Raw genomic sequence first — 115,343 nt, 5'->3', positions numbered from 1 at the left:
AGCACCGAATAATTTTAATAAATTAATAATAATAATGCCGATTACGCCAAAGTCTGGATCGCCAAAGGTTGTGCCTTCATAACCAATGTCTCCCATAAAGATCAGTAGTATGGCAGGAATAAAGCTAATCAATAAACCATTGGCAAAGGCTCCTGACATGGCACCGATTCTGCCGCCTGTAGCGTTACCAAAGACGCCAGCTGCTGCACCTGTGAAGAAATGGGGAACAAGACCTGGTACGATAACTTTTAGTCCGATGAAGGGGAGTATAAACATGGAAACCAGCCCTGCTACAAAACTAAAAATGAAACCAATAATAACGGCATTTGGTGCAAATGGGAAAATGGTTGGACAATCAAGTGCTGGTTTTGTGTTTGGTACAAGTTTATCTGCAATGCCTTTGAAGGCTGGAATAATTTCAGCAATTAACATTCGTACACCTGCTAAAATAATATAAACACCCGCTGCAAATGTAATCGCTTGCATAATAGCGAAAATAATAAAATTAGAGCCCGCAGATAATTGTGCCTCTATATAGGAAGGACCTGCAAAAAGGGCAACAATCACAAAGAACACACTCATTGTTAGCGAAATAGCAACAGAGGTATCTCGTAAAAAGCCTAATGATTTCGGGACTTGTATATCCTCTGTGGATTTCGTTTTATTGCCAAAGAGCTTGCCAATCTTTGCAGAAACATAATAGCCAACACTGCCAAAGTGACCAACAGCAAAGTCGTCACTGCCTGTTATTTGCCGAACTGTTGGCTGTAAAATGGCAGGGAACACCACCATACAAAGTCCAAGAATAATAGAACCGACGATAATAAGAGGTGTACCACTCATCCCCCCAACTGACAATGAAGCAGCGATTAAACAAGCCATAAATAATGTATGATGTCCAGTTAAAAAGATATATTTTAATGGCGTAAATCGCGCAAATAATAGGTTCATAATCATACCAAATACCATGATTAGTGCAGTAGCTGTACCAAAATTAGTCTGAGCAGCTGCCACGATGGCCTCATTGTTGGGAATGACTCCCTGTACTTGAAAGGCATGATCAAACATTTTACTAAAATGATCTAAAGAGCCAATCAAAACCGTAGCACCTGCTCCAAGGATGACAAAGCCCATTATCGTTTTTAAAGTACCTGACAGAACAGTGGAACTTGATTTTTTTTGAATGAGTAAACCAATAAAAGCGAATAGGCCGACTAATATAGCTGGTGTTCCTAAAATGTCATGCATGATAACATCCAACATACCAACACCTCATCCTATCCAAATTTTTGATGCTTAAAGCAAAGGTTCTAGCTTTTCTTTTATTTCTTCAATACTCATCATATTAACAATGCTCACAATGATTCCCTTGTCTTGCGCTAATTCATTCACAATGTCTGCTGCCCCTAAATAAATATCTGCTTTCTCCGCCTTGGCAGACGCTAAATCGGTATGTGTTACGTCTGCATCTTTACCCAATGCCTCTAATGCTTTTTTTACATTCAATTCTAAAATAAAGCTACTTCCTAAACCGCTCCCACACACGACTAAAATTTTCATTCTGTTGACTCCTTTGTTGTATATTGTTTGATTTTCTCCCATATCGTGTCCGCATGCTGACAGGCGATCAAGTCATCAATCTGATCTGGTTCTTGTAAGACTAATGCTACATCAGCCAACGCCTGTAGATGGGAAGCATTGTCAATGGCAGCTAGCACAATTAGTAAGTAAACAGGCTGATTGGGGCTGAAAAAAACAGGTTTTTGTAAACATAGCAAACTTATGGCTAGTTCATGAACCCCATCAGATGGCCGTGCATGAGGAATGGCTACTTTTGGTGTGATGACTACGTAGGGGCCATAGTGCTCAATAGATCGAATCATGGCTTCGACATAGCGTTGTTCAATTTTGTGTTGCTGTACTAATGGGCTAGCAGCTAAATGAATCGCTTCTTGCCATGATTGGACAAAGTTTGCAAGCTGTATACAATCCTTTGTTAACAGCTTGGTTAGCAAGGACAACCCTCCTTTCATAAAAATATCCTCCCATTCCATGTTATTACGACTGCATGTGGAATTATGTCATCGAAGAAGACATTTTTAATTGCTTCGCTATTTCGTAAACCGACATTTTGACAAATTCATCAATTTTATGATCTAAGCGCGTTTTCGGATAAATCAATTGAATTTTTCTATTAAGCGTCACGTCATGTAGATCTTTCTTCATCAGTACACCTGATTTTAATTCTTCTTCTATTAAGGAAACGGATAGAAACGCCATGTTTTTTCCAAAGGTCAGCATTTTTTTAATCGTGCTCACAGAATCCAGCTCAATTGTGTAAATTGAAGGCTGAAAAGGGTCCATCCACTTTTCGATGAAGTGATTCGTGGAGCTAGAGGATGTATGCAACAAGAGCTTGTACTTAAGAATATCTTCTTTGGTGATGTCCTTTTTTGTTGCTAGCTCGTGTGATGGGCTGAAGGCCAATACAAGTGCATCTTCACCGATAGTTTCGTAATGAAGTAAAGGATTTTCCTGCTTGGTCTCCATGATGAGCCCGAAATCTAATTCTTGTAGTGCTACGTTTTTTTCAATTTCGGGTGCAGTTTTTACTTCTAATGAAATACGAATCTCAGGATAGGTCGTTGAAACTTGATGAATTAAATCTGGCATAAAAATATGGGCAGGTAAGCCACTCGCCCCAAGTCGTAATGAACCGATATGGCCTGCTAAAAGATTTTCAATAAAACGGTCCATATCCTTTTGGAGTTGAACCATTTGACGAGCGTAATGATACACACCTTCGCCCGCTTCTGTTAAACGGTATCCTCCTGCGTTTGTTCGAAATAAACGAATACCGTATTCCTCCTCAATAGAGCGAATATGAAAGGATACTGTAGGTGCTGTAATGCCAAGCGCTTTGGCCACGGGGGCTAATTTTTTTAATTCTACAAGTAAGCAAAATGCCTGTAATTTACTATTATTCATTTTATCCTCCTAAAGCAAATTAGAAAAAATCTTGTATTTGTTTTAGTTTATTAGATTTTTTTTAACGTGTTATTAATAGTAGATTAATATTTTCTAAATATCTGGAATTTATAGTTGTTAGTAACGAGGAGGATACTTATGAAAATCTCATTAACCAATATCGAGAAAAAATATGGGCAGTCTCAAGCATTATGGCCAATCGATGTGGAGTTAGATCAGCAATTTATTACGATTCTAGGACAATCAGGCTGTGGCAAAACAACCTTATTAAAGTTGATTGCTGGCCTTGAACAGCCAACAAAAGGAGAAATTCGATTCGATGACACCGTGATTTTCTCTTCACAGTCTCATAAAAATGTCAAACCAAATAAGCGCAATATCGCCATGGTTTTTCAAGATTTTGCTCTATGGCCACATATGACCATCTTCCAAAATATTGCCTTTGGCTTAAAGGGCATTATTGCAAAATCAGCTATTCCTGAACGAGTCGAGCATGTGATGCGATTGGTAAAAATGCAAGGCTATGAGAAACGAAAGCCAGGTGAATTATCGGGTGGACAGCAGCAGCGGGTGGCATTAGCAAGAGCTTTAGCGACGAACCCTCGATTGATTTTATTTGATGAGCCTTTATCCGCTCTCGATGCTGTTCTCAGAGAGCAAATGCAAGATGAAATTATGCACCTGATTCATGAACTTGATTGCCAAGCGATTTTTGTAACACATGATCAAACAGAGGCTATGACAATGTCTGATCAAATTATCGTTATGGAGGCAGGGAGAATTGCTCAAATTGGCTCGCCTGAGGAAATTTATCGTGCACCAGCAACGCCCTATGTGGCAGATTTTATTGGTAAAGTGAATTGGTTTCATCATGGACAATCGATCGTGCGACCTGAAGGCGTATCAAGCGTATCGCGTCCTGGTACGATTGCTAAACAAGCGGAGATTGTGAAAAGCACATTTGTTGGCGATCGTTATTTAGTACAAGCACAGGTGGATGGACAGCCTTGGAGCTTTTATGAGAATCAACCATTAGAGCATGGAAAAAGATTGCAAGTATTTATTGATGAAAAACAAATCTATCAATTGGAGGGTTTACATTGAAGAAACGACGTTTTAAATTATGGGCAACTGCTGGCATTTTATTGACCTTGGCATTAGCTGGCTGTGGTAATAAAGAGGCAAAAGAGACAAATGAAGCAAGTGCAAAGACACAGGATGAGAAAGTACTGACGGTGTATTCTGCAGGGCCAGATGGTTTAGCTGCAAATATTCAGCAAGCATTTGAAGAAAAAACAGGGATTAAAGTGGAAATGTTTCAAGGAACTACAGGTAAAATTCTCTCTCGTCTAGAAGCGGAAAAAAATAATCCTGTAGCTGATATTGTTGTACTTGCCTCTGTCGCCTCAATGGATGGCTTAAAGGCTACAGACCAATTGCAAAGCTATGAAGCTGCTAAAAACAAGGACAAAATCAACAGTGATTGGTCTGATCAAGATGGATATTTCTATGGCTACAGTGCCTCTGCTTTAGGTATTGCCTATAATACGAAAAATACGACACAGGCGCCTAAGGATTGGTCTGATTTAGCAAAAGCTGAATGGCAAAATAAAATAAATATACCAGATCCAAGTCTGTCAGGCTCTGCTGTGGATTTCTTATTTGGTTATACAGCAGCAGAAAAAACAGCTTGGAGCACAATTGATACGTGGAAGAAAAATGGCTTGCAAGTCAATGGTGCAAATAAAGAAGCATTGGATGCTGTTATTACGGGTGAGAAAAATGCCACGATCGCAGGGGTAGACTACATGGCTTATAAAGCAAAAGCGGACGGTGAGCCAGTAGAAATTATCTATCCGACGAGTGGGACAGTGGTTAGTCCTAGAGCGGTTGGTATTTTGAAGGATGCGAAACATGTAGAAGCTGCACAAGCCTATGTTGATTTTTTATTGTCGGATGAAGGGCAAAAGCTAGTAGCAGATGCTTACTTATTGCCAGGAAATAAAGATATTGCTGTGAAAAATCGTGCAGCATTAGATGAAATTCCACAGTTAACAGTTGATTGGATGGGTGCGGAAGCAAAACAGCTTGAAGTACTAACAAAGTTTACTGATTTATTTCGTTAAATAAGGGAGGTTGATATACCTCCTTTCTAGTTTTTATAGAGAAGGGTTGTAGTAGTCATGATAATGGAAGGAAGACGAGCTTTTGGATTTTTACTGACAATTGTCGTCATATTTGCTATCGCTCCGTTGATGGCCATTTTAGTTTATACCTTTACAAATGAGGGGCAATTCGATGGATCACAGTTTAGCCGAATATTTGCACACGAGAGAATATGGAGGACGCTAGGAAATTCTGTGGTCTTAGGGATTTTCGTGATTATTGGGACAACAATTATCGCATTACCTATGGCTTTCATTCGTACGAAAACAAGTTTATATCAATATGAATGGCTCGATATTGTGTTAACGATTCCATTTATGACACCTCCCTATATTGGTTCTATGGGCTGGATTTTGTTTATGCAGCACAATGGTTTTTTACAGCAGCTTATTCCACGTGCTGCTTGGATGACTGATTCCTTCTTTTCCTTATTTGGCATGGTACTGATCATGAGCTTACACCTGTTTCCGTTTTTGTATTTAATGTTAAAAAATACATTGCTTCGAATAAATGGCTCGTTTTTAGATGCAGCACTGATTTTTGGGCGAAGCTCCTGGCAAAATGGGCTAAAGATTGTGTTACCCCTTGTACTTTCAAGCTATGTCTTGGGAAGTCTGCTTATTTTTATTAAGACGCTTGCTGAATTTGGAACGCCAGCTACATTTGGCAGTCGGATTGGGTTTCAAGTTTTTACAACCGAAATTCACTCCTATCTATCAAGATGGCCAGTCGATATTCGCATGGCAACCTCGCTATCCTTATTCTTATTGTCAGTTTGCTTAGTCATTTGGTATTTCCAAAATCTCATTGGACGCAAATATACATACGGTGTGCTATCAGGAAAAACGCCTGCTAGACGTGAGATCAAGGACAAGTGGTATATAAAAACAGCTTCGTGGACTTTTGTAGGACTTGTACTATTGCTGTCTATCGGCATTCCTTATTTCTCTATTATCGTGACCTCTTTGCAAAAGGTAAGGGGAGATGGTTTACAGGCAGGGAATTTCAGCTTTGCTTCCTATCAAGAGGTCTTCACCAGTGGAAGTGCAGGATTGACAGCATTTTTAAATAGTATTGTTTTTTCTATCATGACGGCCATCATAACAGCCATGATAGGTTTATTCATTGCTCTTTATATTAAAAAAGGAGAAACCAGAAAGCAGCAAGTATTAGATTTTTTTAGTTTAATGCCTAATATTATTCCGGGAATTGTTTTTGTTGTAGGTTTAATTATGTTTTGGAATGCGCCGTGGCTTCCCGCAACGATTTATAACACAAAGGCAATGGTAGTCGTTACATACTGTGTGCTGTTTTTACCCTATTCGGTGCAGTATATTAAATCTTCTTTTTCACAATTAGATGCCTCTATCTTTCAGTCAGCCGCTATTTTTGGACGTAGTAATTGGGCGGTTTATCGTCGCATCATCCTACCGCTATTGATGCAGGGTATTTTGACAGGAATGATGATGACTTTTATTATTTCGATGCGTGAGCTAGTAGCTGGTCTCTTAATTTTGCCACCCTCAGTCGAGACAGGGGCAACTTTTATCTATAGTCAATTTGAGCAAGGTAATGTAGGGGTTGGGATGGCAGTTGCCGTCATCACTGTTTTGATGACTGTGGTATTTATGTTCCTATTAGATTGGCTGCAAAGACGAGGAGGGCAGGCCAATGCTTAGTTTTGAAATTTTAGGTGGTGTAGGGGAATATGGGCGCAATTGCTTTTATATCGAAAATCATGGGCAGGCCATTTTATTGGATTGTGGGATTATGAAAAATGCTCAAAAAACGCCACCAAATATTACACCTAATCATATTGAAAAGCTAGTTGCTGTCTTTATTTCTCATTCGCATATTGATCATGTAGGGGCATTGCCATTACTACAAAAGATGGACTATACGGGGCAGGTATTAATGAGTCATAGAACTGCTCAGCAGCTTCCACTGCCTCTTCCACAAGTCCGTACTTTCCACCCAGATACGATTGGAAATTGGATAGAGGTCAATGATTATCTTGCCTTTCAATGGGGATATAGTGGACATTTAATTGGGAGCGTGTGGTACAAAATTCGATTTTTTGATGAGATGATTTTTTTCTCTGGTGATTATGTAGTCGATTCGTATTTGTTAAAGGCGACCTTACCAGAGGAGGATGGAACGGTTTATGATGTAGCGTTTATTGATAGTGGACATGTGGAAAAATGCATTCATAATCTTGAGGTATTACAGCAATTGGCTACGTACGTAAAGGCTCATCCCAATCGTTCAATTATTTTCCCATCCTCTTTTTCGGGCAAAACAGTGGATATTATGTCTTATCTTTCTGAACATACAACCCGAGCGATTAGTGTAGATGCAAAGCTACAAACTTTATTGGAGCATTATGATGAAGATCCCGAAAATATTTGGCCGAATAAAGCGGTACCCCAAGTATGTCACAAGCAAAAACCGGACAGTCACCATGCACTTTATTTTGTCTCAGAGCAGGATGAGGCTCAATTGGAGGAGCTTGCAAAGGCATATCCAACAACTATTTTTGTCTACACAGGCTATTCTCGTCATTCATGCAATCCATCTATTTTGAAGCATCTCTCAGAGGAATTCTTCTATAAAACACATCCAGACTATCGTGATATTGTGGCTCTGTCACAGAGAATTCGTGCACGACAAACTATCTATTTTCACAGTACACATACAAATTTAGCAACAACATTTCCGAAGGAGGAGTTAAAGCGTGACTAAACTAAAAAAATGGGCATTTTATATATGTGTCATGGGCTTGACAATAATTAGTATGATGAGTGTGAGTACAACACAAGCGAAAGCAGCCATTGAACCAGGGCATGAAATTAAATTCAATATTAAACCTGAGATTTTTAAGGAATCAACGATTGTACAGGTTTTTCAAGCGACTAAAAAGGATGATGTAAAAATTTATTTTTATGATACGTTTGACCAAACGTTTCTCCATAATGATTATATACATCGCTTACGCGTATATAAAGGTAGCAATAAAATGGATATAACCTATAAAAAGCGTTTTTTAAATACATCATTAAGTGACGCAATGGTAGAAACAGCGAATCATGGTTTTACTGGTTCTGAGTCCAATTATAAGTTTGAGTTAGATAGTAAGGGAGACCATCGTACATTTACGATTAGCCGGAAGGAGTCCTTGAAGACTTCTGCTGATGTCTCTTACGATACGGTAGATACGAGTGCTGCTAAAAAACGCATTCTTGAAAATTCTCCAAAGAAAATTGTAAATTGGGATTCTGAAGCATGGTATAAAAATACGTTGTCTCAAGCTGTTGTATATGGACCTGCTAATGCTATGACCTATAAAGGAAGTTTTCTAGGACATGAAGCGGATATAGAAGTGTGGCAGTACAAAGGAGACATGATGGTTGAACTTTCTACAAAGGTAGATGATGCCGCTCAAGCAGCTGCTATTGAAAAACAATGGTATGAGCAACTATTATTTGCAGGCTATTTAAGTGTAGATCAACGTGGTAAAACGGCATTTGTCATGGATAAATAAGTAGGACTATAATGAATTCGCCACATATAGAAATGGGGCGAATTTTTTCTTTGGCAACAGAGAGATTAAAAAAGTAGGTCCATGTTTGTTCTAACTTTGCTAATTTCGCTTACACTTACTATAGGACGAACTTTGGGTGATATGAGGGGGAAATAACATAGCGAAAAAAATGGGCATTGTTACACTACTACTTTTCGGTGTTTACGTGCTTTGTATGTACTGGTATATATTCCATAGCGGTGGTGGTAAAATACCGAGTGCATTACAAGGAACGGCGGCAGATCCAGTGATGTTTATGTCTGGCAAGGAGCTTTTTTTAAGTGGTGAATATTCAAAAATACGGAACTTTATATTCTTTGTAGCCACACCTTTAGAATGGGTTATTTACTTCTTGATTTTACTATTGGGCGTATCCCGTTATTTCGAAAAAGTGACGACCTCCCAAACGAAGTGGAAGCTATTGCAAAATGCAGGCTACTTATTCCTATTATCTTTATTACTATATATCGTGCTATTCCCGCTTGATTATTATCGCTATCATCTTAGCAAAAGCTATGGCATCAGTACACAAGCATTTGCATCTTGGATGAAGGACGGTGTCATTGATTTTTGGGTGAACTTTGGCACTAGCTTGATTATTGTTACGGTAATTTATTGGCTCATTAAAAAGAGCGAAAAAAGATGGTGGCTCTATGCTTGGCTTTTAACCATCCCCTTTACAATCTTTGTAATGTTCATTCAGCCAGTTGTCATTGATCCTTTGTACAATGAATTTTATCCGTTAAAAAATAAAGAGCTGGAAACAAAGATACTTACACTTGCTACACAGGCAAATATTCCGGCAGAGCATGTTTATGAGGTCAATATGGCAGAAAAGACCAATGCCTTAAATGCTTATGTGACAGGGATTGGGAGCAATTCGAGAATTGTGCTTTGGGATACCACATTAAATAGACTAACAGACAATGAAATTTTATTTATCATGGCACATGAAATGGGACATTATGTAGAAAAGCATATTTATTTTGGCATTGCAGGCTATTTATTCTTAATGTTGATAGGGTTATGGCTAACAGCGAAAATTATGCGTCGCTTGATTTCACGATATGGACAGGTTTTTAAAATTAATAAAATCAGTAGCATTCGTTCCTATCCATTATTTTTACTCATTACCTCTATATTACTATTTGCTTCCAATCCAGTGTCCAATTTGATATCAAGATATCAGGAAACGAGAGCAGATCAGTATGCGATTAACCTTATGAATGATCGAGAAGCGGCTGTAACAGCGTTTCAAAAGCTAACGATTTCAGGCTTAAGTGAAGTGAACCCACCACTCTTAGTGAAGTGGTTCCGTTATACACATCCACCAATGCTGGAGCGGATCTATAAGGTTGCGGATACTGGGGAACAGAAGCAAAATATGCCTTTAAAGGAAGAACAGAAGAAAAAGTAAGAGGATAGGTTTTTCATGTGAGTAAATTGGGTAGTCTATGACAAAGATGTATCAAAATTTGGTCGTTGATTGATAGGGGATAGCATTATGCGAAATGTGATTGTAATTACACTTTCTTCCATTTTAGTAGCCTTTGCCTATAATTATTTATTAATTCCCCATGAAATTTTGAGTGGTGGGTTGAGTGGTATTGCCATCATGCTTGGGATTATTACCCCTTTGAATACAGGTGTGTTAAATTTACTGCTTAACCTGCCTTTACTGATTTTAGGTGTGATGAAGCTTGGCAAACGATTTATCAGCTACACCATTCTGTCAGTGGCTGTGTTGTCAGTGAGCTTATATATTATTCCGATACACAAAACGACACAAGAGCCAATTCTCGCATCCTTATTTGGCGGTGTTATTGTAGGCTTTGCAATGGGCATGATTTTCCGAGCGGCTGGCTCCTCAGGGGGCTTTGATATTATTGCTATGCTACTTAGTCGCAAACGCGATTTTCCACTCGGTACGCTAATTGCAGCTATGAATGGTATCGTAGTGGCAGCTTCTGGCTTTGTCTTTAGCTGGGATGCAGCATTGTTAACACTTGTTTCCATTTATGCAACTGGAAAAGTGGTTGATACAATTCATACGAGCCATATTAAATTAACGCTGATGATTATTACCAGTAAAGGGGACGAGGTCAAACAGCAGCTATTAGAAAAGCTGCATCGTGGGGTAACGATTATCGATGCAAAGGGAGCATACTCTGGTGAAGGTCGGAAAGTGTTAATCACTGTTATTACGCGTTACCAACTAGCTGATGTGAAAAGCACGATTAAGGAAACTGATCCAAAGTCATTTGTGAATATTTTACAGACAACAGAGGTTATCGGGATGTTTGATCGTGGTACAACTAAATAATGCTATTCTCTACACACGTTTTAGGTTATACTAACCGTAATCGAACGTGTGTTTTTATTTGTGGTAGGAAGGGGATCGTAAAGATGGAAAAAGAAATAATTCATGCTTACTGTTTACAGCTTCAAGGAACAACGTATGACTATCAAGAGGAGTGGCAAGCAGATCGCTATCATATCGGTGGAAAAATGTATGCCATGCTTGGGGGCAATGCAACGGGCAAACCTGTGCTTACGTTGAAATGTGAGCCTTCTCGAGCGGAGGAATTAAGGGAAGCATATGACAGCATTATACCTGGTTACTATATGAATAAAACCCATTGGAATTCTATATATATGGATGCTGATGATGTTCCGATGGATTTGGTAGAGAATCTTATCCAACATTCCTATGAGCTTGTTTTCAATAAATTAACGAAGAAAGCTCAACAGGAAATTCAATCCGTTGGAAGCAAGACAACTGAGTGATAAATAGCGCATTTACCATCTACTTACTGGCAAATGCGCTACTATATAATTACTAATTATAGCCACGTTCACCATAAGGCTTTAGCGTGTCGAGCCATTTTTGCTCCAGCTTTTCGAGTTCTTTTTTGGCGTCAAAATAGCCCTCTTCTTTTTTCTTTAAATGCTCAACGATATCCACATCAAAAGCTTCTTGACCATATGAATTGTAATCTGCCTGAAGCTCCTTGTTCGTATGTGTATTGGTTTTTAGCATAAATTGAAAGCCATTTAAACGCTTTAAATTATTGAAGCTACCCACAAACACTTTTCCTGTTTGTTTATTAGTCATGGTAAAAACACCAGCTTCAATTTTCATCTCTTTATACATTTCTTTTAACTCTTTTTTATGATCCATTTTTAATAACCTGCTTTCTTATTTTTTTACCCAATAGGCACTACCATCTGCTTTGCGGTCCAGAAAACCGTATTCAATTAAGTAACGACGTATATGAACATAGTCTTCATATATTGGTTTGATGACTTCATTTAATTCTTTTTCTGTATATTGTCTTTCTACATCAAAAAGCTTTGTGAGGGCTCGAAGTACTACAATTTTCTGCTTTTCACGTTTAGGAAAGCGTACTAGCTCCTTGCCTATACCTTGTGGAAAGAATTTCTCCAATATTTGCTGTTCTTCCGTGAGGGTTACGTTATAGCGATCGTCAACCATCGTAGCTGTTTTATGAATAGGCACAAATGGTTCCTCCTTCTGATCTTGTTCCTTTAGTAACTCCATCATCACCAACAATGTTTTGGCTTGGCGTTCCTTTTCTTTTAAAGCAAAACGGTGATGGCGGATCGTTGTGGCACTGCCAATCTCTAATTCTTCTTTTATCTCCTGATCCGATTTTCCCTCATAAAATAAGCGTAAAATATGACTTTGATGTTCTGTTAAGCCTGTCATTTTTTTGTTGAGACCGTTTAAATAATGAAAAACAGATTGGTGAGCTAATGTAATATGGTGCTGCATCATTTTCTCTGCTTCATACAGTAAGCCTTCATAAGGATAAATAATGCCTTTTTCTACTTTTTCACCGCACAGTAGGCAAGTGAAGTGTGTCGCTTCATCGATGTAACCCTTTTTAAGATCCTCGATAGGAGCTTGCCAAAACAATTCATTTACATCCATTGGGAATCCTCCGAAAAACAAACAATTTTAAAATTTGTTTGTTATTTTATATTTAAAATAACAAAATGTTTGTGTGAATGCAATAAAAAACACATCGTTTTTTAAACGATGTGTCATGATGTTGGTTAATATTTATTTATATTTTCTTTTAAATAGAATCATAGATGCTAGAGAAAGAACTACGATTGTACAAGCAATCACAATTAGACTTGTTGAGGAGCTAAGTATATGTCCATTTAGCTCGTAAACAATGCCATAATTGATTTTATAATCTTCCACATAGGAAACAGGCACACCTTCAAAAACATTTGCAATAGAGCTCTCCATAAAAGCATTGCGTAATAATAGTGTTGTATGACTAATTGGGAAGTACATGATTACATGTTGAGCAAAGCTTGGTAGAGCTCCAAGAGGAACATAAACACCACATAAAAATCCAAGTAATGTACCAACAATTGTGCTGAGTGTTGAAAAAGCATTTTGTGTCGACACAAATAACGAAAGAAATAAGTTAAAGACACTTGCAAGCAAGACAGATAAAAATAGGATGCCCATTACTTGCACAAAATCCCCAAAACTTAGAAGCTTACCACCCGCTGCTACAATAAAGATTTCACAGCCTATGAGAGCGATAAAGGAAAAAATACAGCCGATAATAAACGCATTGAGTACATAGCTTAACTGAATGGTTGCACGAGAAAGGGGAGCGGTTAAAAAATCGGCTTGCACTTTTGACTCCTGATCCTTAACAGCAATGCCATAGGCACCAAGTGTAGTCGAAACAGCAATCATGGAAAGTAATCCTGCTACAAGCCATTCATTGACCATAGTGATCAATTCAGGCGTAGCTTCTGTTAGTCGTTCAATGGCATCTACCTGCATCTTTTGGAGAAAGACAGCGTACAGCACAATGACAATGATGACTGATAGTAGGGAGAAGAACACCTGTGTTTTATCCCGCCTAAATATTTTGTTATTACGCAAAACTAAATTAAATAATGCTTCCATTACGCAACCTCCCCCTCAGCCATAATATGAAGAAAGACATCATCCATGGATCCTTTAATGACTTCAAAGGAAGAGATGAGTGGCTCAGCTTTTTTTAAAAAGGGAAGTGCCTGTAAGGTAGAAGTTAAACGGATGGTGTATATCCCTTGATTCTCTGTGTAGGAGATCGCATTTTCCTCAAGAAATTTTACACCCTCCTTCGAATGATGAAAAACGAGAGCCATTGAATCATAGGCATATTTTGTCTTCAGTGCATCGGGTGTCCCCTGTGCGACAATTTTTCCTTGCTTTAAGACAGTGACTTGGTGAGCAACTGCCGCTTCCTCCATATAATGGGTTGTTAAAAAAACGGTCATATTGGTTTCCAACTGAAGTTGCTTGATAGCCTGCCAAACAAATTGCCGTGTTTGTGGATCTAAACCGGTTGTAGGTTCATCCAGAAATAAAATACTAGGACGATGAATCAATGCACGAGCAATATCTGCTCGCCTTTTTTGTCCCCCTGATAATGTGCCATATTTTTTCTTTTCAATATCCTCTAAATGCAAATAGGTGGAAACAAATTGATAATTTTCAGTAAGCTGTGTTTTCGATAAACCATATGTTTTGCCTCGATGGAGAATATTTTCGCGTACTGTTAATCGCTCATCTAATAGGCTTTGCTGGAAAACGACACCGATAGATTTACGGATATCTGCATTATCATTGCTTGCATCAAGAGTGAAACCATTAATGGTTACCTGACCGCTCGATTTTTTTAGTAATGTGCAAAGAATTTCAATCGTTGTAGATTTACCAGCACCGTTTGCACCTAAAAAAGCGAATAGGGTGCCTTGTTCGACAGTAAATGAAATACCATTAACAGCATGTTGCACACCATATTGTTTACATAAATTTTCAACTTTTATCGCAAAAGTCATGAGTGGTTAATCCCTTCTCTTTTGAATTTCTTGATTCATTTTTTCAATATCCCTTGCTTGAAAAACATATATAATATACCAAACAATGGGATAAATAATAGCTTCCGATAGTAGCACATATGTCACACCTGAATGTTCAAACCAATTCCCGAAATAGCCTGCCGTTAATACACATGCTGTGACAGCGATTAAATGTAAAAGTAGCTGAACCGTAAAAGGGATTGGCTCGATATCAAAAATGGCGGAAAATAGTCCAATCGCAATACCAAGAATGGTAGCAATGATAATCTCCTCCAGTAATTCTGCTCCTGACATAACCGCATTGTTTGAAAGGACGCTTAATGTGACTAAGATGTAAGAAGAACTAAGGGAAATGAGTAGTCCAATAATCATCATGCGTAAATACTTCATGCTATAAATCCCTCCCAATACCTAAATGTCGCTTTAATTCTTTTAAGTATTTTCGACTGACATGAATGGCTACTTCATTTTCGAGTAATAGTTGTGTAGTGCCGATTTTGCCCATTTGAATAGAGGCGATTTTATGGATATTGACAAGCGTAGATTTACTCACTCGTACAAAATCCTTGGTTAGCTGTGCCTCTAGCTCATATAATTTTCGCTTTGACTCAAACTCTTGCTCATCTGTTTGCAAAAATACTTTGGCATCCTCTGCGTAAATGGAATAAATATCAGAAATTTTTAATAGATGAATTTCTTGTTGAAAATACCCATCTAGCATCGTCGTTTGGGATGCTTGAAGCTGCTTCATCAATCTTTCAATTTGCTCATTATATTCCTTGGCATGAATATGAACCTCTGTTTCTTCGAGTTCATGATTGATGGTTAAATGAATTTTCATAGGAGGCCTCCTTTTAAAACGCTGAATCAGGTATTACTAATGTAGCATAGAAAATTTTAACAAGGATAAAATCTTCGATAAGAGGTTTTATTAGATGGATAACAGGTTCTTTTTAAGCGATAGCAAACAGCTCAAAAGTCGGCCCGGTAGAAAAAGTGATTTATAAAGGTCATAATAGGCTTATCGAGTTGAAGGGGTTGCTACCATGTTTGTTTTTGATAAGCATATGTTCATCACATTATGCATTGGTTTAATAGGTGCTGTGATTTTTCAATTTTTACATATACCGATGCCTTGGTTGTTAGGAGCGATTACAGCGGTGCTCATCGTGCAGCTATCAACCAATGTCCAGTTAAAATGGCATCATTCTTTCCGTAATTTTGGTTTAGTTGTAGCAGGGTATTCTATCGGCTATGCCTTTACACCAGAAGCAGTACAGGATATTAAGCTTTTTTTAGGAAGCATGGTCGTGTTAAACATCCTATTTATTTTGCTATTTTTTGCGGTGAGTTTTCTTGTTGCAAAGCGTACCGATTTGGATTTTGCGACTGCCTTAACGTGCTGTGTACCTGGGGGCATGTCACAGGTTGTGGCATTTGCTGAGGAGCAAGAAGACATGGATATGGTGGTCATCACGTTCTTTCAAATCCTTCGTGTTCTTTTAATCGTTGGCTTTGTTCCTTTAATGGTGGCAGGAGCAGGTGGCAATAGTTCTATGATTGATGGAGCGTACACATGGAGCCTTGTTGGCATACTTGTTGTATGTGGTGGCGCAGGGTGGCTGGCACAAAAGCTAAAAATTCCTACAGGCTATATGCTTGGCCCAGTGTTTTTATTAATGGGTATAAATATGGCAGGGGTGGAAGTGCCGAAATTACCGCTATCATTACTACATATCGCCCAACTCATGCTTGGGATTTATATTGGGTTGTTATTGAAAAAAGAGGATTTACATTTATCGAAGAAGCATATCTTTTATGCATTTGTCTCAGCAGGCATTTTTATCGGGGCAGCCTATGGTTTAACATTTGTGATGACAGCGTTGTACAGCCTTGATTTTAGGACAAGCTTTTTAAGTATTGTTCCTGGCGGTCTTGATCAAATGGGAATTATCGCCGCATCTGTACATGCCAATGTCACGATTGTTACGGCTTTTCAGCTATTTCGTGTACTAGTGGTCTCAATTTTCCTTGTGCCTGTGGTGAAAATATTTGTGAAAAAAGTGAAAACATGAGGGGGCAATGAATCAACCTCTCATGTTTTTCTTTGTGCTAATTTCGATCATTACATACAATTTTTTAGTATAGAACTTTTGAATAATGATAAATGAACGTTAAATTTTCCCTTTCCAAATAATCTGAATAATGTTATGATAGCCATAACTATTATGAACGGAGGTGAAAAGGAATGAATAAAAACGCTACGAAAACATGTGTAAAAGTGGATACAGCTATGTATTTTGCACGTGTGATTACTTTCGATTTTGCGAACAACGGGGTAGGTCTGTCCATTTTTAAGCAAAATCAAATAACAAACGTAGCGCATTAACCATTCTTTTTCACACATTTAAATGAGAAGAAGACTGCTTGTTAAGGAGCAGTCTTTTTTGTGTTCTAAAGATGTTTTCGCACGTTTCATTGGAGGAAAAAACGATGCAAATGAAAGCTGAGCAAATCCAAAAAATTATGGGTGGGAATATATTATTCGAGAATTTACAGCTAGAGGTAAATAAAGGCGAGCATGTGGCCATTGTTGGCGTGAATGGCAGTGGTAAAACAACTTTATTACAGCTACTAGCAGGGGTAGAGGTGCCTGAAAAAGGTCGAATTATTAAAAGTAAAGAAGCGACGATTGGCTACTTACACCAAATTCCACACTACCCACAGCATGCTGTGAAAGAAGTGCTGGAGGAAGCATTTGCGGATATTTATGCAATTAAGGGAAAAATGACGGCACTTGAGCAAGAGATGCAGTCGACTGTCACAGATAAAATACTCTTACAATATGGGCAACTGCAGGAGCAATTTATGGTAGTAGGGGGCTATGAAGTAGATGCCCAGTTGGCAATGATTGCAAATGGACTGGGCATAGTAGATTTGCTGGAGCAACCTTTTAGTAACTTAAGTGGTGGAGAAAAAACAAAGGTTATGCTTGGACAAATTTTATTGAAAAAGCCCTCTATTTTGTTATTAGATGAACCAACGAACCATCTGGATATGCAAGCCATTGAGTGGCTTGAAAATTATGTGCGAAACTTTGAGGGGATTGTCATTGTCGTATCCCATGATCGTCAATTCATGAATCAAGTAGCCCAGAAGATTATCGAAATTGAGGATGGGGAGGCTTTTACGTATAACGGGCATTATGATGCTTTTATAGCACAAAAAGAAGCAAAAATTGAACAACAGTTTGCAAACTATGAAGAGCAGCAAAAGAAAATTAAAAAGATGCAAGAAACGATAAAACGATTAAAGCAGTGGGCGAATGAGGCGAATCCACCAAACGCCTCGATGCATCGACGTGCAAAAAGTATGGAAAAAGCATTAGCACGTATTGAGCGAGTAAAGAAGCCCCTCACTAAAAAGAAAATGAATTTAGCGTTAACGATGGCTGAACGTAGTGGCAAAGAGGTAGTGCTATTGCAAGACATTGATCATGGCTTTGATAAGCCTTTATTGAAAGACAGCAATCTAGCTGTTTATTTTGGAGAAAGATTAGCGATTGTTGGGAGTAATGGTAGTGGAAAATCAACATTATTAAAAATGATGTTAGGTGAAATCGTTCCTAATCAGGGAGTGTGCCATATTGGGAGCAATGTGAAATTTGGCTACCTCTCCCAGCAATTTGAACATCAAAACCCTGCTATCCGATTAATTGATGCCTTTCGTGAACGTGTCGCCGTGTCAGAGGCGGAAGCCCGTCATATACTCGCACGATTTTTGTTCTATGGCTATGATGTCTTTAAAAAAGTGAAGGACTTAAGTGGTGGAGAAAAAATGCGTTTGCGTTTAGCACAATTAATGCATGAGGATATCAATGTCTTAATCTTAGATGAGCCCACAAACCATTTAGATATTGAAGCAAGAGAAGTATTAGAAGAAACACTAGAATCCTTTGAAGGCACGATTATTGGGGTGTCACATGACCGCTATTTCTTACAGAAAATTTTCTCGAAAACGGCGTGGATTGAAAACCAAACGATTCAGGTTTTTGAGGGAGATTATGAGTGGGCTAGACAAAAACGACAGGAGTTCGCAAAGAAAACGATTGAACAACAACCTGCGAATAAAACGCAGCCAGCTAAAAAAGAATTAACGATTGAACAACAAATTGAAAAATTAGAGATAAAACTACAAGCACCATCGCTTGCTAAAGAACAACGGCAGAAGCTTGAATTGCAATTAGAGAATTTATATGAAAGATGGTTTGAAGGAGGAGCAGAGCATGTTTAATTTAGAACGCATTATGCAGCTTGATATAGATTATGTGAAGAGTTTTAGCGAAGTGGAGGTTTGTAAGGAGGGGGTCTTATTTTACAATCAGGCTATCCCAACCTATTATGATGCAAATCATGCACAGATTTGGGGGGAGATTGAACAGCCGGATCTGTTTTTACAAAACATCAAAGATTTCTACCAATCAAAGTCTCTGATTCCACGAATATATTTGTATAATCTTGAAGAAAACCATTTATGTATAGAGGCATTAGAGACGCATGGCTTTCAATATGAGCAATTTGTGAATGAAATTCAGTGCTGGAACGGTAAATATACGCCACTTCCACCTAATCCTGCCATCCAAATTGAGCGTGTAACGGATGTGAATATGGAGGAAGCATTAGCAGTAGAAATGAGCATTGCTGCTTTTGGGGAGCCTTCTTTAATAAAAAAGGCATTTGAGCAAACGTATCATTCACCACATTTTACGTATTATTTATTAAGACTAGATGGGGTGGCGTGCTGTTCGGCAAATATTTTTATATCAGTAAATCAAGGAAGGATCGAAAGTGTTGCAACAACTGAAAGCTATCGAGGACGTGGTTTAATCGGCTATATGCTGCAGCATATCCAACAGCAATCAGTCAAGCTGGGATTGGATGATCTTTGGATATTACCGATTAGTGAACAGGTTGCCAAAGTCTATGAGAAGGCAAATTTTCAATCTGTGGGCTCCATTGCATCTATCCATGCATTTACTGAAGGGAAGAGCATTCAAGACATTCGCCAACAGGCTTAAATAGCTACACATAAAGATCGCCAAATTCCAGTAGTGCTTACAAGGAATTTGGCGATTTTTTAGAACTGTACTTGCCAATTTTGATTACAAGTTGCTTGGATGCAGGGATGCTTTAAAATATAATCAGCAATTAATTCAGTCATATCCATTTGTATTTCTTTTACAACGGGGCAAGTTCTTAAAAAGTCAAAATTTCCTGCTCCTGTAGCACGATAGCTGCTCATTACGACATTAAATTCCTCACCCTTATTAATACCCTTGCCGTTGTACAATAGTTTCGTCACACGTTCTCCAATAGGTTTGGATATGTCAAAGCTGTACTCGATTCCCTCCCACATATCATAATTATAGGGCTGTGCCTTAGGATGCAGAAAAGCTTCTGCGACTTTTAGCTGTCCTGCCTCGACCGTAAAATAGCTAGCCGATTGTTCAAGGGCCTGTAAGATGTCCTGTCCAGTTAATCGAAGTACCTTTAAAGTATTGGCATAAATGTAGTTTGTAACAATATCACGCATGGTGACAGCTTGCTTTAAGCCACCTCGTTCATCATGAAAAAGAGCCGTACAAGAAATTGAAGCCCCAGACACCGCCATTTGAATGCGATTAATAAATTCTATATAAGGATGTTCTTGAATACGCGCCAGAAAAGGATTTTCGATTTGCAAATCTCCTTCAATCACGCCAATCGTTTCATCTAACCAAGCTTCGGTTTTTTCAAATGTAGGAGAGATGATCTGGCAAATGGATTTTTGAGGTATCGTGTTTTCCGAGCTATAAATAAGTGCAGGTGTATGAGCAATGGATTGAATCGTATGTTGCTCATCCATTACAACCTCTAGTTCAATCATTGCAATGCAAGTCCCTTTAGAACCAGGCTGAACAATAGATTTCCCATTGATCTTCGTGCTAATCTCTCGATGTTGATGACCAGAAATGATAATGTCTACTTCTTCAATTTCTGCGCACATGCGGTATCCTTGATTTTCACCATCTTCTGCTTCAAGTAATTCTCCCGTTTCAAGATTTCGTTCAAAGCCCCCATGATAGCAAAGAATAAGCACGTCAATTTGTTCATTCGCACGAATCCATTTTGCCCAGTAGCTAGCACTTGAAAAGGCATCCTCAAAGTGAAGTCCCTGGATATGTAGGGGTTCCTCCCATTTTTTCACAAAATGAGTTGTCACACCCAAAATAGCTAGTCGAACGTCCTCTATTTCTTTTATTATATAAGGCTTCGTAAAAGGTTTGCCATCCTCCGTAACAATATTCGCTCCCAGCCATGGGAAATTCGATTGGCTTATAACGGATTGTAATGTCTGTTGACCATAATTAAATTCATGATTACCGAATACCATGGCATCGTATTGAAGCTCATTGGCGACCTGAATCAATGGATTGAGTGCCTGAGCTTGAAATTTCTGATGGTAAAAAGTCATGGGACTTCCCTGAATAAAATCACCATTATCAATTAAAAGGGTAGGCATTTCAAGTCTTTTTTCTTCAATGATGGTTGCGAGCTTTGCTAAGCCCAGTGCTTCATGATGGTCGTTTCGGAAAGTAGTGGGCATTATATAGCCATGAATATCGCTAGTGGCAAGTATTTGTAAGGTTTTTACTGTCATAGGTGATCCTCCGATCATTAGTATACCCATAGTATATAAAGTTATAGCTAGAAAATTAGTGTATTTACAATATTAAAATACTATTTTACGAATTAGACACATATATTTACTCTCTTTTAATACTAGGAAAATATTTACTGTTTATACTGAGGAAGCATTTCAAAAATGGGGAGGATAACACTTTGAAGAAATTACTACTTTTCACGTTAACATGCATGCTTTCTGTATTTTTGATGGCATGTGGAAATGAGGCTTCGAGTACATCAAATACTGATAAAACGGTCAAGACATCTACAGATGCAGGTGGCAATGAATCTGTAGAAAAATTAACGATTGGCTTCGTGCCTTCGCGTAATCCAGATGAAATCATTACAGCAACTGAGCCTTTAAAGGGGTTACTGAAGGACGAGCTAGCAAAATTAGGTTTTGATGTAGAGGAAATCGATATTACGGTAGGTACAAACTTTGAAGCAGTAGGGGAAGCCTTATCCGCAGGTACTACCGATATTGGCTTAATTCCTGGTGGGACTTATGTGCTTTATGATGATGGTGCAGAAGTCATTTTAACCGCTACACGTGCAGGCTTAAATAATGATTCCGATAATCCAGTTGATTGGAATCAAAATAAACCAACTGCACCGACAACAACACAAGCCACTTCGTATAGAGCCATCTTAGTAGCAGGTCCATCTGAGAAAGGCAAGGCATTAGCAGCAAAAGTCAATAACGGTGAAAAATTAACATTTGAGGATTTAAATGATGTTACTTGGAATGTGATGTCCTCTTCCTCACCAGCAGGCTATATTTACCCAACACTATGGTTACACGAGAATTTCGAAAAGACGATTCCTGATTTAGCGAAGGTTGTACAGGCAGATTCCTATGGTAGTGCCTTTGCACGTTTAGCGGCAGGACAAACGGATGTTTTGGTCACATATGCAGACGCACGTCGTGATTATGAGGAAAGCTGGCAAGGCGAATTCGGCCGCTCTGCTTCTATTTGGGAGGAGACAGATTTACTCGGGGTAATGCCAGCTATTTATAACGATACGATTAGCGTAAGTAAAAACTCGAAGGTTATGACGGAAGACTTGAAAAAGGCCGTTCAACAGGCATTCATCAATATTGGCAACACGGACAAAGGGAAAGAAGTGATTGCAATCTATAGTCATGAAGGCTATCAGGCAGCAAAGGATCGTGATTATGACAATGAGCGTAAGGCACAAGAATTAGTGCAAAATTTAGGTTCGAACTAATAGTCAGTTAAGGTGGTGAAGAATCTGTGACTTGCGGATACCCCGCAGAAAGCAGATTCTTCTTTCATTCTGTGAGATTCTTGTAGAAATGGAGCGGTACAATGATTGAATTTAAAAGGGTAGAAAAACGTTATCCGAATGGCTTACTTGCCTTAAATCAAATTAATCTTCAAATTGAGCAAGGTGAATTTGTCGCCATCATCGGCTTATCGGGTGCAGGGAAATCAACACTGCTACGTTGTATTAATAAAATGCACGATATTACTGGGGGAACCTTGCATGTCAATCATGTGAACGTGCATCAACTAAAGGGCAAGAGCATTCGCCAGCTACGCCGTAATATCGGCATGATTTTTCAATCTTTTAATCTTGTTACGCGTGTATCAGTCTTGAAAAATGTCCTTGTTTCCTTTGTACCAAATATGCCTGTTTGGCGAAAAATTTTAGGTATATTTACGAAAGAAGAGAAGCGTAGAGCGTTAATGGCTCTCGATCAGGTCGGTATTTTGGATAAGGCTTATGTTCGTGTCGATCAGTTATCTGGCGGACAACAACAGCGTGTTGCCTTAGCGCGTACACTTGCTCAAAATCCTCAAATTATTTTAGCTGACGAGCCGGTTGCATCCCTTGACCCCGTAACAGCAAAGCAAGTGATGGAGGATTTTAAACGCATTAATCAAGAGCTAAACATGACCATTTTAATTAACATTCATCATGTAGATCTAGCGTTAGCTTACGCAACACGTGTTATAGGCGTGCGTAGTGGTGAAATTGTCTTTGATGGGCAAGCAGATGAAATCAACGAGGAAACGCTTGCCTTCATCTATCACAATACCAATCAAGAGAGAGGCGTAACGAAGTATGCAATGGAAGCTGCTATCACCGAAAAAAATAGTATTGCCTAATGGCAAAGAAGTACTGGAGAAACGTTCGTTCATACCGGGCGTGTGGCTTATTCTATTCATTCTAACCGTACTTGCTATTCGAATTACGGGCTTTAGCCTAGATATTTTAGTTAACCGAATACAACAGTTTTTTGTCATCCTACAACAGATGATTCCACTAAATTGGGGCTATTTATCAAAGCTATGGCAGCCCCTCTTTGATACGATTAAAATGTCATTATTTGGTTCGATTGCAGGGGCTCTATGTGCCTTACCAATCGCTATACTTGCTGCGACCAATATAACAAAGCAGAAAGGATTGGCGATGATGTGCAAGTTTATTTTAAGCTTGCTTCGAACTTTACCAACCTTGATTATTGCTCTAATTGCGACATTTATTTTTGGGCTTGGCACGATGGCAGGTACTGTAGCCATTTTCTTATTTACCATTGCCTATGTTGGCAAGCTATTATATGAGCAAATAGAAAACGCTAGTATGGAAGCCTATGAGGCCATGCAGTCGATGGGATTAACGACCATGCAAGCATTTCGTTATGCCATCTTGCCACAAATTCTTCCTAACTACTTGTCGACCTCCTTATTTTGCTTTGAAGGGAACGTTCGTTACGCATCTATTTTAGGGTATGTCGGTGCAGGGGGAATAGGTTTGCTGCTCAATGAAAGCCTAGGGTGGAGAAGCTATGAAAATGTGGGCATGATTTTGTTGATGCTTGTTTGTACCGTTTTTCTCATTGAGACAACGAGTGAATATTTCCGTAAAAAATTAATGTAGAGGTGATGTTATGAATGCTATCGAAAAACAATTACAGTTAGAACCAAATCGACGCATGTCATACATCATGACAATTGGAATTGTATGTCTGTTATTTATTTGGTCTGTAACAACCATTCATTTTGAGAATGTATCGGTAAATGGTACAAAAATTGCTAAAAATATATTCGTAGGGCTGCTGAATCCCGATTGGTCATTAATCATCAATTGGACAACGGCAGGCATCCCTTATTTATTAATCGAAACAATGGCCATTGCGTTTCTTGGTACAATTGTTGGTGCATTGCTAGCCATTCCCTTAGCCTTTTTGTCGGCTTCTAATATTGTGCCGAAGCCTATTGCTTTTATCGTACGATTGCTGTTAATCATCATTCGTACGATCCCTGCCATTGTCTATGGTCTCATGTTCATCAGAGTCACTGGTCCGGGGCCATTTGCTGGTGTCCTAACCATGTCATTAACCTCCATAGGGATGCTGTCCAAGCTCTATGTTGATGTAATTGAGGATTTAGATAAAAGTATATTAGAGTCGATGGAAGCAATCGGTTGTACATTAATGGAGAAAATACGGTATGGCATTTGGCCACAGCTAACAGCGTTGTTTTTATCCATCGTGATCTATCGCTTTGATATGAATTTGCGAGATGCAACCATACTCGGCTTAGTTGGAGCAGGTGGAATCGGTGCACCATTAATTTTTGCGATGAATGCCTATAAATGGTCTGAGGTAGGATCTATATTATTGGGGCTTGTGCTACTTATTTTAATCGTGGAGTATGTTTCGAATCGCTTGCGAATGAAGCTTGTCAAAGGGTAAGTACGAATTAATGAAAACTAGTAAAATCCTGAATAGTATCGACTATTCGGGATTTTTGTTTTATTGTTAAGAAAGAGGATTTTCAATTATATAAGTTTTTTACTTGAAAAAATGCCGTATTCGATTTATTGTCTTTAGAGATACTTGTTTAATGGACTTGGAGGATATGAAATGCACGGAATTTATATACGCTATAATGTCTCAGAAGAAACCCAAGCAGCACAATGGCCCAAAAAAATGGATGCATTTGCGTATGTTCAACGAGAAAAACCACAACAAGACGATGTTAACTTGCTGTCAAAAGAAGAGCTGAAAAACCATGCCATACGCTATATTAAAAGCTTAAAAGACAATGCAAGTGTACATTTAGTAGAGCAACGCAACGGCGAAATTGAACTTTTTGATCGACGGTATATGGAGTCATTAAAGTTAAAAGAAAGCATCGATTCACAACTTATTAATCTAGAAGAAATACGCTTATTATTGCAATTAATGAATGTCCTGAATTTATCCCATGCTTTTGGAGAAAATGCTGGCAAGTTGCTACGTCAAATTACGCCATACGCAAAAGAAGTAGAACACCCAACATTCCAAACAACACGCGTCGAGCGCCATTTTTATTCGGAATTAATTGAACAAATTGAAATGGTCTATGCCAGAATTATGCGTCAACACAACCCATCCACAACGGAAATGCAACAATCAGAAAAGCTCTGGACAACAGTCTGTGAGCAAGCAATAGAAAAAGTAGAAGCACGAATCGAACGTTTATCTTCTATCAAATTAAAGCATGAGAAAAATTTACTAGAGTTTAGTCACTTAAAACAGCAAAATATCGAGGCAAAAGAACGCCTAGATTTAGCTGTCAATGAACTGGATGCCATTTTAAATGTATTAGAATCATAAGAAAAGCATGTCTCTGTTAAAATGATCGGAGACATGCTTTTTATGTTGGCGTCGGATAGAAGAACAAAAGTGACGGTTAGCAGTGCGAAAGTGGTGGATAGCCCTGTAAGATTGACGGATAGCTGTGTTTTACTTCGCTTTCTCCTCTGTTTGATCCCGCTTAGTTTGGCGTGAAAGGCGCAGTAAATCCAATCCAAGCAGTACAACAATGATATAGAATAGAGGACTTGTAAACGATAAGCCAATCTGTGACTGACCGCCAAGTAACGTTAAAACAATCCATAACCCAACTGTATACAATGTTAATCCGATATAAGCCTTTTTTGATAATTTTTTATATCTACCCTTGTCGAAGGCTAACTGAATGATGACAAGTACAACTAATATAAGCAATATTATTTTTTTAGTCAGCATCGCAGCAATAGCTGTATCAGGGAAGAAATCGTTAACGAATAATAACGTAAAAAATACTAGAATAACAAAATTTAAGACTGTTGAAAGCTTCATGCCATTTCTCCTTAGTTGTCAGAATACTTTTCTATTGTAACATGGTTCTAATGAAAGCAAAAAATAATACTTTAAAGAAGAGTTTGAAAAATTTTGAAACTTTTCCTGAGGTACATCCGTATAGTAGGTAATATGATGAAAAGGGGTGAGCAACTTGACGCTATTTGGCTATTCACTCGAGCAGATCTTTTTGGTGGTTTTAATTTTCGCCGGCCTTGCCACAGTATTGGTTATGTTTTTTGGTGATGCAGTCGAAGGTATTGGGGAAGGACTGCCCATTTTTAATCCGAGTGTCATTCTATCTTTCATTACGTTGATGTCAGCAGCAGGATTTATTTTAGAAAAACTAGCCTGGTTCTCTAGCGTTTGGAACATCATTGCTGCATGTATCATCGGCGCTATTTTAAGTTCCATCTTTTATTTATTTGTCCTCGTTCCGCTACGTTCCGCTGATGTCTCATTAGCTTACACAGAGGAATCACTTGGTGGGCAATTAGGAAGAGTTATTGTGCCAATTCCAGTAGATGGTTTTGGAGAGGTTGTCATCGAAACGACAAGTGGCATGATTTCGAAACGGGCAACGGGCTATGATAATGAAGCTATTGACTATGATGAAACCGTGCTTGTGGTGGATGTGAAAGACGGAACACTTTTTGTCAGAACGTATGAGAAAAAATTTGTTTAAAGGAGAGATATGTCTATGTCAACCGATATTTTAATTGTTTTAGGAATTGTAGCATTTGTATTAATTGCCCTAGTCGGCTTATATGTGACAAAATATCGTACTGCGGGTCCTGATGAAGCGCTGATTGTGACAGGTAGCTATCTCGGCTCTAAAAATGTACATAAGGATGAGTCGGGGAATCGCATTAAAATCATTCGTGGGGGCGGTACATTTGTATTCCCTATTTTCCAGCAAGCACAACCGTTAAGCTTACTTTCTAGTAAACTAGAAGTGACAACGCCTGAGGTGTATACAGAGCAAGGTGTACCTGTTATGGCGGATGGTACGGCCATTATTAAAATTGGTGGTTCTATTTCTGAAATTGCGACGGCAGCAGAGCAGTTTTTAGGAAAGCAAAAAGCGGAGCGTGAAGCGGAAGCACGTGAGGTGTTAGAAGGTCATTTACGTTCGATTTTAGGCTCCATGACGGTTGAAGAAATCTATAAAAACCGTGATAAATTCTCACAGGAAGTTCAGCGTGTTGCTTCACAAGATTTAGCGAAGATGGGTCTTGTGATTGTATCCTTCACGATCAAGGATGTACGAGATAAAAATGGCTATTTAGACTCACTAGGGAAACCGAGAATCGCACAGGTAAAACGAGATGCTGATATTGCGACGGCAGATGCAGAAAAAGAAACACGTATTAAACGTGCAGAAGCGTCTAAAGAAGCACAAAAGGCAGAATTAGAGCGTGCGACAGAAATTGCGGAAGCGGAAAAAGAAAACCAATTAAAAGTAGCTGAATTCCGTCGTGAGCAGGATATTGCCAAAGCGCGTGCTGACCAAGCCTATGAGCTTGAAACTGCTCGTGCAAAGCAGGAAGTGACGGAGCAAGAAATGCAAATTCGCATTATCGAGCGTCAAAAGCAAATTGAATTAGAAGAAAAAGAGATTTTACGTCGTGAGAAACAATATGACTCTGAAGTGAAGAAAAAGGCTGACGCTGATCGTTATGCGGTGGAGCAAAATGCTGCTGCAGAAAAAATGCGCGAGCTTGCTCAGGCTGATGCGGAGAAATATCGTATTGAATCCTTAGCAAAAGCAGAAGCAGAGAAAATTCGTTTGGATGGTCTTGCTAAAGCAGATGCAGAGCGAGCACAAGGGGAAACTGAGGCTGATATCATTCGTTTACGCGGTCTGGCGGAAGCTGAAGCTAAACGTAAGATTGCCGAAGCCTTTGAATACTATGGTCAAGCAGCTGTGCTGGATATGGTTGTGCGCATGATGCCAGAGTATGCAAAAGAGCTTGCAAGCCCACTTGGCAATATCGATAAGATTACTGTGGTCGATACTGGTGGTGGGGAAGGCAGTGGCGCCAATAAGGTGACGTCGTATGCAACCAATTTAATGTCTACACTACAAGAAACATTAAAAGAAACTTCGGGTATTGATGTAAAAGAGCTGATCGAAAGCTATGCTGGAAAGCATACATTGCGTCCAGAATTAGAGCAAATTGCTTTAGGGCTTGAAAAAAAGCAAGCACATGAAGAAACGAAAGAAGCGGTAGAGCAATCCTAATAAAAGCGACCTGATGAATCGTCTCATCAGGTCGCTATTTTTTATTGTTGTTGCTGCCATTCATTTACAAGCAAGCCATAAATAACGTGATCTACATAATGATCGTAGAGCCATTCAGCAGCGCGAATGGTTCCTTCTTGCATGAAACCGAGGCGCTCTGGAATGGCACGGCTTTTGTGATTGGCTTCAGCAACACGAATTTCTACTTTATGAAGCTTCAATGTTTCAAAGGCATATTGCAATAAAGCTTTTACCGTTTTGGTCATGATGCCATGCCCTTGTGCTCCTTCACTCAGCCAATAGCCAATAGTGCCGATTTTATTGCTAGGGTTAATCGTATTAAAGCCTGCAATGCCAACAATTTCATTATTAAAGAGAATGACCAGAGAGAGGCTACTGTTTGCTTTATGCCCCTTGATACAGCCTTCAATATAGGCTTTCGTATCCGCCAGTTCCCTCGTGAAATCTAGCCATGGTAGCCATTCTTTCAGGTATTCCCTTGAGGCATCCGTTAATGCAAAAACCTTCTCTGCATCCTCAGGTGTGATCATCCGTAAAGCTAAATCTTGGTTAATGGTTATTTGCATATTGTTCACCTCATTTTTATTTTAATGCATTGTGCATAAAGCCTTTCATTTCTCGGCTAAGTACGGTTAACTCTTCTATAATTTCGCTAAAATCCTGTACGAGCTGTGCTTGCTCATTCGTTGCATCATTGATTTGTCCCATATTTTGCTTTAGATTATCTAGATTTCTATTAATATTCCGTAAGGATGACTCTATATTTTCGGTAGCGCTAGATGTCTCGAAGGACAGTTTTCGAACTTCCTGCGCCACAATATTAAAGCCAGCACCATGCTGTCCAGCGCGAGCAGCCTCGATGGATGCATTTAAACCTAGTAAATTAGTTTGACGAGAAATGCTTTTAATTAAATCTGTCACGGCATTTGTTTTTTCAGAATCCTCTAGAGCATGTTGTGCCTGCTTATTAATTTCCTCACTAGTGGCCGCTAATTCCTCAGAATGGGAAGCAATTGTATGTACTTTATCCTGTAGACTGTTGACGATCTTATCCATCGTACCCATATAATCTTCAAGCTTAAGTTCATTATCTATTGGTAAGCCAAAAGCTAATGCACCTACTACTTGACCATTTTCACGAATGGGGAATGAAAAAGCATTGATTGCTACGCCGTAAACATCCTCTGGTATCACCACATCTGCATTTTGTCCATTAAAGGCGATGAAAACATTTTGGTCATTGGCATTCACTTTTTGTCCATCATGATAGCCTGAATCCACACGTTTACCTGCTAAATATTTAACGACTGTTTCACTTTCCTTTTCGACAACAGCTACAATGGCTTCTTGCTTTAATGCTAGATGAATATAAGGTGTTGCAAGGGCTAAAGCTTCAATAATTTTCATAAAAATTCCTCCAAGTCTAGTCAATGAAAATGGTTGTGTCATCTGTCTTCATTGTGACAATGGTTCTAGATGATTATATTTACTGTAGCACAATATTTGCCAAGTCAAAATAACTATTTATTTTTTATTAAAGGACGATTAAATAAAGTTGGGATGTTTTTATTTGTCAATTATAATTTGCTATTCATCGTGAAAAATGAAAACGTTTTTGTCTAATTTTTGACAAGGGAGACGTGTGTTTTACGAAATATTGTATTAGAATAATAGTAGCATGTGGAAGAAGTGAAGGAGAGCGTTTCATGGACTATATACAAAAGGGTACGAGGGCGTTTCATAAAGCAAATTGGGCCTTATTTTTAGCAGGCTTTATTACTTTTGCTAACCTATATGTAACGCAGCCATTACTACCGACATTTTCAGAAGTATTTCACGTCTCACCAGCTGTAGCAAGTTTATCTCTTTCAGTAACTACCTTTGCGTTAGCAGTGAGTTTAATCATTGTCAGTTCGTTATCAGAAGCATGGGGAAGAAAATCATTGATGACGATTTCTATTTTTGCAGCTTCTATTCTGACCTTGGCACTTGCATTTTCACCTAATTTTGAAACAATTTTAGTTTTGCGTGTTGTACAAGGTATCGTTTTTGCTGGTTTGCCTGCAATCGCCATGGCTTATTTAGGAGAAGAAATGGAACCAGCAAGCTTAGGGGTTGCCATGGGCTTATATATTAGCGGTAATTCAGTAGGGGGGCTAAGTGGACGAGTTATTATTGGTACATTAACGGACCATTATAACTGGCATACAGGCATGATGGTGCTTGGAGGAATTAGCCTCTTTGTTAGTATATTGTTTGTCTGGATGTTACCAAGCTCCAAACATTTTAGCGCACGACCTTTACAATTACAAGCATTGACCAAAACCCTACTGCAACATTTAAGAGATCCTTCTATGCTGTGTCTTTATGGGATGGGGTTTCTTTTAATGGGAAGTTTTGTCACACTTTATAATTATATTGGCTTTAAATTAATGGCTCCTCCCTATAATTTAAGTGCAACAATTGTAGGTTGGATATTTGTCATTTACTTAGTCGGGACATTTAGCTCAGCATGGTTTGGTAGTTTAGCTGATCGTTATGGACGACAACAAATGCTTTTGCTAGCCATTGCTATTATGTTTGCAGGAGCCTTAGTGACACTCAATGGAATCCTTACTTTAAAGATTATAGGGATAACAATTTTCACCTTTGGCTTTTTTGCAGCTCATTCAATCGCAAGTGGTTGGGTAAGCAAACGGGCATCACACGATAAAGCACAAGCATCCTCACTCTACTTATTTTTCTATTATTTTGGTTCGAGTGTTGGAGGAACAATAGGTGGGATTTTTTGGATGAAATATGGTTGGATAGGTGTTATAGCGATGATTGCACTGTTTTTATTCATTGCTTGTGTACTATCATTCTTATTAAAGAGATTCATTGTTCGGCAACGTATCACAACATGATGTGAGGTGTCATTTTGCAGGAATTATTTTTATATTTTTTCATTATCCTAGCAGCTTCTATTTTACAAACCAGTACAGGATTTGGTTTTTCCGTTATGGCCACGCCTTTTTTACTGTTGCTTTTTTCACCACAAGAGGCGATGCAAATAAATATAATACTGTCCCTTGTTATTTCATTTTCTCTTATATGGAAGGTGAGGCAGGATATTGATGTAGCGTTGCTTAAGAAGGTGATGATCGGTAGTGTTGTGGGGGCTCCTTTTGGTAGCCTACTCTTTGCCTTAGTCGATGTGACGACATTCAAGTTACTCATTGCCATCCTACTAATAGGGCTTACGATTCTCTTGATTAAAAATCTCTCTATTCAACAAACAAGGAGTAGGGATTATGGCGTTGGTTTTATATCAGGTATGTTCACAACCAGTATTGGGATGGCGGGACCACCACTGTTACTCTATTTTGCGAGCACACATAGAAATAAAGAAACCATTAGAGCAGTTTCACTAGCCTACTATATTTTTATCTATCTTATTAGCTTACTTTCTCAAGTCATTTTTGAGGGCACAAGTAAAATGATTTGGGTTTATAGTATGTATGCCTTGCCCATTGTTTTCTTAGGACTTATTTTTGGACAGATGTTATTTACTAGATTAAATCAAAAGCTGTTTAGAATATTAATTTATGTTCTCTTAGTAGCAGCAGGTTTCATTTTATTGATCCAAACGATATGGACAATGCTATAAAAAAGAAAAAGAAGTATGGAAAAGATGACGCATCTTCCATACTTCTTTATTGTTAACCCATAATATTGTAGCCAGCGTCGATGTAGATTGTTTCACCAGTGACACCACGTGATAGGTGAGATAGCATCACAATCGTCATATCTGCTACTTCGTCTTGTTGAACATTACGTTTTAAAGGAGCTGTTTCTTCGATTTTGTGTAAAATTGTGTTAAAGGAAGGAACACCTTTTGCAGCGAGTGTACGAATCGCACCAGCTGAAATAGCATTGACGCGAATATTATCTTGGCCGATATCAGCAGCTAAATAACGCATAGAAGCCTCTAATGCCGCTTTTGCTACACCCATAACATTGTAGCCATCAAGCACTCGTTCTGCCCCTAGGTAACTCATCGTAACGATAGAACCACCCTCTGTCATATATGGATGAGCTGCTTTTGCTGTGGAAATAAGTGAATAAGCACTTGTATCTTGTGCGAATGCATAGCCTTCTCGAGTTGTTTCAAGGAAACGGTTGTGTAAATCTTCTGCATGCGCAAAAGCCACTGAATGCACAATCCCATGAATAACGCCAACCTTTGAGCCGATTTCATCAAAAGCTGCTTTTGTGCTGTCATCACTATTCACATCACATTGAACAACAAGAGAGTCAGATTGTCCGATATTTTCTAATTGTTTTTGTAATTTTTTTAATGAGCGTTCTTGACGATACGTGAAGATGACATTTGCACCAACGTCAAATAAGCGTTTTGCAATGCCCCAAGCAATACTGCGATCATTTGCTACGCCCATGACAACAATGTTCTTATCTTTTAATTGTAATAAATTATCCATCATTATAAAGAACTCCTTTGTGAGATAATATCTGTTATTAGTACCAACTACTAAAATCTTATCATACATAAAATATCGTTGCAATAACAAGATGAAAAGAGAAGCAGTTTACAGAGCAAAAAAAATTCATCTCTTCACAGTAGAGACGAATTGAAAAGTGTGCTATTTTATTTTGTTACATAATGTTCGTACATATCTACTGCTCGATTAACGGCACTGCTGACAGTGATTCTAAAGCAATTTTGTGACCGAATGACCTGGGCTAATATTTTGATTGCTCTTGTTTGATTTTTATGGAATAAAGCATTGTCAGTTTGAAAATCATCGTCTAAAAAAGCGAGGAAATAAGGTTTTCGATTTTGAGATTTTAACAAATCAGACTCTGTACTTTTTTCAAGTGTATTATACACCCATAAATCAATTGCATTTCCTAATTGGAAGGCAGCAAAATACTGAAAATCATCATTCTCACATTCCTTTATTTTTTGAATTATTTGAATTTTTTGAAGCTCATCAAGTAAGAATGTATTGATGGAATAGTAGATGGCTTTAGAAGGATTGAGAATGAGCTCATCGGTCTGCTGTGATTTTAAGAAAACCCAGTTATTTAACACGTTTGCCCATGCGTCTACTGAATTCAAGCATTTCGCACACACATCTGGAAATATCGATTGCCACTTTGCAGCAAGATTTTTAAATCTATTCATATGGTCTTGGTCAATATAAAATAAACTATGCTCAACTTGTAACTGCTCAAACATTCACATTCCTCCAATAGATTGGTATGTATAGCAATGGACCATATGCTTATTATCTTGATGCAAAAGTTAACCAGTATTTTAATCAATTAAGAAGGCATCCATTGAAGGATGCCTTCTAGGGTATACATCAATTGAAGACTATTCGAATTTTAATGAATCGCCATCGAACGTTTCGTCTGCTACTTTGATAGAGTCTGTTGGACAACCTTCAAAAGCATCTTGCATATCTTCTAATAGATCTTCTGGTACTTCAGCAGTTCCCATGTTATCATCTAAAATAACGAAGGCAATACCTTCATCATCATAATCATAAATGTCTGGCGCTGCGGCTCCACATGCGCCACAAGCGATGCATGTATCTTTATCAACTATTGTGTATTTAGCCATTTTTTTCTCTCCTTTAACGATGTTCCTACAAAGCTTCATACTCATTTTAAAGATGTTTATCTTACATTTCAACTTAAATACTATTAAATTGGAGGAATTTGCGTCAATGTTTCATCAAATTCTATTGCAAATCTTTCAAAAACTCAATAAGGAGCGGACGATTTCGGCTGCCTATCATGTCCTAAGAGGGAAGCGTTCAGGCCAGACAATTCAAGATATTGGTCTTTTTCAACTGCATCAATATTTTGGCCTATTACCTAAACTATCTCGTCCTACATTTGACGAGGCTGTAACCTTATTTATGCAGTATAGTTGGTTAAAAGTGCAGGAATCTGGTCATTTTTACATGGAAAAGCTAGGATTACAACATGCACAACAAACGCCAACCTTTTTCTTTGATGGTTGGCACTATCGAGGAAATGAGCATGTGTTCTTTGCAAGGCTCTCTCTTATTGTGCAAAGTTTGTCACATCAAGCCGCAGCCGTTCGTGCCTTTTCACCGATTAGTAGAGACACAATGATTCAAGCATGGGTGCGATCATTTTTACAGGAACATCATTACAAGGAAGGGCATTTGCAGCAGCAATTATTGGCAGAATGTAACCACGTGCTAAACATTCTCCCTGTTTCAGATGCAAGCAAACAGCTTGTTCTCTATCGTTTAAGTGGTTATCAATTACCAGGATGGACGTGGCAACAGCTTGCAGATGAACGGAAGGAAAACGTGCTAGATAGTCAATTGGCTTTTATTGAAACCCTACATATATTATTAAATGAAGTGCAACAAAAAATGGATGATTATCCATTGCTGGGGCATGTGACAGAAGGAATAAAAGTTAAAATATTGCTAACAGATTCTGCGCAACAAACCGCACAATTATATGAACAAGGTTATTCGATGGAGCAAATTGTTCAAATGAGAAAGCTAAAACAAAGCACAATTGAGGATCATTTTGTGGAATTAGCCATGTACGAACCGAACTTTTCTATTGGCCCATTCGTCTCCTATGAAGAAGCTCAAAAAGTGTGGCAGGCATCGAAGCAATATCAAACAAAAAAATTGAAAATATTACATGAAGCTTTAAACGATATGAGTTATTTTCAATTAAGGCTTGTCCTTGCGAAAGGAGAAGTATAAATGGAGCTTGAACAATTATTGCATAAGCATTTTGGTTATTCATCCTTTCGACCAGGGCAGAAAGAGGTCATTGAGGCTTTACTGCAAGAACAAGATGTCATTGCGTTGTTGCCAACAGGAATGGGAAAATCACTTTGCTACCAGCTACCAGCCTATATGTTAGAGAAGCCAGTGTTAATTGTTTCACCATTACTTTCCTTAATGCAGGATCAAGTGGAAGAGCTCCGGCGTTTTGGGGAAAAGAGGGTGGTAGCTTTAAATTCCTTTTTATCTCTAACAGAGAAACGCTATGTATTACATTATTTAGAGCAATATCGTTTTATTTTTACTTCACCGGAGATGTTGCTCCAGCAGCAGGTACAGGATAAACTGGCACAGATGAAGCTAGGTTTAATCGTAGTAGACGAGGCGCATTGTATATCACAATGGGGCTTTGATTTTCGACCTGATTATTTACGGATAGGTGAATGGTTATCGAGAGAAAATCGTCCACCCATGTTGGCATTATCCGCTACGGCAACCAATAAGGTTGTTCGAGATATACGAGAAACTTTATCTCTCAAAGCGCCATTCGAGTTTATGTATAATGTTGACCGCCCAAATATTCATCTAGGTCGTGTAATAGTGGGGGATAAGGCCGATAAAGCTAGATGGCTTATGCAGCATATTACAGAAACGGAGGGTCCTGGTATTTTATATGTTTCCTCACGTAAACGTGCGCAACAATATAGCGAAGCCTTTTTACAAGCAGGCATTCGTGTCGCTGCCTATCATGCTGGCTATGGGGCGGAGGACCGTCAATTTATCCAACAGCAATTTATAGCTGGTGAATTGGATTGGATTGTCGCAACGAATGCTTTTGGCATGGGAATCAATAAGCTTGATATACGGCAGGTCATTCATGAATCAATGCCTGCCAATATAGCGAATTATATGCAGGAGATTGGACGTGCAGGGCGTGATGGTCAATCTGCACTTGCCATTTTACTGTATAGTGATGGTGATGAGGAGCTAGCTAAATTTGTTGTGACAGGCGATTTACCAACACTACACCATGTAGATCGCTATCAGGAGCTGCTATCCCAGCAAATACAGCCAGCCCAAATGCTAAAAAATGGGGAGTTGAGTGAGACGGCTTTCCGTGTGTTAGACTATTGGGTTCAACGAGAGTCTACGGAACAAGTAAAAGCTCGACTAAATCATTTAGCCCTAGAGAAATACCATGCAGTGAATGAAATGCTTAAAATCATACAGACAAAAGACTGTATTCGTGAACATTTAGTCGGGTATTTTGGGCAAAAATTGCAGGAAAAACCGGAAAACTGTTGTGAAAATTGTGGAATCCATTATGATGTAATCAAGAAAACACGCTTAAAAGAGAAGAAGAAAGTAGAAATGGCATCATGGGAAAGTCGATTGCAGCAACTATTAATGGGTATTTAGACTAAAACTGACGGTCATTTACTTTTTTCGTAAAATTCGTCATAATAGAGATGATAGAAAGCGTAGTAAGGTTGGGGGAAAGGCGAATGAATAAAGAAGATTATCGCGATAAAATAGAAGAGCATCGTCAATCATTTGAAGATGAGCAAAAAGAACAGCAATCCTTATCAAGAGTTTCCAGAATGAATAAAAATGGTAATAAAAACAAAAAGCCAAAAAATTCGAAACGTAAAACACCGTTAATGACGATTCTTTTTGTTATTTTTATCTTGATACCATTAACGATCCTCATCTATTTTTGGAAATTTTATGAACCAGGAAAAACGATTGAGCAAGCTGAAAAGGATACAGCTGAACAGGTTGTCGAATTAGATCCTTCAGAGGCATCTGCGTCTGATAAAGATAAAAATGATAAGGGTCAAGACGCTCAGGGGGATAAGAAGGCTCAGGAGCAATCTCAAAAAGATGCCGATAAATTAGCAGCTGAACAAAAAGCTGCTGAAGAGGCGAAAAAAGCACAAGAGGCTAAAAAGGCAGAGGAAGCAAAAAAAGCAGAAGAAGCTCGAAAAGCTGAGGAAGCGAGAATAGCTCAACAACAAGCAGAGGCAGCCAAAAAAGCAGAAGAAGCTAGAAAAGCGCAAGAAGCAAAGCAAAATGCTAAAGCAAGTACACATACTGTAAAAGCAAATGAGAACTTATACCGAATTGCATTAAATCATTATGGCGATGGCAGTGAAGCGACTTTAGCTAAAATTCGTGCTGCCAATGGTATGTCTTCTAATACCGTCATGGTTGGGCAAGTCATTAAGCTACCTTAATAGAATTTTTTATGGTTATATAGTTTTTCTAGTATAAAATAACAGACAAACGTTCACACCAAAACGTACGTCTGATTTAGCAAAAAGGCGATTCTTCTTAAGAAACGAATCGCCTTTTTGCTGTCGTAAGGAGAAGTGAGAAAATGCTATATTTAGGGCTATTTCTTTTGGTAGTCATCGCCCTTCTACTCTATATGTGGAAGGTGGCATATGAAAATAATGTATTGTCTCACCAGCTTTCATTACAAGGTGAACAGGAAAAGGTACGATTATTTTTTATTTCAGATGTTCATTTACGTAAAATAAGTAAGAAAATGATTGCACAGTTACAGGGACAGCATTTTGATGCAGTAATTATTGGCGGTGACTTTGCAGATAGCCGTACACCAATTGATCGTATTCATGAAAATTTAACATTATTATCGTCCCTGGGACCAACCTATTTTATTTGGGGCAATAATGACAGAGAAATTGGGGAAGAAAGACTGAAGGACATTTTACAGGCATATCAGGTTCAAATAATTGTCAATGATGCCATACTTCTTCCGCTGAAAAATCGCTTTTGGTTGAGTGCAATTGAGGATACAACCGTAAAAGAATATAGCTTCGAAAAAGCCTTTGCCAAGGTAGGAGAACAGGATTTAGTTGTTTTCATTGCGCATAATCCAGGGGTTTTTGCGAAAGTTCGTGCAAAGTTTCGTGCGGATTTAATGATGGGGGGACATTTACACGGAGGGCAAATCCGATTCGGCCCATATGGTGTCCATCCAAATGGTTCCTATCGTCAGCGTGATGGTGTTATGACTTTAGTAAGTAATGGCTATGGGACGACATTAGTGCCTTTTCGACTTGGTGCGAAACCGCAATGTCATATTATTGACATTGATATTTCGAGTAAATAACCAACCAAATCCTATGAGAAGGCGTATAATAAAAAGGTATCGTCTATTCTATGATAATGTGAAAGCATGGAACAGTAATTTTTGCTGTTCAAATTCGATTGGAGTGTCAAGAAATGCAGCAAGCAGATGCAATTATTGTTGGAGGAGGCCCATGTGGTTTAGCAGCAGCAATAGCTTTGCAAAATATTGGATTACAACCTATTGTGATTGAAAAAGGAAATATCGTGAATGCCATCTATCATTACCCTACACATCAAACATTTTTTAGTACGAGTGAACGGTTAGCTATTGGTGATGTGCCATTTATAATTGAAGGACGTAAGCCGAAACGCAATCAAGCCCTTGTCTACTATCGAGAGGTTGTCCGTTTAAAAAATATACAAGTTAATCGCTTCGAAAAAGTACAAAGTGTTGTAAAAAATAAGGATATGTTTACTGTTACATCTGATAAGGATACGTATGAAACACCATATGTTATCATTGCAACAGGTTATTATGATCATCCAAATTATTTAAATATCCAAGGTGAACAGTTACCTAAAGTATTCCATTACTTTAAAGAGGGACATGAATTCTTTGATACGGATATTCTTGTGATAGGTGGTAAAAATTCAGCGATAGATGCCGCGTTAGAATTAAATAAAGCGGGCGCTCGTGTAACGGTTGCCTATCGTGGCAGTGAATATTCTCCAAGCATCAAGCCGTGGGTACTACCTGAATTTGAAGGGGTAGTCAAAACTGGAGAAGTCGACATGCTTTTTAATACAAATGTAGTAGAAATACGAGAGCATGAGGTTGTTTTAGAAGTAGAAGGTCAAGAGAAGGTAGTAAAAAATGATTTCGTTTTTGCTATGACTGGTTATCATCCTGATCATTCCTTTATTAAAGCAATGGGAGTGGAGATAGAGGAAGAAACGGGGCGTCCTTATGTTACGCCTGAAACGATGGAAACCAATGTGGAAGGATTATTCATTGCAGGTGTGATTGCAGCAGGAAATAATGCCAATGAAATTTTTATTGAAAATGGCCGTTTCCATGGTGAATGTATCGCAAAGATTATTGAACAGAGAAAAAAATAATGATCAAGGCTGTATAGGCATGTAGCTTATACAGCCTTTTTAGAGAGGAGAAACGCATTGATTGGCTTGTATTGGTTCTTGAGTTATTTAATAGGAAACATCTTGACTGCCTATTTCGTTGGTAAGATATATGGTGTCAATTTGCAGGAAGAGCGTAGTAAAAATTTAGGCGCGCGTAATGCGGGTAGTGTGATTGGGAAAGGGGCCTTTATTTGGACTTTTCTCGGTGATTCATTGAAAGGTGTACTGGTAGTCGGGTTGGGCTATATGTGGCATTTGGATGAATGGGTCATTATTGGTGGGGCTGCATGGGTAATCATAGGACATCTATTTCCAATCTGGCTGAAATTGAATGGAGGAAAAGGTGTAGCTACTTTTATTGGTGTTGGTCTTGCCTTATCACCGAGCCTATTTTTATGGATGATCATTGGTACAGTACTTCTATCTGCGTTTACAAGAAGTTTGACGCTTGGCATGGTTGGAGGCTTTATTTTCTATCTAGGTGCAATTATTCAAACGGGGAAAATAGAGTCGTATGGACTTTTAATCGTGGCCATCGTGTGCATGCTTATTAAACATATGTCTAATATTCAGGAGTCATTGAAAAGAGGGACGTGAAGAAAATGTATTGGTGTAAAATTGCCCAAACAAATGAGGAATTTGAGGCGATCGCTCGATTGAATTATGAAACATTTGTGGAAGAAATTCCTCAGCATGAGGTAAATCCAACAAGAAAAAAAGTGGACCGATTTCACCAGGAAAATACGTATGTCGTTGTTTATAAGGAAACAGAATTAATTGGTATGGTCGCGTTTAGAGATCAACGACCATTTTCGATTGATGAAAAGATTGGTAAGGTCGAACAGTATTTATCGAAGGAAAATTGTGCGAAACTTTGTGAAATTCGTTTGCTTTCAGTGAAGAAAGGTTATCGAACGGGTCGAGTATTATTGAAACTTACACAAGCCTTAACTACATTTGCCTACGAAAAAGGGTATACTGCGGCAGTGATTTCAGGTACTACGAGAGAGGAAAAACTGTATAAGCAGATGGGTTTTAAACAGTTTGCGCCAGCTGTCGGAGTAGAGGATGCTTTGTTTTTACCGATGGTGCTCACAAGAAATGAATTTGAGCAATCATTACAACATAGACTAACGACGGAACCTTCTACATTTTATCCAGGGCCAGTGAAGCAATTAGAAGCAATCGCTTATTCCGAGTTATCACATCGTTCGCTACCTTTTAATGCACTTTATGAACGAGTACAGAAGAAGTTGCTGTATTTATCGAATGCCCATCATGTTGGTGTAATCGTTGGGACAGGAACGGTGGCAAATGAAGTGATGCTTGCTCAACTAAAGGCACAGCAATTAGGGAAGGGGCTTATTCTAACAAATGGCGAATTCGGTGAGCGTTTACGCAAGCAAGCCGCTCGTTGGTCATTACATTTTGAGGTGGTAGAAAAAGAGTGGGGTACAGTATTTGATGGCAAAGAACTGGCTTCACTACTTGAAACGGGGTCTTATCAGTGGATGCTGGCAGTACATGGTGAGACTTCCACAGGAACTTGTAATGACTTAGGCCTTCTTAAAACGCTAGCTAAACAATACAATGTAAAGTTATGTATAGATTGTATCAGTTCGTTCGGTGCCATGCCATTTTCTTTACAAGACTGCTATTTAGCTACGGCTGTGAGTGGCAAGGCCATTGGTGCGTTAAGTGGGCTAGCATTTGTGTTTTCACAATCACTTGCACCCTCATCTGCTACACTACCTGCTTATCTTGATTTAGCAAATTATCAGCAAGGTGCCATACCATTTACGTTACCTGCTGTATTACTGGGCAATGTGGATACGGCATTGCAAGCCTATCCAGCACGCTATGAGCAGCTACAGCAACGCTTTCAATCACTGCTGCAGCTACCAATCATGCAATTTCAATATCCAACAATTCAATATCCGATGCTGATAACGGTTCAATTGCCAAATACTTATGCTAACCTACTTCTTGATTTAGCATTGAACGGACTATTCGTTCATGGTGAAAGCCAGTATTTACGCCAAAAGAATTTCATTCAATTTTCTGTGATACAACCAGATTTTGATGAAGCTTTTGCTCGACTTAGCGAGATATTGAGCTATTATGAACAGGTGATCGAAGTATGATTAGAAATACTTTAGCTTTACAGGAAGAAGTCCTTTAAGTTTAAAGGCGTACCTGTTGTGTTAAGGCCTATTAATAATTTTAAGCGTGCCTTTTGACCATTAATACCTGTGGCAAATATTGCGCCTAAGTCTTCGAGCATTTTACCACCACCCACATAGCCATAAACACCTTCTGCAATACCATTAAAGCAGCGGGAAACTAGTACTACTGGGATGTCTCGCTGTAAAAGGCTTTCAATACCCTTTACAACAGATGGTGGGACATTCCCTTGGCCTAGCCCTTCCAGTACAACGCCATCATATTTGCAGGCAAGCACGACATCCAATAAATCTTCTTCCATACCCGCATACACTTTTAACATCGCTACACGCTTGGATAAATTGTTCACATCTACATATTGTCGACGAATTGGTGCATGATGGAATAAGATGCGTGATTTTGTAATAATTCCAATCGGTCCGTATTGTGGAGATTGGAAAGTATTTACTGAACTAGTGCTTGTTTTTGTTGTGTTAACAGCAAGATGAACCTCATCATTCATCACAACAAGCACACCTTTATCACGGGCTTCTTCATCAACGGCTACTCGGACTGCTTCCACTAAATTATAAATCCCATCTGCTCCTAGTTCGTTAGATGAACGCATGGCACCTGTTAGCACAATCGGAATGGCTAAGTTCGTTGTTAGCTCTAAGAAATAGGCGGTTTCTTCCAATGTATCCGTACCGTGTGTGATGACCACACCGTCAATTGGTTGTGCGTCAATTTGTTCCATAATCAAGTTACGTAATAAGAGCATTTCTTTCGGTGTAATATGTGGAGAAGGAAGGTTAAAAGCTTCTATTTCGATGATGCTGGCTAGTGAAGCCAGTTTATTACTTTCCTTCATAAGAGGATTTTCCTTATTTGGCATGACCGCTCCTTCATCACTCATCGCCATGGAGATTGTGCCGCCTGTATGAATTAATAAAATTGTCTTTTTCATAAAAAATAAATCTCCTTTTAAAAAGTTTTTTTGTCATTACATGGTATAATAATAGCAGTCTATTGTTGAAAGGAGCCGGCATCATGATCATTTTATTATCTGCTGCCATTGCTCCCGGTCTAGCGCTTTTTAGTTATTTCTATTTGCGCAATCAGATGGCTACGGAGCCAAGAAGAACTTTACTACAAACGTTTTTATACGGCGCATTTTTAACGTTCCCTATCATGTTTTTACAGTATGTATTAACAGAGGAAGGGGTTTTTCGATATCTTTATCTTCAAGACGTACTTTTTTCTAGTGTCATTGAAGAGTTTTTTAAATGGTTTGTACTATTAATTGCCATCTACAATCATATAGAATTTGATGACCCTTACGATGGTATATTGTATGGTGCCAGCATTTCACTTGGCTTTGCAACGATTGAAAATGTTCTTTATTTACTGTCATTTGGCTTGGACACTGCATTCATGCGAGCCTTATTACCAGTATCAAGTCATGCTTTATTCGGGGTCGTAATGGGCTATTATTATGGACGTGCTAAGTTTTCAAAACTTGTTAAGACAAAAGAAATGATTGCTATGGCGCTTTGTGCACCAGTCGTACTTCACATTCTATACAATACAATATTATCATTCAAAGGTCACTGGGTTTATTTAATGATTCCTTTTATGTTGTTTTTATGGTGGTTTGGCTTGCGCAAAGTGAAGCTTGCTCATTATCATCTGGTGCAACATCTGCATATGCAAAAGAAAATATAAAGCGTAGAAATCGTCAAAGATTTCTACGCTTTATTTCTTTTTTATCATGTATAAATTACTCCTTTTGTTTCAAGCTATAAAAAAAAGGAGTGATAAAAGTGCGTTTAGTAAGCATACTTTTTGCTTTGATATTAGGAATTAGTATAATTGCGATTCCTCAAAACGATGCGAATGCATTTAGCGATCAGCAAATTACTCGTGGTGCCTATGGAGATGATGTCGTTGAATTGCAGGCAAGGCTACAATACTTAGGTTTTTATAAGAGTAAAATTGATGGCAAATTTGGCTATAACACATACTGGGCTTTACGTAATTTCCAAGAGAATTATGGATTACCAGTAGATGGCATTGCTGGCACGAAGACAAAAAAAGCGTTAGCAGGCTATTCGGATTATGATGAAAAATGGGTGAAAGCACAATTAAATGCAGGGAATCAATTTACTTATTATGGTGGTAAGCCACTTGATCAGCAAGTGAAAAAAAATACGAGTGGTGGAAGTGGCAACAGCAGTGGGAGTACCAATAATAATGGCACAGAGACACAAGTTCCTCCCAAATATACAGAACGTGATTTACAGCTAATCGCGAATGCGGTATATGGAGAGGCTAGGGGAGAACCTTATGAAGGGCAAGTAGCAGTTGCAGCGGTTATTTTGAATCGTTTGGAAAGCCCGGATTTCCCGAACACCATTTCAGGTATAATTTTCCAACCATTGGCATTTACGGCCGTTGCAGATGGACAAATTTGGCTTGAGCCAAATGAGCGAGCAAAAGAAGCGGTTATTGATGCTATGAACGGCTGGGACCCTTCTGAAAATGCGTTGTATTATTTCAATCCAAAAACAGCAACGAGTAAATGGATTTGGTCACGTCCACAAATTAAACAAATTGGAGAGCATATTTTCTGTTCATAGAAAGGAGGAACATAGATGAAAACTTGGCTCGTGGTCTTAACGATCGCCGTTATTGGGTTAGGGGCATACAGTATTGATTTACACGGAGATAAAGAAGATTTACAACGTACCGTGCTAGCACAGTATACAGATAAGTTAACTGATGCATCTGAGAAACTTTCCCATCTTCAGCGCTCAGTATCACAATCCCTGTTGTTTCAAGACGAGCAGGCGATTCACAATGAGCTAGATTCGGTTTGGCGTTTAAGCTCAGAAGTTCGTTCTTCTATTGCGAATATTCCAATTGGACAAGAACTTTCGAGTGAATGGATGAACTATCTAGGGCGTCTTGGCGATGAAGCAAAAAGGACAGCAAAAACAGGTGATTATGAGGCTTGGCGTGAGAAAATGCCTAAGGTTTCAACGAATTTACAATCTCTTTCGGATGAGTGGACAGCAGCAACCGTCGATTTTTATAAGCATGATGGAAAAATGGATGTTTGGCTACAGCAGGTAGATAATAAAAATCCAAATACCCAATTTGATACTGTAAAAGATACGCTAAAAGGCTACGGCGAAAAAGATTTCCCGTTAACTTTATCGGAATCTGATTGGCAGAAAAAAATTGAGTTAAAGGCATTACAGGATGCTGTTATTACCGAAAAAGAAGCATTAGAAAAAGTGAAATACTTATTCCCAATCATTAAGGATGCAACATTTACAGTCACAAAAAGTAGCGATACAGCACCATATCCTTTCTACCATATCCAATTCCATCAAGGAATACGACTAGGCTATGTTGATTTAACAGAAAAGGGTGGACATTTATTATCCTATTTAGTAGAACGTCCTGTTGATGAAGCGAAATTATCACAAGAGGAAGTCATGAAAAAAGCGCAGGAATATGTGAAGAAATTAGGCATGAAAGATGTAGCCTATGTGGAATCACGTGAAAATCATCAAGCATGGCATGTGACATTTGCTCGAGTCCATCCTGGAGATAATGCGTTAATCTACGCTGATGGTGTTCAATTGAAAGTAGCGAAAGACACAGGCGAGCTGTTAGGTGCGAATGCAATGGAGTATATTCAAGAAGAGAATATTAAGAAGCAAACAGCTAAGCCAATTGATTGGAAAACATTCTTCCAGGACGATATTCAAGTACAAGAGGTAAAAAATATTTACACAGATAATGGGCAATTTGAGCAACGTCTTTGCTATGAGGTTATTGCATTGCGTGATGGTAATACACAGGAGACATTTAGAATAGTCATTGATGCGGAAAACCATAATGTATTAAAAGTGGAATATCTAACTTAACTTAACATGAAAATACTACCAATTGATATAGCCAAAATAAACTTCTCGTGAGATAATTAAACTATATTTTTCGCACGGGGAGATGCTCATGGAAATAAAAATTGGTACACATTTACAACTTGAACCAACTTATACAGAGCGCTTGGAGAAATTCCGCTGTAAAGTTGTAGAGCAGAAAGATAATATTCTATATATTGATTATCCGGTTAATATGGCAACAAAGAAAACGGCATTTTTAATAGATGGCTCAGAATTTAGAGCAACCTTCCGTACTGAGGATAAACAATCCTTTGCTTTTAATACAGAGGTAGTTGGCCGTAAAGCAGGTAATATACCAATGATTATGTTGCATTGTCCAACACCAGAAGAGTTTATAAAAATTCAGCGACGAGAATACGTTCGTGTGGAAACACCTGTAGATGTTGCTATTCAGTTGAAAGACTATAAATATCAGCTCGTGACTGTGGATATTAGTGCAGGAGGCTTAGCAGTCATGTTGAAAGGTCAAGTAGCTTTCAATGAGGGTGATGAAGTAAAATTAACCATCGTATTGCCTTTTGCCAATGGAGAAGTCAAATATGTCATTACGGATGCGATGATCGTGCGTATTTTTGAAAAAGACGATAAACGCATTGCGACAATCCAGCTAACGGATACAGATGACGTCGATCAACAGCATATTGTACGTTTTTGCTTTGAACGCCAATTAGTCAATCGTCGTAAAGAAATGAATCCTTTTAATGATTAATGTTCATCATGAATATTTTGTTGAAGCCCTCTCCTGGTAGAGGGCTTTTTTGGGGTTATATGATACAATATGAGGTGACAGAAAGTGGGGAAGAATTATGAAGAAAAACATTCAAATTGCGATAGACGGGCCTGCTGGTGCCGGCAAAAGCACGATCGCGAAAATTGTTGCTGAAGCACTTGGATTTACTTACATTGACACAGGCGCAATGTATCGAGCAGTTACGTATAAAGCGATGCAACAAAACATACATTTAGATGATGAAGCAAAATTGGCAGAGATGCTAGAAGTAAGCACTATAGAGTTAAAACCATCCCCACAGGGACAGCTTGTCTTTTTAGATGGTCACAATGTATCAGCGGAGATACGCTCCAATGAGGTCACTTCATCAGTCTCTCAAGTAGCTGCCCATGCAAAAGTTCGTGAGCTATTAGTTGCCCAACAGCAAAAGCTTGCAGCTAACGGTGGGGTTGTCATGGATGGTCGTGATATTGCTACACATGTCTTAAAGCATGCAGAGTTAAAGATTTTTATGTCTGCAACAGTAGAGGAACGTGCTAGACGACGCTTGATTGATAATCAAAAAAGAGGAATTGACTCCTCTCTTGAAAAACTTCAGGAAGAAATTGCGCTACGTGATAAAAAGGATAGTGAGCGTGAAGCATCGCCACTTATTCAAGCTGAAGATGCTCTATTTTTAGATACAACAGCATTGTCCATTGATGATGCAGCACAAGCTATTTTAAAATTAGCAGAAGAAAAAATGCTATAAATCCTAAAATTTCAGACATTTTTTGAATTTAAAGGATTTATTTTTGTCTTTGTCTTCAATATCGAATAAAATAGTAAGGGAAGATGCGAAGGAGGGTTACATATGTCTGAAGAAATGAACTATGCAGAACAAACGTTTAACGAAGGTGATATCGTCAAAGGCATTGCCGCGCAAGTTGATGAAAAGGCAGTATCTGTATCAATTCCAGGGGCTCCATTTGATGGTATTGTTCCGATTAGTGAATTATCTAGCTTACACATTGAGAAAGCGTCTGATGTTATCTCTGTAGGAGATGAATTAGAGTTGATGATCACAAAGGTAGAAGAAGAAAACTTTGTTCTATCAAAACGTAAAGTGGATGCTTTAAAAGCATGGGATACACTGGAACAGCAATTTGCCGCTGCAGAAATTTTCGAAGCGGAAGTAAAAGATATTGTTAAAGGTGGTCTTGTCGTAGATTTAGGTGTACGTGGCTTTGTACCAGCATCGCTTGTAGAGGACTACTTTGTCGATGATTTTGAAGGCTATAAAGGGAAATCATTAAGCTTTAAAATTGTTGAGCTTGATAAGGACAAAAATCGCCTTATTTTATCTCATCGAGCAGTGGTAGAAGCAGAAAAAGCTTCACAAAAGAAAAATGTTATTAATCAAATTAAAGCTGGCGAAGTATTGGATGGTAAAGTACAGCGTCTAGCATCATTTGGTGCATTCATCGACCTTGGCGGCATTGATGGCCTTGTACACATCTCACAAGTATCGCATGAGCATGTGAGTGATGTGAGTGAGGTTCTAGCTGAAGGGCAAGATGTAAAAGTAAAAGTTCTGTCAGTGGACCCAGAAAATGAACGTATTTCTTTATCGATCAAAGAAACTATTCCTGGACCATGGTCAAGTATTGAAGAACGTGCAGCCAAAGGTACTATTTTAGACGGTAGAGTGAAGCGTCTTACTTCATTCGGCGCATTTGTGGAAGTATTCCCAGGTGTTGAAGGTTTAGTGCATATATCGCAAATCGCGCATAAGCACATTAACACGCCACATGAAGCATTAAAAGAGGGACAAGAGGTACAGGTGAAGGTACTTGATGTCAATGCTGACGAAGGCCGTCTAGCCCTAAGTATTAAAGAATTACTAGAAAATCCAGAAGCAGAAGAAGTAATCGATTATGAATTACCTGAAGAGAACACAGGCTTCTCATTCGGTGATGTCATTGGCGATAAACTGAAAAACTTTAAATAATGTATAAAGCGAGGATGCATGAATGTATCCTCGCTGTTTTTATGGTTGAAATGGTGGATAGAAGGTTTGAAAGGGAGAGAACTTCAAAAGTGAGGGTGTAGTAATAGGAAGTGGATAGAAGCTTTGAATTGAAGGATATAACTCTAAAAGTAGCGGATAGAACCTTTAAAGTGTTGGATAGAATTCTAAAAGTGAAGGATAGCAATAAAGAAGTGGATAGAAGCTTTGAATTGAAGGATACAACTTTAAAAGTAGAGGATAGAACCTTTAAAGTAGCGGATAGGATTCTAAAAGTGAAGGATACAAATCAAAGTAAAAGATAGAACGCTTAAATTGAAGGATAACACCTCTAAAAATAGCGGATAAAACCTTCAAAACACCTAATAGAACTCTCAAAAAAAGGGATAACACCTTTAATAGCCATACATAGCGTTCTACATTATGGATATGATATGATATAATGGCATTTTTCGTGTATAATAGCGAAAGACAAGAAGTTGGAAGGATGAAGTACAGATGACGAAACCAGTAGTAGCCATCGTAGGTCGTCCGAACGTAGGTAAGTCGACGATTTTTAATCGTATCGTTGGAGAACGTGTTTCAATTGTGGAGGATATCCCAGGGGTAACACGTGATCGTATTTATAGTTCGGCAGAGTGGTTGACACATGATTTTAATATTATTGATACAGGTGGGATTGAAATTGGAGACGAGCCGTTTTTAGAGCAAATTCGTCAACAAGCTGAAATCGCCATTGAAGAAGCAGACGTTATTATTTTTATGACAAATGGTCGTGAAGGGGTAACGGCAGCAGATGAGCAAGTTGCTAAAATTTTATACAAAACAAAAAAACCAGTCGTATTAGCAGTCAATAAAATCGATAATCCCGATATGCGTGAAATGATTTATGACTTTTATGCGCTTGGTTTCGGTGAGCCTTGGCCAATCTCAGGTTCTCACGGCTTAGGCTTAGGGGATTTATTGGACGAATGTGCGAAACATTTCCCGAAAGAAGATGAAGAGCAATATGGTGATGATGTCATTAAATTCTCTTTAATTGGTCGTCCGAATGTTGGGAAATCCTCTTTAGTGAATGCTTTCTTAGGGCAGGATCGTGTTATTGTAAGTAATATTGCTGGGACAACACGTGATGCGATTGATACGCCTTATGCATATGATGGACAGGAATATGTCATTATTGATACGGCGGGTATGCGTAAAAAAGGAAAAATCTATGAAACAACGGAGAAATATTCTGTGTTACGTGCGCTACGTGCCATCGAACGCTCAGACGTTGTTTTAGTAGTACTGAATGCAGAAGAGGGCATTCAGGAGCAAGATAAAAAAATTGCTGGCTATGCACATGAAGCTGGGAAAGCTGTGATCATCGTTGTGAATAAATGGGATGCCATTGAAAAAGATGAAAAAACAATGAATGTCTTTACGCAGCAAATTCGTGAGCATTTCCTATTTTTAGATTATGCACCGATTATTTTTGTGTCGGCGAATACAAAACAGCGTGTTCATCAAATTTTACCGATTATCCAACGTGTAAGCGAGAATCATGCGATGCGTATTCAGTCTTCTATTTTAAATGAAGTGATTGAGGACTCCGTGGCTCGTAATCCTGCGCCGACAGATAAAGGTCGTCGTTTACGTATTTACTATGCTACCCAGGTAGCGATTAAGCCACCAACATTCGTTATTTTTGTGAATGAACCTGAGCTTATGCATTTCTCATACGAACGTTTCTTAGAAAATCGAATTCGTGAAACCTTTGACTTTGAAGGGACGCCAATTCGTTTAATTACACGAGCGCGTGCTTAAGGTAATAGCTATACACATACAATACGCCAACCCGACATATTTGTTGGGTGGCGTCTTTTTACAAGAAAAGAATTTATTATAGACAACCCAACAAAGGGAGGATTTTGTTATGGAAAAAGTTTGTGTGTTAGGGGCAGGCTCATGGGGTACTGCACTGGCAATGGTACTAGCGGAAAATGGACATGATACGCTTGTATGGACACATAGAGCTGAGCAGGCAGAAGAAATCAATCAACTGCATACGAATAAAAAATATTTACCAGAAACCATTCTACCTGTAAATTTACATGCGACGAGTGATATGGCGAAGGTAGCTACTCATGCAGAGACCATTGTTGTGGCTGTTCCCACAAAAGCAATTCGCGAAGTATGCGAGAAATTAACGGCTGAATTAACGAAAAAAGTGTTGTTTGTCCATGTTTCGAAAGGAATTGAGCCTGATTCTTTAAAACGAATATCTGAAATTTTAGCAGAGAGCTTACCGGCTGAGTATGTGGAAGAAATCGTTGTTCTTTCTGGGCCAAGTCATGCAGAGGAAGTGGTGTTACATCATCCTACAACGGTTACTGCAGCTTGTGCCAACATCGATGCTGCTGAAAAGGTACAGGATTTATTTATGAATCAATTTTTCCGCGTCTACACAAATGAGGATATCATTGGTGTAGAAATAGGAGGAGCGTTGAAAAACGTCATCGCTTTAGCTGCCGGGATTACAGACGGCTTGAATTATGGCGATAATGCGAAAGCGGCACTTATTACGCGAGGTCTTGCTGAGATTTCACGTTTAGGCGTAAAAATGGGTGGGAATCCATTTACGTTCTCAGGGCTTACGGGTATGGGGGATTTAATTGTAACTTGTACAAGTGTCCACTCCCGAAACTGGCGTGCGGGAAATCTGTTAGGGCAAGGCATGAAGCTACAAGAAGTGCTGGATCAAATGGGCATGGTTGTAGAGGGTGTACGTACTACGAAGGCAGCCTATCAATTAGCAGAAAAATATAATGTGGCTATGCCGATTTCCACGGAGCTTTATAGTGTTCTATTTAATGATGTTGAACCGAAAGTGGCAGTCGATGCCTTAATGATGCGGATGAAAAAACGAGAAATAGATGATATGAAGCATTAATATTAATTTTTTGATTAAACTTGTCATAAAACGGACATAAATAAGGTGTCTCAACGAATCTGTTGAGACGCCTTATTGTGTGCTGCTAGTTGAATAGGCAATGCATTGTAAAAGAGTTGTCCATTTCTTGATAGTTATGGGACAACTATTTCTTTTTAGCAAAAGCACATAGTATAATATACTTTGATTGTGTCTGGATATTGAAAGAAAGGTGGTTATTTGAAATGGGCCCGTTAGCTCATATGCCTGCACTGGATGTAATGTGGGTGTCATTTTATTGCATCGCATTTATGATTATATCAGTCGGGTTAATTTATTTAGCTCGGAATAAGATTTCAAATGTATTTTTACGAACAGTCGTAAATTTATGTGCATACATATTGTTTGGACTTGGCACATTTTTAATGGTACTAGTAGTTGCCACATGGCCAGCATAAAAAATAATGAGGTGTCAGTAACATGAAAAAACTAAGTGCTTTGCTGTGGGTATTTGCAACCGCCATACTGTTAGTAGGATGTGCGTACCCAGAAGACGAAAAAAGGGCAAAGGTCACGCCTGATGTCGACCAACTAGCTGCAGTTCAACGTGCCGTGAATGAATACCGTGAAGCAACCGGTGGACTAGTACCAATTAAAAATAGCGAGCTAGATACCGATATCTATATCAAATACTTAATCGATTTTGAAAAACTTATGCCGAAGTATTTGACGACAATTCCTGGAAATGCCTATGAAAAAGGTGGTATATATCAATATATCATTTGGGATCCTGAAAATGATGCATCGGTCAAATTAGTAGATTTAAACGCGGCAGAGCGTATACGTGAAATAGGTATTCGTAAATTATCTACACAGTATTTGCCAATAAAAGGGTCAATAGCGGAAAATGTTTATCAAATCAATTATAAAGATTTAGGCTATAAAACAGATGTGACTGTAAAAAGTCCCTATTCTGGCGTCGAGTTACCACTTTTTATGACAGGTGATGGTGAATTACATGTTGACTATGCTGTGGATTTAGGACAGCTTTTAAAAGAGGATAAGCCTAATGTAAAGCCTGGTGATGATATTCGCCAATTACTTGTCGACAAATATCCTGTGGTGCCTGCCTATTCTATTCCCTATACAGTGGACGAGAATGGAGAACCAATCTATGATATGGAAACATATAATGCGGATGTCAAAAAGGCGAAAGAGCGACAAAAACAAGAGGCAGAAGCCGCCGAGAAAAAAGAACAATAGCAAACAAGCTCCTTACATTTGTGAGGGGCTTTTTCATATTTGTCTACAGACTCGCATATAGTGAAAAAGCGTAGATAAAGGAGGCAGAAACCTTGAGTGAAGCAGTATTTAGAGAAATTGCAGAGCGCACAAATGGCGATGTTTATATTGGTGTTGTCGGTCCAGTACGTGTAGGTAAATCAACATTTGTAAAAAAGGTAATGGAATCAGTCGTGTTACCAAATATTGTGGATGAAACGGAAAGAATGCGAGCACAAGATGAGTTGCCACAAAGTTCTCCGGGGCCAGTCATTATGACTGCTGAGCCGAAGTTTGTGCCTGCCCAAGCAACCCGTATTGTGGTCGGAGAAGATGAAATGCCATTCCAAATTCGTTTAGCAGATTGTGTTGGTTATATTATTGATGGGACAAAAGGCTATGAGGATGAAAATGGACCAAAATTTGTTCATACGCCTTGGCATACAGAGCCTATCCCATTTCAGGAAGCCGCTAAAATTGGCACTGATAAGGTAATTCGTGATCATGCGAATATTGGTATTGTCGTAACGACTGATGGTACGGTTAACGGAATTAGCCGCCGTGCCGCAGAGAAGGCAGAAGAGGAAATTGTGGAGCAATTAAAAGATATCGGCAAACCTTTTGTCATCTTACTCAATTGCCAAATGCCTGCGAGAGAAGAAACAGTTCAGCTTCGCAATGAATTGTTTGAACGTTACAATGTTCCCGTTATTGCGATGTCCATCGATCAAATGAGAGAGACGGATATTCAATATATTTTACAAGAGGCGTTATTTGAGTTCCCAATTCGTACAATTGAGGTGGAGAAACCAGACTGGCTGGATGTGTTAGATGCCACTCATCCATTAAATGTTGCATTGATTGATTCGATGGAGGAAGTACTTTCTTCTGTGATGAAAATTCGAGATGTGCAACAGGCATCAGATGCCTTTAAAGCCATTGACTTTATTGACCAAAGTGAAGTTGTTCATGTAGATGCAGGTATTGGAACGGCTGTGATTCGGGTATCCCTACAGGGTGAATTGTATAAATCAGTTTGTAATGAATGGCTAGAGGAGCCGATTGAAACGAAAAAAGATTGGTTACTCTTTATCAAAGAGGCGTCAGAGGCGAAAGAAGCTCAAAAACGCTTTAAAAGTGCTATTCAAGATGCTGATACGACGGGTTATGGCGTGACATTGCCGATGATGCAGGAATTTGAGCCAACAGCCCCAGAGCTAATTAAACAAAATAATTTCTTTGGCGTACGAATGAAGGCGAAAGCACCATCTTACCATATTATTCGAGTTGACATGGAGTCAGAATTTGCACCATTAATTGGCTCAGAATTCCATAGTCAGCAACTTCTAAAAGATTTAAATCATGCTTATTTACATGATCGTGATGCGCTATGGAATACACAACTTTTTGGCACACCATTACATGAAGTATTAAAAGAAGGGATACGATATAAAATGGATGCTGTCCCAACTACTGCCAAAAAACGGATGCGTCAAACGATTGAACGTATGGTCAACGAAGGTGATCGTGGTTTAGTAACATTTATTTTATAGTGATAAAATTCAGAAAAAATGCAAAAAATATACGCAGGGCTTTTCGTTTTTATGCGAAAAGTCCTTTTATTTTTGTTTTTTGGGTGAAAAACTGATTTTTTGGTTATAATCATGTATGAATACAGTTGCGTAGCGGTTTTCTATGTGTTACTCTTTTTACAGAATTGGTTCATGACCCTTTGAGAGGAGGTGAATGGTGTGAATAAAACAGAATTAGTAAACTCTGTTGCTGAAGCTGCAGGTCTTTCTAAAAAAGACGCTTCTAAAGCAGTTGAAGCTGTATTTGATACAATTCAAGATGCTCTTGCAAAGGGTGACAAAGTACAATTAATTGGTTTTGGTAACTTTGAAGTACGTGAACGTGCGGCTCGTAAAGGTCGTAACCCACAAACTGGTAAAGAAATCGAAATCGCTGCTAGCAAGGTGCCTGCTTTCAAACCAGGTAAAGCGCTTAAAGACGCGGTAAAATAATACACGTCTAGTAGTTACATAGAGCAGTCTTCATGTTAACGAACATGGAGGCTGCTCTTTTTAACTTTAATTTGAAATTTACATAACAATAATATACAGGGATTTGCTTCTCTAAAAGCGAATTTCTGATGAATCAAGTAAGTCATTTTGCGCTTACCTTTTGGATGTGCTACGATGCATAGGGAAATGTGTAATGTTTTGATATGCAGGAGGGTTTTTTGAATGTCGAATATTGATTTATTGAAAATAGAAGAAGCAGTAAAAATGATTTTAGAAGCAGTAGGTGAAGATGTAAATCGTGAAGGTTTATTGGATACGCCGAAGCGTGTAGCAAAAATGTATGCTGAAATGTTCAGCGGCTTGCATGAGGATGCTAAAGATTATTTTAAAACGGTATTTCATGAGGATCATGAAGAATTAGTGCTTGTCAAAGATATTCCTTTTTATTCGATGTGTGAGCATCATCTAGTACCTTTCTATGGCAAAGCACATGTAGCATACATACCAAATGACGGCGTTGTTGCTGGGCTTAGTAAATTAGGACGTGCTGTGGAAACGATTGCCCGCAGACCCCAACTACAAGAGCGTATTACCTCTTCAGTAGCGGACACAATTATGGAGATGCTTGCGCCAAAAGGTGTTTATGTTGTGATCGAGGCTGAGCATATGTGTATGACGATGCGTGGTTTAAAAAAACCTGGTTCCAAGACGGTAACATCTGTTGCACGCGGTATTTATGAGGAAGATGAAGTGAAACGTAGAGAAGTGCTGTCATTTATTCAAATGTCTTAAATTGCGTGTCTAATTATGTTATGATGAACTAAGAATTTGTCGGATTTAAGGAGTGTACAAAGATGTCACAAGATTATATTGTTATTCAAGCAGAAGAAGATGGTGTACATGTCATTGGATTAACACGTGGAACAGATACGAAATTCCATCATTCAGAGAAATTAGATGCCGGCGAAGTAATGATTGCTCAATTTACAGAACACACGTCTGCCATGAAAATACGTGGTAAAGCACAAATTCATACTGCACATGGCGTGATCAATAGCGAAGCAAAAAAATAAGAAATCTGGTTTCTAACAATCGTTTTTAATGCTGTTTAGCATATAACAAGCACATATAAAAACACTAGATGTGAAAAACTGAGTATAAGGTTTATGGGCAGTTAGCATCCCTACATTCAATTATGGGAAAGCTTTACTGCCTGTCCTATGGAGAAAGCAAATTTTTTTTATTCCGCATCGTTGCGTATGCTATAATGACTCAGTAAGCAAGCGTTAAGCCTTGGATAGGGCTAACGTATCTGAAAGTGAAATGGAGTAAGGTCTATGAATGCAACATACATTCAAAATTCAATTGCACAGTTAAAAACAGAGATTTTCATGGATGTTCGTCATAGAACTTTGCAAAAATACACAGGTGTACCTGTGCTAGATGAAAATCAATTGTTTTATTTGTTAATCCCGTTTTTGAATGGTGAAGAGTGGCAACAAGAGCAACAAGAGGCTGCAATTACTGTTGGCATAGTGTACGCAGCATTAGCGGCTCACGATCATATAAAAGAATTAGATGCAACATCAAAAGAACAGCAACTTACCGTTTTAGCTGGGGATTTTTATAGTGGTCGTTATTATGAAATATTAGCGATGTCAGGGAATGTCGCATTGATTCGAAACTTGTCACAAGGCATTGTGGCACGATGTGAAAACCAGATTAAAGTTTATGAAAATGAACAACGTACAATCGAACAGTGGTATGCGTCGATGAGTACGATAGAATCCGGGTTAATTGCTCAATTTTTTGATCTTTATTCTTTCAGTGAATATATACCACTTATAGAAAAAAGCTTATTAATCTTGCGTTTAGAAAAAGAATGGACAGCTTATCAACGTGGGCAAATGTCTTTAATGGGTAAGGCACTTGAAGATAGTGTCAGACGAAATGGCGCAACCTTTAATAGCGTCATCCAAGGAAAAATTGTGCATTTAAAAAAAGAGCTATCACAGATCATTCATCATGCATCCTTTTTACAAAGTGATATCAAACAAGCTTTACATGCACATGTAGAGGCATCCATTGCTTCTACTAACGGATAAGAGAGGTTTTTCAAAATGGCTAAAACGAAAGAAGAACACGTTCACGAAGTATTTGAGAGTATTTCGGAAAACTACGATAAAATGAATGGTGTGATTAGTTTCCAGATGCATGTTGGCTGGCGTAACGATACGATGAAGCACATGGCTGTAAAACCTGGATCAAAGGCACTTGATGTATGCTGTGGCACGGCAGACTGGACAATCGCATTGGCAGATGCTGTTGGAGAAAGTGGAGAAGTAAAAGGGCTGGACTTTAGTCAAAACATGTTGAAAGTTGGCGAAAAAAAGGTAGAGCCATACCCACAAATTGAACTAATTCATGGAAATGCGATGGAATTGCCTTTTCCAGATGATACGTTTGATTATGTGACGATTGGCTTTGGTCTTCGCAATGTACCTGATTATTTACAAGTGTTGAAGGAAATGCATCGTGTTGTTAAACCAGGTGGTATGGTGGTATGTTTAGAAACATCACAATCTGAAATTCCTGGTTATCGTCAACTGTTCCGTTTTTATTTTAAATATATAATGCCGATATTTGGTAAAATATTTGCGAAAAGCTATAAGGAGTATTCTTGGCTTCAGGAATCTGCGAATGATTTCCCAGGTATGAAGAGGTTAGCGGCATTGTTTCAGCAAGCAGGATTAGAAAAAGTAACGTACAAAGCATACAGTGGCGGGGCTGCGGCAATGCATATGGGCTTTAAAAAGGTACGTTAATGGGGGAAGGTTTTCACACGTGGAAAAGATGAAGTTAAAACTACTCTATTCCGATTTGAAATCAGATATCGATATCATTGAACGAGAGTTAGAAAAAGCGGTGGACTCATCTTCATATTTGATCAACGATGCTTCTCTCCATTTATTACAAGCTGGTGGCAAACGGATACGACCAATTTTTGTGTTACTAGGTGCAAAATTTGGTGATTATGACATTGAGAAGATGAAGGATGTAGCAGTACCTTTAGAACTCATTCATATGGCATCGCTTGTACATGATGATGTCATTGATGACTCCAATATGCGAAGAGGACGCCCTACTGTCAAATCACAGTGGAATAACAGGGTAGCGATGTACACAGGCGATTTTATTTTCGCACGTGCACTGGAATATATTACGAAGTTAGAAAACCCGCTTGTTCATCAAATTTTAGCCCGTACGATGGTGGAAATTTGTAACGGTGAAGTCATTCAAATTGAAGATAAATTTAGATTAGACCAAGGTTTAAAAGATTATTTTAGAAGAATAAAACGAAAAACAGCATTACTTATTTCCTCCAGCTGTGAGCTAGGGGCTGTGGCGGCAGGAGTGGATGCTAAAACAGTGCGACATTTAAAGCGCTTCGGCTACTTTGTGGGCATGAGCTTCCAAATTATCGATGATGTTTTAGATATCATGGCAACCGATAAAGAACTAGGGAAGCCAGCAGGTAGTGATTTATTGCAGGGCAATATTACTTTACCGATATTATTGTTAAAAGATGATCCGGAGATGCAACCTTACTTAGTCAAAGTTTTTGCAGGCACATTAACAGAACCGGAACGTCAAAATATGTTGCAATATGTGCGTAAATCTCATGCAATTGAGCAAGCTAATCGTATGAGTGATAAATATTTGAAAAAAGCCTTACAGGAAATTGATGCTTTACCAAAACATCCCGTAAAGAAAAAACTGCGTGATGTAGCATTGTTCATGGGTAAGCGCAAATTCTAGCTTTTTGTTGTACAAAGGCTCATTTTTTGTTAATATTTATCGGTAGGTGTAAAACCTGTTAGACGAATTTAAGGAGTGTTTTAAACATGGCAATTGAACAAACTTTTTTAATGGTTAAGCCTGACGGCGTTGAACGTCAAGTAATCGGAGACATCGTTGATCGTTTCGAACGTCGCGGTTTTGTAATGAAAGGTGCTAAATTAATGGTAATTCCTAAAGATTTAGCAGAAAAGCACTATGCTGAGCATGCTGAGCGTCCATTCTTTGGTGAATTAGTTGATTTCATCACTTCTGGTCCTGTATTCGCTATGGTATGGGAAGGCGAGAACGTAATCAAGCTTGCTCGTACTATGATGGGTGCAACGAAACCTGAAGAATCTAACCCAGGTACAATCCGTGGTGACTATGCAACAACTGTTTCTCACAACATCATCCACGGTTCTGACTCTCTTGCTTCTGCAGAGCGCGAAATCGGCTTATTCTTCGGTGAAGATTTAGTTTAATTTTATAAAATAACCGAGTAACGAAAAAAACTACGGATAGAACTAAATAATAAAATCATCTATTTTTCGATGTGACTTTTACCTTCTAACAATAAAATGTTAGGGGGTTTTTTGTTTGTCAAAATCATTCAATAAAGTTAACACAAACATTGATTTAAGCTTATTGACTATCAAAACTGAAAAAGAACCAAAGAAAGAAATGGTGACAAAAATCAATAACTCAATAGTTAAAATGGATACGTTTGATGAATTGGACAACAGAAATATAACCATTAAACACGCCATACAAATTTTAAATCAACAATGGCGACTAAACGGATTAAGAGCAAGGACAATTGATAGTTACAACTATAATTTTAAGCGATTTGTTGAAGTTACTAAAGTTGAATATCTCCATGAAATCAACAATGAAAAAATTTATCAATATTTATCAAGTTTCAAAAATGCAAAGGACACATCTTTACATGGTCGTTTAAAGCAAATTAAAGCCGTTTTAAGCAAGTGTCACGATAATGGTTGGTATAACTCAAAGTTTTGGACAAACATCAAAATAAAAGTAAATACAAGCGTTAAGGAAGCTACTACGGAAAGCGAACTGGCACTCTTGTTATCACTTTTGGATAAATCAACGTATTCGGGATTACGTGATAGTATAGCGATTTTACTTTTATACAAAACAGGTATTCGAATTAAAACATTGGGAGCTTTAAGAGAACAGAATATTGATTTTGAAAATATGCTTTTGAAGTTACAGGGAGAGATAATGAAATCGCATAGACCATTGATTCTCCCTTTAGATGATGAAATGTGTACTTTATTAAGAGAGCTAATTTCAATAAATGATGATATTAGGAAAGAACATAGAGAAAAGAATGATTATATTTTTCTTTCAAACATAGGTGTACCAATTTCGAATACAGTTTCACCGTCCAATTTAATTGCAAAAAATTTATGGGTATACAGTAAAAAGTGGAATTTAAAGAACATTAATCCTCATTCTATTAGAAGGTTGTATGCTCAGAATTTGGTGAAACGTGGGGCGGATATAAACTTAGTATCTCATGCTTTAGCACATTCTGACTTATCGACAACTACGAGATATTTGGGGTTAGATGTTGATACAGTAGCAAAAAATTTACGTGACTATTTATAGGTACTAACACATGACAACCATAATTAACACAGAAATAGGTGGATTTCATGAGATAAGAGCCACCTATAATGAAAAAGCTAAAACAATTACTTTTGAAACATTCACCAATTTATCCATTGGTAAGTCTATTAAGATAGGCGAGGTTACATTAACAATACAAGAGATATTCATTATGTTAAATTATTTCTATTATGCGGAGGATAGATGTACTTTGTAGAATGATTATGTAGTTAAGTTTTAAACATTTATGAATTGAATGAATGTTAAGGTGTTAGTTATAATCAGTGCCTTTTAGTTTGTAGTTGGAATTTTTGATTGTATGATTTATAATAAATTTAATTAATGATATGTAATAAGGAGTTGGTCTTGTGAACTGGAAAGATAATAAGAATGATAAAAGTAGATATTACGGTGCTGGTAATAAATATATGTTTTTAAAAATTGGAAAACAAGTGTATAACGATACAGGTAGAGAGTTTACAAAGTTGACTACATCAAAAATCCTAAAAGAATATTTAGATGAGCAACAATTAGGCTTTTTTAAATTTGGTGTTGATAAAAAAGGCGATAAAACAAAGTTATTTATCTTATTCAGTAATGAGGAAGATACTTTTTACGGTTTGAGAAATGCAGAAGGCGGTCATAAAACAACCGTTAGTATTAATCAAATTGTGGATGATTTAAAAGTGGATGGCATTGACTTACCACTTGAACGTCTGAAAATAGAGGCTGTTCCTGAAGCAGATAAAGAAAAATTAGGCGTAGATAAAGAAGCACATTTGTTTGAGGTGATTCTTCCTACAACAGAGAAGGCATAATATAGCTTTCTAAGGCTGTTTTAGTAATAACCACACATAAGTAATAAACCATAATATCATATGTCATAGATGTAGCCATGCGAGCATAAACGCATGGTTTTTTTACGTTCATGGATTCCATTTGTTGCGGTTACATCGGTTACACAAGTTACAGCTTATTTGACTAAAAGGTTTATTAGGATTTTTTCTTTACTACATAAAAAAATAAAAGTATATCTTAACTATTAAAATAGTGTAACCAGTGTAACCGTAATAGATAAATTAATCATATAAAAAATAAAGTATAAGTTATAAACCCTGATATATCAACGATTATAGAGATTTTATATGCTATTTAACATGAAAAATTAATGGTTTTTATGTGTAACCAGCATAGCTATTTTTGTAACCAAGAGGGGTAAAAGTGTAACCCATGATAGTAAAATTGTAACCAATACATTAAAAAATTGAAACTGTGTAAAATTTAGTTGATGGAATTAATAGTTATGTAATAATATATGTTTGTAAGATTGGAAGAGAGGATGATGGTATGGTTAATTTAAATGATTTAATAAATATAAAAAATAAGAAGGGTGGTTTATTGAAAGATGGTGTATATGATTTAATTATAGAAAATATTGAATATGAATCGGATAAAATAGATAAAAATCAAAATAGGTATGAAATGTGGAAATTCAAATTGCGTTTAGTAGATAGAGATTATAGATTAACAAAAAATGTATTAGTTTATGATGAGACAAATGTGAATGACATAGGAAAAAATCAATTAATGCATTTAATAGGATTGTTGGATATTGACTTTGATAATTTAGCAATAAAAGAGTCAGAATTAAAAGATTTTTTAATAGAGAAGTTAAAGGAATTGAAAGTTGTTAGCGTTGTCTACACAAAGAATGGAAGGAATGAAGTTGGGTGGCTGTATGGTATAGAAGAGAAGGAAAAAGCGTTAGAAAATTTCCATCGAAGAAATCAAGAATTTAAAAAACTTGATGAGCCTGTTGAAAAAATTGAGAAAATTGATGAGGTAGTAAGCGAAATTGAGAAAGTTGATGAGGTTTCATCAAATGAAGCACATCAAGTTTTGGAAAATGAAGTAAAAGTAAATGAGGAGAAAAGCACACAAGCGAATGTAAACGGAACAGATGATATTAATTATACTGATTTTATCAAGTTTGATTAAATATGTTCATGCGAGTGGGGTGTAAGTGCTTCACTCGTTTTATTTTTCTAAAAATGAAGGAGGGCAAATAGTGGATAAATATTATAAAGAAAAAAGGATTAATGAAATAGTGGAAGAAAATGAATTTGTAAGTGTTAGTGGAAAAATGGTCAGTGATGTAACGGTTAAGGCATGGGGTAGTGGCAAGGGCGAGAACCTTATTTTTGTCTTGAATGATGGAGCAAGCAATCTAAAGTGTATCATCTTTGTGAGGTACGAAGACCATGACAAAGATAGTATAGAAACGATTAAAAATTTTTTTGTGAAAGGGCATTTTTACGAATTAAAAGGCAAAACGAGCTTAGACGAAACGTACACAAATTTTAGTATAACATCTGCTCATATAGGTAATATCAATGTGCCTACCATGCAATTGCAAGTAGATATAGAAGACTGTAAGGATATTACGAATGATATTGGGCGTAGAGTAGACACCGATGAAATAGGTAGAGTTGAATTTAAAGTGATTAGTCAATATTCCACCATGCAAAGCATTGTCAAAGAAGCAGCCGCTATAGAGTTGACCAATAGATTTAATTATCAAGGATTAGGTTTTGTAGAAAAAGGAACGGTAAGAGGCTTTCCTTTGATTGAGCAACAATTTAACCAATACAAAAAGGTGATGGCGGAAGAATATAAAAACAATCCTAGTAAGCAGAACCAAAAACGCTTAGAAAATATCGAAAAAATGAAGTTATTTTATGGTGTTGATTTTTTAGTTCATCAAAATCGGTATCTGCATTACTTAGTAAATAGTGAGAAATTGCATGAGAAAAACAGTGAGAACACTAGTGAGAAATTTTTGAGAAATGTTAAATACCTCATATTTGACATAGAAACAACAGGTATTTTCCCACTTTTTCATGAAATGATTGAAATAGGAGCAGTAGTGGTTGAGAACGGTGAGGTTGTTAAAGAGTTTAATGAATTGATTAAGCCTAAAAATAAAATCAATCAAAAAATTAGTAACCTTACCAATATCACAAATAAAACAGTGGAAGATTGCATAGATGAAGAAACTGCATTAAGACGTTTTTATGAATTTATTGGTGATGAGGAATATATATTAGTTGGGCATAATGCTAGAGATTTTGATTTGAATTTTATCAATGTAAGAAGCAGAATGTACAAACTAAATGAAAAATTAAACGATTTTGCCTTAATTGATACCCTGTATTTAAGTAAATTTATAGAGGAAGAGGTATCAGCAAAGCAAAGAAAACGTAAGACTTATAGCTTAAAAAGTATGTTAAAAAAATATGGTATCGAGATAGAAAATCACCATAGAGCTGTTTTTGATAGTTTGCATACGTTTAAATTGTTTCAAAAGTTGTTAGAGGATATGGAAGCTCACAATAAAGATTTAGTGGGATGTAATGAGCCGTTAAAAAATCAATTAGATATGCGTTTTCCACAAATGGTCACACTCTACGCCTTAAATCGAGAAGGCTTAACTTTTATTAATCAGCTAAGTAGTAAGGTCAATACTGATACAACAAATAGAATTTTGAGCTGGGATGATATTAATGTTAAAGATTATAGAGAAAATATTTTAGCCGTAAGCAATGGCTTTTATTGCAAAGACATCTTTGAAAGCCTACTAAATGGCAAATTTGAAGAACGTGTTTTAGATAATTATGATGTGATTGGCTTCAACAGCCCATCTAGCAATCATCATTATGAGGATGTACCAGCAGATACATTAAAGCAATTAATCAAAATTATTGATGGGATATGTCAAAAGCAAAATAAAACGGTTATCTGCTTGGGTGAGGTCTTGTGCCTTCATAAATGTGAAGAGAGATATTTAGATATGCTGTGGTTCGATAATCGAGCGAAGATATATTTAGATAAAAATGTCACCATCATTCAGCAATATTTTGATAATAAAATTCAAAAAGGACTAGCTTTTACTGATATTGAACAAGAGCTATATAACAAATTTATTCAAGGCGAATTAACAGGTGCTGATTTATTAAATGCTGATATTAAAGGTTTAAAACTCAAGGTTGTGAGTGGGAGATTTCATCCATATATCCAAAATAAAGAAATGGCTCGAACCAATGTTTATTATAAGTCAACAGAGGAATTATTAAATGAATTTGCTTTTCTTGGTAAAGAAAGAGCAAGAGAAATCGTTTCTACAAATACCATTAAATTATTAGATAAATTTTCTCCCTATGAGGTAGTACCAACGCATCCACTAGTAAAGCCAGCGATGCTAGAAGGTAATGAGAAAGAGAAAATGCTTGAGGTCATAGAAAGAAGGCTTAAAGAGCTATACGGTGAGCATGTTGATAAGGTAATTCAAGAAAGGTTAAATAAAGAGCTAGAAATGGTCTTTAAAGGCGGCTATGAGGTTGTATTTTATGGCAGTTATTTATTGGTAGAGGAAAGTAAAAGGAAAGGCTATCTAGTAGGGAGTCGAGGTAGCGTTGGTAGTATGTTGCTTGCTTATGTAATGGGTATCAGCGAAGTTAATCCATTACCACCACATTATCAATGTGATACGTGCAAAAAAGTAGAGTTTTGTGGAGATGAAAATGTAGTGTGCGGCTTTGATTTGCCTGTTAAGCAATGTATTTGTGGTGGTGCCTTAAAGGGAAATGGTTTTGGTATTCATTGGAGTAGTTTTATGGGCTATGGCGGTGAAAAAACGCCTGATGTGGATTTAAATTTTAGCAGCGAGATTCAAAAGCATATGATTGATTTTATCACCAGCTTATTCGGAGAGAGTAATATAGTACGAGCTGGCACAATTAACACACTTGCCGAGGGAAAAAGTAAGAAAATCATATGGGAGTACCATAAATCTAAGGGAAATATCATTGTTGAAACATTAAGAGAACGATATAACAATGATGTTAGCGATTTTTATAAATTAGATGATGAAGGAAATTTACATCCAATTGATTACATTCATTTTGATATAAATAATCACAACACGATTTATATAGAAAAATTAAAACAAGAGGATAATGGTGAGCAATTAGTAGAGATATTAACATTTGATTTCGATAGCTTGGTATTAGAAGAAACACTCGATTTTCTAAATGGTGTAGCATTTAGTAGTGGTCAACATGCTGGTGGTATGTTAGTGATTCCAGAGGAGTTAGATGTACATTATTACAGTGGTATTACCTACAGTAAAGATGGCTATGATGCCAGCAATATTACATTACAATCAGAATATAAGCCATTTGAGGATGCGATATTAAAGTTTGATATTTTGAGCCAAGATGACAGTACAAGGTTATATTACTTAGAAAAAGAAACAGGCGTTAATATCGCTGATATTGATATGTATGATACTGATGTGATACAACAATTTGCTTTAGGGCGCACTGAAATGATAAGCGAATTTAATACAAACTATTCTACCAATGTCACTAAGCAAGTAAGCCCTCAAAAATTTAGCGATTTAGTAGCGATTAGCGGTTTAACACATGGTAAGGGCTTATGGGATGATAATGCGGACGTATTGCTAAAGAACGGTATAGAAATTAGTGAACTCATTACAAGTAGAGAGAACTTTAAAAGATTGTTAATGCAATATGGAGTAGAAGAAGTTTTAAGTAATAAAATCGTTGAATTCATTCGCAAAGGTAAATTGAATAGCAGTAAAAATAAAGCCGCTAATCAAATTGAGTGGAAAAAATATGAGAAAGTTTTAAGACAGCATCATGTAGAGGAATGGTTCATTGAAAGCATCAAAAAGGTTAGATATTTATTTCCATTAGCTCACGCTGCTGCTTATGTCATTAATGCTTATAGATTGGCTTGGTACAAAATATATTATCCACTTGCCTTTGCAAAGGTCATGATAAATCAGTCTTTATCAGATAAAGATGTGGATAAAAGTATCTTTTTAAAGGATAGGGAGCAAATTGATGGGTTGATTAAAAAATATGAAAATCCCCAAACGCATTACACGCTGCCAAAAAAAATAAGAAAAAGTTCGGCACAGGTATATTTTATGCGTTGGTTGTTTGATAATCATATCGAGTTATTGGGGATAGATGAAAATAAATCAGATGCTAAAACCGCTACAATAGAGGATGGAAAAATACGTCTTCCATATATGTTGAAACGATTTAGCATAACATAAGTGAATAAATAGCATTTTCATTAGATAAAATGATTGCCCATTCAAGACCACATTAATATTGTTGGTCTTGAATGGGCTTTTATTCGCTATAATACGCCAACCGTTTCAACAAGCGCCTCTTCACAATGGGGGGAGAAAAGGATGAAAGGGTGGTACAAGGGAAATCTTTAAGGGAACAAATATATTAATCTTCAAAAGTGATTGTACCGTGTTTTTTTTCAAAGTTGGCTACGTGTTCCTTTATTAACACTTCTACTTCACGATTAGCAGAACGAGCATTATGTTCGGCTACATAACGAATTTTCTTTAAAAGTTCAGGTTCAATGCGAATAGTGAATTGAGGTAGTTTAGAAGCCATCGTACCTCTCCTTTCTTGTGTTGTCTATATGGTGTCATTATAACAACAACAAAAGTTTTAGAAATATATTGACAACAAAGTGACAACACTTTATGATAATTTTAAGAGGTGATGCTAAGGTGACAACACAAAAAGTGAGGACAGGTTTAAGATTGCCTTATGATTTAAACATAAAGCTAATTTCAGAGGCAAAACGTGTAGGTATTTCCAAAAACGCTCTTATCCTTCAAATTTTATGGGAATGGTTGGAGAAGCGTTAGAAGATGCCAGCTAAGGTTCAAGTATTTCCACCATAAACTATGAAATGTTAATGGATTTATCAACATGTATTTCAATGGCTATTCCAAGAATGTTTGTATTGAAATTATGTCCATCATTTTAAAGGCTATCTTCATTGATATTTTAGAAATAGCCTTCTTTTTTTACGATGGAAACAGGTCAATAGGTCTATGCGTATTTTGAAAATGAACTATAAAACTATCATTTTTTAGGAGGAGTAAGTATGAGAAACAAAATGAAATTAGGCATGTGTAGCGCATTATTAGTAAGTAGTTTAGTAGGTGGAACTCTAGGTACAAGTGAAATGGTAGCACATGCATCAAGCCATGTAGCGCAACAGGTAAGCAATCCATTTAAAGATGTGAGCAAAAAGGATGCTGCTTATGAAGCCATTTTATGGGCAAGTAAAGAAGGAATTGTTAGTGGCTATAACGATGGCACATTTAAGCCAAATGATAAAGTCACAGAGGCTCAATTTGCAAAAATGTTAGTAAATTACTTTGAGCTGGATGCTGCAAAAGGTACTTTGATGAGAAATAGTGGGGAGAGGCATTGGTCTGATGATTTTTATGACCAATTAGCAAGCTATAGTGTGCCATTAAATGGTTATGTCAATGAGATGCAACGTTTTGAACCTGTAAAGCGTGGTGTTGTAGCCGAAGCACTGGCTTATCTTGCAGAGGATGAGATGACGTTAAAAGATAGCATTCAATTTTTATATGATAATAAAATATCAAACGGTCAAAATCCAACAGAAAAATTGATTGAGCAACATTTTGGCTATGCGAATGATGTCACTCGTTCCCAAGTGATTGTCTTCTTTTATAAGCTACATTTAGCGAATATCAAGTCAGTACAAGGCAAACAAGCACTTAGTCAATATGCTTCCAATGAGGACATCGAGAAATTAGCAAAGCAAGGTACAGGTTATCTGTTTTATCTATTGACAAAAGGCAGTATACATGTGGATTTAGAAAGGGGAAGAATCAATCAAGAAGAAACGGAGGACTATAATAAACGATACAAAGCGTTATTTGAGTCAGGTACATTTAAGTTTGCGGAACGTGTAAAAAATAAAAGTGCTGGTCATGAATTATTTGATTTTAAAGCATTGGATAAATTGGAAAAGGAATTAACACCTGAAACGATTCAATATTTAAATCAACATTATGTAGTGGATGGTGCAACAAGTGGCGATGACCATTATTTAATATTCTTTGTGGATAAAAACGACAAGTATCTAACAATTAATTATGGGTCAAATGATTTCGCTACAACTTTATATGGGAAACGTAAGTACCATGTAAGAGCTACAGGCAATACACCTACTGCTAATCAAGCATTGGCGATGATAGTGAGCGATATTTCAGGCACAAAGCGAACGCTTACTGAAATCAATTCATATAAAACATGGATTGATAAAAAGCAAAACTTATCGTATGAATACGGCTACGCTGGAAATCTTGTCGTTCGTTTTGGCATTAAAACGTATTTAACAGGTTTCCCATATGAAGATGGCGAGTTTAGTTTTACTTATTTCCCCGATAAAACAAGAAATGGAGATTATGAGTAAAAATAATTATTTAGCAAGCTGATACATCAATATCCATATGGAGAGGCGTAGATAGTCGATGAAAAAATTATTTTTATTCCCTTTACTGGCTCTATTTTTAGTAGCGTGTGGAAATACAGAGAATGAAGCTGTATCTAAATCTGATAAAAAACAATCATCTGAGGAACTAGAACCAAAAATCGTAACAGAAGAAGAGAAGGCTGTTAAACGAGAAGAAATTGTAGAAAGATTACGAGAAACCGCACGTTATAATGACGAAAACACAGAACCAGCTAATGTAACGCCTGCTGTTGGGTATGCTGATATGATTTCTGATGCGGTTATTAAAGGGGAACACGCAGTTTTGCATTACAGACGATTCCCTAACGCTCAACATTATGGTGATAATAGTAATATACTAGTCCCTGGTTCTATCATGCAATTTTCAAAGTATTTAACCCTTTATATAGATAATATTTATATTGGCTACGGTGATTTATCAACACAGTATCGTCAAAGTATTGTATCTGATAAAGTTACAGAAGAAGGAAAGCGAAAAAAGTTTGAGAATAATGTTGTATTGATATATGAGGGCACAATTGTCAATGATTATCCTACAAGTGGCAGTGTAGGGTATGTCCGACCAGCTTTAAAAATACATGCAGAACCAGATACATTGAGATATGATTTGTACCGTGATGACCAAAATTTTAATCTAAGTATAGATGAAGTATTTTTCTTTAACAATGAGGAACGAGAGCATACGGAAAAGTATGTTCAAGGCGATTCAAATAAGTTTTACATCGTGAATTATATTCCTAAAAAATATATAGAAGAAGGTTTTTCTTTATATGTTTTGCCACAGGCTGATGTTAGGGGTACAGCTTATATTCGTGGAGGGTGGCATGGAAGGGAAGGCTTTCAAATCAAATTTCCTGATGAATCGTGGGCATATGGAAACCTAGATTTGGTTACGGAATCTGATTTAACAAAAATGCATGAAGCAATTTATTTACCAACAGATGAAGAAATTGACCAAATGGTAAATGATGAGTTGGGTATTGAATAAAGAAATCTTATAAGAATTGTAAAAATCTCTGTGAAATGTTGCAGGGATTTTTTTGTGCCAAGTGTGTGCAAAGACGATGGATAAATTTTATATACATAAAGAGGACATGCAATTTAAGCTGGATGCCTTTTTGGCGGGTGACCGTATCACATAGATGCATTACAATGAGCTAACTGCCTTAGTAACTATCCAATAGTAAGTTTAATATTTTTCGGAATTATTTTGAAAAATATTACTGTCTTTTGTAGAATAGATTTAAATACTTATTTAGATAGGGGTTGCGAAATTCCTAACAATTATCTATCAAAATAAGAACGTGGAAATTGACATATAAGGGAGGTATGTGTATGACTAGTAATATCAAACAAAATGAATTTGGTGATTATGAATCAATAGAAATCAACGGAGTAACCTACGATTGTAATGATGAGGATGGAATATATGTTTCGAGGGAAGATTTAATTAATGAAAACACAATTAGTTTTCCTATCGGAGTTTGTATAAATGTTTTTGACAGGCAGGAAGATGGTCATATGTTGTACCGTACAATACCTTTTAGTATTTGTCATAAGGGTGATGGCATATACAAAATTAGTTTTGACGAAACAGACACTCGCAAGTTTTGGTATAGGAGCATAGGATTAGAAACTTGGATTAAAATTCGTCGTAATATACTTGAAAAAATATTTTCATGCGTAATTGAACATTATGATGATGACGGTGCGTATATTCAATTTAATTATTCGACTAGATTTAAAGTAGACACTTTTAAAATGCTATTCGAAAGTGTAGATGATATGCAAAATCGGTTAGATATTACTACAGAAATAGCAGCAACTTCACCCAATATACTTTTAGATTATTCTTTTTACAAAGAATTAAATTCATTACGAAATATTCTAAAAGACTGCAATGAGGATTCGTGGCAATTTGAAGTATATAAAGAAGAGTTATCACAAAGAATAGAAAGACATTTAAGAGAAAATAATCCCGATAAACTGCTTTTAGAATACAGAACGTTGCTTTTAACTAAAGAATTCAGGAAAAAAACAATTAAAGTTGGAGAAAAATTCTATAGAGGCAGAATTGGAATGGATACGATTAAAGGAGCCATAGATGACTGCAATCAAGAATTCTCAATTCCTTATAATGGAGAAGGTATAGGGGTAGCCCCTGCTCTATATACATCTGGTGGAAGATTTAATCGTGCTGGAACCTCGTATATATATTTAGCAACCGATGTGGAAACCTGTTTAGCCGAAGTTCATCTCCAAGTAGGTCAAGTGTGTAGCGTTGGAGAGTTTGAGTGTGTTGCAGACATGGAGTTAATAAACTTGAGTGATACTGCTGAAGATTTAGAGCTTAAAGCATGGTATGAAATCATTACTCAACCAGTACACGATGCAATCAAACACAAGTATTTAATCACGCAATTTATGTCAGAAGTTTTGATGCAGTTTAATTCTGATGGATTATATTTTAAAAGTGTTCAATCAGATGGAAATAATATTGTATGTTTTCAACCGAACAAATTTAGACTTGTAAAATATAGTGAAAAACTGTACAGAGCTGATAAGATTAAATATTCTATTACGCAGCATGAAGATACTATAAGAAAATATGCTAATCGTAATGATTCGCACTTATTAAATTCACATAACTCTGATGATGATGAAAGAAACCAAGTGAAATTTGAAAATATGATGAATTGGATTGAATACGAAAAACAAAGAAATAATTAACCTGAATTATTCACCGTAATCTAAAAACTTGTAAACTTACGTGATTTTTTAATGAGCCAACTTTTCTGTATAAGTATAATAGAGGAATAATGGGTTTTTAGTTGTTTTTTGAAGAAATGTGTAAGTACAAGTAGATTTTTGGGCAGACCTCTCCCTTGGTGCGGATTCAATTTTTTAAAAAGAGGGGTTCATGTAGTTAACTTTGTTTTAGTTGTTGCACTTTGGTCAGTACATCCCAAAAGAATCGTTCATACACGAAATGAGTGGACATTTTGACAAACTCAAAAACATAGAAACACACAGTTAGTAGCTCAAATAAGTTTATTAGTTATTAGAATACTTTTATTTTTAACATTTATTGTGTAGTTGCGTCATATTGTTCAGTAAGCGCTACTCGAAAAGGAGTAGTGTTTTTTTGCAAAATTTTATACATTTAGACATAACGAGTTACATTTTTGAGGGTGCTGGTTAAATTTCTGGCTATGTCGGTTACATCCATTTTTACATGAAATATTAATTGTGAAATACATACTTAATTTACAGAAGAGCTTACAAACGTTAATATATCAAGGTTTATAGCACAGTTAACTTTATAGAATACTTACAATAGATTTTACATTCTTCTATTCCCCTGATAAACCGAGAAATGGAGATTATGAGTGAAAATAATCATTGAAGATGCTGATAAATTAAATTACCAAATGATAACTTTACATAACATAGTATGAAAGTGACTATCTTTATGAAGATGAAGAAATGCTTTAAACATTATGAAGCATTTGAAGAAAGTAAACAACAGAGTAACTAAAAAACACGCTTCCATCATAGGAGGCGTGTTTTATGTTTGTTGGATTATTTTTTTCTTTTAAATTTAATGATTTTTGATTCCTCAATCCATCCTATTATAGAAATTTCATTTATATTTGCTTCAACTTTGACCCAATTTTTCTTTCTTTCGATAATATTAATTACTGTATCTAATGGTAATTTTTCTGAATGGATGGGTGTAGAGTGCCTATTGGGACTTATTCTTAAATATGAGTTAATTCTAATAAGACCGATTAAGTTTATATTTTCGTATCTAGAAAGACCTTCTTTTTTGATTACTTTTTTGGCATGAGCATAACCAATTACATAAATTCCATTTGAAAGTGACTCTTGTATGGTATTTATTATTAGCATATGATTTTCGATAACTATGCCGAATAACATGTGGAAGAAAGGTAGTATAATAACACCAATGAAATATTTAACTGTGTCTTGTCCATAACTAAGTAGCAAATCTTGCATGAATTTCTTGAAACCTGTTTTTTCACTATTTGTGGTTTCTAAACGACTATCAATAATATTTATAAGTTCTTCATATGAAAAATGTTGCTTTTCATTAACTGTAATTTCACTGCTACTGTTTGTGTATTTTTGTTTATTTGTATTCTCGTATTCTTCTAGTGCCTCACTTATTTCTTGAACAGGGAAGTTATTTAATAGGTTAAATGTGTTTGCTAAATTAATTGAATCGAACTGTTTAAGAGAAGAAACAAACGTTTGATTATAAGTAGCCCAATCAATACGAGCAAAGTTATTGAGTGCTTGCTGAGTAGCACTAATTGGGCTAACCCAATCAATACGAGCAAAGTTATTAAGCGATTGCTGAATAGCATTAGTTTGGCTAGCCCAATCAATATGAGCAAGGTTATTGAGTGCTTGCTGAGTAGCGCTAATTTGGCTAACCCAATCAATACGAGCAAAGTTATTAAGCGATTGCTGAATAGCATTAGTTTGGCTAGCCCAATCAATATGAGCAAGGTTATTGAGTGCTTGCTGAGTAGCGCTAATTTGGCTAGCCCAATCAGTACGAGCAAAATTATTAAGCGATTGCTGAGTAGCGCTAATTTGGCTAGCCCAATCAGTACGAGCAAAGTTATAAAGCGATTGCTGAATAGCGTTAGTTTGGCTAGCCCAGTCAGTATGAGCAAAGTTATTGAGTGTTTGCTGAATATTTGATACTGAATTGATATCCATTCTATTATTGTTTGTCATAGCATGCTCCAATTCCTACGGTTTATATTTTTATTAAGTGTAACACAAGTAGATTTATAATATAAAAAGATTACTCTGATATTAGGTTGTTATTCATGTTTATTTAACTTGATATGAGTAGCGTATTTTTATTGCAAAATTTTATATGTAATTGTGAGGAACGCTATAAGCATAGTCAGTTACATTTTTGAGGGTGCTGGTTACATATTTATCTATGTCGGTTACACTTTTAGCCTTGCTGGTTACATCTGTTTTTACTTGAAATATTAATTGTGAAACCCATACTTAATTTATAAAAGTGCTTATAAACACTGATATATCAAGGTTTATAGCACTATTAACTTTATAAAATACTACATAATATTACTGACAATAGATAATAAATAGATATGGGTTACACCAGTTACACTATTTTGATAGTTATGATATACATATATTTTTTTCTTTTAAAAATAAATTTTGTTATAAACCTTTTATGTGGAAAAGGTGTAACCAATGTAACTGATGTAACCGATTTTTTAGGAAGTGCGTAAAACTTTATAGACGATACTTAAATGTTTGTTTTATGATTTGATTGTAAAAATAAATGTTTAGGAGGATTGATTGGATGATAGATAGTATGAATGATTTTTTAGAATATTTATATCCTAGTGATATTGAATATAAAGGTAGGTTTCTGTTATTTAATATAGATACAAAGATGAGTGCGTTTATTGATGCACATGATAAAGATAGTGTGGTTGATTACATTCAAGCAGAGGCGGCTAAAGGGTATACGATTCAGCTTAATCTAGCCTTGCAATTAGAAAAGGAAGCAAAATTAAAAAAGGTAGGAGAGGATAACACCAAGCATGAAATAGTAGAAGCGCTCTATAAAAAGTACATCAATCAAAGGTATGGCTATCAAGCCGTACAAGCGGAACGAGCGTTGCGTAATGTTGAGCAAAAGGAAAGAGAGCTAGGTATCAACTTAAATAAAATGAAAGCTGAATTACAAAATGGTTTAGTTAGCTTTGATACCATGTGGCAAAAGTTAAATGAGTATAGTAATCACGATTTTCATGGTTATTTTAAAGAGGATATAGAGGTACTTACTCAAAATATTTTAAAGCGTGTGAAAGGTACTGTGGAAACCATTAGTGAGGTATTTGGGTTATGGTTAGATGTTGATGTCAATATAGATGGACATCATAATGAGCTACAAAATCAATATTTTGATAGCTTCCAGCAAGCAACTGATTTTATTACAGCTTTACCTATTAAGCCAACGATAATCGTAAATAGTGGAGGCGGTCTACATGTGTACTACAAATTTGATAAGGTACTACGCCTTGAAACGATTGAGGAACGTAAGGAAATCAATTTGATTTATAGGCTATTTAGCGAGTATGTCAATCAAGAGGCTAACAAGCTGGGGAAGAAAATTGATAAGTCCAATGTGTTAAAAATGATGCGTGTGCCATTTACTTATAACCTTAAAAATAAAGATAAACCGAAGCTGGTTACGATTGAGTATTTTGAGGATGCCAACCAATTAAAATATGAGGATGTAAAAAGGTTTTTAAAGGAAACGATTGAACGGGAGCAGCGCAAGATAGCTCATGGCAAGCAACAAAGCAGCTATCCATCTGATAAAAAGGCTGATGGTGATTTAATTTATGAGCGCTGTAATTGGGTACGCCACAAGGTGGATAAACAGCACGAATGTAGTTATGAGGAATGGAATCTATTGTTGATATTGTGCGCCAATATAAAGGATGGTTTTGATAAGGCGCATGAGTGGAGTAGGGATGATGCTAGGTATAACTCGCTTGAAGTTACAAGAAAATATCAAACACTCGTTGAACAAAAAATGAAGCCATTCTTTTGTAATAAAGTAAGTAGGAGTAGTTTATGTAAAGGTTGTAGTTTATTTAATCAAGGTAAATCACCTATTGGTTTAGGTTGTAGTGATAAGTATAAAAGATAATATGTTTGTATAATTGGTATGATTTTTAAAATAAAATTCAAAATGTACGAAAATTGGTTGATGAGATGAATGTTGATATTATAAGATGAAATAGCAGTAAAAATAATATAAAATGGAGGAATGATATTTTGGATTTAAAAGAAAAAATGAAAGTGATGGAGATATTTATAGAGAGGATGGTGAATAAGGGAATTAATAGTTTGAGTAATGATGAAATGAAAGAATTGCTTGCAATGGAAAATGAATTAGCTTTATTGCAACAACAAGTAAATGGTCAAGCTATAGATAAAATGGCTAGTGAAGAAGCAGACAATAGTTATAGAAAAGACTTCTTCATTAATTTACAGCATATTGATGATGGAGTAGAGAAGGTTTTGGAGATAGGCGATATTTGTTTAAAAATAGATAAGGAAATAGCTGCTTTAAAACAATTAAAGTCTTCTGTAAATCTTGATGAAGATGAGCTATTCAATTATTATTTGCTCAGTTTGTTGTATGCGGTGGAGCGAGAGAGTGGCAATGCACATTATTTCGTGAAATACAAAAATAAAATTCTGAACGATTTAGATGTGAAAGCGAAGGATTTTGATATAGTCTATTCATCTATCAGCAAGTTATTAGCAGATTATTATAAAAATTTGAAGGATAGTAATATGGAAACAATCAACGCTGAAAAAAATAGAATGAAAAAATATTTGATTGATAATCGGTTAAATTATTGGCTTGTAGCAGAGGAACTGCTGAAAGAAGAGCATTTTATGCGAGAGGGCAATATGAATTACATCTATGATAAAGGCGTTTATGTGGATTATCACAAGGTAATGAATAAGAAAATCAAAGATAAATTAGGCGTGTTATATAGTGATATTAAAAATAGTAGAGAAGTGCTAAATCAACTCGATATTGAATTAACACAATATAATAATAGCGAAAAACATACGGATTATCAATATAAAAATCAACTCGCTACCACAATTAATTTTATGAATGGATTATATGATTTAAAAACAAATGAGCTAAAGCCTCATACACCTGCTTTTTTATCAAAGAATCAAATTCCATTCAATTATAGTGAGCAGTATGATGAACAATCTATGGACATATTGATGAATATTTTAAAAACAATAGTGGAAGAGGAATCCATTCCTGTTTTATTAGAATATATTGGCATGTGTATGACAGTGGGGATATTACATCAACAATTTGTGGTTTTGTATGGTGAGGGTGGTAATGGGAAGAGTACATTATTAAGTCTTATCACCAATTTACTAGGTGCTGCGAATGTCAGCAATGTGAGCTTAGAGGATTTATCCAATGATAAAAGTTTCACGCTTGGCTTGCTAGAAGGAAAGTTAGCGAATATTGGTGGTGAGCTAGGCAAGAATGGTATGGTGGATATGAAAAATCTGAAGCTATTGACTGGTGAAGATAAGGTGCGAATGGAAAAGAAATTTAAGGATAGTGAATTTAAAAGTAGCTATGCAAAGTTGATTTTCTCTTGTAACTTTATTCCACCATTTAATGAGAGTGGCGAGGCAATTAAAAGGCGATTAAGAATTGTGAATTGCCCATATAAAGTGGCTGAAAAAGCTGTTTATAATAGTGAAGAAATAGCCATGTATGTAGCTGATGAAAGGGTTATTCATTGCTTGATGCATTTAAGCGTGAAGGCTTATAGCCATGTTATCAATCATACAAAGCAATTAACAGTGACACCAACGATGGAAAGGCTCATTGAAGAATATCTTAATTCTTTAAAAGTTGTCAAGAAATTTATGATGGAAAATGTTACGCTGCTAGATTATGAAATGCGTCATGGGAAGCACGAATTGATGATGGAATTGGCGTATAAAAATCAGCAGGACGAAATGGAGGTATTAAAGCTATTAGAAAGCGATTATATGACGCTGGACGAGCTATATGAATTATATTTTGAATGGTGTAAAAATAATAATTATCGAGCCAAAAATAGAGGGAATTTTGAACTGGATTTGTTTGCGGATATAGAAGGATTTGAAGAGCGAGTTGTGAAGAAGCCTATTAAGAAGAATGGCAAGTCTAGGCGTGTACAACAATGCTTTGGTGTGATTAAAGGTGAGTTGGAGGATTTTATTGAAAATAAAGTGGAGCAAGGTCATACGAACGGCAATGTGGTTAATTTAAAGGATTTAATGGGGTAAGCGTAATTAAATATGAGGGAGCTATTTGATGAAGAGCGATAAAAATAAAGTGATTCAAATGGATTTTGTGAAGAAAAGTCAAGAACAGGATGAGGGCATTTTTATTGAGGAATTCAATGAATGGCTTGGGATGAGTAGCAATGAGATTGATTTAGAAGGTTTTTCATGTGACTATGAGGTATTTATAGAGCGTGATTTTCAGGTATCTTTAGCAGCGTATTATCAAAATGTAGCAGAGGAAAAAGGTGCATTAGAAAAAATTATTGAAAGAGAAGCAGGCGTAGTTTGGCATTATATTAATAATGCCAATGGCTTGCTAAAAGTAAGTGATTTTTACAACATTAAAGAGAAAATCAATGATACGTTTTTATTTGCACAAATAACACTTGATAGAGCTGTAGAAATAGAAGGGTTTATTGTCTTGGTATTTAAAGAATGTGAAATTGATGATGGAATTTTTACTGATGAGGTAGAAGGTATTTGTACAGTAGAAGAGTTCCAAGAATATTTTAATAAAGAAATTTTTAATAGTTTAAGTGAAGAGCGTCAAAAATATTTAAGAAGCATCTTTGAAGATACAAAGGGATAAAAAGAGTGAATGGAATGAATAAAGTTCCATTCGCTTTTTTTATTTTTATAGATTCGTATATAATTAAAGTTATAACATAATAGGTTAATCTTTAATAAAGATAATGTTGTAGACTGTAAAATTGTCTATCTATTTAGTATGTAATTTTTTATTAACATTATGAATATATTGTAATTTATATATTTTTTGTTGATTGTGTATTTGGACTATGAAAGGATGAAAATTAATGAATATATCGGCTATAGCTATTCAATGTTTAAAAGAGGCTTTATGCAATATTTATTGGTATAAAAATGACTTGAAAAGTTTTTTAATGAATTGTATTTCAAATAAATCGATATTTCTAAAGGTGAATTGGACTGATGTAAAGAGAAAGATTGCATCTGATGTTGTCGATAGTTTATTAGAAGATAGAGAAAAGAATTTAGGAGATATTCGTAGACTATTTAATGAAGTATCTAAAATGAATACTTTTAATCATTTGGAACACCTAGAAGATGGAGCATCAAAAGTATTGAAGGCTAGAAATTCTGTATTAGCTTTAAAAGAAGAAATTTCTAAAAATGACGCAAGTATAAAAAAGATAAGACAAGAGTCAGAAAAGAAAAGAATGGAATATGAAAAGTTAGTTAAAAGTAATGCTTTTTTAGTCAAATTAGATGAAATTAAAACAAACTACTATCAATTAACTAGTAGAACAGATGCTCAACAACGAGGATTTGAATTAGAAAAAATAATGTATGACCTTTTTGATTTATTTGATTTAGACCCAAAAGCATCATTCAGAAATGTTGGTGAGCAATTAGATGGAGCTTTTACTTTAGAAGGTACAGACTATCTATTTGAGGCTAAATGGAAGAAAAAAGCAATTGATACTTCTGATTTAGACGCATTTGTGGGAAAAATAAATAGGAAATTGGATAATACATTGGGATTATTTTTATCAATTAATGGATTTTCTAGTGATGCAATTGCTATTCATTCAAGAGGAAGAAGCTCATTAATATTAATGGATGGATATGATTTAGTTTCAGTGTTAGAGAATCAAGTAGATTTAAAAAATTTGATAATTAGAAAAAGAAGACATGCATCACGAACTGGAAATATATTTTATAGGTATCAAGAGTAATGATTAAATGGTGACTTACACTAAAATAATCTAAATCCTATTTTTTAGGTGCTACAATCTTCGAAATATTAATAATTCAAGATGATTTAGTTAATTTGAGATTTTTAATAATGAGATTATATATAAATAATATCTGAAATGTCTTTTTTATAAATATATTATTAATTAAATTATCAAAAGGAGATGAAATTATGCAGCATTTTACATATTCCTCAGATGCACCTATTAGTGATTCTGCTCAAGATGCTTTTAATAGGTTTCCATTTGCCCACCGAGTATCAAAAATTATAGCCAATCGGAAAGATATAAATAGTTTAGTTATAGGAATATATGGAGCTTGGGGGGAAGGGAAAACTTCTGTATTTAATTTTATTGAAAGTGAGTTGAGTAAAGAAGAAGATGTAGTGTGTATTCGTTTTAACCCTTGGAGATTTGGCGATGAAAATACAATGTTATTAAATTTCTTTAATGATTTAGTAAGAGCTGTAGATAGGGAAATAGAAACTAAAGGAGAAAAGATTGGTGAAGTGGTTGATAAGTACATTAGACCTTTTGCACAACTATTGGGAAAGGGGGAAAATGTTGAAGCTATAAGTAATGTATTAAATTCTGCGGATATTAATGAAATAAAAATCAGAGTAGAGAAAATTTTAAAAGAAGAAGGAAAAAGAATAGTAGTTCTAATTGATGATATTGACAGATTAGAAAAGAGTGAAATTCATGCAGTGTTTAGAATGGTTAAATTAACTGCGGACTTTAAATATACTGCATATATTTTAGCTTTTGATAAAGAAATGGTTTCTGCTTCAATACAAGAACGATATGGTTCTGGAAATTCTGAAGCAGGAAAATTGTTCTTAGAGAAAATTATTCAAGTACCATTACAATTACCGGCAATTGAGGATACAGATTTAAGAGATTTTTGTTATAAAGCGATTGATAATGCATTAGAGTCAGGTGAAATACAACTTACAAATGAAGAAGCACGATTATTTGCATTAAATTTTCAAGGTTTTGAGGCTCTATTAAAAACTCCAAGGCAGGCAATGCTTTATAGCAATATCATAATGTTTTCATTACCAATATTAAAAGATGAAGTAAATGTAGTGGATTTAATGTTAATAGAAGCAATTAGAGTATTCATTCCTGAATTATACGAAGTAATTAAAATGAATAAAAATGTATTTTTAAAACAGATGGACAACTACTCGCTCAATCAAGAAAAAGAAAGAAGGAAACTTCTAATCGAACATACTTTAAAATCCTATGATGAAGTTTCTATCAAAGACATTGAAAGAACTATAACATACCTCTTTCCTAGACTAAATCAAGTATTTTCTAATACATCTTATAGTGCGGGATGGGAAAAGACTTGGGAGGAAAAACAAAGAATATGTTCTGAGATATACTTCCAAAGATATTTTAGTTATTCAATTCCTAAAGGAGATTTATCTGATATAAAGCTTAATAACTTATTGAAAAATATGGAAATACAATCCTTAGAAGAAAATGGAGCTAATATAATAGAGTTAATCAATGAAAAAAATATAGGTATGTTTATATCCAAATTGAGAAATAAAGTTCAATCAATAGATAATCATAGAATATTAGAAAATTTAGCATTAAGCATAGCTGTATTAGGTGATTATTATCCTCATCCACCACAATTGTTTAGTTTTAGAAATCCTTTCCCACAAGCAGCAATGCTTATTAATGATATTATTTTAAGAATTGAAGTTAAAAGAGCTAGATTAAACTTAGTCAATAGCGTATTAATAAAAGCTAAACCATTAAAATTTGCAATTGAATGTTTTAGATGGTTAGAAAGAGAAGAGGAAGACTCAAATAAAAATAGTTTTAATGAGAACGAGATAAAATCAATGGGTAGAAATCTGGCGAAACGAATTTCATCAGAGGTTAAGGATGATTTTAAATTATTATTTAGTGATGTTAGAAATCTATTGTCTGTTTGGAATGAATATGGAGAAAAAAATGAAACACAAAATATGATAAAACCAATTTTAGATGAATCTCCTAAATATGTTATTAATCTTTTACAACAATATTTGCCTAGAGGTTGGGGAAGTGATGGATTAGAGGTTAAAGCAGATTTACGAAGAGAAACATACGATGCAATAACATCGGATATAGATGTAGAGGATATAATCAGTGCTATAAATAAGATTTATCGAAATAGGATGAGTGATGAACAGTATCCGAAATTTTTAGAGTGTTCTTATGAGGAACTTATTGTTAGACAATTTCTTTGGCTGCATAATAAAGCAAATGATTAATAGTTTGAAAATTGAGAATGAATAAACCTGTTAAACATTTTTATTAAACATATCGATGGTGGTTCTGTAACAAAATTAGAAAAACTAAAACTGGATTCTTGAAATAACTGAGAATAATTAAACAGTGTTTAATAAGAGAATATTTAATATTAATTAATCAGATTTTATCAATACAAGGAAGAATCACCAAGCTTTTGGGAAGAACTTTCTAAACGACTTTCTTGTGAAGTGAGGTGAGAAAATCATTTTACTTTATCTAATAGTAAGTATATTGGAATATCGAAAGAGTATGATATAGTCAAGCAAATAGTTTTCAGTATGTTGGAAGAAATTTTGATGTACACTTGAAATGATAGGAGATGGGGAAATAATGATTAATTATATAGTAGATTTAAACAAAGAACTTATTAGAAGCCTATCAGATTCAAAGTATAAGAGTAATACAGGATTAGATATTTTAGATTTTTTAAAAGTAATTAGTGAGGAAATAGATAAATTAGAAACTCTATATTTATTACCTAATGATAGATATGATTTCGTAATTGTTAGAGAGAATTTTAGGAAATTAAAAGCAATGACAAATATAAGTGGAGTTATCTACCCTCGGATTATTCAATTAAGTGAAAAATTAATCCAAATTTTATATAACTATGGAAGTATTGATTGGCAAGAAAATAGTAGAAATTTTGATTTTTTACATGATGGTGATTTGAAATCAATTATTGAAAGGGACTATAGAGAATTAATTACTATTCTTTTACCCGATGGTGCTTGGAAAAGCGTAGTTATAATGTCTGGTAGTATTTTGGAAGCTATTTTATTTGATGTTTTAACTAATCCTATATATTCATCGAAAGCCTTAATTAGTCCTAAAGCACCTAGAAATAAAGATAAAGTAGTACAGATTGATAGTTGGAAACTAAAGAATTTAATCGAAGTAGCAGAGGATATTTTAGTATTACCTCCACAGCGAATAAAATCAATTGACCAGGTTTTAAGGGATTATAGAAATTTTGTTCATCCAAAAAAAGAAATAAAATCAAGCCACCAATGTACGGAAGCAGAAGCTTTAATGGCAAAAGGCGGATTAGATGGAGTATGTAATCATTTATCAAAAATTATTAATTAAAGATAAATAGGAGATAATAAAATGGACTTAAAACTATGGATACATGCATTTGATGAAATTGCTAAACATTCTAATGACAAAATCGTAGAATTTTCCAATAAATTAGCAGTAAGTAATACTATGAAAAGATTTTTTTATAGAACATTTGACACAATGAAACCTTTCCCAAGTTTTGAAGATTTCACAGTATCAATAGCTATGGAGTTATTAGATAAGGGAAGTAAAATTAGTATAGAAAATATAATTTCATATAGTGACGCAGTTTATGATAAATGGCTTGAGAATATAATTTTAGATGATAGGTCTAGGGAGTACTTAATTAAGATAGGGAAAAGTCCGCTTGAAATGAGGGGCAATCAAAAATCATATGAGGAATTATTAATATTATTAAAAAATCGAACAGAATTAGGAAAAACGTTCTTTAAAAGTTACAATACAATGTGTTTAGATTCGTATATTAAGGTATATCTTCCTAATGAAAATGGAATAGTTGATTGGAAAGAAGAAAGAAGCATTAATATAATGGTTAATACCTTTAAAGGATTTGAACTTGGATTCTTTAGAATTGGTTATGATTACAAATACTTTACAGGAGAATCCCTAACTATTGTGACTTATTCAGAAAGTGAAAAATATGAATGTGCAGCATTTCATGGGAAAAAAATCGGTAAAATAACTGATAAAATTATTTGGGCAAGATAATATAAGTATTTGGTGGTTCTATTATTTTTTGAAGTAAAGTTAGATGAATTTGATAAAGTAGAAAAATTGTTACAACAGTTCTTCATTTGTTCCTAGTAATTTCTATTTAATTCAGTTTAATAATACATGTATTAGAGTTACTTCTGAATTTATAGTAAATATTTAAAGGCTAGGCAATTAAATAGATTATAAAAGGGGTAAGGGAAGTAGGACAGTATACGTGAATATACACAGATAATAATTGTATTAGTGATTGAAGGAGAATAGAGTATGTTTATTCCAGTTAAAGATGCTTATTTAGAATTAACTCCAGAAGAGTTTGAACGTTACTCTTTAGATTTATTATTTGAACAAACCCAGAATCTTGAAAACTTAGTGTTTGAACATAATAGAATAATTGAAGCTCATGATGGTAATTATCAAATAGATGGTTATATAGAATTTACATTTATGGGTCTTAAATATAAAACTCTTGTTGAATGTAAGCATTATAAATCAGCTATAACTAGAGAAAAAGTACAGATATTACATACGAAAATTCAGTCGTTAGGAGCACAAAAAGGAATATTAATTTCTACATCGAATTTTCAAAGTGGAGCAATAGAATATGCAAAAATTCATGGTATTGCATTAATACAATTAACAGAGGCAGGTATTGATTATGAGGTACGAGATAGGATGAATGTAATTATGGCACATAGTAGAATGCCATTTAATTATGGGAAGCCATATTGTGGAGTATTGATTGCTAAGGGAGATGTCGGTATTACTTGTTCTTATCTAAGTAGAAGTAACATATCACTAGAAGAATTTTTACAAAATTAACATTAACTTTTGAGAAATGATTTATTTCAGTGAAAATTTTGCATCTAAGTAAATTAACTTGTTATTAAAAGTTGAAAATAATATTGAGCTATCCTCATTATAGATGTACACAAAATAATTCCATTTGATAATCAATTGATATACAATGGTATTAGTTAGGTGAACCAAGTTCGTAAGTATGTACTACTCCCTAGCGGAGAAATACTAGAAATTCTAACCTTTAATTCTTCTTAATTTAGCTACTGTATGTTTGGAGAAATTATTTTCTTAAAATTAACTAAATACTAATTGTAAAAATCTCTGTGGATGTTGCAGAGATTTTTTGTTTGTGCAAACTATTTACTATATGGGGTACTATCAATGAATGTATGCTTTTTTATATTAGCATACATATAAAATATTGATATGAAGACATTCTATTATTGATACTCTATCAAATGTATGGTAATTTAAAAATAATTAAAATAGCATACATTGTAAAGGGGGTAAAAAAATCATGGCTAATTTGAATGAAAAGAAAGGCATGTTAATTGATGTACAACCCATAAAAAGTAAAAGAGAAGTTAATGAATTAATCGAAGCACTAGGAATGTCACAAAATGGATTACGTGACCAGCTTTTATTCAAATTAGGTGTTTCAACAGGGTTGCGCTGTGGCGACTTAGTGGCTTTGAAAGTGGAACAAGTGAAAGGCAAATCTTCATTCAAGATTCGTGAAGGTAAAACGAAGAAGGAAAGAACTGTTTATTTAAACAACTTAATGGCTGATATTGCAGATTATATTGAAACACTACCAGTCGATGCTATTTATTTGTTCCCTAGTCGCAAAGGTGATAGTCATATCACTACGACACAGGCTTATCGTATTATTGCTAAAGCTGGCGAGATGATAGGCAACCATTCAATCGGCACACATACAATGCGGAAAACGTTCGGCTACACGTACTATCAAGCAACTAAAGATGTAGCAACGTTGATGGAGATATTTAATCACTCCTCACAAAAGACTACATTGCGTTATATTGGCATTACAGAAGAAGCGATTGAAAATAGTATAAAGAGTATTTCGTTCTTTTAATGACTCTATCGCTTTAAAAGGTATATTACAATTTACAAATATCTGTGAAGAAGAGGGTTAAATAAGTGAAAATTGAAGAAATCATATTATTTGTAATAGGAGCTATATGTTTTTATTTTGTTTTAAGTGAAAAATACAAATCCAAAGAGGTTTTTAGGGATATTATATTTACAATACTCCTTATTGATTTGTACTTTTTTGCGGTATTAGAAGTTATAGAACCTAATGAAACTTTGTTGAAAGGAGGGATTTACGAGGGTTACCTTTCACTTCTTCCGTTTGTATTAATAGCCTTTGTATTAATTATTATGATTTGGAGTTTTGGAAATAAATTGAAAGAGGAAAAACAAGTTACTTATCTAATTTGGATGCTTAGTTACATAGTATTAATATTTTCATTTATTTACTTCCTTATTTACGATAATAACAAGTGCGCATTTATGTATGTTGAAAATACTGAATGGTACGAACTCGCTTTTGATTTTCTTTACTATTCATTTAGTAGGGGATTAACGTTTGGTGGAGGAACAATAGAACCGATGTCTTTTTTAGCAAAGTTATGTTCAATGGTTCAAACTGTGATATTTTATTTTATTATAGGAAAAGCGTTAGTTAATTATAATGAAATTAAAAAGTAAGAATGTTTTCCGATATTTAGATGATGAAGAAATATTTCAAGTTACCTACTAAAATCAAAGAGAAATAAAACGAACGAGAATATACTTGTGAAGTTTGAATTTTATTATAAAATCTGGTGGGTTTCACACTTTAGATAGTGTGACTGTAAGTGAATTCGAAAGCGATATAAACACATGTTTATATCGTTTTTTTATTGGAAAATGGTATAGTTAACTTACAAATATTTCTTGGTGATATTGGGCGTTTACAGAATAGTTTTAACAGATGCCTTAATATAAGATGTAAAAAGGGGGAAGTAGAGATGGAAGGATTAAAATTGAAAGTTTTAGAAGATATCAAAAAAACAGGATTCCCGTTTGAACTTAAAGTGGCTAAAAAGTTTGAAGATTTAAAATGGAGGGTTCTACATAGTTTATATTATATTGATAAAGACCAAAACATCGGCAGAGAAGTGGATTTGAAATGTCACAAACATATGTCTCAATTTTCAGATGATAGGGATTGTTTAGAATATACGTATAATATGGTAGTGGAGATAAAGCAATCTAAAGAAAAACCGTGGGTTTTTTTTACTAGTGATGATAAAAGGATACTTTTTCCAGGTCATCTTGCTAAAAATAAGAGCGCAAATAAGCTTCAAGAAGAAATGGGGTATGACACTATTGAAATATCTACTTTACGGAAGAGAGAATTATATCATAAAACTACAGCAAAGTCTTCATATATAGCACTATCTTCCAACAAGCGAGATGATATATATAAAGCTTTAAGTACATCTGTTAAGGCACTAGTACATTTTAAGGAAACTTGTTATGCAACATTGGATAATAGTGATAATGGAGATTTACTTTTTGAATCATTTAATCCGGTTGTAATCGTGGATGGAGAGTTATATGAAGCATATTTAACCGAAGAAGATGAGGTTGAAATTAAAGATAGTAAATATATTCAAGTTGCTTTTAACTATGTTTCACCTAATTATTTTTCTTCTGTTGATGAAGATAATAATGAATTTTTGGTTCATGTCGTGCATTTTGATTACCTTGAACAATTTATAGTGGATTTTGAGAAACTACATTCTACAAAAATATTTAACAAACTTAAGAAGAAGATTAATAAGTTGATGGGTAAAGATGCTTTTAAATAGTTAAAATAGCAGGGGCGCTTTGAAGCCTTTTTATCCAGTTGCTTTTCTTAGAAATAATAAGTTTTCATGTAATCAATGTCGTTATAGAATGAAAATAGTTAAATTAGGTATATTAATACTTTTGATATTTGGAGAGGTTTTATGAAAATATTATATTGTTATATAGAAAAATATAAGGAAATTAAAAATCAACAATTTAATTTAAATAGTAAATTCAAGTTTTCTCTTAATAAAAGTTCAAATGAATTCCATATAAATTTTAATCAGAAATATATAGACAATTTTTTTAGTGATACTAATGAAATAGATTTAATTGCTTTAGTTGGGAAAAATGGTGTTGGGAAATCTTCAATTTTAAATTTAATACAACATTTATTCTTTACAGGTTTTGTTGTCAGAGAATCCCAAAATATAAATTATAATAATATATTTGCAACAGAAGAAAATAATCTTATAAAAATATATATACCTAATTCTATGTTAGAAAAATTAAGTATATATGTTGAAAATAAACTCATAGATATCAAGGAATCATATATACGGTTAAATGAAGGCATTTCAATCGAATTTATAATGTATGATGTAAAATCAAATATCGGGATAATAGAAAATAAAAATAATAAAATAATTGGTCCAAAATTGTCTAAGGGAACAACTTTAATTTATTATTCAAACCAATATGACTTTAATTGGAATAAAAAGGTGCTGAATAATGGTATAGATTATAAAGATATATCATTAAATAATAGAATTTATGAAGATATTAATTTAAATAATAATTATTTTAATTATGAGTCACATATACAAAATCCAGATAACAGATTTGTAATCAGCTCATCACAAAAATATTTAAATAACGATATAAGAAATAAAATGTTGTTTTTATCTAATCTGGAAAATCGAAAATATATTGAGGATTTTTTAGATATTCCACCGTATATATATATATCTTTAGATTATATGTCTTCTCAAAATAAAAGGTTTTTCTTGGATATTGAGAAAGAGAAGCTATTAAGATATGAAAGAGATTCCATACAAAACTTTTCGATTGAAAATTTGATTTACTCACTGTTAGATGAAAATATAGAATTTAAAGATAAGGCAAAAAGTGTTTTTTTAAAAAGGATTATAGATAGTTATTTTACTGATATAGAAAAATTTCTATTTTTTAAATTAAGTATCGAAAAATTTAAAGAATTTGAAGGAAAAATTGTTAACCAAGGTTTAAAACTAGAAATAAATAAATATTTAATATACTTTTCTGAATTATTCTGTAATTTTATTATTGAGAATAATAAAGTTGGTGATATTGAAATGAATAAATTCCAAGAAAGGTTTTTAAAAATAACTGACACTTATGTGAATTTTATTGAATTTCTAATAACAGACTTTTTCTTTCAGGATGAAGTAAGCTTTGAAAAGGTTTTTGTAGATAAAAATAAGGAAAACACAGACGGTGTATTATCTTTATTTGTAGCAGAAGAAGCAGAATTAAAAATTGCTACAACTATTGAAAATACTCCATTAATCAATAATTTCATTAATGAGTACATAAAATTAGACACTGCTACACAGTCTCTAGTATTTAAATGGGGAGAACTAAGTACTGGAGAGGAAAATTTATTTACATTTATATCGGAAATGGAAAAAAGCTTGGAAGAATCTATGAATGAAAAAGTCATAATATTAATTGACGAGGGAGATTTAACTTTACATCCTGAGTGGCAAAGAAAATATATTAATATTTTGATAGAACTAATAAATAAAAAAATATGTGATAAGCAAATCCAAATAATTATAACTACACATTCACCTTTAATAATGTCTGATTTGCCTATTGGAAATACGGTAATGTTAGAAAAGAATAAGTACAGTATAGGTATTGAAGTACAAAATACTGGATTAGAAAACAGTTTTGCTGCTAATATACACGATTTATATAAAAAAGGGCAATTTTTAGAATCTACTACGGGTGAATTTGCAATTAAAAAAATCGAAGAAACGTTACAATTTCTTAACTCAAAAGATGATATTGATTTAAGAGAATATCGTAATTTGTATGAAAGAGCATTAAAGATTATTAAACTAATTGGTGAACCAATCATTCAAAAACAATTAATGTATTTACTAGAAGAGAAAAAGAATACTTACCTGAATAGAAAAGACGAAAATATTAACATTTTAGATTATTTGAAACAAATGCAAGAAAGCATAAAAAATGAAATAAATATTTTGGAGAATCAAAATGATTTTAATTAATGTAAATAAAGAAGAAATAGCAGAGAAACATTTAAATGCATTAAAAAACAGAGTAATAAATAGAATACAAAATCAATATTCGAAGTTTACTCCAGATGGACGATTTAATGAATATAAAAAACTACTAGATTATTTTAATAAAAATTTAAATACGCTGTTAGTAGGAGAACTAAATGATTTAAAACAAGTAATAACAAAAATTGAAAAAGATATTTATATTTCTTCTTCAAAATTAAAATCGATTTTAACGAAACGAGAGCAAGAAAGGGTAACTGCTCGTGATGGTACATTAAGAAGTTTCATTCAAAGAAATAATCTAGAGCCCTATTTAGATAAAATTAGAACAATTGAATATAATAATCTAGGGGAATTTAAAACGGATATAAATAAATTAATTGAAATGCAAACTTTATCAATAGCTAATACAAATAAAGAAATGACGTTTGAAGAAGCTATATTTGAAATATTTTCATATAATGATTTTTCAGAATTTAAAAAAGACAGAACCAACGTATGGGACGCATATGAATACACCTCGTATTTAAATAATGATGTTTGCCCGTACTGTGATAGACAATTTACCTTTACGTTTATAGATTTAAAAAGAGAAAAACGTGCTAGGGCAGTTCTAGACCATTTTTATTCAAAATCATTATATCCATATTTATCAATCGCAATTTTTAATTTAATACCTTGCTGCCATGTTTGTAATAGTACTTTTAAATTGAACAGAGATTTATATAATAATGAAATTGTTTATCCCTTTGAAGAAGAATTTCATAACAATGTAGAGTTTAGAGTGAAAAATTTATCTTATAAATCATTAGTAGGGTTGGACGCGAATATAGAAATTTTTTTAAAAGTAATAACTGCTGATGAAGAATTAAAAGAAAAAATTGATAAATCTATTGAGTTATTTTCTTTAAACGAAATTTATACAGCTCATAATGTTTATGTTAAGTCTTTAATTCGTAATTTATATATAAACAGCGAGGGGAGAATAAATGAAATTCTAAATCATAGTGGATTATTTAATGATATAAAAGAAATAGAGGACATTCTTTTTTTAGGTATGAATCGGGAAGTTAATCTAGGTAAACAAGTTCTATCAAAATTAACATTTGATATTATTAAACAATATAAATTGGAATAAATAAAATTATCATCTTTAAACAAAATATAGACTGTAATAATTTTTGTCTAGGTTTAGATACAGTGAATTTTTAATGTCGTTATCTATTTTGAAATAACCGTGAAACCTCTTGGATGTTGGGGTCTTTAAACCATGTTCATAAATACGATTTTCTCCACTAGGGAAAATCGTTGTAAGGATAGGTAGAGTATTGATAAAAAGGAAGATGCTTAGTGAAAAATAATTTTATTATAAGGAAATTTCTTTCTTATACTTTTTTTAAACTTGTAAACTTAGCTATAAGTAATGTATATTTACTATTTATAGAGGGTAAAAATTTGGTTATATTTTAGTTATTTTCGTTTATTTCGAAGAACCCATGATATTAGTGATTTCGTAGACAATAGTTAAAGTCAATTTTCTTGGTAGCTACCCAGGTACAATCCGTGGTGACTACGCAACAACTGTTTCTCACAACATCATCCACGGTTCTGACTCTCTTGCTTCTGCAGAGCGCGAAATCGGCTTATTCTTCGGTGAAGATTTAGTTTAATTTCGAATAGATTAGGCAATCTCAATTTTGGGATTGCTTTTTTTATTGTCAAAAAGGTGGGCTGGGTAGTGTGCAGCATATTATTCCAACAAATAATCTATTCCTAGATACATATAGAATTGTTAAAAACTTCTTACTCATGTACAATAAATGATGTAATATTCTGATAATTAAGTTAGGAATAGTTTAGTAGACTCGTCAATACACTGTGAGGATGACGAGGAAAAGGGGTTATGAACATGAGAGAAGTGGTAATTGTAGCAGCTGTGAGAACTGCTGTAGGTCGAAGTAGGGGTGCGTTAAGTCAAGTTCGAGCAGATGATTTAGCAGCGGATGTGTTACAGGAGGCTGTAAAACGTGCAGGGATTGAGAAGGCACAAGTAGATGATGTCATTTTGGGCTGTGTGACGCAAACAGCTGAACAAGGGGCAAATATTGCGCGGACCTCATTATTAATGGCTGGTTTCCCGGATAGTGTGCCAGGGGTAACCATTGATCGCCAATGTGGTTCAAGCCAACAAGCCGTACACTTCGCAGCACAGGCCATTTTAGCGGGGGATATGGATATTGTCATTGCTGGTGGTGTAGAAAGCATGTCAAGAGTACCGATGGGCTCAAACATGCAACATGCACATGCTAGTAAACGCTTACAGGAAAATTATGATATTATCCATCAAGGATTATCAGCAGAGAAAATCGCCTCCCAATGGTCTTTATCAAAAGAACAGTTAAACAGCTATGCTTATCAAAGCCATCAACGGGCGCTTTCTGCCATTGAAGCGGGTCATTTCCAAGCTGAAATACTACCTATTCAAGTTACACAAGAAGATGGCTCTGTGACAACATTTGCTGTTGATGAGGGTCCTCGTGCAGAAACAACCGTTGACATTTTAAACGGGTTAAAAACTGTTTTTCAAGAGAATGGCGTGATTACTGCGGGCAATGCGAGCCAAATGAGTGATGGGGCATCAGCTGTAGTCGTGATGGCATTGGATAAAGCACAAGAATTGGGCATTCAACCACTCGCTAAAATTGTGACAAGAGTGGTCGTGGGCTCTGATCCAACATTAATGCTAACAGGGCCAATCGAGGCTACTAGAAAAGCATTAGAACGGTCAGGTCTCAACATAGAGGATATCGACACATATGAGGTAAATGAAGCCTTTGCACCTGTGCCACTCGTATGGCTGCATGAAATAGGAGGAGACCCTCAGAAACTCAATCCTGCTGGCGGAGCAATTGCACTGGGACATCCATTAGGGGCAACGGGTACGAAATTGTTAACGACGATGCTTTATCGCATGGAGCGCGAGAATTTTCGTTACGGCTTGTTGGCGATTTGTGAGGGCATGGGAATGGCCAATGCCACGATCATTGAAAAAATGTAAAAGGGGATATGTCTGATGAAAGAACATGAAGTGGTGGCCGTCATAACAGGGGGTGCCTCAGGTTTAGGAGAGGCAACCGTTCGTAAACTGATAGGACAGGGTGGCAAAGCGATTATATTTGATGTCAATGATGAGCGTGGACAAGCTCTAGTGGAGGAATTAGGTCAAAATGTCCTTTATGCACGAGTGGATGTCACAAAGGAAGAGGACGTGGCGGCAGGCCTTGAGCAGGCTGTTGCAGCTTTTGGTAAGGTCAATGTTGCAGTGAACTGTGCTGGTATTGCAGATGCGAGTAAAGTTATTTCCAAGCGTGGTATACATGCCCTTGCTCTATTTGAAAAAGTGATTGCTGTTAATTTAGTTGGTACGTTTAATGTCATCCGCCTAGTTGCGGATAAAATGCAGCATAATGAACCAAATGAAGATGGACAGCGTGGCGTCATTATTAATACTGCGTCTGTGGCTGCATTTGATGGCCAAATTGGACAAGCTGCTTATAGCGCGTCAAAAGGTGGCGTAGCGGCGATGACGTTGCCAATTGCAAGAGAGCTTGCGGAAATCGGTGTCCGTGTGATGACGATTGCGCCAGGATTAATTGAAACACCGATGTTTGCTTCGTTACCTGAGCCTGCAAGAACGGCTCTTGCTCAAATGACACCGTTTCCTAAGCGACTTGGTAAACCTTCGGAATATGCCCTTTTGGTTGAAAATATTATCCACAATGGCTTGTTAAATGGAGAGGTCATTCGTCTAGATGGTGCCATTCGCATGCAACCTAGGTAACGGCAAAATCTAGTTTAAATAGTTTTAGTCTTGATCGTTTCAAAAAATCGTAGATGAAGGGAAGCGGTATAATGCATATGATGGATACACCCTTATTATTAACAAGTTTTTTGAATCGCGCAGAACGATTTTTTCACTCAAAGAAAATTTATTCTCGAACAAGCGCCACTACTATTCATGAGTTCACGTATAAAGAATATGTCAAACGGACTCGCCAATTAGCTGATGCTCTGACGAAGCTAGGAATGGAGCGAGGAATGAAGGTGGGCACATTTGCTTGGAACCACCACCGTCATTTGGAAGCCTATTTTGCTGTACCATGTGCTGGCGCAGTATTGCATATGATTAATATTCGATTAGCCCCTGAGCATATTGCCTATGTCATCAATCATGCCGAGGATGAAATTTTATTAATAGATGATAATCTGGTGCCATTGATTGCACCAATCGTATCTCAGCTGAAAACGGTCAAGCATTTTATCATTATGGGTGATGCTGTTGCAGTAGAAACGATACCGATCCCAAATGCTCTTTCCTATGAAGCGCTACTTGCAGAGGCAGATGAACATTTCACATTCCCAGATGATTTAGATGAAAATACACCTGCAGGCATGTGCTATACAAGTGCAACGACAGGTATGCCAAAGGGAGTTGTCTATACACATCGCAGTATTGTACTCCACAGTTTAACAGCTGGTCTTGCTGACAGTATTGCGATTTGTGAGTCAGATGTGGTGTTACCTGTTGTACCAATGTTCCATGCGAATGCATGGGGATTACCATTTGCAGGTGTCGCATTTGGTGCTACACAGGTTTTACCGGGTCCAATGTTTACACCACAGCTATTGCTTGAGTTATTTGATGTGTATAAAGTCACGTTGACAGCAGGTGTACCGACAATATGGCTGGGCGTTCTACAGGAGCAGCGTCAAAATCCTCGTGACCTATCGTCTATGCGATTAATTGTTTGTGGAGGTTCTGCCTCACCAATTGGTCTTGTCCGAGGCTTTGAACAAGAACTCAATATTCCGTACATGACAGGCTACGGTATGACCGAAACATCACCGCTTGTAAGCCTATCCACGTATTTAACACATATGGAGGACTATACGGCTGATGAAAAAATGAATGTTCGAATTACACAAGGCATGACCATGCCTCTTATTGATACACGGATTGTCAATGAAAATGGAGAAGTGCCTTGGGATGGCAAAACGATGGGAGAGCTAACGATCAGAGGTCCATGGATTGCCAATGAGTACTATCATGATGAACGAACGGAAGAAGCCTTTAAGGACGGCTGGCTCTACACAGGTGATATTGCCGTGATGACAACAGATGGCTATATAAAAATCACCGACCGTACAAAGGATTTAATTAAGAGTGGTGGCGAATGGATTTCTTCAGTCGAGCTTGAAAATGCATTAATGTCCCATCCAAAGGTCTTTGAGGCGGCTGTTATTGCCATTCCACATGAAAAGTGGCTGGAGCGACCATTAGCCTGCGTTGTAGCAAAGCCAGAATTTAAGGATTCGATTACTAAAGAAGAGTTACTAGAGAGTCTACAGCAACAATTCCATAAAACGTGGATTCCTGATGATATTGTCTTCATTGACGAAGTACCAAAAACGTCTGTAGGTAAATTCTTAAAGGCTAAATTACGAGAAGATTTAAAAGAGTACCGCATACAAGTCTAACGTTAATGGATAGAATGAGGGTGGTGAAAAACTACCTTCATTTTTTATTGGAATAAATTCCTGAAAAATGAAACTATTTTTCCATTTTGCCGTATAATCTTAGTAACGAAAGGATGTGGACGGATTGTCAATTGCCATTGTAGCGATAATTGGAGGCGTCATTATTTCTCTAGCTGGAATTTTTACAGACGCTCTTACAAGACAACAAAAAATAAAACTGAAGGCTGTTGAAAAAGAAGTAGAATTAGAAAAGCTTAGGTTAGAAACTTATACGATCGAAACAGAAAAAATGCGCCTTGAATTAGAACAGTCGAAAGTATTACTTTTAGAGGAAAAGCAAAACGCAAGCAAGTAGATGAGTATACATGAGAAAGACTATTTCAGGATTGGGACTTTTCCGCTATAATGGTAATACGACGCTAGAGGGGAAGATGACCATATGTCTGATTATGAACAGTTTATAGAAGGTATTAAGCGCAAAACAGGAATAGATTTAGCGTTATATAAAGAAGCGCAAATGAAAAGACGATTAACCTCTCTTTATGAGAAAAAGGGCTATCGTAATTTTGTAGACTTTCTAAAGGCACTTGAACAAGATCGTGATTTAATGAATGAATTTTTAGATCGTATGACGATCAATGTTTCTGAATTTTATCGCAATGGAAAGCGCTGGGAAGTATTACAAAAGAAAATATTTCCGAAGCTTTTACAAACAAATAAGCGTTTAAAAATTTGGAGTGCTGCTTGTTCAACAGGAGAAGAACCATATTCTTTAGTAATGGTATTATCTCAATTGGTGCCTTTATCTCAAATTCAAATTATTGCCACTGATTTAGATGAGAATGTGATACAAAAAGCGAAGTTAGGTGTCTACCCTGAACGCTCTTTAGCCGAGGTGCCAAATGACATTAAAGCAAAGTATTTTGAACAAGAAGGCTCCTTCTATCGTGTGAAGGATGAAATTAAGCGTTGTGTAACCTTTAAGAAACATAATTTATTGAATGACTCTTATGACAGCAATTATGATTTAATTGTTTGTCGCAATGTCATGATTTATTTTACAGAAGAAGCGAAAGATCAAATTTATAATAATTTTAGTAAGGCACTACGCAAGGACGGCGTTTTATTTGTTGGATCGACAGAGCAAATCTTTAATCCAGCACGTTATGAGTTTGATGTAGAAGACACATTCTTCTATCGCAAAAATAATTAATAATATGGATGAAAAGCTTTGTACAAATGACACAATTAGTCATGTACATATAGTTGGCCAAGCATTAAACATAGATATTTCATACGCTTTTCGCTTATCATAAGCAAAGGCGTATTTTTTATAAAATTTAGCTAGTGTTTTTTTATAACTGCGGTTCAGAATATTCACATTTAGATCTATGAAAATGGTAGGTACTTAAAAGACATTTGTAAAAGGACTGTTTTTTTAAAGAATATATGTTATAGTGAAAAATACATACTTTAGCGAGTTGAAGGGAGAAAGTGTTTATGCGTTACTTAACAGCAGGTGAGTCACATGGACCTCAATTAACGACAATTATTGAAGGTTTACCGTCACTCTTACCCATTACAGCAGAAAAAATTAACCACGATTTAAAACGACGCCAAGGAGGTCATGGACGTGGGCGCCGCATGCAAATCGAAACAGATACAGTAGAGATTGTTGCGGGTGTTCGTCATGGTCAGACACTTGGTTCTCCTGTTGCACTCGTTGTCACAAACGATGACTGGAAGCACTGGACTAAAATTATGGGAGCTGAGCCATTGGCTGATGATATCAATCCTGAAGATATCAAACGTCAAATTTCACGACCTCGACCAGGTCATGCCGATTTAGTTGGGGGCATGAAATATGGTCACCGTGATTTACGGAATGTATTAGAGCGTTCCTCTGCACGTGAAACAACTGTACGTGTAGCAGTTGGGTCAGTGGCAAAGGCTTTACTTAATGAACTAGGCATTTCCATTGTTGCACATGTTACAGAGATAGTGGGAATTAAGGCAGATACATCTTTAGTAGAAGGAAAAACAACAGAAGAAATTCGTGCCATAGTTGAAGCTGATCCTTGTTACTGTGTAGATCCAGTAGCCTCTGCCAAAATGGTTGAGGCCATTGATGAAGCGAAAAAAGCTGGTGATTCGATCGGTGGTGTTGTAGAGGTTATTGTAGAAGGCATGCCAGCTGGTGTAGGTTCTTATGTACATTATGATCGTAAGCTGGATGCGAAACTTGCAGCAGCTATGCTATCCATTAATGCTTTTAAAGGTGTAGAATTTGGACTTGGCTTTGAAATGGCACGTCGTAAAGGTTCTGAAGTGCATGATGAAATTATTTGGTCTGAAGAAGAAGGCTATACACGTGCAACCAATCGACTTGGTGGCTTAGAGGGCGGTATGTCTACAGGTATGCCTATTGTAGTACGTGGTGTGATGAAGCCAATTCCTACTTTATATAAACCATTACAAAGTGTAGATATCGAAACAAAAGAGCCGTTTAAAGCAAGCGTAGAGCGCTCTGATAGCTGTGCAGTACCTGCAGCATCTGTAGTTGCAGAGCATGTTATTGCCTGGGAAATAGCGAATGCTATTTTGGAGCAATTCCATAGTGATCAACTACCTCAATTACAAGCTCAAATTGACGAGCATCGTCAATATGCAAAGGGGTTCTGATTTATGCGTGTACCAGTGGCAACAAAATCGCATCAATATGAAGTTGTTCTTGGTCATCAATTTCTAACTGAAGCTGTGGAGGCATTTGCTGATAAACTTCAAAAAGCAGATAAGCTCTTTGTGTTTACAGATAGCAATGTATGGGCTGCACAGGGAGAGTACTTCAAAGCAAATTTCCCTTATCATTTTGAGGTCTTTATTTTGCCTGGTGGTGAAGCATGCAAAACCTTTGAACAATACAATGCTGCTCAAACATTTTTATTGGAACAAAAATGCTCACGAAAATCATTTATTTTTGCCTTTGGAGGAGGAGCAGTTGGTGATTTAACTGGCTTTGTTGCGGCAACCTATATGCGAGGGATTCCGTTTATTCAAATTCCAACAACCATTCTAGCGCATGATTCCGCAGTCGGTGGAAAAACAGCTATTAATCATCCACTAGGAAAAAATATGATTGGCGCATTTTATCAGCCTGAAGGTGTGATTTATGATACAGCGCTTTTAGAAAGTTTATCAGAGCGTGAGGTGCGTTCAGGAACAGCGGAGTTAATTAAGCATGCCATGATTTCTGACTCAGCTTGGTTAGAGGAATTAATGACAGCAGATTCTGTAATTCATTTTAATCAAAATGAACTAGCGAAGCAGCTAAAAAAGGGAATTGAAGTGAAAGCGCAAATTGTAGCTGAGGACGAAACAGAGCAATCCGTTCGCAAGTTTTTAAACTTAGGCCATACATATGGACATGCTATTGAAGCAGCTGCGGGTTATGGTAAAGTGGCACATGGTGAAGCTGTTATGATTGGGCTCGTCTACTGTCTTCTATTAAGTGAACGATATGGTGAACTAGAGCGAACGTTCACTCAAGCTTTTTTACAGTTTGCAGTGAAGAATGGCTATCCTTTTGAGGCTGTAAATGATTATTCATTTGAACAATTAACTAGCTACTTAATGAAAGATAAAAAAGCGGAATATGGCATTTTACAATTTGTTCTTCTAGAAAAAATTGGTAAACCTTTTGTGAAAGCCATTGATATAGAAGAATGTAAAGAAATAGATGCTGAATATAGACAGTTATTAGCGGAGGTGCTTGTATGATTCGTGGACTTAGAGGAGCAGTAACAATTGAATCTGACAAGCCAGAGCTTGTATGGGATGAGACAGCAAGATTAGTGCGTGAGGTTGTGGCAGCAAATAATGTGGAGATCGATGATATTGCATCGATCCTTATTTCTACAACGCCAGATATTACCTCAGCATTTCCTGCTCGTGCAGTACGTTTGATGGATGGCTGGCAATATGTCCCTGTTATGTGTACACATGAAATGGATGTGCCAGACGCATTACCATTATGTATTCGTATATTAATTCATGCGAACGTAGAGGTAGCCCAAAAAGATGTAAAGCACTTGTATCTCAATGATGCAGTGAAATTAAGACCAGATTTGGCTCAGGCTAAATAAGTAGAGGAGATGTTTTAGATGAAGTGGAAACAACAATTGGACGGTATGCAAGCATATAAGCCAGGTAAACCAATTGAAGAAGTACAACGTGAATATGGCTTAAAGGAAGTTATTAAATTGGCATCGAATGAAAATCCATTTGGATGCTCACCTAAGGTAACAGCTTATTTACAAAATAATGCAGTGAATCATGCACTTTATCCAGATGGCTATGCACAAAACTTGCGTACAGCTGTGGCAAATCATTTAGGTGTGACAGAAACACAGCTTCTTTTTGGTAACGGCTCTGATGACATCATTGCTATTATTACTCGTGCTCTGTTGTATCCAGGGGTAAATACGGTTATGGCCGACCCTTCCTTCTCTCAATACTGGCACAATGCTGAAATTGAAGGTGCTGAAGTACGTAAAGTGCCTTGTCAAGAGGGGGCACATGATTTAGAGGCAATGTTGGCTGCAATTGATGACCAAACGTCTATTGTTTGGGTATGTAGTCCGAATAATCCAACAGGAGTGGTCATTCCAGATGCTGCATTGCGTGCCTTTCTTGCAAAGGTTCCAAGCGATGTCCTTGTCGTGCTAGATGAGGCTTACATTGAATATGTCACACATCCAGACCACAAGGATACGTTACCAATCATTGATGAATATCCGAATGTTCTTTTATTGCGTACATTCTCTAAAGCATATGGTTTAGCATCATTCCGCGTTGGCTATGCAATTGGCCAACCTGATGTTATTGCTAAGCTTGATCCTGTCCGCGCACCATTTAATAATACAATCTTAAGTCAAGCTGTTGCTGCCATTGCACTCAGTGATCAAGAATATATTGAAGCATGCCGTGAAGCCAACGAAAAAGGCAAAAAACAATATGTAGAATTTTGTAAAAAACATAATCTAAAATACTTCCCATCTGATACAAACTTTATTTTCTTTGATACCCATGCTGATAGTGATGTTGTATTCCAAGAGCTGATGAAAAGAGGCTTTATTGTGCGCAGTGGTAATGCGCTAGGATTACCAGGATTTATCCGTGTCACAATTGGAACAGAGGCTCAAAATGCCGCATTACTTAGCCAACTTGACGAAGTGTTAAAACAACAAGGAGTATTTGCATGACACGCAAAGTACTCGTTATAGGGCTAGGATTAATCGGTGGCTCCATTGCCCTTGCTTTGCAAAAAGCACCTGAAACAAAAATTATTGGCTATGATATGGATGCTCAAACACGTGAGCATGCGAAAACATTAAATATTGTGCATGATATTGTCACAGATCCACAGGCTGTTGCGGCTGATGTTGATGTTATTATCTTTGGGACACCCGTTAATGCAACACTGGATTGGATGGAGCAATTAAAATCATGGCCTTTAAAAAATAAAGTCATCGTAACAGATACTGGGAGTACAAAAAAATTAATTATGCAAAAAGCCGGCGAATTACGTGAACTTGGCATAACGTTTATTGGTGGACATCCAATGGCGGGTTCTCATAAAAGTGGTGTTTTGGCTGCAAAGGCCCATCTTTTTGAAAATGCATATTACATGCTTACACCGCTTGCTGGAGAAGAAATTATTCATATGGCACAGCTTGAAAGTTTGCTAAAATTTACACATGCAAAAGTAGTCAGTGTATCTGCCAGTGAACACGATCACATGACTGCTGTGGTGAGTCATTTCCCACATGTTATTGCTGCCTCACTTGTCCATCAATTAGGTGGAGAGAATGGCGAGTACCCAATGACACGTTCTCTTGCGGCAGGAGGTTTTCGTGATGTGACACGAATAGCCTCTTCTAATCCCATTTTATGGCGAGATATTACGCTGCAAAATCGCGAGGAGCTACTCACGCAATTAGATGGCTGGGAAAAAGAAATGACACGCATTAAGGAACTGCTGACAGATGGTTCTTCACAGGATATTGAAAACTATTTTGCTGTTGCCAAAGAACTGAGAGATGAATTACCGATTAGTGCAGGGGCTATGTATACACCCTTCGACTTATATGTTGATGTTCCTGACTATCCAGGTGTTATTTCAGAAGTGACAGGCTATTTAGCAGATGAAGCGATTAGTATTACGAATCTACGCATCGTCGAATCACGAGAAGATGTTTTCGGTATTCTAGTCATTAGCTTCCAAAGTGAAAATGATCGCGAACGTGCTGCAGCATGTATTCAAAAACGAGCAAATTTCGAAACGTATATTTCTTAGCAAAAGAAAGCGTCGGTATTTCGGCGCTTTCTATCTTCATATTGGAGGGAATAAAGTTCATGAGTGAAAAAGTATTGCAATACAACAAACCTTCTTTACAGGGCGCTTTAACCATTCCAGGCGATAAATCTGTATCTCATCGCTCCGTGATGTTTGGGGCAATTGCTAGTGGGACAACAACAGTAGAGGGCTTTTTATTAGGTGAAGATTGTTTAAGCACAATTGATTGCTTCCAGAAACTTGGCGTTCAAATTGAGGTGGAAGGAACAAATGTAACCATTCATAGTCCAGGGATCGATGGTTGGCTGGAGCCGACAGAAGTGTTGTATACGGGTAACTCTGGTACTACAACACGCTTAATGCTAGGCATTTTAGCTGGTTCTAATGTTCATTCAGTCATGACTGGTGATGCATCCATCGGAAAGCGACCAATGCGACGTGTTATAGATCCACTGCGTCAGATGGGGGCACAAATTACAGGGCGTGCCGACGGGCAATATACACCGTTAGCCATTCAAGGTACAAAATTACAAGCCATTGATTACAAGATGCCTGTAGCAAGTGCACAGGTGAAATCTGCTATTTTACTAGCGGGCTTGCGTGCTGAAGGAACAACCATTGTGAGAGAAATGGATGTATCTAGAGATCATACAGAGCGAATGCTACGTCAATTTGGTGCACATGTAGAAGTAGATAATGGCATTGTATCCATTGAAGGAGGACAAGCTCTCAAGGGGACGCATGTTTCTGTGCCAGGAGATATATCATCCGCTGCATTTTTCTTAGTGGCAGGAGCGATTTGCAAAAATAGTCAATTGACACTAAATAATGTAGGTATTAATCCAACACGTGATGGCATGATTGAGGTGCTGCAAAAAATGGGCGCCACGATGACGGTAACGCCAAAAGATGACAATCAAGCTGAACCTACAGCAACAATTCAAATCGCAACATCTACTTTAACCGGTACAACAATTGAAGGGGACATTATACCTCGCTTAATTGATGAGATTCCAATCCTTGCATTACTCGCTACGCAAGCACATGGTCAAACGATCATTAAAGATGCTGAGGAGCTAAAGGTCAAGGAGACTGACCGTATCACAGCTGTTGTGAATGAATTGAAAAAGCTTGGCGCCCAAATTGAAGCAACAGAAGATGGGATGATTATTGAGGGACCCACGCCATTAAAAGGTGCAAGTCTTCAAACATATGGCGATCATCGTATTGGCATGATGGGTGCTGTCGCAGCTTTAATAACAGATGGTGCTATTACACTAGATGATGCACAATGTATTGCTGTATCCTACCCATCGTTCTTTGAGCATATTGAGGCAGTGAAGTAACAATTAAAGAGAGGCTCTCCAAGCTTTTGGGGAGTTTTTTCTTGTTTCAGAGGTAAATGTTTTGTAGCATAAAGGTATCAACGAAAGAATAGGTGAATGACTGTGAACAATGCGATGACTGAAATGATGCAAGCACTTGAACAAGGGGATTTAGCATTAATAGATCAGCTACTAGAATCATTTTTAATGAAGGAGCTACCCGAGGAGATCTATGCACTTGCTGAGATTTTTATGCAGTATGGGTACATGAAAGAAGCTGACCGTGTGCTGGAGCATTTACAATTTTTATTCCCAGAAGAAGCACAGTTAAAAATAGATCGTGCCAATGTCCTAATGGAGCTTGGTAATGAAGATGATGCATTAGATTTATTATTAGAAATTGAAGAAACCTCACCAGAATATCCACAAGCTTTATTGGTTTTAGCTGATTATTATCAAATGCAAGGGTTATTTGAGGTTGCGGAAAAGCGTATAAATGAAGCATTAGCAATTTTACCAGACGAGCCATTATTACATTTTGCCAAAGCAGAGCTTTTATTTGAAACGGGTCGTTTTTTAGAGGCAGCAAGATTGTATGAGGACTTATATGAGCAGCAAAATGAATTTGCTGGTATTCAACTTGTCGAACGATTAGCAGAGGTGTATCGTGCAGGGGCAGCCTATGAGACGGCATTCGATTATTATGTCAAAGCCCTTGAAGAGGAAGTAAAGCCCGATATTTTATTTGGAGCTGCTTATTCAGCCTTCCAGTCAAAAAAATACGAGATGGCTATTAAACAACTAGAGGAATTGAAAGAATTAGATCCTGATTACTTCTCAGCCTATTTATTGCTTGCGGAAAGCTATGCAATGACAGAGGATAATCAAAAAGCTTATGCTGCCATTCAAGAGGGGTTAAAGCGTGATGAATATGATAAATCACTTTATTTGTTTGCTGGGAAAATGGCGTTGAAAAATGGTTTGCCAGAAGAAGCTGAGCAATATCTAAGAGAAGCTATAGCGCTCGATCCTGAATATATGGAAGCGGTACTGGCACTTATTTCTGTGTTTGGACAACAGGAGCGTCATGAGGATGTAATTGAGTTATTTGAGACATTACAGCAAAATGATTTTGAATGGAGCACTTTATATCCTTTTGCAGCAGAGGCATATGAAAATTTAGAATTGTACGACCGTGCATACGAATTTTACCGTTTGGCATATAATGATTTTAAGGAAGACGCAACATTTTTAGAAAAATATGTTTACTTCTTATTAGAGGAAGGAAAGCGTTCAGAGGCAAGAGAGGTTCTTGGACAATTAATCAACATTCAACCGGGTGAACCAGAGTGGCAGGAGAAGTTAGAAACCTTAGAATTTGAGTAAAGGAGGGAGTGGGTATGACTGCTTCTGTATCAGTTGTTGATAAAAAAGCATTTGTTCGATGGTTTTTAAAAAATTATCAATTGAAACGTCGTGAGTGTGTATGGATTTTAAATTACTTATTAAGTAATGATGACTTGTTAAAAAGAATCCGTTTTGTGGAAGAAGCTCACTATTGTCCTAGGGCGATGGTGATGTCGACAGTAGACTCAACAGGTGTGCCTTTTCGTTTCTATAAAGGTAATGTAATGACGGCAGATGCTGAGAAGTCTTTCCATGATTTACGCTTACATGAACAAGAAGATATGTATATACAATTGAATTTTCCAAATATACCACCAAGTGCACAATACTTAGCAGTTCTTGAAGAAAACCCTTATATGCCAGAAACACTGCTAGTCAGTGAAAAGGATCGTTTACTGGCAGAAGAGCTGCTTTCCAATAGCTTACTCGTATTCCAAGAGGAGAAATTACTCGCACAAATTGATGAAGCCCTCGACCAGGGAGATGAAGCGCGTTTTTATGAATTGTCTAATTTGTTACAAGCATTGAAGGAAACGGCTAATTTACGTTAATTATAGGTAAAAATTGAATGTCCTTTATCCATTTCAATATGGTAACATTACTAGTGAATGATTGTTTTCACTTTTAATTGGGTATCCTATTGAAGAGTGGAAAAGGACATTTTTATTTTGCAATAAAAGGAGGGTTTGTTGAATGTATTTTAATGCAAACGATGTAACATCGTTTATGGCACAAAAAGATTTTATTGATACCGCGATTGTTCCACTTGTATCCATTGATCTATCTGCTGAAAAAATGAAACAGAGTGGTGCCGAGGTAGATTTTGTCATGTCTTTAACTTCTTTTATAGAGCAGCAGTTTAAAGGCCGACTACTAGTTATGCCACCATTTTCTTATATGACAACTTTAAAAAACGATGACTTACCACAGCAATTAGAAGCACAATTACATAATGCTGGATTTAAGCATGTGTTCTTCATTACTTGTGACCATTATTGGACAAAGAGTGGAGAGATAGTCAATATGATTTGGTTACCAGCGATTCCGTTAGAAAGTATGGATGCGAGTGTGAAAAAATCCATTCTAGAAGATCAATTACGACAAGTGATTCCAATGCTTTCGACTAAATGGGCACAGATTTAACAATTAGTTTCAATAAATGTTCACATTCTCCAGCTTTCCACAGAATGCTATATTGACCAAGCTATGGACTTGATATATCATATATATGTCCTAGTATTACTATTTGTAAAAGTATGTCCGTTGGACTGACCTTTAAGTTAGAGGGGGGAAAATAATGAGTAATAATCGAGTTTCACGTCGTCAATTTCTAAGCTATACACTTACTGGTGTAGGTGGATTTATGGCGGCAGGCATGCTAATGCCAATGCTTCGATTCGCAATTGATCCAGTGTTACAAAAGCATGATGGTGGAGATTTTGTAAAAACAGAGCATAAAGTCGCTGACCTCACTGAAGAACCTGTAAAAGTTGACTTTTCATTCGAACAAGTTGACGCATGGTACAAATCGAATGTTACAAACGTAGCGTGGGTATATAAAAACGGCGATCAAGTCATTGCTCTATCACCTGTTTGTAAGCATTTAGGATGTATGGTTGACTGGAATGGAGATTCTGGACACCCAGAACAATTCTTCTGCCCATGTCACGCAGGTCGTTATGAGAAAAACGGGAAAAACGTTGCAGGTACACCACCTCTAGGTCCGTTGGATGAATTTGAAGTACAAGAACAAGATGGCTATTTAATGATTGGTCCAGCAAAAGCAAATACTCTAGTTAAATAAGTAAGGGGGTACGACAACTGTGCTAAATAAAATTTATGATTGGGTCGATGAACGCCTAGATATTACACCGATTTGGCGTGATATTGCCGACCACGAAGTGCCAGAGCACGTTAACCCTGCACATCATTTTTCAGCATTCGTTTACTGCTTTGGTGGATTAACATTCTTCATCACAGTAATTCAAATTCTATCTGGTATGTTCCTAACAATGTACTATGTACCAGACGTTGTGAATGCCTGGAAATCAGTTTATTATTTACAAAACGAAGTAGCATTTGGTGAAATCGTACGCGGTATGCACCACTGGGGAGCTTCATTAGTTATCGTAATGATGTTCTTACATACACTTCGTGTATTCTTCACAGGTTCTTATAAAAAACCTCGTGAGTTAAACTGGATGGTTGGTGTAGGTATTTTTGGTGTAATGATGGGTCTTGGCTTTACAGGATACTTATTACCATGGGATATGAAAGCATTATTCGCTACTAAAGTAGGTATCGAAATTGCTGCATCTGTACCGTTTATCGGTGGGATGATTAAAATATTATTAGCGGGTGACACTACGATTCTTGGTGCTCAAACGTTAACTCGATTCTTTGCGATTCATGTATTCTTCTTACCTGCAGTATTGTTTGGGTTACTTGCAGCGCACTTTATCATGATTCGTCGTCAAGGAATTTCAGGACCGTTGTAATTGTCTTGACGGTTCGATGATCTTTAAAAGGAGGGGACACTATGCATCGCGGAAAAGGAATGAAATTTGTCGGCGATTCTCGTATTAAAGCGAATCACAGAATGCCGAATGTTCCAAAGGATTATTCCGAATATCCAGGTAAGACGGAAGCTTTCTGGCCGAACTTCTTACTGAAGGAATGGATGGTAGGTGCTGTATTTTTAATTGGATACTTATTACTAACTGTCGCTCACCCGTCACCACTTGAAGGGCCGGCAGATCCAACTAGAGCGTATACACCACTACCGGACTGGTACTTCTTATTTATGTATCAACTTTTAAAATACTCATTTGCTTCTGGTCCATACAATGTAATCGGAGCTATTGTAATTCCAGGTCTTGCATTTGGAGCGCTATTATTAATGCCATTTTTAGACAAGGGTCCAGAACGTCGTCCATCTAAACGTCCATTACCAACAGCGTTTATGTTATTAACTTTAGCTGCTATGTTCTACCTAACTTGGGAGTCAGTTGTTAACCATGACTGGGAAGCTCAAAAAGCTATGGGTGCCATCGTAGAAACAGTTGAGTTCGATAAAGAATCAGAAGGTTATAAAATCTACGCTGGTTCTGCATGTATTACATGTCACGGTGAAGGTTTAGAAGGTGGGGCTGGTGCGCCATCTCTAATGAACACAGGTTTAACGGTTGATCAAATTAAGGACATTGCTCATAATGGTTCTGAGAGTGGTAAAATGCCACCAGGATTATGGACAGGTTCAGATGAAGATCTTCAAAAACTTGCTGAATTCATCGAAAGCTTAAAAGCAGAGTAATAGTAAAAGAGTCAGGAAACTGGCTCTTTTTTTTCTACCTTGTTATACTATTGGGACTGAAAGCTATGCAAAAAGGTTCCCCCGTATCATGAAATTTAGCGAAAGATGTCGAAAAAACATTTTTTCTTGAATCAAATAAGCGGATTAAATCAATAAAATAACACATATTGATGTTGAGGTACACCTGAAGTATAGAGGGAAAGCTCTAGAATTTCAGAACTATACATAATAAGGGATTGTTTTTATCGGAAGGAGTTGACATCATGCAAATCACAAAAGCACATATTTGGTACCTTCTGACCCATAAATCCTTCTTGATAGCGCTGCTTATTATTAATCTACTAGGTACAATTTATGGCTATTATTGGTATGGGTGGCAGCTAGCCATCACAGAGCCTATTTTTTATATTTTTGTACCAGATAGCCCGACAGCTAGCTTATTCTTTTGCTTTGTGTTGATCGCTTGGATTATGGGGAAAAGCTGGCCACTGATGGAAGTGCTTGCCCTTGTTACATTGGTGAAATATGGCTTATGGGCAGATGTGATGAATATTTGGACATTAGTTGAAACAGGGTCTATTGGCTGGCAGGGCTGGATGCTAGTCGGCTCACACTTTGCTATGGCAGTGCAAGCTGTATTGTACATGAAGAAATATATCTTCACTTATTGGCATGTTGTGATAGCAGCTGTTTGGACATTGCATAATGATGTCATTGACTATGTATTTGGTCAAATGCCCATGTATCGAGATTTAGCGAATTACACAAGCTATATTGGTTACTTTACATTTTGGTTATCAATTGCATGTATTTTACTTGCAGTTTTCTCAATTAGGTGGCGCAAATATTTGCCGAATTAGGGTATAAATTATAGAATTATAGTATCGAGGTAGAAAGGGGTTAGAAAATTGTCAATGAGCATGTATATTGTATATTTTGCGATTATTATGCTGCTTCCACTTTATGCTCAAATGAAGGTAAAGGGTACGTATAATAAATTTGCAAAGCAACGTACAATGAAGGGGCAAACTGGTGCAGAGGTAGCGCGTGCGATTTTAGATGCAAACGGCTTATATGATGTACGAGTTGTGCCAACGCAAGGTGTGTTGTCTGATCATTATAATCCGGCAACAAAAACTGTGGCTTTATCAGAAAGTAATTTTTATGAAGCGAGTGTTGCAGGTGCTGCGGTTGCTGCCCATGAGGTAGGTCACGCCATCCAACATAAAGAAGCTTATTCTATGCTTACATTACGTAGTAAGCTCGTTCCAGTAGCAAACATTTCTTCCAATGCGTCTTGGATTTTCGTAATGATAGGTATTTTTGCCAGTAGTACGAATTTCTTGCTATTAGGTATCATATTATTAGCAGCAGGTGTTGTTTTCCAATTAGTGACACTGCCAGTGGAGTTTGATGCTTCGAAACGTGCCTTAGTGCAAATGAATTCACTAGGTATTATTTCAAACGAAGAAGAACGTCCTGCACGAAAAGTGTTAAGCGCAGCAGCACTCACATATGTAGCAGCAGCAGCTGTAGCTGTACTTGAGTTATTACGTTTAGTGTTAATTTTTACAAATATGCGTAGCGACGACTAAGAAAAAACTTGTTATAGTGGAGCACCACTATAGCAAGTTTTTTATCTTCGTATGCTTAATGAAGCGGCTGCTTTTGATCGTCTAATGTGAAGCCTTCTCCTGCCACATCCCGTACTTCTATGATGGAAACAAATGCGTGCGGATCTACTTCATGCACGATAGATTTTAACCGTACAACTTCATTGCGACCAATCACACAATAGATTACCTCTTTCGGTTGTTTGGTAAAATGACCATGTCCTTCTAAAATGGTGATACCTCGCTCCATTCGTAGAGCGATTGTTTCAGCAATTACACCAGACTTTTCCGATATAATAAGCGCACCACGAGCAGCATAGGCTCCTTCTTGAACAAAGTCAATGACACGGGCACCAACAAATACGGCTACTAATGTATACATCATCGACCGTGCATCTAAGAACGTTAGCCAAGACAGGAGGATGACGATGGCATCGAAGACAAACATGGTTTTCCCCATACTCCAGCCAAAATATTTATGCCCTAGTCGTGCCAAAATATCGACACCACCTGTAGTGCCGCCAAAACGAAAGACAATCCCAAGTCCCAGTCCGACGAAGACACCAGCAAACAGTGCCACAAGCAACATGTCATCCTCTAAATGAATGGTAAATTGATATTTTTGGAAAACTTTCAGAAAAAGAGATACGGATAAAGTGCCGACAAGCGTATAGACAAATGATTTTTTTCCAAGTAATCGATAACCTATGATAAACATGGGAATATTTAATAACAGGTTCATTAAAGCGGGGTCCCATCCTAATGTAAAGTATAGTATGAGTGTAATCCCACTTAGTCCACCTTCACCCAGCTGATTTTGGATGTTGAAGTGAACAAAGCCGAAGCTGAAAACGGCTGCTCCGAGCATTATTGCGATAATATTACGAATTTTAATCTGTTTTAGCATTTGACCTCCTGTAGTTCCAAACAAATGAAGTAGTGTAATCTATTATCTGACATTTTATTGGTTTTGACAACAATGGTGTAAATTTTATACGATGGTAAATAGGAGTGTGATTTTTATGGCAGATCAACTAACAATGCAAGCATTACAACAGCGTGTCGATGACTATATAGGACAATTTAAAGAAGGGTATTTTCCACCATTCGAATTACTTGCGCGTCTAACAGAAGAATTAGGTGAACTATCACGTGAAGTTCAGGATGTGTATGGACAAAAAAAGAAAAAGAGTACAGAGGATACAAACAGTATTGAAGAGGAGCTAGGGGACTTTTTCTTTGTATTAGTTTGTTTTGCCAATGCACAAGGTATTAAACTAGATGAAGCACTATTACGCGTCATACATAAATTTGAAACTAGAGATAAGGATCGTTGGACTAGAAAGGATGAAGAATGATGTCGATTCGTGTAGCCATTGCAGGAGCAAGAGGAAAAATGGGGGCTGAGGCTGTACATACGGTCATGAAACATGACAAAATGGAATTAGTAGCTGTACTAGATTATAAGGAAGTAGGAAAAACACTAGCTGATTTAGATATATTTCCAGCAAGCTATACAGTGCCTATTTTTACAGAAATGCATGATCTTGTAGAAGCAACTGCACCGGATGTACTAGTGGACTTAACCAATCCACATGCAGTCTACAATCATACGAAGGAAGCACTGAATTTAAATGTACGACCTGTAATTGGTACAACAGGATTCACAGATGCACAACTAGAGGAATTATCAGCCATGGCCAAGGAGAAAGAGTTAGGTTGCATTATTGCACCGAACTTTGCGATTGGTGCTATCCTAATGATGAAGTTTGCAAAAGAAGCGGCCAAATACTTACCAGATGTAGAGATTATAGAAATGCACCATGATCAGAAGCTTGATGCACCATCTGGTACAGCGGTGAAAACGGCACAGTTAATACAAGAGGTCCGTACGCCAAAGGCACAAGGACATCCAGAAGAGAAAGAAACCATTAAAGGTGCAAGAGGTGGAGACTTTGATGGCATGCGTATTCACTCCGTACGTTTACCTGGTTTAGTGGCACACCAGCAAGTATTATTTGGAGGGGATGGACAGCTACTAACGATTCGCCATGATTCATTAAACCGTAATTCTTTTATGTCTGGTGTTGCGTTTTGCATAGAAGAGGTTATGAAAATGGATCAGCTTGTTTATGGTTTAGAAAACATCATCTAAAGATTGGGATGGAAGCTATATGAAAATCGCATTGATTGCACATGATCGTAAAAAAGATAATTTAGTACAGTTTGCTATTGCTTACCAAAATATTTTACATGAACACACGCTATATGCTACCGGCACAACAGGACAACGTGTCATCGAAGCTACTGGTTTAGAAGTGACACGTTTTCGTTCAGGGCCACTTGGTGGCGATCAACAAATTGGCGCAATGATTGCCAATAATGATATGGACATGGTGATATTTTTCCGTGATCCGTTAACAGCACAACCACATGAGCCAGATGTTTCTGCACTAATCCGTCTTTGTGATGTTTACCAAGTGCCACTGGCGACAAATATGGGAACAGCAGAAATTTTACTAAAAGGCCTACAAGAAGGCTTTGTGGATTGGAGACTGATACAAGAAAGACGTAATTAACAAAAGACGTGATTCAGAAAGGATGATCATCGAATGAAAAAGCTAAAAATCGGCATTACCTGTTATCCTACAGTTGGTGGCTCTGGTGTCATTGCAACAGAATTAGGCAAAATGCTTGCAGAAAGAGGACATGAAATTCATTTCATTACCTCAAGCGTACCATTTCGATTGAATAAAATTTATCCAACCGTCTTTTTCCATGAAGTCGAAGTTAGTAATTATTCAGTGTTTCAATATTCTCCATACGATATTGCATTAGCGAGTAAAATGGCAGACGTCATCAAGGATGAAGAGTTGGATGTGCTGCATGTGCATTATGCCATCCCACATGCAGTGTGTGCGGTGCTAGCACGTGAAATGAGTGGTCGAGACATAGGCATCGTCACAACCCTTCATGGCACAGATATATCGGTGCTTGGGCAGGATTCTACGCTCTCACAGGCCATTAAGTATGGGATTGATAAATCTGATATTGTGACAACCGTGTCGCAAGCATTAAAAGAACAAACCTATGAACTAATTGATACAGTAAAACCAATTGAAACGATTTATAACTTTGTGGACGAACGCGAATACTTCCCACGAAATTCAGGAAACTTAAAAGAGCAATTTGGTATTGAAGAAGATGAAAAAGTCCTCATTCATGTATCAAACTTCCGTAAAATTAAAAACCTTCCACATATTGTAGACGCCTTTATGAAAATTCGTGCCAACATGAAGGCAAAGCTCTTATTAGTAGGAGATGGCCCAGAAAAGCATCGTGTCATGGACCAAGTAAAGGAAAGTCCATATATGAAGGATGTTTTATTTTTAGGGAAACAAGAAAACTTAGCTGAATTGTATGCGATTAGTGATCTAAAACTATTACTATCACAGCAGGAATCGTTTGGACTGGTTTTATTAGAGGCGATGGCTTGTGGTGTACCTTGTATTGGATCAAACGTAGGTGGTATTCCAGAAGTCATTGAGCATGGTGTAGATGGCTATATTGTGGAATTAGGGGATACTGATGCAGTGGCGGAGTATGCAACTCATTTATTGCAAGACGAGGAACAATTACTGCGTTTCCGAGAAGCGGCCATCCTTGCAGTAGGTGATAAATTCCACTCGTCCAAAATTGTGGAACAATATGAAAATCTGTACGAGAAGGTTGCGGAAAGAAATCATGCAAAACAATAAAGAATGGCAGGCAGCCTATTCAGTTATTGAACAACTAGAACAGGCAGGCTTTGAGGCGGTTATTGTCGGTGGAGCGGTAAGAGATGCTTTACTTGATCGTCCCGCCCATGATGTAGATGTTGCTACAAATGCCTTGCCTGAAGAAGTAAAAACTGTATTTCAAAAAACTGTAGATATTGGGATTCAGCATGGGACGGTACTTGTTATCGTACCCGCTGGACCAGTGGAAGTGACAACCTATCGGACAGACGGGGAATATACAGATCATCGAAGACCACAGAATGTGCATTTTGTTCGATCACTAAAAGAGGACTTACAACGCCGCGATTTTACGATGAATGCCATTGCCATGCGTCGTGATGGCTCTTTTGTAGATTATTATGATGGACGTCAAGATATTGAAAAGCACCTTATACGAGCGGTAGGAGAGGCACAAAAACGGTTTGCAGAAGATGCTTTACGGATGCTACGAGCTATACGTTTTTCAGCACAGCTTGGTTTTACGATCGAGGCGAATACATTCACAGCCATCCAACAAAGAGCTGCTGATTTGGCCTTTATTGCAAAAGAACGCATTAAAGCAGAGCTTGATAAGCTTTGGGTAGGACAAACAGTTTTTGGGGGGTTACAAAAACTAGAGGATAGTGGTTTGACGGCCTATTTAGCAGGTGATTTTCAGGCTGAGCAATGGCGTGATTTCCAAACAAAGGACGCTCTCCTTGGCTGGGCCTATTTTGCCTTACAACAAGGAACGGCATGGCGAGAGATAGTGCGTGAATATCGATTATCTAATAAGGAATTGGCGTTTGTTAAATCCGTTTTAACCGCTTATGAGGCTTTAAAAGATGGATGGACAAATCGTCATTATTTTATCTACACAGAGCAACAACTAGAGGCTGCACAATATTTTGCTCAACTTCGCCAATTGAACGTCTCGATACCACAGCAATCTATTCAAGAATTACAGGCAAAGTTACCGATAAAACATAAGCAAGAATTAGTGGTGAATGGGGCTGATTTACTGAAATGGTCTGGCAAAAAAGGTGGACCGTGGGTAAAAGCCGCGTTGGAGGATATGCTGACAGCCATTCTTCATCAGGAACTTCAAAATGATCGACAACAGATTAGAAGCTGGCTAGAGCAGCATGATCTTACTTAAAGCCAAATACATGATAGTCAAAAGCCGTCTCTCTTTTTCGAGAGACGGCTTTATTATTTCCCCATTGTTGGTGGTCATTTACGTTAATTTACAGTATGATTAAGACAAAATAAGTTACATAACAAGAGTACAGTTAACTAAAGGATTGATGTGAAGATGACAATTTCCATGAAGGACGAAATTTTAAAAAGAATATTGGCTGCTGATGGTGAAGCAGTTTCTGGTCAGGAATTAGCAGATTCTCTTGGTGTCTCAAGGACCGCTGTTTGGAAGCATATGCAAACATTACAAGAGGAAGGGTATACTTTTGAAACAATTAAGAAAAAGGGGTATGTATTGACAGGTGTACCAAATAGCTTGAGCCCTACACAAATTGAGCTTTTTTTAAAGACAGAGCATTTTGGACGTGAAATCCATTATTACGATGTAGTTGATTCTACACAAACCATTGCGCATAAGCTTGCACAGGAAGGCGCCCCACACGGTACGATTATTATTGGTGAGGAGCAAACAGCTGGGCGTGGTCGTATGGCGCGTCCTTGGGAGTCTGCAAAGGGCACAGGTATTTGGATGACCGTTATCGTGCGGCCAGATGTTACGCCACAGCAGGCTTCATCCTATACACTTGTGGTGGCAGTAGCTGTCACGATGGCCATTAAAACCTTATATAAACATATAGAACCAGCGATTAAATGGCCCAATGATTTATTGATTAATGGCAAAAAATGTACAGGGATTTTAACAGAAATGCAGGCAGAGGCTGATCTTGTGCAAGCTTTACTTGTTGGAATTGGCATAAATGCAAACCAAGTAGCAGCTGATTTTTCACCTGAAATTGCCGATATTGCCACTTCACTACAATTAGAAGCAGGAGAAGAAATCAATCGTGCGGCACTTGTGGCTTCTATCTTACACTATTTAGAACAATTTACAGAACTTTATGTCAAAGAAGGTTTTGCCAGTCTAAAGACACTATGGCAGCAATTGTCCTGTACAATTGGCCAACGTATCGAGGTAACGACGATACGTGAACGGTTTGAAGGGGTTGCGAGTGGCATTACAGACGATGGTGTCCTGCAGCTGACGCAGGACGATGGAACGATTCGCACAATCTATGCAGGAGATATTAAAATATTATAAAAAAGAAGCTGCAAGTAACGTCCTGAACTTGCAGCTTCTCATGTTGTTGCAAAAAGATGATGTTAACGGCAGAAAAAGCAACTTTGCAAGGTGAGAGGTTGATTTCCGTTCCGCCAGCATCCTTTCCAGGGGGCGTCCGAGGAGCCGCTTCACTCACTTACGTTCGCTCCAGGGTCTCCTCTGTGACGCTAAATCCCCTAGGAGTGACGCTGACTCCACTCCAATCA

Annotated in this window: 114 protein-coding genes and 1 pseudogene (1 of these 115 running past the window's edge); 94 read left to right on the top strand and 21 right to left on the bottom strand. The window is 36.6% G+C overall.

What is annotated here, in order from left to right; genetic code table 11:
• The 4 genes in view from ACEVFT_RS20150 to ACEVFT_RS20135 are tightly spaced (at most 43 nt apart) and all read right to left on the bottom strand, a layout consistent with a single transcriptional unit that may run on beyond the window.
• Positions 1-1,263: the 5' portion of a PTS ascorbate transporter subunit IIC gene (locus tag ACEVFT_RS20150; protein WP_393951120.1), read on the bottom strand. Its footprint begins 6 nt before the window's first position; the window shows 1,263 of its 1,269 coding nt (coding positions 1-1,263); the start codon lies at positions 1,261-1,263; the stop codon falls past the left edge of the window.
• A 33-nt stretch (positions 1,264-1,296) separates the two neighbouring features.
• A complete protein-coding gene (locus ACEVFT_RS20145) occupies positions 1,297-1,560 on the bottom strand; it encodes a PTS sugar transporter subunit IIB (RefSeq protein WP_393951119.1) in 264 nt (87 codons plus the stop codon).
• A complete protein-coding gene (locus tag ACEVFT_RS20140) occupies positions 1,557-2,033 on the bottom strand; it encodes a PTS sugar transporter subunit IIA (RefSeq protein WP_393951118.1) in 477 nt (158 codons plus the stop codon). Before ACEVFT_RS20140 ends, ACEVFT_RS20145 begins: the two co-directional genes overlap by 4 nt.
• 43 nt (positions 2,034-2,076) lie before the next feature.
• Entirely contained in the window at positions 2,077-2,988 is a 912-nt protein-coding gene (locus ACEVFT_RS20135; protein WP_393951117.1) for a LysR family transcriptional regulator, read from the bottom strand.
• 138 nt (positions 2,989-3,126) lie between these two features.
• On the opposite strand from ACEVFT_RS20135, the gene ACEVFT_RS20130 reads away from it, so the two are divergent.
• The 8 genes from ACEVFT_RS20130 to ACEVFT_RS20095 all read left to right on the top strand — a co-directional run bounded on the left by ACEVFT_RS20130 (position 3,127) and on the right by ACEVFT_RS20095 (position 11,521).
• The gene (locus ACEVFT_RS20130; protein WP_393951116.1) at positions 3,127-4,092 is read left to right on the top strand and encodes an ABC transporter ATP-binding protein; all 966 of its coding nucleotides are present in this window, start codon (positions 3,127-3,129) and stop codon (positions 4,090-4,092) included.
• Positions 4,089-5,114 (top strand): ABC transporter substrate-binding protein, encoded by a 1,026-nt coding sequence (locus ACEVFT_RS20125; protein WP_393951115.1) that lies wholly within the window; start codon positions 4,089-4,091, stop codon positions 5,112-5,114. The genes ACEVFT_RS20130 and ACEVFT_RS20125 overlap by 4 nt, the downstream gene beginning before the upstream one ends.
• Before the next feature lie 57 nt (positions 5,115-5,171).
• The gene (locus ACEVFT_RS20120) at positions 5,172-6,833 is read left to right on the top strand and encodes an ABC transporter permease (protein WP_393951114.1); all 1,662 of its coding nucleotides are present in this window, start codon (positions 5,172-5,174) and stop codon (positions 6,831-6,833) included.
• The gene (locus tag ACEVFT_RS20115; RefSeq protein ID WP_393951113.1) at positions 6,826-7,896 is read left to right on the top strand and encodes an MBL fold metallo-hydrolase; all 1,071 of its coding nucleotides are present in this window, start codon (positions 6,826-6,828) and stop codon (positions 7,894-7,896) included. The genes ACEVFT_RS20120 and ACEVFT_RS20115 overlap by 8 nt, the downstream gene beginning before the upstream one ends.
• On the top strand, positions 7,889-8,695 hold the full coding sequence (locus ACEVFT_RS20110) for a hypothetical protein (protein WP_393951112.1): 807 nt from the start codon (positions 7,889-7,891) through the stop codon (positions 8,693-8,695). The genes ACEVFT_RS20115 and ACEVFT_RS20110 overlap by 8 nt, the downstream gene beginning before the upstream one ends.
• Before the next feature lie 157 nt (positions 8,696-8,852).
• Positions 8,853-10,151 carry a M48 family metallopeptidase gene (locus tag ACEVFT_RS20105; protein ID WP_393951142.1) on the top strand — a complete coding sequence of 433 codons (1,299 nt, stop codon included), beginning with the start codon at positions 8,853-8,855 and terminating at the stop codon, positions 10,149-10,151.
• 87 nt (positions 10,152-10,238) lie between these two features.
• On the top strand, positions 10,239-11,057 hold the full coding sequence (locus ACEVFT_RS20100) for a YitT family protein (protein ID WP_393951111.1): 819 nt from the start codon (positions 10,239-10,241) through the stop codon (positions 11,055-11,057).
• 83 nt (positions 11,058-11,140) lie between these two features.
• The gene (locus ACEVFT_RS20095; RefSeq protein WP_393951110.1) at positions 11,141-11,521 is read left to right on the top strand and encodes an MmcQ/YjbR family DNA-binding protein; all 381 of its coding nucleotides are present in this window, start codon (positions 11,141-11,143) and stop codon (positions 11,519-11,521) included.
• A 52-nt stretch (positions 11,522-11,573) separates the two neighbouring features.
• Here ACEVFT_RS20095 and ACEVFT_RS20090 read toward each other — a convergent pair whose 3' ends face one another.
• The 6 genes from ACEVFT_RS20090 to ACEVFT_RS20065 all read right to left on the bottom strand — a co-directional run bounded on the left by ACEVFT_RS20090 (position 11,574) and on the right by ACEVFT_RS20065 (position 15,479).
• Positions 11,574-11,915, bottom strand: a complete 342-nt coding sequence (locus ACEVFT_RS20090) for a GIY-YIG nuclease family protein (RefSeq protein WP_393951109.1) — start codon at positions 11,913-11,915, stop codon at positions 11,574-11,576.
• A gap of 18 nt (positions 11,916-11,933) precedes the next feature.
• Complete coding sequence (locus ACEVFT_RS20085; RefSeq protein WP_393951108.1) at positions 11,934-12,689, bottom strand: DUF2087 domain-containing protein; 756 nt, start codon at positions 12,687-12,689, stop codon at positions 11,934-11,936.
• A 132-nt stretch (positions 12,690-12,821) separates the two neighbouring features.
• Positions 12,822-13,697 carry an ABC transporter permease gene (locus ACEVFT_RS20080; RefSeq protein ID WP_342534223.1) on the bottom strand — a complete coding sequence of 292 codons (876 nt, stop codon included), beginning with the start codon at positions 13,695-13,697 and terminating at the stop codon, positions 12,822-12,824.
• Positions 13,697-14,617: an ABC transporter ATP-binding protein gene (locus ACEVFT_RS20075; RefSeq protein WP_393951107.1), complete on the bottom strand. Its 921-nt coding sequence runs from the start codon at positions 14,615-14,617 to the stop codon at positions 13,697-13,699. Before ACEVFT_RS20075 ends, ACEVFT_RS20080 begins: the two co-directional genes overlap by 1 nt.
• Positions 14,618-14,623: 6 nt before the next feature.
• Positions 14,624-15,028, bottom strand: coding sequence for a DUF3021 domain-containing protein (locus ACEVFT_RS20070; protein WP_342534225.1), 405 nt, complete (start codon positions 15,026-15,028; stop codon positions 14,624-14,626).
• Between the two features lies 1 nt (position 15,029).
• The gene (locus ACEVFT_RS20065) at positions 15,030-15,479 is read right to left on the bottom strand and encodes a LytTR family DNA-binding domain-containing protein (protein ID WP_342442984.1); all 450 of its coding nucleotides are present in this window, start codon (positions 15,477-15,479) and stop codon (positions 15,030-15,032) included.
• Between the two features lie 205 nt (positions 15,480-15,684).
• On the opposite strand from ACEVFT_RS20065, the gene ACEVFT_RS20060 reads away from it, so the two are divergent.
• The 4 genes from ACEVFT_RS20060 (at position 15,685) to ACEVFT_RS20045 (ending at position 19,715) form a co-directional block, all read left to right on the top strand.
• Positions 15,685-16,713 carry an AbrB family transcriptional regulator gene (locus ACEVFT_RS20060; RefSeq protein ID WP_205442311.1) on the top strand — a complete coding sequence of 343 codons (1,029 nt, stop codon included), beginning with the start codon at positions 15,685-15,687 and terminating at the stop codon, positions 16,711-16,713.
• Between the two features lie 173 nt (positions 16,714-16,886).
• Positions 16,887-17,027 carry an RAxF-45 family protein gene (locus ACEVFT_RS20055; protein WP_393951106.1) on the top strand — a complete coding sequence of 47 codons (141 nt, stop codon included), beginning with the start codon at positions 16,887-16,889 and terminating at the stop codon, positions 17,025-17,027.
• A gap of 104 nt (positions 17,028-17,131) precedes the next feature.
• Complete coding sequence (gene abc-f, locus ACEVFT_RS20050) at positions 17,132-18,931, top strand: ribosomal protection-like ABC-F family protein (RefSeq protein WP_393951105.1); 1,800 nt, start codon at positions 17,132-17,134, stop codon at positions 18,929-18,931.
• Entirely contained in the window at positions 18,924-19,715 is a 792-nt protein-coding gene (locus ACEVFT_RS20045; RefSeq protein ID WP_393951104.1) for a GNAT family N-acetyltransferase, read from the top strand. The genes abc-f and ACEVFT_RS20045 overlap by 8 nt, the downstream gene beginning before the upstream one ends.
• Before the next feature lie 59 nt (positions 19,716-19,774).
• Here ACEVFT_RS20045 and ACEVFT_RS20040 read toward each other — a convergent pair whose 3' ends face one another.
• The gene (locus ACEVFT_RS20040; RefSeq protein WP_483869627.1) at positions 19,775-21,367 is read right to left on the bottom strand and encodes a bifunctional metallophosphatase/5'-nucleotidase; all 1,593 of its coding nucleotides are present in this window, start codon (positions 21,365-21,367) and stop codon (positions 19,775-19,777) included.
• Between the two features lie 152 nt (positions 21,368-21,519).
• On the opposite strand from ACEVFT_RS20040, the gene ACEVFT_RS20035 reads away from it, so the two are divergent.
• The 5 genes from ACEVFT_RS20035 (at position 21,520) to ACEVFT_RS20015 (ending at position 25,993) form a co-directional block, all read left to right on the top strand.
• Positions 21,520-22,593, top strand: coding sequence for a PhnD/SsuA/transferrin family substrate-binding protein (locus ACEVFT_RS20035; protein ID WP_393951102.1), 1,074 nt, complete (start codon positions 21,520-21,522; stop codon positions 22,591-22,593).
• Between the two features lie 101 nt (positions 22,594-22,694).
• Positions 22,695-23,498, top strand: coding sequence for a phosphonate ABC transporter ATP-binding protein (gene phnC, locus ACEVFT_RS20030; RefSeq protein ID WP_205442317.1), 804 nt, complete (start codon positions 22,695-22,697; stop codon positions 23,496-23,498).
• The gene (phnE, locus tag ACEVFT_RS20025) at positions 23,455-24,270 is read left to right on the top strand and encodes a phosphonate ABC transporter, permease protein PhnE (RefSeq protein WP_393951101.1); all 816 of its coding nucleotides are present in this window, start codon (positions 23,455-23,457) and stop codon (positions 24,268-24,270) included. Before phnC ends, phnE (ACEVFT_RS20025) begins: the two co-directional genes overlap by 44 nt.
• 10 nt (positions 24,271-24,280) lie before the next feature.
• The gene (gene phnE / locus ACEVFT_RS20020) at positions 24,281-25,087 is read left to right on the top strand and encodes a phosphonate ABC transporter, permease protein PhnE (protein WP_393951100.1); all 807 of its coding nucleotides are present in this window, start codon (positions 24,281-24,283) and stop codon (positions 25,085-25,087) included.
• Between the two features lie 171 nt (positions 25,088-25,258).
• Positions 25,259-25,993, top strand: a complete 735-nt coding sequence (locus ACEVFT_RS20015; RefSeq protein ID WP_393951099.1) for a hypothetical protein — start codon at positions 25,259-25,261, stop codon at positions 25,991-25,993.
• A gap of 129 nt (positions 25,994-26,122) precedes the next feature.
• Here the strand turns inward: ACEVFT_RS20015 and ACEVFT_RS20010 are convergent, their stop codons facing one another.
• The gene (locus ACEVFT_RS20010; protein ID WP_393951098.1) at positions 26,123-26,500 is read right to left on the bottom strand and encodes a hypothetical protein; all 378 of its coding nucleotides are present in this window, start codon (positions 26,498-26,500) and stop codon (positions 26,123-26,125) included.
• A gap of 154 nt (positions 26,501-26,654) precedes the next feature.
• Between ACEVFT_RS20010 and ACEVFT_RS20005 the strand changes: the two genes are divergently transcribed.
• Complete coding sequence (locus ACEVFT_RS20005; protein ID WP_004232545.1) at positions 26,655-27,185, top strand: NfeD family membrane protein; 531 nt, start codon at positions 26,655-26,657, stop codon at positions 27,183-27,185.
• A 15-nt stretch (positions 27,186-27,200) separates the two neighbouring features.
• Positions 27,201-28,745 (top strand): flotillin lipid rafts scaffold protein FloT, encoded by a 1,545-nt coding sequence (locus tag ACEVFT_RS20000; protein WP_393951097.1) that lies wholly within the window; start codon positions 27,201-27,203, stop codon positions 28,743-28,745.
• A 41-nt stretch (positions 28,746-28,786) separates the two neighbouring features.
• Here ACEVFT_RS20000 and ACEVFT_RS19995 read toward each other — a convergent pair whose 3' ends face one another.
• The gene (locus ACEVFT_RS19995) at positions 28,787-29,332 is read right to left on the bottom strand and encodes a GNAT family N-acetyltransferase (protein WP_393951096.1); all 546 of its coding nucleotides are present in this window, start codon (positions 29,330-29,332) and stop codon (positions 28,787-28,789) included.
• Between the two features lie 16 nt (positions 29,333-29,348).
• Positions 29,349-30,173 (bottom strand): methyl-accepting chemotaxis protein, encoded by an 825-nt coding sequence (locus ACEVFT_RS19990; RefSeq protein WP_205442327.1) that lies wholly within the window; start codon positions 30,171-30,173, stop codon positions 29,349-29,351.
• Positions 30,174-30,472: 299 nt separating this feature from the next.
• Between ACEVFT_RS19990 and ACEVFT_RS19985 the strand changes: the two genes are divergently transcribed.
• The gene (locus ACEVFT_RS19985) at positions 30,473-31,672 is read left to right on the top strand and encodes an MFS transporter (protein ID WP_393951095.1); all 1,200 of its coding nucleotides are present in this window, start codon (positions 30,473-30,475) and stop codon (positions 31,670-31,672) included.
• A gap of 14 nt (positions 31,673-31,686) precedes the next feature.
• Positions 31,687-32,415 (top strand): sulfite exporter TauE/SafE family protein, encoded by a 729-nt coding sequence (locus ACEVFT_RS19980; RefSeq protein ID WP_393951094.1) that lies wholly within the window; start codon positions 31,687-31,689, stop codon positions 32,413-32,415.
• Positions 32,416-32,467: 52 nt separating this feature from the next.
• Here the strand turns inward: ACEVFT_RS19980 and ACEVFT_RS19975 are convergent, their stop codons facing one another.
• From ACEVFT_RS19975 to ACEVFT_RS19965, 3 genes are all read right to left on the bottom strand, one after another.
• The gene (locus ACEVFT_RS19975; RefSeq protein WP_016993332.1) at positions 32,468-33,250 is read right to left on the bottom strand and encodes an enoyl-ACP reductase FabI; all 783 of its coding nucleotides are present in this window, start codon (positions 33,248-33,250) and stop codon (positions 32,468-32,470) included.
• Between the two features lie 164 nt (positions 33,251-33,414).
• Positions 33,415-34,008 carry a hypothetical protein gene (locus tag ACEVFT_RS19970; RefSeq protein ID WP_393951093.1) on the bottom strand — a complete coding sequence of 198 codons (594 nt, stop codon included), beginning with the start codon at positions 34,006-34,008 and terminating at the stop codon, positions 33,415-33,417.
• A gap of 138 nt (positions 34,009-34,146) precedes the next feature.
• Positions 34,147-34,395 (bottom strand): ferredoxin, encoded by a 249-nt coding sequence (locus ACEVFT_RS19965; RefSeq protein WP_004232564.1) that lies wholly within the window; start codon positions 34,393-34,395, stop codon positions 34,147-34,149.
• A gap of 106 nt (positions 34,396-34,501) precedes the next feature.
• Between ACEVFT_RS19965 and ACEVFT_RS19960 the strand changes: the two genes are divergently transcribed.
• From ACEVFT_RS19960 to ACEVFT_RS19930, 7 genes are all read left to right on the top strand, one after another.
• Positions 34,502-35,533 carry a YpbB family protein gene (locus ACEVFT_RS19960; protein ID WP_393951092.1) on the top strand — a complete coding sequence of 344 codons (1,032 nt, stop codon included), beginning with the start codon at positions 34,502-34,504 and terminating at the stop codon, positions 35,531-35,533.
• Positions 35,534-36,976, top strand: coding sequence for a RecQ family ATP-dependent DNA helicase (locus tag ACEVFT_RS19955; RefSeq protein WP_205442333.1), 1,443 nt, complete (start codon positions 35,534-35,536; stop codon positions 36,974-36,976). It begins immediately after the preceding gene.
• Between the two features lie 86 nt (positions 36,977-37,062).
• On the top strand, positions 37,063-37,794 hold the full coding sequence (locus ACEVFT_RS19950; protein WP_205442334.1) for a LysM peptidoglycan-binding domain-containing protein: 732 nt from the start codon (positions 37,063-37,065) through the stop codon (positions 37,792-37,794).
• A 143-nt stretch (positions 37,795-37,937) separates the two neighbouring features.
• Entirely contained in the window at positions 37,938-38,696 is a 759-nt protein-coding gene (locus ACEVFT_RS19945; protein WP_393951091.1) for a metallophosphoesterase, read from the top strand.
• A gap of 113 nt (positions 38,697-38,809) precedes the next feature.
• A complete protein-coding gene (locus tag ACEVFT_RS19940; RefSeq protein ID WP_393951090.1) occupies positions 38,810-39,775 on the top strand; it encodes a YpdA family putative bacillithiol disulfide reductase in 966 nt (321 codons plus the stop codon).
• 78 nt (positions 39,776-39,853) lie between these two features.
• Complete coding sequence (locus ACEVFT_RS19935) at positions 39,854-40,393, top strand: glycerol-3-phosphate acyltransferase (RefSeq protein WP_393951089.1); 540 nt, start codon at positions 39,854-39,856, stop codon at positions 40,391-40,393.
• 5 nt (positions 40,394-40,398) lie between these two features.
• On the top strand, positions 40,399-41,940 hold the full coding sequence (locus ACEVFT_RS19930) for an aminotransferase class V-fold PLP-dependent enzyme (RefSeq protein WP_393951088.1): 1,542 nt from the start codon (positions 40,399-40,401) through the stop codon (positions 41,938-41,940).
• Between the two features lie 17 nt (positions 41,941-41,957).
• On the opposite strand, the gene ACEVFT_RS19925 is transcribed toward ACEVFT_RS19930, so the two are convergent.
• Positions 41,958-42,926: an asparaginase gene (locus ACEVFT_RS19925; RefSeq protein WP_393951087.1), complete on the bottom strand. Its 969-nt coding sequence runs from the start codon at positions 42,924-42,926 to the stop codon at positions 41,958-41,960.
• Between the two features lie 83 nt (positions 42,927-43,009).
• On the opposite strand from ACEVFT_RS19925, the gene prsW reads away from it, so the two are divergent.
• The 23 genes from prsW to ACEVFT_RS19810 all read left to right on the top strand — a co-directional run bounded on the left by prsW (position 43,010) and on the right by ACEVFT_RS19810 (position 66,513).
• On the top strand, positions 43,010-43,684 hold the full coding sequence (gene prsW, locus ACEVFT_RS19920; RefSeq protein WP_004232588.1) for a glutamic-type intramembrane protease PrsW: 675 nt from the start codon (positions 43,010-43,012) through the stop codon (positions 43,682-43,684).
• Positions 43,685-43,782: 98 nt separating this feature from the next.
• Positions 43,783-44,598, top strand: coding sequence for a spore cortex-lytic enzyme (sleB, locus tag ACEVFT_RS19915; RefSeq protein ID WP_205442341.1), 816 nt, complete (start codon positions 43,783-43,785; stop codon positions 44,596-44,598).
• A gap of 15 nt (positions 44,599-44,613) precedes the next feature.
• On the top strand, positions 44,614-45,897 hold the full coding sequence (locus ACEVFT_RS19910) for a PepSY1/2 domain-containing protein (RefSeq protein WP_205442343.1): 1,284 nt from the start codon (positions 44,614-44,616) through the stop codon (positions 45,895-45,897).
• Between the two features lie 88 nt (positions 45,898-45,985).
• The gene (locus ACEVFT_RS19905) at positions 45,986-46,645 is read left to right on the top strand and encodes a flagellar brake protein (RefSeq protein WP_393951086.1); all 660 of its coding nucleotides are present in this window, start codon (positions 45,986-45,988) and stop codon (positions 46,643-46,645) included.
• Between the two features lie 97 nt (positions 46,646-46,742).
• Positions 46,743-47,417, top strand: coding sequence for a (d)CMP kinase (gene cmk, locus ACEVFT_RS19900; protein WP_205442346.1), 675 nt, complete (start codon positions 46,743-46,745; stop codon positions 47,415-47,417).
• Between the two features lie 102 nt (positions 47,418-47,519).
• On the top strand, positions 47,520-48,656 hold the full coding sequence (gene rpsA / locus ACEVFT_RS19895; protein ID WP_393951085.1) for a 30S ribosomal protein S1: 1,137 nt from the start codon (positions 47,520-47,522) through the stop codon (positions 48,654-48,656).
• Between the two features lie 173 nt (positions 48,657-48,829).
• On the top strand, positions 48,830-48,979 hold the full coding sequence (locus tag ACEVFT_RS19890) for a hypothetical protein (protein ID WP_393951084.1): 150 nt from the start codon (positions 48,830-48,832) through the stop codon (positions 48,977-48,979).
• A gap of 193 nt (positions 48,980-49,172) precedes the next feature.
• A complete protein-coding gene (der, locus tag ACEVFT_RS19885) occupies positions 49,173-50,483 on the top strand; it encodes a ribosome biogenesis GTPase Der (RefSeq protein ID WP_205442348.1) in 1,311 nt (436 codons plus the stop codon).
• A gap of 109 nt (positions 50,484-50,592) precedes the next feature.
• Entirely contained in the window at positions 50,593-51,609 is a 1,017-nt protein-coding gene (locus ACEVFT_RS19880; protein ID WP_205442349.1) for an NAD(P)H-dependent glycerol-3-phosphate dehydrogenase, read from the top strand.
• Between the two features lie 224 nt (positions 51,610-51,833).
• Complete coding sequence (locus ACEVFT_RS19875; protein ID WP_004232605.1) at positions 51,834-52,046, top strand: DUF2768 domain-containing protein; 213 nt, start codon at positions 51,834-51,836, stop codon at positions 52,044-52,046.
• A 22-nt stretch (positions 52,047-52,068) separates the two neighbouring features.
• Positions 52,069-52,851 (top strand): hypothetical protein, encoded by a 783-nt coding sequence (locus ACEVFT_RS19870; RefSeq protein ID WP_205442350.1) that lies wholly within the window; start codon positions 52,069-52,071, stop codon positions 52,849-52,851.
• A gap of 92 nt (positions 52,852-52,943) precedes the next feature.
• Positions 52,944-54,422 (top strand): stage IV sporulation protein A, encoded by a 1,479-nt coding sequence (spoIVA, locus tag ACEVFT_RS19865; protein WP_205442353.1) that lies wholly within the window; start codon positions 52,944-52,946, stop codon positions 54,420-54,422.
• A 198-nt stretch (positions 54,423-54,620) separates the two neighbouring features.
• Positions 54,621-54,893 carry an HU family DNA-binding protein gene (locus tag ACEVFT_RS19860; RefSeq protein WP_004232618.1) on the top strand — a complete coding sequence of 91 codons (273 nt, stop codon included), beginning with the start codon at positions 54,621-54,623 and terminating at the stop codon, positions 54,891-54,893.
• A 222-nt stretch (positions 54,894-55,115) separates the two neighbouring features.
• Positions 55,116-55,685, top strand: a complete 570-nt coding sequence (folE, locus tag ACEVFT_RS19855) for a GTP cyclohydrolase I FolE (RefSeq protein ID WP_205442354.1) — start codon at positions 55,116-55,118, stop codon at positions 55,683-55,685.
• A 62-nt stretch (positions 55,686-55,747) separates the two neighbouring features.
• On the top strand, positions 55,748-55,966 hold the full coding sequence (gene mtrB, locus ACEVFT_RS19850; RefSeq protein ID WP_004232621.1) for a trp RNA-binding attenuation protein MtrB: 219 nt from the start codon (positions 55,748-55,750) through the stop codon (positions 55,964-55,966).
• A gap of 264 nt (positions 55,967-56,230) precedes the next feature.
• Positions 56,231-56,998 (top strand): heptaprenyl diphosphate synthase component 1, encoded by a 768-nt coding sequence (locus ACEVFT_RS19845; RefSeq protein ID WP_393951083.1) that lies wholly within the window; start codon positions 56,231-56,233, stop codon positions 56,996-56,998.
• 15 nt (positions 56,999-57,013) lie between these two features.
• Positions 57,014-57,718, top strand: a complete 705-nt coding sequence (locus ACEVFT_RS19840; protein WP_205442357.1) for a demethylmenaquinone methyltransferase — start codon at positions 57,014-57,016, stop codon at positions 57,716-57,718.
• A gap of 19 nt (positions 57,719-57,737) precedes the next feature.
• Positions 57,738-58,712, top strand: a complete 975-nt coding sequence (gene hepT / locus ACEVFT_RS19835) for a heptaprenyl diphosphate synthase component II (protein ID WP_205442358.1) — start codon at positions 57,738-57,740, stop codon at positions 58,710-58,712.
• A gap of 86 nt (positions 58,713-58,798) precedes the next feature.
• Complete coding sequence (gene ndk, locus ACEVFT_RS19830) at positions 58,799-59,215, top strand: nucleoside-diphosphate kinase (RefSeq protein ID WP_393951082.1); 417 nt, start codon at positions 58,799-58,801, stop codon at positions 59,213-59,215.
• A gap of 115 nt (positions 59,216-59,330) precedes the next feature.
• Entirely contained in the window at positions 59,331-60,368 is a 1,038-nt protein-coding gene (locus ACEVFT_RS19825) for a tyrosine-type recombinase/integrase (RefSeq protein ID WP_393951081.1), read from the top strand.
• Between the two features lie 368 nt (positions 60,369-60,736).
• Positions 60,737-61,186 (top strand): hypothetical protein, encoded by a 450-nt coding sequence (locus ACEVFT_RS19820; protein ID WP_393951080.1) that lies wholly within the window; start codon positions 60,737-60,739, stop codon positions 61,184-61,186.
• 529 nt (positions 61,187-61,715) lie between these two features.
• Positions 61,716-62,366 (top strand): hypothetical protein, encoded by a 651-nt coding sequence (locus tag ACEVFT_RS19815; RefSeq protein ID WP_393951079.1) that lies wholly within the window; start codon positions 61,716-61,718, stop codon positions 62,364-62,366.
• Between the two features lie 70 nt (positions 62,367-62,436).
• Positions 62,437-66,513: an exonuclease domain-containing protein gene (locus ACEVFT_RS19810; RefSeq protein ID WP_393951078.1), complete on the top strand. Its 4,077-nt coding sequence runs from the start codon at positions 62,437-62,439 to the stop codon at positions 66,511-66,513.
• Positions 66,514-66,697: 184 nt separating this feature from the next.
• Here the strand turns inward: ACEVFT_RS19810 and ACEVFT_RS19805 are convergent, their stop codons facing one another.
• Entirely contained in the window at positions 66,698-66,871 is a 174-nt protein-coding gene (locus ACEVFT_RS19805; protein WP_342471964.1) for a type II toxin-antitoxin system antitoxin, read from the bottom strand.
• A 119-nt stretch (positions 66,872-66,990) separates the two neighbouring features.
• On the opposite strand from ACEVFT_RS19805, the gene ACEVFT_RS19800 reads away from it, so the two are divergent.
• The 4 genes from ACEVFT_RS19800 (at position 66,991) to ACEVFT_RS19785 (ending at position 71,513) form a co-directional block, all read left to right on the top strand.
• Positions 66,991-67,131, top strand: a complete 141-nt coding sequence (locus ACEVFT_RS19800) for a hypothetical protein (protein ID WP_393951077.1) — start codon at positions 66,991-66,993, stop codon at positions 67,129-67,131.
• 242 nt (positions 67,132-67,373) lie between these two features.
• Entirely contained in the window at positions 67,374-68,723 is a 1,350-nt protein-coding gene (locus ACEVFT_RS19795) for an S-layer homology domain-containing protein (RefSeq protein ID WP_393951076.1), read from the top strand.
• A gap of 58 nt (positions 68,724-68,781) precedes the next feature.
• Positions 68,782-69,771 (top strand): hypothetical protein, encoded by a 990-nt coding sequence (locus ACEVFT_RS19790; RefSeq protein ID WP_393951075.1) that lies wholly within the window; start codon positions 68,782-68,784, stop codon positions 69,769-69,771.
• Between the two features lie 347 nt (positions 69,772-70,118).
• A complete protein-coding gene (locus ACEVFT_RS19785) occupies positions 70,119-71,513 on the top strand; it encodes an RES family NAD+ phosphorylase (RefSeq protein WP_393951074.1) in 1,395 nt (464 codons plus the stop codon).
• Positions 71,514-72,365: 852 nt separating this feature from the next.
• Here the strand turns inward: ACEVFT_RS19785 and ACEVFT_RS19780 are convergent.
• Positions 72,366-73,553, bottom strand: coding sequence for a hypothetical protein (locus ACEVFT_RS19780; RefSeq protein WP_393951073.1), 1,188 nt, complete (start codon positions 73,551-73,553; stop codon positions 72,366-72,368).
• 607 nt (positions 73,554-74,160) lie between these two features.
• On the opposite strand from ACEVFT_RS19780, the gene ACEVFT_RS19775 reads away from it, so the two are divergent.
• The 33 genes and pseudogenes from ACEVFT_RS19775 (at position 74,161) to ACEVFT_RS19615 (ending at position 109,041) form a co-directional block, all read left to right on the top strand.
• Entirely contained in the window at positions 74,161-75,522 is a 1,362-nt protein-coding gene (locus ACEVFT_RS19775) for a hypothetical protein (RefSeq protein WP_393951072.1), read from the top strand.
• Between the two features lie 128 nt (positions 75,523-75,650).
• The gene (locus tag ACEVFT_RS19770; RefSeq protein ID WP_393951071.1) at positions 75,651-77,702 is read left to right on the top strand and encodes a DNA primase family protein; all 2,052 of its coding nucleotides are present in this window, start codon (positions 75,651-75,653) and stop codon (positions 77,700-77,702) included.
• Positions 77,703-77,730: 28 nt separating this feature from the next.
• The gene (locus tag ACEVFT_RS19765) at positions 77,731-78,291 is read left to right on the top strand and encodes a hypothetical protein (RefSeq protein ID WP_393951070.1); all 561 of its coding nucleotides are present in this window, start codon (positions 77,731-77,733) and stop codon (positions 78,289-78,291) included.
• 226 nt (positions 78,292-78,517) lie between these two features.
• On the top strand, positions 78,518-79,420 hold the full coding sequence (locus ACEVFT_RS19760) for a restriction endonuclease (protein ID WP_393951069.1): 903 nt from the start codon (positions 78,518-78,520) through the stop codon (positions 79,418-79,420).
• A gap of 191 nt (positions 79,421-79,611) precedes the next feature.
• Positions 79,612-81,714 (top strand): KAP family P-loop NTPase fold protein, encoded by a 2,103-nt coding sequence (locus ACEVFT_RS19755; protein ID WP_393951068.1) that lies wholly within the window; start codon positions 79,612-79,614, stop codon positions 81,712-81,714.
• 349 nt (positions 81,715-82,063) lie between these two features.
• Complete coding sequence (locus ACEVFT_RS19750) at positions 82,064-82,843, top strand: hypothetical protein (protein ID WP_393951067.1); 780 nt, start codon at positions 82,064-82,066, stop codon at positions 82,841-82,843.
• A gap of 21 nt (positions 82,844-82,864) precedes the next feature.
• Entirely contained in the window at positions 82,865-83,545 is a 681-nt protein-coding gene (locus tag ACEVFT_RS19745) for a hypothetical protein (RefSeq protein WP_393951066.1), read from the top strand.
• Positions 83,546-83,815: 270 nt separating this feature from the next.
• A complete protein-coding gene (locus ACEVFT_RS19740) occupies positions 83,816-84,370 on the top strand; it encodes a restriction endonuclease (protein ID WP_393951065.1) in 555 nt (184 codons plus the stop codon).
• A gap of 496 nt (positions 84,371-84,866) precedes the next feature.
• On the top strand, positions 84,867-85,448 hold the full coding sequence (locus tag ACEVFT_RS19735; RefSeq protein ID WP_393951064.1) for a tyrosine-type recombinase/integrase: 582 nt from the start codon (positions 84,867-84,869) through the stop codon (positions 85,446-85,448).
• Between the two features lie 65 nt (positions 85,449-85,513).
• Positions 85,514-86,086: a hypothetical protein gene (locus tag ACEVFT_RS19730; RefSeq protein WP_393951063.1), complete on the top strand. Its 573-nt coding sequence runs from the start codon at positions 85,514-85,516 to the stop codon at positions 86,084-86,086.
• 302 nt (positions 86,087-86,388) lie between these two features.
• The gene (locus tag ACEVFT_RS19725; RefSeq protein ID WP_393951062.1) at positions 86,389-87,234 is read left to right on the top strand and encodes a hypothetical protein; all 846 of its coding nucleotides are present in this window, start codon (positions 86,389-86,391) and stop codon (positions 87,232-87,234) included.
• 141 nt (positions 87,235-87,375) lie between these two features.
• Complete coding sequence (locus ACEVFT_RS19720; protein ID WP_393951061.1) at positions 87,376-89,493, top strand: AAA family ATPase; 2,118 nt, start codon at positions 87,376-87,378, stop codon at positions 89,491-89,493.
• On the top strand, positions 89,480-90,646 hold the full coding sequence (locus ACEVFT_RS19715; protein WP_393951060.1) for a hypothetical protein: 1,167 nt from the start codon (positions 89,480-89,482) through the stop codon (positions 90,644-90,646). Before ACEVFT_RS19720 ends, ACEVFT_RS19715 begins: the two co-directional genes overlap by 14 nt.
• A 406-nt stretch (positions 90,647-91,052) precedes the next feature.
• Positions 91,053-91,178, top strand: a pseudogene (locus tag ACEVFT_RS19710) (nucleoside-diphosphate kinase); the annotation flags it as partial.
• Between the two features lie 239 nt (positions 91,179-91,417).
• Positions 91,418-92,566: a thiolase family protein gene (locus tag ACEVFT_RS19705; RefSeq protein WP_393951059.1), complete on the top strand. Its 1,149-nt coding sequence runs from the start codon at positions 91,418-91,420 to the stop codon at positions 92,564-92,566.
• A 15-nt stretch (positions 92,567-92,581) separates the two neighbouring features.
• Positions 92,582-93,349, top strand: coding sequence for a 3-hydroxyacyl-CoA dehydrogenase (locus ACEVFT_RS19700; protein WP_393951058.1), 768 nt, complete (start codon positions 92,582-92,584; stop codon positions 93,347-93,349).
• A 71-nt stretch (positions 93,350-93,420) separates the two neighbouring features.
• Entirely contained in the window at positions 93,421-95,046 is a 1,626-nt protein-coding gene (locus ACEVFT_RS19695) for a long-chain fatty acid--CoA ligase (protein ID WP_393951057.1), read from the top strand.
• Between the two features lie 124 nt (positions 95,047-95,170).
• Positions 95,171-95,401 (top strand): hypothetical protein, encoded by a 231-nt coding sequence (locus ACEVFT_RS19690; protein WP_205442363.1) that lies wholly within the window; start codon positions 95,171-95,173, stop codon positions 95,399-95,401.
• A gap of 84 nt (positions 95,402-95,485) precedes the next feature.
• Positions 95,486-96,259, top strand: coding sequence for a CheR family methyltransferase (locus ACEVFT_RS19685; protein WP_205442364.1), 774 nt, complete (start codon positions 95,486-95,488; stop codon positions 96,257-96,259).
• A gap of 287 nt (positions 96,260-96,546) precedes the next feature.
• Entirely contained in the window at positions 96,547-97,728 is a 1,182-nt protein-coding gene (gene aroC / locus ACEVFT_RS19680; RefSeq protein ID WP_342443017.1) for a chorismate synthase, read from the top strand.
• 3 nt (positions 97,729-97,731) lie between these two features.
• A complete protein-coding gene (gene aroB, locus ACEVFT_RS19675; protein WP_393951056.1) occupies positions 97,732-98,823 on the top strand; it encodes a 3-dehydroquinate synthase in 1,092 nt (363 codons plus the stop codon).
• Positions 98,820-99,188: a chorismate mutase gene (aroH, locus tag ACEVFT_RS19670; RefSeq protein ID WP_205442368.1), complete on the top strand. Its 369-nt coding sequence runs from the start codon at positions 98,820-98,822 to the stop codon at positions 99,186-99,188. The genes aroB and aroH overlap by 4 nt, the downstream gene beginning before the upstream one ends.
• Positions 99,189-99,206: 18 nt before the next feature.
• The gene (gene hisC / locus ACEVFT_RS19665; RefSeq protein ID WP_393951055.1) at positions 99,207-100,307 is read left to right on the top strand and encodes a histidinol-phosphate transaminase; all 1,101 of its coding nucleotides are present in this window, start codon (positions 99,207-99,209) and stop codon (positions 100,305-100,307) included.
• The gene (locus ACEVFT_RS19660; protein ID WP_393951054.1) at positions 100,304-101,401 is read left to right on the top strand and encodes a prephenate dehydrogenase; all 1,098 of its coding nucleotides are present in this window, start codon (positions 100,304-100,306) and stop codon (positions 101,399-101,401) included. Before hisC ends, ACEVFT_RS19660 begins: the two co-directional genes overlap by 4 nt.
• Positions 101,402-101,460: 59 nt before the next feature.
• Positions 101,461-102,747: a 3-phosphoshikimate 1-carboxyvinyltransferase gene (gene aroA / locus ACEVFT_RS19655; protein ID WP_393951053.1), complete on the top strand. Its 1,287-nt coding sequence runs from the start codon at positions 101,461-101,463 to the stop codon at positions 102,745-102,747.
• Between the two features lie 96 nt (positions 102,748-102,843).
• Positions 102,844-104,112, top strand: coding sequence for a tetratricopeptide repeat protein (locus tag ACEVFT_RS19650; protein WP_205442373.1), 1,269 nt, complete (start codon positions 102,844-102,846; stop codon positions 104,110-104,112).
• A 14-nt stretch (positions 104,113-104,126) separates the two neighbouring features.
• Positions 104,127-104,684 (top strand): ReoY family proteolytic degradation factor, encoded by a 558-nt coding sequence (locus ACEVFT_RS19645; RefSeq protein ID WP_205442374.1) that lies wholly within the window; start codon positions 104,127-104,129, stop codon positions 104,682-104,684.
• 142 nt (positions 104,685-104,826) lie between these two features.
• Positions 104,827-105,276, top strand: coding sequence for a DUF2487 family protein (locus ACEVFT_RS19640; protein ID WP_205442375.1), 450 nt, complete (start codon positions 104,827-104,829; stop codon positions 105,274-105,276).
• Positions 105,277-105,430: 154 nt separating this feature from the next.
• The gene (locus ACEVFT_RS19635; protein ID WP_205442376.1) at positions 105,431-105,937 is read left to right on the top strand and encodes a QcrA and Rieske domain-containing protein; all 507 of its coding nucleotides are present in this window, start codon (positions 105,431-105,433) and stop codon (positions 105,935-105,937) included.
• A gap of 19 nt (positions 105,938-105,956) precedes the next feature.
• Complete coding sequence (qcrB, locus tag ACEVFT_RS19630; protein ID WP_036123184.1) at positions 105,957-106,631, top strand: menaquinol-cytochrome c reductase cytochrome b subunit; 675 nt, start codon at positions 105,957-105,959, stop codon at positions 106,629-106,631.
• A gap of 41 nt (positions 106,632-106,672) precedes the next feature.
• Positions 106,673-107,446, top strand: coding sequence for a menaquinol-cytochrome c reductase cytochrome b/c subunit (locus ACEVFT_RS19625; protein ID WP_205442378.1), 774 nt, complete (start codon positions 106,673-106,675; stop codon positions 107,444-107,446).
• A gap of 263 nt (positions 107,447-107,709) precedes the next feature.
• Positions 107,710-108,306, top strand: coding sequence for a lipoprotein heptaprenylglyceryl N-acetyltransferase LhaT (lhaT, locus tag ACEVFT_RS19620; protein WP_393951052.1), 597 nt, complete (start codon positions 107,710-107,712; stop codon positions 108,304-108,306).
• A 60-nt stretch (positions 108,307-108,366) separates the two neighbouring features.
• Entirely contained in the window at positions 108,367-109,041 is a 675-nt protein-coding gene (locus tag ACEVFT_RS19615; RefSeq protein WP_205447354.1) for a zinc metallopeptidase, read from the top strand.
• Positions 109,042-109,096: 55 nt separating this feature from the next.
• Here the strand turns inward: ACEVFT_RS19615 and ACEVFT_RS19610 are convergent, their stop codons facing one another.
• A complete protein-coding gene (locus ACEVFT_RS19610; protein ID WP_393951051.1) occupies positions 109,097-109,966 on the bottom strand; it encodes a YitT family protein in 870 nt (289 codons plus the stop codon).
• Positions 109,967-110,081: 115 nt separating this feature from the next.
• Between ACEVFT_RS19610 and ACEVFT_RS19605 the strand changes: the two genes are divergently transcribed.
• The 6 genes from ACEVFT_RS19605 (at position 110,082) to ACEVFT_RS19580 (ending at position 115,116) form a co-directional block, all read left to right on the top strand.
• On the top strand, positions 110,082-110,417 hold the full coding sequence (locus ACEVFT_RS19605; RefSeq protein ID WP_036077682.1) for a nucleotide pyrophosphohydrolase: 336 nt from the start codon (positions 110,082-110,084) through the stop codon (positions 110,415-110,417).
• Entirely contained in the window at positions 110,417-111,214 is a 798-nt protein-coding gene (gene dapB / locus ACEVFT_RS19600) for a 4-hydroxy-tetrahydrodipicolinate reductase (protein WP_393951050.1), read from the top strand. Before ACEVFT_RS19605 ends, dapB begins: the two co-directional genes overlap by 1 nt.
• Before the next feature lie 19 nt (positions 111,215-111,233).
• Complete coding sequence (gene mgsA / locus ACEVFT_RS19595; RefSeq protein WP_205442382.1) at positions 111,234-111,638, top strand: methylglyoxal synthase; 405 nt, start codon at positions 111,234-111,236, stop codon at positions 111,636-111,638.
• A gap of 33 nt (positions 111,639-111,671) precedes the next feature.
• Positions 111,672-112,817, top strand: a complete 1,146-nt coding sequence (gene bshA / locus ACEVFT_RS19590) for an N-acetyl-alpha-D-glucosaminyl L-malate synthase BshA (protein ID WP_205442383.1) — start codon at positions 111,672-111,674, stop codon at positions 112,815-112,817.
• Entirely contained in the window at positions 112,804-113,976 is a 1,173-nt protein-coding gene (locus ACEVFT_RS19585) for a CCA tRNA nucleotidyltransferase (protein ID WP_393951049.1), read from the top strand. The genes bshA and ACEVFT_RS19585 overlap by 14 nt, the downstream gene beginning before the upstream one ends.
• Before the next feature lie 156 nt (positions 113,977-114,132).
• The gene (locus tag ACEVFT_RS19580) at positions 114,133-115,116 is read left to right on the top strand and encodes a biotin--[acetyl-CoA-carboxylase] ligase (RefSeq protein WP_205442385.1); all 984 of its coding nucleotides are present in this window, start codon (positions 114,133-114,135) and stop codon (positions 115,114-115,116) included.
• The last annotated feature ends 227 nt before the right edge of the window (positions 115,117-115,343 follow it).

Origin of the sequence: Lysinibacillus sp. PWR01, assembly GCF_043359455.1 — a bacterium.
In the GTDB taxonomy this organism is placed as follows: domain Bacteria; phylum Bacillota; class Bacilli; order Bacillales_A; family Planococcaceae; genus Lysinibacillus; species Lysinibacillus fusiformis_F.
The sequence above is the reverse complement of the archived record's forward strand: the minus strand, read 5'-3'. Positions and strand labels throughout refer to the sequence as shown.

Excerpts from the sequence above, each read along its gene's own strand:
- ACEVFT_RS20145 (WP_393951119.1), bottom strand. The coding sequence starts at position 1,560 with ATGAAAATTTTAGTCGTGTGTGGGAGCGGTTTAGGAAGTAGCTTTATT.
- ACEVFT_RS20140 (WP_393951118.1), bottom strand. The coding sequence starts at position 2,033 with ATGAAAGGAGGGTTGTCCTTGCTAACCAAGCTGTTAACAAAGGATTGT.
- ACEVFT_RS20135 (WP_393951117.1), bottom strand. The coding sequence starts at position 2,988 with ATGAATAATAGTAAATTACAGGCATTTTGCTTACTTGTAGAATTAAAA.
- ACEVFT_RS20130 (WP_393951116.1), top strand. The coding sequence starts at position 3,127 with ATGAAAATCTCATTAACCAATATCGAGAAAAAATATGGGCAGTCTCAA.
- ACEVFT_RS20120 (WP_393951114.1), top strand. The coding sequence starts at position 5,172 with ATGATAATGGAAGGAAGACGAGCTTTTGGATTTTTACTGACAATTGTC.
- ACEVFT_RS20115 (WP_393951113.1), top strand. The coding sequence starts at position 6,826 with ATGCTTAGTTTTGAAATTTTAGGTGGTGTAGGGGAATATGGGCGCAAT.
- ACEVFT_RS20100 (WP_393951111.1), top strand. The coding sequence starts at position 10,239 with ATGCGAAATGTGATTGTAATTACACTTTCTTCCATTTTAGTAGCCTTT.
- ACEVFT_RS20095 (WP_393951110.1), top strand. The coding sequence starts at position 11,141 with ATGGAAAAAGAAATAATTCATGCTTACTGTTTACAGCTTCAAGGAACA.
- ACEVFT_RS20090 (WP_393951109.1), bottom strand. The coding sequence starts at position 11,915 with ATGGATCATAAAAAAGAGTTAAAAGAAATGTATAAAGAGATGAAAATT.
- ACEVFT_RS20085 (WP_393951108.1), bottom strand. The coding sequence starts at position 12,689 with ATGGATGTAAATGAATTGTTTTGGCAAGCTCCTATCGAGGATCTTAAA.
- ACEVFT_RS20080 (WP_342534223.1), bottom strand. The coding sequence starts at position 13,697 with ATGGAAGCATTATTTAATTTAGTTTTGCGTAATAACAAAATATTTAGG.
- ACEVFT_RS20075 (WP_393951107.1), bottom strand. The coding sequence starts at position 14,617 with ATGACTTTTGCGATAAAAGTTGAAAATTTATGTAAACAATATGGTGTG.
- ACEVFT_RS20070 (WP_342534225.1), bottom strand. The coding sequence starts at position 15,028 with ATGAAGTATTTACGCATGATGATTATTGGACTACTCATTTCCCTTAGT.
- ACEVFT_RS20065 (WP_342442984.1), bottom strand. The coding sequence starts at position 15,479 with ATGAAAATTCATTTAACCATCAATCATGAACTCGAAGAAACAGAGGTT.
- ACEVFT_RS20060 (WP_205442311.1), top strand. The coding sequence starts at position 15,685 with ATGTTTGTTTTTGATAAGCATATGTTCATCACATTATGCATTGGTTTA.
- ACEVFT_RS20055 (WP_393951106.1), top strand. The coding sequence starts at position 16,887 with ATGAATAAAAACGCTACGAAAACATGTGTAAAAGTGGATACAGCTATG.
- abc-f (WP_393951105.1), top strand. The coding sequence starts at position 17,132 with ATGCAAATGAAAGCTGAGCAAATCCAAAAAATTATGGGTGGGAATATA.
- ACEVFT_RS20045 (WP_393951104.1), top strand. The coding sequence starts at position 18,924 with ATGTTTAATTTAGAACGCATTATGCAGCTTGATATAGATTATGTGAAG.
- ACEVFT_RS20040 (WP_483869627.1), bottom strand. The coding sequence starts at position 21,367 with ATGGGTATACTAATGATCGGAGGATCACCTATGACAGTAAAAACCTTA.
- phnC (WP_205442317.1), top strand. The coding sequence starts at position 22,695 with ATGATTGAATTTAAAAGGGTAGAAAAACGTTATCCGAATGGCTTACTT.
- phnE (WP_393951101.1), top strand. The coding sequence starts at position 23,455 with ATGCAATGGAAGCTGCTATCACCGAAAAAAATAGTATTGCCTAATGGC.
- phnE (WP_393951100.1), top strand. The coding sequence starts at position 24,281 with ATGAATGCTATCGAAAAACAATTACAGTTAGAACCAAATCGACGCATG.
- ACEVFT_RS20015 (WP_393951099.1), top strand. The coding sequence starts at position 25,259 with ATGCACGGAATTTATATACGCTATAATGTCTCAGAAGAAACCCAAGCA.
- ACEVFT_RS20010 (WP_393951098.1), bottom strand. The coding sequence starts at position 26,500 with ATGAAGCTTTCAACAGTCTTAAATTTTGTTATTCTAGTATTTTTTACG.
- ACEVFT_RS20000 (WP_393951097.1), top strand. The coding sequence starts at position 27,201 with ATGTCAACCGATATTTTAATTGTTTTAGGAATTGTAGCATTTGTATTA.
- ACEVFT_RS19995 (WP_393951096.1), bottom strand. The coding sequence starts at position 29,332 with ATGCAAATAACCATTAACCAAGATTTAGCTTTACGGATGATCACACCT.
- ACEVFT_RS19990 (WP_205442327.1), bottom strand. The coding sequence starts at position 30,173 with ATGAAAATTATTGAAGCTTTAGCCCTTGCAACACCTTATATTCATCTA.
- ACEVFT_RS19985 (WP_393951095.1), top strand. The coding sequence starts at position 30,473 with ATGGACTATATACAAAAGGGTACGAGGGCGTTTCATAAAGCAAATTGG.
- ACEVFT_RS19975 (WP_016993332.1), bottom strand. The coding sequence starts at position 33,250 with ATGATGGATAATTTATTACAATTAAAAGATAAGAACATTGTTGTCATG.
- ACEVFT_RS19970 (WP_393951093.1), bottom strand. The coding sequence starts at position 34,008 with ATGTTTGAGCAGTTACAAGTTGAGCATAGTTTATTTTATATTGACCAA.
- ACEVFT_RS19965 (WP_004232564.1), bottom strand. The coding sequence starts at position 34,395 with ATGGCTAAATACACAATAGTTGATAAAGATACATGCATCGCTTGTGGC.
- ACEVFT_RS19960 (WP_393951092.1), top strand. The coding sequence starts at position 34,502 with ATGTTTCATCAAATTCTATTGCAAATCTTTCAAAAACTCAATAAGGAG.
- ACEVFT_RS19955 (WP_205442333.1), top strand. The coding sequence starts at position 35,534 with ATGGAGCTTGAACAATTATTGCATAAGCATTTTGGTTATTCATCCTTT.
- ACEVFT_RS19950 (WP_205442334.1), top strand. The coding sequence starts at position 37,063 with ATGAATAAAGAAGATTATCGCGATAAAATAGAAGAGCATCGTCAATCA.
- ACEVFT_RS19945 (WP_393951091.1), top strand. The coding sequence starts at position 37,938 with ATGCTATATTTAGGGCTATTTCTTTTGGTAGTCATCGCCCTTCTACTC.
- ACEVFT_RS19940 (WP_393951090.1), top strand. The coding sequence starts at position 38,810 with ATGCAGCAAGCAGATGCAATTATTGTTGGAGGAGGCCCATGTGGTTTA.
- ACEVFT_RS19930 (WP_393951088.1), top strand. The coding sequence starts at position 40,399 with ATGTATTGGTGTAAAATTGCCCAAACAAATGAGGAATTTGAGGCGATC.
- ACEVFT_RS19925 (WP_393951087.1), bottom strand. The coding sequence starts at position 42,926 with ATGAAAAAGACAATTTTATTAATTCATACAGGCGGCACAATCTCCATG.
- prsW (WP_004232588.1), top strand. The coding sequence starts at position 43,010 with ATGATCATTTTATTATCTGCTGCCATTGCTCCCGGTCTAGCGCTTTTT.
- ACEVFT_RS19910 (WP_205442343.1), top strand. The coding sequence starts at position 44,614 with ATGAAAACTTGGCTCGTGGTCTTAACGATCGCCGTTATTGGGTTAGGG.
- ACEVFT_RS19905 (WP_393951086.1), top strand. The coding sequence starts at position 45,986 with ATGGAAATAAAAATTGGTACACATTTACAACTTGAACCAACTTATACA.
- cmk (WP_205442346.1), top strand. The coding sequence starts at position 46,743 with ATGAAGAAAAACATTCAAATTGCGATAGACGGGCCTGCTGGTGCCGGC.
- rpsA (WP_393951085.1), top strand. The coding sequence starts at position 47,520 with ATGTCTGAAGAAATGAACTATGCAGAACAAACGTTTAACGAAGGTGAT.
- der (WP_205442348.1), top strand. The coding sequence starts at position 49,173 with ATGACGAAACCAGTAGTAGCCATCGTAGGTCGTCCGAACGTAGGTAAG.
- ACEVFT_RS19880 (WP_205442349.1), top strand. The coding sequence starts at position 50,593 with ATGGAAAAAGTTTGTGTGTTAGGGGCAGGCTCATGGGGTACTGCACTG.
- ACEVFT_RS19875 (WP_004232605.1), top strand. The coding sequence starts at position 51,834 with ATGGGCCCGTTAGCTCATATGCCTGCACTGGATGTAATGTGGGTGTCA.
- ACEVFT_RS19870 (WP_205442350.1), top strand. The coding sequence starts at position 52,069 with ATGAAAAAACTAAGTGCTTTGCTGTGGGTATTTGCAACCGCCATACTG.
- folE (WP_205442354.1), top strand. The coding sequence starts at position 55,116 with ATGTCGAATATTGATTTATTGAAAATAGAAGAAGCAGTAAAAATGATT.
- mtrB (WP_004232621.1), top strand. The coding sequence starts at position 55,748 with ATGTCACAAGATTATATTGTTATTCAAGCAGAAGAAGATGGTGTACAT.
- ACEVFT_RS19845 (WP_393951083.1), top strand. The coding sequence starts at position 56,231 with ATGAATGCAACATACATTCAAAATTCAATTGCACAGTTAAAAACAGAG.
- ACEVFT_RS19840 (WP_205442357.1), top strand. The coding sequence starts at position 57,014 with ATGGCTAAAACGAAAGAAGAACACGTTCACGAAGTATTTGAGAGTATT.
- ndk (WP_393951082.1), top strand. The coding sequence starts at position 58,799 with ATGGCAATTGAACAAACTTTTTTAATGGTTAAGCCTGACGGCGTTGAA.
- ACEVFT_RS19815 (WP_393951079.1), top strand. The coding sequence starts at position 61,716 with ATGGTTAATTTAAATGATTTAATAAATATAAAAAATAAGAAGGGTGGT.
- ACEVFT_RS19805 (WP_342471964.1), bottom strand. The coding sequence starts at position 66,871 with ATGGCTTCTAAACTACCTCAATTCACTATTCGCATTGAACCTGAACTT.
- ACEVFT_RS19795 (WP_393951076.1), top strand. The coding sequence starts at position 67,374 with ATGAGAAACAAAATGAAATTAGGCATGTGTAGCGCATTATTAGTAAGT.
- ACEVFT_RS19790 (WP_393951075.1), top strand. The coding sequence starts at position 68,782 with ATGAAAAAATTATTTTTATTCCCTTTACTGGCTCTATTTTTAGTAGCG.
- ACEVFT_RS19785 (WP_393951074.1), top strand. The coding sequence starts at position 70,119 with ATGACTAGTAATATCAAACAAAATGAATTTGGTGATTATGAATCAATA.
- ACEVFT_RS19780 (WP_393951073.1), bottom strand. The coding sequence starts at position 73,553 with ATGACAAACAATAATAGAATGGATATCAATTCAGTATCAAATATTCAG.
- ACEVFT_RS19775 (WP_393951072.1), top strand. The coding sequence starts at position 74,161 with ATGATAGATAGTATGAATGATTTTTTAGAATATTTATATCCTAGTGAT.
- ACEVFT_RS19765 (WP_393951070.1), top strand. The coding sequence starts at position 77,731 with ATGAAGAGCGATAAAAATAAAGTGATTCAAATGGATTTTGTGAAGAAA.
- ACEVFT_RS19760 (WP_393951069.1), top strand. The coding sequence starts at position 78,518 with ATGAATATATCGGCTATAGCTATTCAATGTTTAAAAGAGGCTTTATGC.
- ACEVFT_RS19755 (WP_393951068.1), top strand. The coding sequence starts at position 79,612 with ATGCAGCATTTTACATATTCCTCAGATGCACCTATTAGTGATTCTGCT.
- ACEVFT_RS19750 (WP_393951067.1), top strand. The coding sequence starts at position 82,064 with ATGATAGGAGATGGGGAAATAATGATTAATTATATAGTAGATTTAAAC.
- ACEVFT_RS19745 (WP_393951066.1), top strand. The coding sequence starts at position 82,865 with ATGGACTTAAAACTATGGATACATGCATTTGATGAAATTGCTAAACAT.
- ACEVFT_RS19740 (WP_393951065.1), top strand. The coding sequence starts at position 83,816 with ATGTTTATTCCAGTTAAAGATGCTTATTTAGAATTAACTCCAGAAGAG.
- ACEVFT_RS19735 (WP_393951064.1), top strand. The coding sequence starts at position 84,867 with ATGGCTAATTTGAATGAAAAGAAAGGCATGTTAATTGATGTACAACCC.
- ACEVFT_RS19725 (WP_393951062.1), top strand. The coding sequence starts at position 86,389 with ATGGAAGGATTAAAATTGAAAGTTTTAGAAGATATCAAAAAAACAGGA.
- ACEVFT_RS19720 (WP_393951061.1), top strand. The coding sequence starts at position 87,376 with ATGAAAATATTATATTGTTATATAGAAAAATATAAGGAAATTAAAAAT.
- ACEVFT_RS19715 (WP_393951060.1), top strand. The coding sequence starts at position 89,480 with ATGATTTTAATTAATGTAAATAAAGAAGAAATAGCAGAGAAACATTTA.
- ACEVFT_RS19705 (WP_393951059.1), top strand. The coding sequence starts at position 91,418 with ATGAGAGAAGTGGTAATTGTAGCAGCTGTGAGAACTGCTGTAGGTCGA.
- ACEVFT_RS19700 (WP_393951058.1), top strand. The coding sequence starts at position 92,582 with ATGAAAGAACATGAAGTGGTGGCCGTCATAACAGGGGGTGCCTCAGGT.
- ACEVFT_RS19695 (WP_393951057.1), top strand. The coding sequence starts at position 93,421 with ATGCATATGATGGATACACCCTTATTATTAACAAGTTTTTTGAATCGC.
- ACEVFT_RS19685 (WP_205442364.1), top strand. The coding sequence starts at position 95,486 with ATGTCTGATTATGAACAGTTTATAGAAGGTATTAAGCGCAAAACAGGA.
- aroC (WP_342443017.1), top strand. The coding sequence starts at position 96,547 with ATGCGTTACTTAACAGCAGGTGAGTCACATGGACCTCAATTAACGACA.
- aroB (WP_393951056.1), top strand. The coding sequence starts at position 97,732 with ATGCGTGTACCAGTGGCAACAAAATCGCATCAATATGAAGTTGTTCTT.
- aroH (WP_205442368.1), top strand. The coding sequence starts at position 98,820 with ATGATTCGTGGACTTAGAGGAGCAGTAACAATTGAATCTGACAAGCCA.
- hisC (WP_393951055.1), top strand. The coding sequence starts at position 99,207 with ATGAAGTGGAAACAACAATTGGACGGTATGCAAGCATATAAGCCAGGT.
- ACEVFT_RS19660 (WP_393951054.1), top strand. The coding sequence starts at position 100,304 with ATGACACGCAAAGTACTCGTTATAGGGCTAGGATTAATCGGTGGCTCC.
- aroA (WP_393951053.1), top strand. The coding sequence starts at position 101,461 with ATGAGTGAAAAAGTATTGCAATACAACAAACCTTCTTTACAGGGCGCT.
- ACEVFT_RS19650 (WP_205442373.1), top strand. The coding sequence starts at position 102,844 with ATGACTGTGAACAATGCGATGACTGAAATGATGCAAGCACTTGAACAA.
- ACEVFT_RS19645 (WP_205442374.1), top strand. The coding sequence starts at position 104,127 with ATGACTGCTTCTGTATCAGTTGTTGATAAAAAAGCATTTGTTCGATGG.
- ACEVFT_RS19640 (WP_205442375.1), top strand. The coding sequence starts at position 104,827 with ATGTATTTTAATGCAAACGATGTAACATCGTTTATGGCACAAAAAGAT.
- ACEVFT_RS19635 (WP_205442376.1), top strand. The coding sequence starts at position 105,431 with ATGAGTAATAATCGAGTTTCACGTCGTCAATTTCTAAGCTATACACTT.
- ACEVFT_RS19625 (WP_205442378.1), top strand. The coding sequence starts at position 106,673 with ATGCATCGCGGAAAAGGAATGAAATTTGTCGGCGATTCTCGTATTAAA.
- lhaT (WP_393951052.1), top strand. The coding sequence starts at position 107,710 with ATGCAAATCACAAAAGCACATATTTGGTACCTTCTGACCCATAAATCC.
- ACEVFT_RS19615 (WP_205447354.1), top strand. The coding sequence starts at position 108,367 with ATGTATATTGTATATTTTGCGATTATTATGCTGCTTCCACTTTATGCT.
- ACEVFT_RS19610 (WP_393951051.1), bottom strand. The coding sequence starts at position 109,966 with ATGCTAAAACAGATTAAAATTCGTAATATTATCGCAATAATGCTCGGA.
- ACEVFT_RS19605 (WP_036077682.1), top strand. The coding sequence starts at position 110,082 with ATGGCAGATCAACTAACAATGCAAGCATTACAACAGCGTGTCGATGAC.
- dapB (WP_393951050.1), top strand. The coding sequence starts at position 110,417 with ATGTCGATTCGTGTAGCCATTGCAGGAGCAAGAGGAAAAATGGGGGCT.
- mgsA (WP_205442382.1), top strand. The coding sequence starts at position 111,234 with ATGAAAATCGCATTGATTGCACATGATCGTAAAAAAGATAATTTAGTA.
- bshA (WP_205442383.1), top strand. The coding sequence starts at position 111,672 with ATGAAAAAGCTAAAAATCGGCATTACCTGTTATCCTACAGTTGGTGGC.
- ACEVFT_RS19585 (WP_393951049.1), top strand. The coding sequence starts at position 112,804 with ATGCAAAACAATAAAGAATGGCAGGCAGCCTATTCAGTTATTGAACAA.
- ACEVFT_RS19580 (WP_205442385.1), top strand. The coding sequence starts at position 114,133 with ATGACAATTTCCATGAAGGACGAAATTTTAAAAAGAATATTGGCTGCT.